The 115,343-nt window shown below is 55.3% G+C and carries 105 protein-coding genes and 1 other RNA gene (1 of these 106 running past the window's edge); 59 read left to right on the top strand and 47 right to left on the bottom strand.

Annotation, left to right across the window (positions count from 1 at the left end):
* From pilW to RAC60_RS10085, 8 genes are all read left to right on the top strand, one after another.
* A protein-coding gene (gene pilW / locus RAC60_RS10120) for a type IV pilus biogenesis/stability protein PilW (protein WP_033740890.1) crosses the window boundary here: on the top strand, window positions 1–441 show its 3' portion. The gene continues 291 nt to the left of window position 1, outside the view; only the last 441 of its 732 coding nucleotides appear in the window; its start codon lies beyond the left edge, outside the window; it ends in the stop codon at window positions 439–441.
* Window positions 431–1,447 (top strand): cytoskeleton protein RodZ, encoded by a 1,017-nt coding sequence (gene rodZ / locus RAC60_RS10115; protein WP_039339986.1) that lies wholly within the window; start codon window positions 431–433, stop codon window positions 1,445–1,447. The genes pilW and rodZ overlap by 11 nt, the downstream gene beginning before the upstream one ends.
* 39 nt (window positions 1,448–1,486) lie before the next feature.
* The gene (gene ispG, locus RAC60_RS10110) at window positions 1,487–2,608 is read left to right on the top strand and encodes a flavodoxin-dependent (E)-4-hydroxy-3-methylbut-2-enyl-diphosphate synthase (protein ID WP_033740886.1); all 1,122 of its coding nucleotides are present in this window, start codon (window positions 1,487–1,489) and stop codon (window positions 2,606–2,608) included.
* A 105-nt stretch (window positions 2,609–2,713) separates the two neighbouring features.
* Entirely contained in the window at window positions 2,714–3,988 is a 1,275-nt protein-coding gene (gene hisS, locus RAC60_RS10105; protein ID WP_006120624.1) for a histidine--tRNA ligase, read from the top strand.
* A gap of 38 nt (window positions 3,989–4,026) precedes the next feature.
* Window positions 4,027–4,644, top strand: coding sequence for a YfgM family protein (locus RAC60_RS10100; RefSeq protein WP_006120623.1), 618 nt, complete (start codon window positions 4,027–4,029; stop codon window positions 4,642–4,644).
* Window positions 4,645–4,663: 19 nt separating this feature from the next.
* On the top strand, window positions 4,664–5,845 hold the full coding sequence (gene bamB / locus RAC60_RS10095) for an outer membrane protein assembly factor BamB (RefSeq protein ID WP_375093531.1): 1,182 nt from the start codon (window positions 4,664–4,666) through the stop codon (window positions 5,843–5,845).
* A gap of 174 nt (window positions 5,846–6,019) precedes the next feature.
* Window positions 6,020–7,504, top strand: coding sequence for a ribosome biogenesis GTPase Der (gene der / locus RAC60_RS10090; RefSeq protein ID WP_006120621.1), 1,485 nt, complete (start codon window positions 6,020–6,022; stop codon window positions 7,502–7,504).
* Window positions 7,505–8,110: 606 nt separating this feature from the next.
* Window positions 8,111–10,552 carry a glucose/quinate/shikimate family membrane-bound PQQ-dependent dehydrogenase gene (locus tag RAC60_RS10085; RefSeq protein ID WP_172912857.1) on the top strand — a complete coding sequence of 814 codons (2,442 nt, stop codon included), beginning with the start codon at window positions 8,111–8,113 and terminating at the stop codon, window positions 10,550–10,552.
* 138 nt (window positions 10,553–10,690) lie between these two features.
* Here RAC60_RS10085 and RAC60_RS10080 read toward each other — a convergent pair whose 3' ends face one another.
* The 3 genes from RAC60_RS10080 to xseA are packed head-to-tail and all read right to left on the bottom strand — an operon-like array spanning window position 10,691 to window position 13,447.
* Complete coding sequence (locus RAC60_RS10080) at window positions 10,691–11,023, bottom strand: protealysin inhibitor emfourin (protein WP_033740881.1); 333 nt, start codon at window positions 11,021–11,023, stop codon at window positions 10,691–10,693.
* Window positions 11,020–12,033 carry a M4 family metallopeptidase gene (locus tag RAC60_RS10075; RefSeq protein ID WP_375093528.1) on the bottom strand — a complete coding sequence of 338 codons (1,014 nt, stop codon included), beginning with the start codon at window positions 12,031–12,033 and terminating at the stop codon, window positions 11,020–11,022. The genes RAC60_RS10080 and RAC60_RS10075 overlap by 4 nt, the downstream gene beginning before the upstream one ends.
* Before the next feature lie 40 nt (window positions 12,034–12,073).
* The gene (gene xseA, locus RAC60_RS10070; protein ID WP_375093526.1) at window positions 12,074–13,447 is read right to left on the bottom strand and encodes an exodeoxyribonuclease VII large subunit; all 1,374 of its coding nucleotides are present in this window, start codon (window positions 13,445–13,447) and stop codon (window positions 12,074–12,076) included.
* Between the two features lie 168 nt (window positions 13,448–13,615).
* Here xseA and guaB point away from each other — a divergent pair, with 168 nt between their 5' ends.
* Both guaB and guaA read left to right on the top strand, forming a co-directional pair.
* On the top strand, window positions 13,616–15,082 hold the full coding sequence (gene guaB / locus RAC60_RS10065; RefSeq protein ID WP_033740877.1) for an IMP dehydrogenase: 1,467 nt from the start codon (window positions 13,616–13,618) through the stop codon (window positions 15,080–15,082).
* A 72-nt stretch (window positions 15,083–15,154) separates the two neighbouring features.
* A complete protein-coding gene (gene guaA / locus RAC60_RS10060) occupies window positions 15,155–16,735 on the top strand; it encodes a glutamine-hydrolyzing GMP synthase (RefSeq protein WP_006120616.1) in 1,581 nt (526 codons plus the stop codon).
* Window positions 16,736–16,999: 264 nt separating this feature from the next.
* Here the strand turns inward: guaA and RAC60_RS10055 are convergent, their stop codons facing one another.
* Window positions 17,000–18,019 (bottom strand): alpha/beta hydrolase, encoded by a 1,020-nt coding sequence (locus tag RAC60_RS10055; protein WP_033740876.1) that lies wholly within the window; start codon window positions 18,017–18,019, stop codon window positions 17,000–17,002.
* Between the two features lie 279 nt (window positions 18,020–18,298).
* Between RAC60_RS10055 and RAC60_RS10050 the strand changes: the two genes are divergently transcribed.
* From RAC60_RS10050 to RAC60_RS10040, 3 genes are all read left to right on the top strand, one after another.
* Window positions 18,299–18,490: a hypothetical protein gene (locus tag RAC60_RS10050; protein WP_375093524.1), complete on the top strand. Its 192-nt coding sequence runs from the start codon at window positions 18,299–18,301 to the stop codon at window positions 18,488–18,490.
* Between the two features lie 29 nt (window positions 18,491–18,519).
* The gene (locus tag RAC60_RS10045) at window positions 18,520–18,834 is read left to right on the top strand and encodes a hypothetical protein (protein ID WP_146212559.1); all 315 of its coding nucleotides are present in this window, start codon (window positions 18,520–18,522) and stop codon (window positions 18,832–18,834) included.
* Between the two features lie 86 nt (window positions 18,835–18,920).
* A complete protein-coding gene (locus RAC60_RS10040; protein WP_054633337.1) occupies window positions 18,921–19,694 on the top strand; it encodes a DUF3750 domain-containing protein in 774 nt (257 codons plus the stop codon).
* Window positions 19,695–19,787: 93 nt separating this feature from the next.
* Here the strand turns inward: RAC60_RS10040 and RAC60_RS10035 are convergent, their stop codons facing one another.
* Entirely contained in the window at window positions 19,788–19,967 is a 180-nt protein-coding gene (locus RAC60_RS10035; protein WP_033740871.1) for a hypothetical protein, read from the bottom strand.
* A gap of 187 nt (window positions 19,968–20,154) precedes the next feature.
* Between RAC60_RS10035 and RAC60_RS10030 the strand changes: the two genes are divergently transcribed.
* Together RAC60_RS10030 and RAC60_RS10025 are read left to right on the top strand one after the other, a co-directional pair.
* Entirely contained in the window at window positions 20,155–20,418 is a 264-nt protein-coding gene (locus RAC60_RS10030) for a hypothetical protein (protein ID WP_133745432.1), read from the top strand.
* Window position 20,419: 1 nt separating this feature from the next.
* Window positions 20,420–20,929, top strand: a complete 510-nt coding sequence (locus RAC60_RS10025) for an AlpA family transcriptional regulator (protein ID WP_185199107.1) — start codon at window positions 20,420–20,422, stop codon at window positions 20,927–20,929.
* Here RAC60_RS10025 and mgtE read toward each other — a convergent pair.
* From mgtE to ppk1, 5 genes are all read right to left on the bottom strand, one after another.
* A complete protein-coding gene (gene mgtE / locus RAC60_RS10020) occupies window positions 20,926–22,359 on the bottom strand; it encodes a magnesium transporter (RefSeq protein ID WP_033740865.1) in 1,434 nt (477 codons plus the stop codon). The two genes, RAC60_RS10025 and mgtE, sit on opposite strands and share 4 nt — an antisense overlap.
* Window positions 22,360–22,483: 124 nt before the next feature.
* Window positions 22,484–22,669: a YfgG family protein gene (locus tag RAC60_RS10015; RefSeq protein ID WP_006120471.1), complete on the bottom strand. Its 186-nt coding sequence runs from the start codon at window positions 22,667–22,669 to the stop codon at window positions 22,484–22,486.
* 97 nt (window positions 22,670–22,766) lie between these two features.
* Window positions 22,767–23,405, bottom strand: a complete 639-nt coding sequence (gene tehB, locus RAC60_RS10010) for a tellurite resistance methyltransferase TehB (protein WP_071988775.1) — start codon at window positions 23,403–23,405, stop codon at window positions 22,767–22,769.
* A gap of 2 nt (window positions 23,406–23,407) precedes the next feature.
* On the bottom strand, window positions 23,408–24,931 hold the full coding sequence (ppx, locus tag RAC60_RS10005) for an exopolyphosphatase (RefSeq protein ID WP_033740864.1): 1,524 nt from the start codon (window positions 24,929–24,931) through the stop codon (window positions 23,408–23,410).
* 5 nt (window positions 24,932–24,936) lie between these two features.
* Window positions 24,937–26,997 (bottom strand): polyphosphate kinase 1, encoded by a 2,061-nt coding sequence (ppk1, locus tag RAC60_RS10000; RefSeq protein WP_006120467.1) that lies wholly within the window; start codon window positions 26,995–26,997, stop codon window positions 24,937–24,939.
* 154 nt (window positions 26,998–27,151) lie between these two features.
* Between ppk1 and RAC60_RS09995 the strand changes: the two genes are divergently transcribed.
* The 3 genes from RAC60_RS09995 to pstB are packed head-to-tail and all read left to right on the top strand — an operon-like array spanning window position 27,152 to window position 31,659.
* The gene (locus RAC60_RS09995) at window positions 27,152–29,248 is read left to right on the top strand and encodes an ABC transporter permease subunit (protein ID WP_324030180.1); all 2,097 of its coding nucleotides are present in this window, start codon (window positions 27,152–27,154) and stop codon (window positions 29,246–29,248) included.
* The gene (gene pstA, locus RAC60_RS09990) at window positions 29,245–30,879 is read left to right on the top strand and encodes a phosphate ABC transporter permease PstA (RefSeq protein ID WP_324030182.1); all 1,635 of its coding nucleotides are present in this window, start codon (window positions 29,245–29,247) and stop codon (window positions 30,877–30,879) included. The genes RAC60_RS09995 and pstA overlap by 4 nt, the downstream gene beginning before the upstream one ends.
* A gap of 12 nt (window positions 30,880–30,891) precedes the next feature.
* Window positions 30,892–31,659: a phosphate ABC transporter ATP-binding protein PstB gene (pstB, locus tag RAC60_RS09985; protein WP_039339941.1), complete on the top strand. Its 768-nt coding sequence runs from the start codon at window positions 30,892–30,894 to the stop codon at window positions 31,657–31,659.
* 28 nt (window positions 31,660–31,687) lie between these two features.
* On the opposite strand, the gene purN is transcribed toward pstB, so the two are convergent.
* Entirely contained in the window at window positions 31,688–32,326 is a 639-nt protein-coding gene (purN, locus tag RAC60_RS09980; protein WP_006120462.1) for a phosphoribosylglycinamide formyltransferase, read from the bottom strand.
* Window positions 32,323–33,363 (bottom strand): phosphoribosylformylglycinamidine cyclo-ligase, encoded by a 1,041-nt coding sequence (gene purM / locus RAC60_RS09975; protein ID WP_033740857.1) that lies wholly within the window; start codon window positions 33,361–33,363, stop codon window positions 32,323–32,325. Before purM ends, purN begins: the two co-directional genes overlap by 4 nt.
* 219 nt (window positions 33,364–33,582) lie before the next feature.
* Here purM and upp point away from each other — a divergent pair, with 219 nt between their 5' ends.
* The 3 genes from upp (at window position 33,583) to hda (ending at window position 36,457) form a co-directional block, all read left to right on the top strand.
* Window positions 33,583–34,209 carry a uracil phosphoribosyltransferase gene (gene upp / locus RAC60_RS09970; RefSeq protein ID WP_013026702.1) on the top strand — a complete coding sequence of 209 codons (627 nt, stop codon included), beginning with the start codon at window positions 33,583–33,585 and terminating at the stop codon, window positions 34,207–34,209.
* Between the two features lie 156 nt (window positions 34,210–34,365).
* Window positions 34,366–35,655 carry a uracil permease gene (uraA, locus tag RAC60_RS09965; protein ID WP_375093521.1) on the top strand — a complete coding sequence of 430 codons (1,290 nt, stop codon included), beginning with the start codon at window positions 34,366–34,368 and terminating at the stop codon, window positions 35,653–35,655.
* A 94-nt stretch (window positions 35,656–35,749) separates the two neighbouring features.
* Complete coding sequence (hda, locus tag RAC60_RS09960; RefSeq protein ID WP_033740991.1) at window positions 35,750–36,457, top strand: DnaA inactivator Hda; 708 nt, start codon at window positions 35,750–35,752, stop codon at window positions 36,455–36,457.
* Here the strand turns inward: hda and arsC are convergent.
* Together arsC and RAC60_RS09950 are read right to left on the bottom strand one after the other, a co-directional pair.
* Window positions 36,454–36,801, bottom strand: coding sequence for an arsenate reductase (glutaredoxin) (gene arsC / locus RAC60_RS09955; RefSeq protein ID WP_006120455.1), 348 nt, complete (start codon window positions 36,799–36,801; stop codon window positions 36,454–36,456). The two genes, hda and arsC, sit on opposite strands and share 4 nt — an antisense overlap.
* Before the next feature lie 5 nt (window positions 36,802–36,806).
* Window positions 36,807–38,270, bottom strand: a complete 1,464-nt coding sequence (locus RAC60_RS09950; RefSeq protein WP_033740854.1) for a M48 family metallopeptidase — start codon at window positions 38,268–38,270, stop codon at window positions 36,807–36,809.
* 745 nt (window positions 38,271–39,015) lie between these two features.
* Here RAC60_RS09950 and RAC60_RS09945 point away from each other — a divergent pair.
* The 8 genes from RAC60_RS09945 to RAC60_RS09910 all read left to right on the top strand — a co-directional run bounded on the left by RAC60_RS09945 (window position 39,016) and on the right by RAC60_RS09910 (window position 47,015).
* Window positions 39,016–39,621: a DsrE family protein gene (locus RAC60_RS09945; RefSeq protein ID WP_324030600.1), complete on the top strand. Its 606-nt coding sequence runs from the start codon at window positions 39,016–39,018 to the stop codon at window positions 39,619–39,621.
* A 124-nt stretch (window positions 39,622–39,745) separates the two neighbouring features.
* Window positions 39,746–40,771: a substrate-binding domain-containing protein gene (locus RAC60_RS09940; protein ID WP_110268128.1), complete on the top strand. Its 1,026-nt coding sequence runs from the start codon at window positions 39,746–39,748 to the stop codon at window positions 40,769–40,771.
* A complete protein-coding gene (locus RAC60_RS09935; RefSeq protein WP_039339928.1) occupies window positions 40,755–41,777 on the top strand; it encodes an ABC transporter substrate-binding protein in 1,023 nt (340 codons plus the stop codon). The genes RAC60_RS09940 and RAC60_RS09935 overlap by 17 nt, the downstream gene beginning before the upstream one ends.
* Entirely contained in the window at window positions 41,777–42,658 is an 882-nt protein-coding gene (locus RAC60_RS09930) for an ABC transporter permease (RefSeq protein WP_039339926.1), read from the top strand. The genes RAC60_RS09935 and RAC60_RS09930 overlap by 1 nt, the downstream gene beginning before the upstream one ends.
* A complete protein-coding gene (locus RAC60_RS09925) occupies window positions 42,655–43,470 on the top strand; it encodes an ABC transporter permease (protein ID WP_054633348.1) in 816 nt (271 codons plus the stop codon). Before RAC60_RS09930 ends, RAC60_RS09925 begins: the two co-directional genes overlap by 4 nt.
* On the top strand, window positions 43,467–44,453 hold the full coding sequence (locus RAC60_RS09920) for an ABC transporter ATP-binding protein (RefSeq protein WP_375093518.1): 987 nt from the start codon (window positions 43,467–43,469) through the stop codon (window positions 44,451–44,453). Before RAC60_RS09925 ends, RAC60_RS09920 begins: the two co-directional genes overlap by 4 nt.
* Window positions 44,454–44,464: 11 nt before the next feature.
* Complete coding sequence (locus RAC60_RS09915) at window positions 44,465–45,295, top strand: phosphodiesterase (RefSeq protein WP_039339921.1); 831 nt, start codon at window positions 44,465–44,467, stop codon at window positions 45,293–45,295.
* A gap of 154 nt (window positions 45,296–45,449) precedes the next feature.
* Complete coding sequence (locus tag RAC60_RS09910) at window positions 45,450–47,015, top strand: sensor domain-containing diguanylate cyclase (protein WP_033740847.1); 1,566 nt, start codon at window positions 45,450–45,452, stop codon at window positions 47,013–47,015.
* 67 nt (window positions 47,016–47,082) lie between these two features.
* Here the strand turns inward: RAC60_RS09910 and RAC60_RS09905 are convergent, their stop codons facing one another.
* Entirely contained in the window at window positions 47,083–47,904 is an 822-nt protein-coding gene (locus RAC60_RS09905; RefSeq protein WP_039339919.1) for an AraC family transcriptional regulator, read from the bottom strand.
* Window positions 47,905–48,152: 248 nt separating this feature from the next.
* Between RAC60_RS09905 and RAC60_RS09900 the strand changes: the two genes are divergently transcribed.
* From RAC60_RS09900 to RAC60_RS09890, 3 genes are all read left to right on the top strand, one after another.
* Window positions 48,153–49,553 (top strand): MFS transporter, encoded by a 1,401-nt coding sequence (locus RAC60_RS09900; protein WP_367143782.1) that lies wholly within the window; start codon window positions 48,153–48,155, stop codon window positions 49,551–49,553.
* 10 nt (window positions 49,554–49,563) lie between these two features.
* Window positions 49,564–51,519, top strand: coding sequence for a glycoside hydrolase family 127 protein (locus RAC60_RS09895; RefSeq protein ID WP_375093652.1), 1,956 nt, complete (start codon window positions 49,564–49,566; stop codon window positions 51,517–51,519).
* 197 nt (window positions 51,520–51,716) lie between these two features.
* On the top strand, window positions 51,717–52,787 hold the full coding sequence (locus RAC60_RS09890; protein ID WP_006120437.1) for an AI-2E family transporter: 1,071 nt from the start codon (window positions 51,717–51,719) through the stop codon (window positions 52,785–52,787).
* A 37-nt stretch (window positions 52,788–52,824) separates the two neighbouring features.
* Here the strand turns inward: RAC60_RS09890 and bcp are convergent, their stop codons facing one another.
* Together bcp and RAC60_RS09880 are read right to left on the bottom strand one after the other, a co-directional pair.
* The gene (gene bcp, locus RAC60_RS09885; RefSeq protein ID WP_006120436.1) at window positions 52,825–53,292 is read right to left on the bottom strand and encodes a thioredoxin-dependent thiol peroxidase; all 468 of its coding nucleotides are present in this window, start codon (window positions 53,290–53,292) and stop codon (window positions 52,825–52,827) included.
* 144 nt (window positions 53,293–53,436) lie between these two features.
* Complete coding sequence (locus RAC60_RS09880; RefSeq protein WP_375093515.1) at window positions 53,437–54,051, bottom strand: glycine cleavage system transcriptional repressor; 615 nt, start codon at window positions 54,049–54,051, stop codon at window positions 53,437–53,439.
* 110 nt (window positions 54,052–54,161) lie between these two features.
* On the opposite strand from RAC60_RS09880, the gene dapA reads away from it, so the two are divergent.
* The 6 genes from dapA (at window position 54,162) to ypfH (ending at window position 60,660) form a co-directional block, all read left to right on the top strand.
* On the top strand, window positions 54,162–55,040 hold the full coding sequence (dapA, locus tag RAC60_RS09875) for a 4-hydroxy-tetrahydrodipicolinate synthase (protein WP_033740842.1): 879 nt from the start codon (window positions 54,162–54,164) through the stop codon (window positions 55,038–55,040).
* Between the two features lie 14 nt (window positions 55,041–55,054).
* Complete coding sequence (gene bamC / locus RAC60_RS09870; RefSeq protein ID WP_033740841.1) at window positions 55,055–56,086, top strand: outer membrane protein assembly factor BamC; 1,032 nt, start codon at window positions 55,055–55,057, stop codon at window positions 56,084–56,086.
* Between the two features lie 143 nt (window positions 56,087–56,229).
* Window positions 56,230–56,943 (top strand): phosphoribosylaminoimidazolesuccinocarboxamide synthase, encoded by a 714-nt coding sequence (gene purC, locus RAC60_RS09865; protein WP_033740988.1) that lies wholly within the window; start codon window positions 56,230–56,232, stop codon window positions 56,941–56,943.
* Window positions 56,944–57,072: 129 nt separating this feature from the next.
* Window positions 57,073–57,942 (top strand): neutral zinc metallopeptidase, encoded by an 870-nt coding sequence (locus RAC60_RS09860; RefSeq protein WP_039339910.1) that lies wholly within the window; start codon window positions 57,073–57,075, stop codon window positions 57,940–57,942.
* Complete coding sequence (locus RAC60_RS09855) at window positions 57,939–59,906, top strand: tRNA(Met) cytidine acetyltransferase TmcA (RefSeq protein ID WP_375093513.1); 1,968 nt, start codon at window positions 57,939–57,941, stop codon at window positions 59,904–59,906. The genes RAC60_RS09860 and RAC60_RS09855 overlap by 4 nt, the downstream gene beginning before the upstream one ends.
* Window positions 59,907–59,979: 73 nt before the next feature.
* Window positions 59,980–60,660, top strand: a complete 681-nt coding sequence (gene ypfH / locus RAC60_RS09850; RefSeq protein WP_375093511.1) for an esterase — start codon at window positions 59,980–59,982, stop codon at window positions 60,658–60,660.
* 37 nt (window positions 60,661–60,697) lie between these two features.
* Here ypfH and RAC60_RS09845 read toward each other — a convergent pair whose 3' ends face one another.
* From RAC60_RS09845 to RAC60_RS09835, 3 genes are read right to left on the bottom strand one after another with little or no spacing between them, the layout of a single operon-like run.
* Entirely contained in the window at window positions 60,698–60,886 is a 189-nt protein-coding gene (locus RAC60_RS09845; protein WP_375093509.1) for a YpfN family protein, read from the bottom strand.
* A gap of 22 nt (window positions 60,887–60,908) precedes the next feature.
* Window positions 60,909–62,036 (bottom strand): succinyl-diaminopimelate desuccinylase, encoded by a 1,128-nt coding sequence (gene dapE, locus RAC60_RS09840; protein ID WP_006120418.1) that lies wholly within the window; start codon window positions 62,034–62,036, stop codon window positions 60,909–60,911.
* Between the two features lies 1 nt (window position 62,037).
* On the bottom strand, window positions 62,038–62,406 hold the full coding sequence (locus RAC60_RS09835) for an ArsC family reductase (protein WP_375093507.1): 369 nt from the start codon (window positions 62,404–62,406) through the stop codon (window positions 62,038–62,040).
* A 386-nt stretch (window positions 62,407–62,792) separates the two neighbouring features.
* On the opposite strand from RAC60_RS09835, the gene ypfM reads away from it, so the two are divergent.
* Window positions 62,793–62,855, top strand: coding sequence for a protein YpfM (ypfM, locus tag RAC60_RS09830; RefSeq protein WP_139015967.1), 63 nt, complete (start codon window positions 62,793–62,795; stop codon window positions 62,853–62,855).
* Window positions 62,856–62,981: 126 nt separating this feature from the next.
* Here ypfM and acrD read toward each other — a convergent pair whose 3' ends face one another.
* The 3 genes from acrD to narQ form a co-directional block, all read right to left on the bottom strand.
* A complete protein-coding gene (gene acrD, locus RAC60_RS09825; protein WP_172912867.1) occupies window positions 62,982–66,098 on the bottom strand; it encodes a multidrug efflux RND transporter permease AcrD in 3,117 nt (1,038 codons plus the stop codon).
* A 165-nt stretch (window positions 66,099–66,263) separates the two neighbouring features.
* Window positions 66,264–66,896, bottom strand: a complete 633-nt coding sequence (locus RAC60_RS09820; RefSeq protein ID WP_058701227.1) for a response regulator — start codon at window positions 66,894–66,896, stop codon at window positions 66,264–66,266.
* A 180-nt stretch (window positions 66,897–67,076) separates the two neighbouring features.
* Window positions 67,077–68,765 carry a nitrate/nitrite two-component system sensor histidine kinase NarQ gene (narQ, locus tag RAC60_RS09815; RefSeq protein WP_375093505.1) on the bottom strand — a complete coding sequence of 563 codons (1,689 nt, stop codon included), beginning with the start codon at window positions 68,763–68,765 and terminating at the stop codon, window positions 67,077–67,079.
* Between the two features lie 250 nt (window positions 68,766–69,015).
* Between narQ and RAC60_RS09810 the strand changes: the two genes are divergently transcribed.
* From RAC60_RS09810 to nudK, 3 genes are all read left to right on the top strand, one after another.
* Window positions 69,016–69,288 (top strand): DUF1471 domain-containing protein, encoded by a 273-nt coding sequence (locus RAC60_RS09810; protein ID WP_006118378.1) that lies wholly within the window; start codon window positions 69,016–69,018, stop codon window positions 69,286–69,288.
* Window positions 69,289–69,560: 272 nt separating this feature from the next.
* Window positions 69,561–71,033, top strand: coding sequence for an L-asparagine permease (gene ansP / locus RAC60_RS09805; RefSeq protein WP_033740834.1), 1,473 nt, complete (start codon window positions 69,561–69,563; stop codon window positions 71,031–71,033).
* Between the two features lie 163 nt (window positions 71,034–71,196).
* Window positions 71,197–71,775, top strand: coding sequence for a GDP-mannose pyrophosphatase NudK (gene nudK / locus RAC60_RS09800; protein WP_033740833.1), 579 nt, complete (start codon window positions 71,197–71,199; stop codon window positions 71,773–71,775).
* Between the two features lie 46 nt (window positions 71,776–71,821).
* On the opposite strand, the gene RAC60_RS09795 is transcribed toward nudK, so the two are convergent.
* Genes RAC60_RS09795 through RAC60_RS09760 form a run of 8 tightly spaced genes read right to left on the bottom strand, consistent with a single transcriptional unit; the run spans window position 71,822 to window position 79,742 of the window.
* Complete coding sequence (locus RAC60_RS09795) at window positions 71,822–72,781, bottom strand: ribokinase (protein ID WP_375093502.1); 960 nt, start codon at window positions 72,779–72,781, stop codon at window positions 71,822–71,824.
* Complete coding sequence (alsK, locus tag RAC60_RS09790; RefSeq protein WP_054633362.1) at window positions 72,778–73,674, bottom strand: allose kinase; 897 nt, start codon at window positions 73,672–73,674, stop codon at window positions 72,778–72,780. Before alsK ends, RAC60_RS09795 begins: the two co-directional genes overlap by 4 nt.
* Window positions 73,671–74,363 (bottom strand): D-allulose 6-phosphate 3-epimerase, encoded by a 693-nt coding sequence (gene alsE / locus RAC60_RS09785; protein ID WP_006118382.1) that lies wholly within the window; start codon window positions 74,361–74,363, stop codon window positions 73,671–73,673. Before alsE ends, alsK begins: the two co-directional genes overlap by 4 nt.
* A complete protein-coding gene (locus RAC60_RS09780; protein WP_325990449.1) occupies window positions 74,363–75,415 on the bottom strand; it encodes an ABC transporter permease in 1,053 nt (350 codons plus the stop codon). Before RAC60_RS09780 ends, alsE begins: the two co-directional genes overlap by 1 nt.
* Before the next feature lie 14 nt (window positions 75,416–75,429).
* Window positions 75,430–76,419, bottom strand: a complete 990-nt coding sequence (locus RAC60_RS09775; protein WP_375093499.1) for an ABC transporter permease — start codon at window positions 76,417–76,419, stop codon at window positions 75,430–75,432.
* Entirely contained in the window at window positions 76,412–77,917 is a 1,506-nt protein-coding gene (locus tag RAC60_RS09770) for a sugar ABC transporter ATP-binding protein (protein ID WP_375093649.1), read from the bottom strand. The genes RAC60_RS09775 and RAC60_RS09770 overlap by 8 nt, the downstream gene beginning before the upstream one ends.
* A 2-nt stretch (window positions 77,918–77,919) precedes the next feature.
* Window positions 77,920–78,900: a substrate-binding domain-containing protein gene (locus tag RAC60_RS09765; RefSeq protein WP_375093497.1), complete on the bottom strand. Its 981-nt coding sequence runs from the start codon at window positions 78,898–78,900 to the stop codon at window positions 77,920–77,922.
* Between the two features lie 11 nt (window positions 78,901–78,911).
* Entirely contained in the window at window positions 78,912–79,742 is an 831-nt protein-coding gene (locus RAC60_RS09760) for a DeoR/GlpR family DNA-binding transcription regulator (RefSeq protein ID WP_006118387.1), read from the bottom strand.
* Between the two features lie 488 nt (window positions 79,743–80,230).
* Here RAC60_RS09760 and RAC60_RS09755 point away from each other — a divergent pair, with 488 nt between their 5' ends.
* Window positions 80,231–81,298 carry a DUF1176 domain-containing protein gene (locus RAC60_RS09755; protein ID WP_375093496.1) on the top strand — a complete coding sequence of 356 codons (1,068 nt, stop codon included), beginning with the start codon at window positions 80,231–80,233 and terminating at the stop codon, window positions 81,296–81,298.
* Here the strand turns inward: RAC60_RS09755 and ampH are convergent.
* The 3 genes from ampH to RAC60_RS09740 all read right to left on the bottom strand — a co-directional run bounded on the left by ampH (window position 81,295) and on the right by RAC60_RS09740 (window position 84,983).
* The gene (gene ampH, locus RAC60_RS09750) at window positions 81,295–82,458 is read right to left on the bottom strand and encodes a D-alanyl-D-alanine-carboxypeptidase/endopeptidase AmpH (RefSeq protein WP_375093647.1); all 1,164 of its coding nucleotides are present in this window, start codon (window positions 82,456–82,458) and stop codon (window positions 81,295–81,297) included. The two genes, RAC60_RS09755 and ampH, sit on opposite strands and share 4 nt — an antisense overlap.
* 211 nt (window positions 82,459–82,669) lie before the next feature.
* Complete coding sequence (locus RAC60_RS09745; RefSeq protein ID WP_375093494.1) at window positions 82,670–83,356, bottom strand: response regulator; 687 nt, start codon at window positions 83,354–83,356, stop codon at window positions 82,670–82,672.
* Window positions 83,346–84,983 (bottom strand): ATP-binding protein, encoded by a 1,638-nt coding sequence (locus tag RAC60_RS09740; protein WP_375093492.1) that lies wholly within the window; start codon window positions 84,981–84,983, stop codon window positions 83,346–83,348. The genes RAC60_RS09745 and RAC60_RS09740 overlap by 11 nt, the downstream gene beginning before the upstream one ends.
* Window positions 84,984–85,288: 305 nt before the next feature.
* Here RAC60_RS09740 and RAC60_RS09735 point away from each other — a divergent pair, with 305 nt between their 5' ends.
* A complete protein-coding gene (locus RAC60_RS09735; protein WP_375093490.1) occupies window positions 85,289–86,650 on the top strand; it encodes a 2-hydroxycarboxylate transporter family protein in 1,362 nt (453 codons plus the stop codon).
* Between the two features lie 159 nt (window positions 86,651–86,809).
* On the opposite strand, the gene RAC60_RS09730 is transcribed toward RAC60_RS09735, so the two are convergent.
* The 3 genes from RAC60_RS09730 to tal all read right to left on the bottom strand — a co-directional run bounded on the left by RAC60_RS09730 (window position 86,810) and on the right by tal (window position 90,495).
* Entirely contained in the window at window positions 86,810–87,205 is a 396-nt protein-coding gene (locus RAC60_RS09730; RefSeq protein ID WP_039339885.1) for a VOC family protein, read from the bottom strand.
* Between the two features lie 275 nt (window positions 87,206–87,480).
* Window positions 87,481–89,481 (bottom strand): transketolase, encoded by a 2,001-nt coding sequence (gene tkt / locus RAC60_RS09725; protein ID WP_375093488.1) that lies wholly within the window; start codon window positions 89,479–89,481, stop codon window positions 87,481–87,483.
* Window positions 89,482–89,544: 63 nt separating this feature from the next.
* Window positions 89,545–90,495: a transaldolase gene (gene tal / locus RAC60_RS09720; RefSeq protein ID WP_033740815.1), complete on the bottom strand. Its 951-nt coding sequence runs from the start codon at window positions 90,493–90,495 to the stop codon at window positions 89,545–89,547.
* A gap of 360 nt (window positions 90,496–90,855) precedes the next feature.
* Between tal and maeB the strand changes: the two genes are divergently transcribed.
* Window positions 90,856–93,135, top strand: a complete 2,280-nt coding sequence (gene maeB / locus RAC60_RS09715) for an NADP-dependent oxaloacetate-decarboxylating malate dehydrogenase (protein ID WP_033740813.1) — start codon at window positions 90,856–90,858, stop codon at window positions 93,133–93,135.
* A 59-nt stretch (window positions 93,136–93,194) separates the two neighbouring features.
* Here maeB and hemF read toward each other — a convergent pair whose 3' ends face one another.
* Together hemF and amiA are read right to left on the bottom strand one after the other, a co-directional pair.
* Window positions 93,195–94,109, bottom strand: a complete 915-nt coding sequence (hemF, locus tag RAC60_RS09710) for an oxygen-dependent coproporphyrinogen oxidase (protein ID WP_033740812.1) — start codon at window positions 94,107–94,109, stop codon at window positions 93,195–93,197.
* Window positions 94,110–94,157: 48 nt separating this feature from the next.
* Window positions 94,158–95,003, bottom strand: a complete 846-nt coding sequence (gene amiA, locus RAC60_RS09705; RefSeq protein WP_033740810.1) for an N-acetylmuramoyl-L-alanine amidase AmiA — start codon at window positions 95,001–95,003, stop codon at window positions 94,158–94,160.
* Window positions 95,004–95,212: 209 nt separating this feature from the next.
* On the opposite strand from amiA, the gene RAC60_RS09700 reads away from it, so the two are divergent.
* From RAC60_RS09700 to RAC60_RS09655, 10 genes are all read left to right on the top strand, one after another.
* Window positions 95,213–95,638 carry a GNAT family acetyltransferase gene (locus RAC60_RS09700; RefSeq protein WP_006117810.1) on the top strand — a complete coding sequence of 142 codons (426 nt, stop codon included), beginning with the start codon at window positions 95,213–95,215 and terminating at the stop codon, window positions 95,636–95,638.
* Complete coding sequence (locus tag RAC60_RS09695; protein WP_282498057.1) at window positions 95,628–96,089, top strand: DUF2919 domain-containing protein; 462 nt, start codon at window positions 95,628–95,630, stop codon at window positions 96,087–96,089. Before RAC60_RS09700 ends, RAC60_RS09695 begins: the two co-directional genes overlap by 11 nt.
* A 63-nt stretch (window positions 96,090–96,152) precedes the next feature.
* The gene (locus RAC60_RS09690; RefSeq protein WP_033740806.1) at window positions 96,153–96,773 is read left to right on the top strand and encodes an RpoE-regulated lipoprotein; all 621 of its coding nucleotides are present in this window, start codon (window positions 96,153–96,155) and stop codon (window positions 96,771–96,773) included.
* A gap of 207 nt (window positions 96,774–96,980) precedes the next feature.
* Entirely contained in the window at window positions 96,981–97,997 is a 1,017-nt protein-coding gene (locus RAC60_RS09685) for a sulfate ABC transporter substrate-binding protein (protein WP_282498056.1), read from the top strand.
* Window positions 97,997–98,830, top strand: coding sequence for a sulfate/thiosulfate ABC transporter permease CysT (gene cysT / locus RAC60_RS09680; RefSeq protein ID WP_006117806.1), 834 nt, complete (start codon window positions 97,997–97,999; stop codon window positions 98,828–98,830). The genes RAC60_RS09685 and cysT overlap by 1 nt, the downstream gene beginning before the upstream one ends.
* Window positions 98,830–99,705, top strand: a complete 876-nt coding sequence (gene cysW / locus RAC60_RS09675) for a sulfate/thiosulfate ABC transporter permease CysW (RefSeq protein WP_006117805.1) — start codon at window positions 98,830–98,832, stop codon at window positions 99,703–99,705. The genes cysT and cysW overlap by 1 nt, the downstream gene beginning before the upstream one ends.
* Entirely contained in the window at window positions 99,695–100,783 is a 1,089-nt protein-coding gene (cysA, locus tag RAC60_RS09670; protein WP_375093483.1) for a sulfate/thiosulfate ABC transporter ATP-binding protein CysA, read from the top strand. The genes cysW and cysA overlap by 11 nt, the downstream gene beginning before the upstream one ends.
* A 115-nt stretch (window positions 100,784–100,898) precedes the next feature.
* Window positions 100,899–101,780: a cysteine synthase CysM gene (gene cysM / locus RAC60_RS09665; protein WP_375093481.1), complete on the top strand. Its 882-nt coding sequence runs from the start codon at window positions 100,899–100,901 to the stop codon at window positions 101,778–101,780.
* 165 nt (window positions 101,781–101,945) lie between these two features.
* Window positions 101,946–102,626, top strand: a complete 681-nt coding sequence (locus RAC60_RS09660) for a response regulator transcription factor (protein WP_006117802.1) — start codon at window positions 101,946–101,948, stop codon at window positions 102,624–102,626.
* Complete coding sequence (locus RAC60_RS09655; protein ID WP_162286356.1) at window positions 102,623–103,972, top strand: ATP-binding protein; 1,350 nt, start codon at window positions 102,623–102,625, stop codon at window positions 103,970–103,972. The genes RAC60_RS09660 and RAC60_RS09655 overlap by 4 nt, the downstream gene beginning before the upstream one ends.
* A 58-nt stretch (window positions 103,973–104,030) precedes the next feature.
* Here RAC60_RS09655 and crr read toward each other — a convergent pair whose 3' ends face one another.
* The 5 genes from crr to cysZ all read right to left on the bottom strand — a co-directional run bounded on the left by crr (window position 104,031) and on the right by cysZ (window position 108,986).
* Window positions 104,031–104,531, bottom strand: coding sequence for a PTS glucose transporter subunit IIA (crr, locus tag RAC60_RS09650; RefSeq protein ID WP_006117800.1), 501 nt, complete (start codon window positions 104,529–104,531; stop codon window positions 104,031–104,033).
* A 42-nt stretch (window positions 104,532–104,573) separates the two neighbouring features.
* Window positions 104,574–106,301 carry a phosphoenolpyruvate-protein phosphotransferase PtsI gene (gene ptsI, locus RAC60_RS09645; RefSeq protein ID WP_006117799.1) on the bottom strand — a complete coding sequence of 576 codons (1,728 nt, stop codon included), beginning with the start codon at window positions 106,299–106,301 and terminating at the stop codon, window positions 104,574–104,576.
* Between the two features lie 159 nt (window positions 106,302–106,460).
* Complete coding sequence (ptsH, locus tag RAC60_RS09640) at window positions 106,461–106,718, bottom strand: phosphocarrier protein Hpr (RefSeq protein ID WP_003848868.1); 258 nt, start codon at window positions 106,716–106,718, stop codon at window positions 106,461–106,463.
* Between the two features lie 390 nt (window positions 106,719–107,108).
* The gene (gene cysK, locus RAC60_RS09635) at window positions 107,109–108,077 is read right to left on the bottom strand and encodes a cysteine synthase A (protein ID WP_033740801.1); all 969 of its coding nucleotides are present in this window, start codon (window positions 108,075–108,077) and stop codon (window positions 107,109–107,111) included.
* Between the two features lie 141 nt (window positions 108,078–108,218).
* On the bottom strand, window positions 108,219–108,986 hold the full coding sequence (gene cysZ, locus RAC60_RS09630; protein ID WP_375093477.1) for a sulfate transporter CysZ: 768 nt from the start codon (window positions 108,984–108,986) through the stop codon (window positions 108,219–108,221).
* A 218-nt stretch (window positions 108,987–109,204) separates the two neighbouring features.
* Between cysZ and zipA the strand changes: the two genes are divergently transcribed.
* From zipA to RAC60_RS09615, 3 genes are all read left to right on the top strand, one after another.
* Window positions 109,205–110,203, top strand: coding sequence for a cell division protein ZipA (zipA, locus tag RAC60_RS09625; protein WP_375093475.1), 999 nt, complete (start codon window positions 109,205–109,207; stop codon window positions 110,201–110,203).
* A gap of 67 nt (window positions 110,204–110,270) precedes the next feature.
* On the top strand, window positions 110,271–112,289 hold the full coding sequence (gene ligA / locus RAC60_RS09620; protein ID WP_375093473.1) for an NAD-dependent DNA ligase LigA: 2,019 nt from the start codon (window positions 110,271–110,273) through the stop codon (window positions 112,287–112,289).
* A 1-nt stretch (window position 112,290) separates the two neighbouring features.
* Window positions 112,291–112,509 (top strand): DUF3820 family protein, encoded by a 219-nt coding sequence (locus RAC60_RS09615; RefSeq protein ID WP_039339860.1) that lies wholly within the window; start codon window positions 112,291–112,293, stop codon window positions 112,507–112,509.
* A 43-nt stretch (window positions 112,510–112,552) separates the two neighbouring features.
* Here RAC60_RS09615 and RAC60_RS09610 read toward each other — a convergent pair whose 3' ends face one another.
* Entirely contained in the window at window positions 112,553–113,560 is a 1,008-nt protein-coding gene (locus RAC60_RS09610) for a bile acid:sodium symporter family protein (RefSeq protein ID WP_375093472.1), read from the bottom strand.
* Window positions 113,561–113,655: 95 nt separating this feature from the next.
* On the opposite strand from RAC60_RS09610, the gene RAC60_RS09605 reads away from it, so the two are divergent.
* Entirely contained in the window at window positions 113,656–114,576 is a 921-nt protein-coding gene (locus RAC60_RS09605) for a LysR family transcriptional regulator (protein ID WP_033740794.1), read from the top strand.
* On the opposite strand, the gene RAC60_RS09600 is transcribed toward RAC60_RS09605, so the two are convergent.
* Together RAC60_RS09600 and RAC60_RS09595 are read right to left on the bottom strand one after the other, a co-directional pair.
* The gene (locus RAC60_RS09600) at window positions 114,573–114,926 is read right to left on the bottom strand and encodes a FlxA-like family protein (RefSeq protein WP_006117791.1); all 354 of its coding nucleotides are present in this window, start codon (window positions 114,924–114,926) and stop codon (window positions 114,573–114,575) included. The genes RAC60_RS09605 and RAC60_RS09600 overlap by 4 nt on opposite strands.
* A gap of 285 nt (window positions 114,927–115,211) precedes the next feature.
* Window positions 115,212–115,333, bottom strand: a non-coding RNA gene (locus RAC60_RS09595) — RtT sRNA.
* Window positions 115,334–115,343: the final 10 nt, after the last annotated feature.

Raw genomic sequence — 115,343 nt, 5'->3', positions numbered from 1 at the left:
ATCGCTAACAATTACGGTGCGTTTCTTTGCACTTTAGGGCAGTATGATGAAGCGCATCAACAGTTTATCCGGGCAAAAGATGCGCAGGAAGGAGACGCCCGCATCGATGCGTACGAACTGTCGGGATATTGTTATCTGCGGGCAGGGGACAGACAGTCAGCGCGAGCAGCATTGTCTTATGCGCGTGATGCGGACAGAAGTAAGGGAGAATCGCTGCTGGCTGAAGCTGAAAGAGCGGTCGAACATGACCAATGGGCTAACCTGGCGCTATTGTTAGAGCTTTACCAGCCGCTGCCGGAGACGGCACGCAGCCTGGCGTTACACATACGTTTCGCCGCGCAACAGGGAAATCACGCAGACGTTTCACGTTATGGCGACCAGTTAGCGCGACGTTTTCCGCAATCGATACAGTACCAGCGTTATTTAGCTAATGAATACTGAAGCCACTCAAGAAAATTCTGCAGTTCATTCCACAGGTGCCCGCCTGCGTATCGCCCGTGAGCAAATGGGACTTACGCAGCAAAATGTCGCTGAACGCCTGTGCCTTAAACTTTCTACCGTGCGTGATATTGAAGAAGACAAGTCACCTGCGGATTTAGCCTCTACCTTCCTGCGCGGTTATATTCGTTCCTATGCGCGTCTGGTGCATATTCCTGAAGAGGAACTGCTGCCGATGATGGCAAAACAGACGCCAGTGCGGGCAGCCAAAATCGAACCGATGCAAAGCTTCTCATTGGGTAAACGCCGCAAGAAGCGGGACGGCTGGTTAATGATCTTCACCTGGCTGGTGGTCTTTGTTGTCGTTGGTCTGACGGGGGCCTGGTGGTGGCAAAACCATAAAGCCTCTCAGGATGAACTGGTGTCGATGGCCGACCAAAACGGCAGCAGCGGTGACAACAGCCAGTCGATTCCCTTAGGGCAAAACAGTGGTTCGTCCTCCGCGCCAGCGGATAACAGTACCAGCGTGCCGTTAACCAGTGGAAACAGCGCGGCGAACCCTGCTCCTGCTAACAGCGGCACAGCGGCCAGCACGCCCGCTGAAAACGACAACGCAAATGCAGCCACCTCCTCTTCGGCAGAGAACAATGCCGTGGTTTCACCCAGTCAGGCACCCGTAGAGAACACTACCGCACCGACGTCGTCGAACGCTACGCAGCCCATGCCTGTGGGCGCAGCGGCCGTCAGCGAACCTGCCGCCGATCCGAATGCGGTGGTGATGACTTTCACGGCTGATTGCTGGCTGGAAGTCAGCGATGCGACGGGCAAAAAACTGTTTAGCGGTATTCAGCGCAGTGGCGGTAAACTGAGCCTGTCAGGAACGGCCCCGTATCGTCTGAAAATTGGTGCGCCGGCAGCTGTTCATGTCGAATATCAGAATAAACCCGTTGATTTAAGTCGCTTTATCCGTAATAACCAGGTTGCTCGCCTGACGTTGGGTGCGCAATAACAGCGTAACGCGTGTTCCGGGCAATTGTGGAGAAGAAATATGCATAACCAAGCACCCATTATCCGCCGTAAGTCCAAACGTATTTACGTCGGCCAGGTGCCGATTGGCGATGGTGCGCCCATCGCCGTTCAGTCAATGACGAACACCCGCACCACCGATGTGGCCGCGACGGTCAGTCAGATCAAAGCCCTTGAGCGCGTGGGGGTGGATATCGTTCGCGTGTCGGTGCCCACGATGGATGCCGCCGAAGCGTTTAAACTGATTAAGCAGCAGGTCAATGTCCCGCTGGTCGCCGATATCCATTTTGACTACCGTATCGCGCTGAAAGTGGCGGAGTACGGTGTGGATTGCCTGCGCATCAACCCCGGCAACATTGGTAACAACGAGCGTATCCGCTCTGTTGTCGACTGTGCCCGCGATAAAAATATTCCCATCCGCATCGGGGTTAACGCCGGATCGCTGGAAAAAGATCTGCAGGAAAAATACGGCGAACCTACGCCGCAGGCTCTGCTGGAATCGGCCATGCGTCACGTCGATCATCTGGATCGCCTCAACTTCGATCAGTTTAAAGTCAGCGTAAAAGCCTCGGATGTGTTCCTGGCCGTTGAGTCCTATCGTCTGCTGGCCAAACAAATTGAGCAGCCGCTGCACTTGGGGATCACCGAAGCGGGCGGCGCACGCGCAGGGGCAGTAAAATCCGCTATTGGTCTGGGATTACTGCTTTCAGAAGGCATCGGCGACACACTGCGTATCTCGCTGGCCGCTGACCCGGTGGAAGAAGTCAAAGTGGGCTTTGATATCCTGAAGTCGCTGCGTATCCGTTCACGCGGCATTAACTTCATTGCCTGCCCGACCTGTTCTCGTCAGGAGTTTGACGTGATTGGCACGGTAAACGCGCTGGAGCAGCGACTGGAAGACATTATCACGCCGATGGATGTCTCTATCATTGGCTGTGTGGTGAATGGCCCGGGCGAAGCGACAGTGTCCACGCTGGGCGTGACCGGCAGCAACAAGAAAAGCGGTTTCTACGAAGACGGTGTCCGTCAGCGCGATCGTCTCGACAATGACAATATGATCGATCAACTGGAAGCACGCATTCGCGCCAAAGCGGCGATGCTGGATGAAACGCGTCGTATCGACGTACAGCAACTGGAAAAATAATCCTTTGCGCGTACGGCATGCACGACTTTTTTAGCTGAGCCTGTGCGGTTTCATCCTCATGAGGTATGATGCCGGACAGGTTTTTTTGCATTAAGAGATTTTAACGTGGCGAAGAATATTCAAGCGATTCGCGGGATGAACGATTTTCTGCCTGCGGATACGGCCATCTGGCAACGAGTTGAAGATGTCCTGAAGTCCGTGCTGGCGAGTTATGGTTACAGCGAAATTCGCTTACCTATTGTAGAGCAAACTCCCCTGTTCAAACGTGCAATCGGTGAAGTCACCGATGTGGTTGAAAAAGAGATGTACACCTTTGACGATCGTAATGGCGAAAGCCTGACGCTTCGTCCGGAAGGGACGGCAGGCTGCGTGCGTGCCGGTATCGAACACGGCTTGCTTTACAATCAGGAACAGCGCCTGTGGTACATGGGCCCTATGTTTCGCTACGAGCGTCCGCAAAAAGGGCGCTATCGCCAGTTCCACCAGATTGGTGTGGAAGTCTTTGGCCTGCAGGGGCCGGATATTGATGCCGAGCTGATTATGCTGAACGCCCGCTGGTGGAAAGCGTTAGGTATCGCCGACCATGTGCGCCTTGAACTGAACTCTATCGGTTCACTTGACGCGCGCGCCAGTTACCGCGAGGCGCTGGTTGCCTTTCTGGAACAGCATAAAGAGGCGCTGGACGAGGACTGCAAACGCCGCATGTACAGCAACCCAATGCGCGTGCTTGACAGTAAAAACCCGGATATTCAGACGCTGCTGAACGATGCGCCTCAGCTTGGTGACTTCCTCGATGAAGAATCACGTGCCCACTTCGATGGCCTGCGTGCGTTGTTAGATGATGCCGGTATCGCTTACACGGTGAATCAGCGCCTGGTACGTGGGCTCGATTACTACAACCGCACGGTGATTGAATGGGTCACCGACAGCCTCGGCTCGCAGGGCACCGTATGCGGCGGCGGACGTTACGATGGCCTGGTCGAACAACTGGGTGGACGTGCGACGCCAGGTGTCGGTTTTGCCATGGGCATGGAGCGTCTGGTGTTGTTAGTGCAGGCGGTGAACCCAGAATTTGAACCCGCGCGTAATGTCGATGTCTATGTTATCGCCTCAGGTCAGGGCGTTCAGTCAGCGGCAATGCAGCTGGCCGAAAAATTGCGTGATCAGCTGCCCGACATGAAGCTGATGACTAACTTCGGCGGCGGGAACTTCAAGAAGCAATTTGCACGCGCAGATAAGTGGGGCGCTCGCGTGGCGCTGGTGCTGGGTGAAGATGAACAGAAAGCCGGCCAGGTCGTGATTAAAGATCTGCGCAATGGCGAACAGCAAACGCTGGCGCAGGCGGATGCTGCGGCTGCACTGCGCACGCTGTTACAGTAAGCGCGTTATGGCACAACCATTGAAAGGAGAGGGATTGCGTGGAAGTGTATAGCAATGAGAACGAACAGGTTGATGCGCTGCGTCGCTTTTTCGCCAACAACGGTAAAGCATTAGCCATTGGTGTGGTTATCGGTATTGCTGCATTAGGTGGCTGGCGTTACTGGTCGAGCCATGAGCAGGACTCTGCTAAAACCGTGTCGGCTGAGTACCAGAAACTCACCAGCGCCATGCAGGTCAGCAAGCCTGAAACGCTGGAAGCCGTTAACACGTTTGCCCGCGAAAACAGCAATACCTATGGTGCCCTGGCGGCGCTGGATCTGGCGAAGCAGTATGTCGACAGCAATCAGCTGGACAAGGCCGAGAGCCTGCTGCAAAACGGATTAAAAGACACCAAAGATGCCAATCTGCAGGCGGTAATTAACCTGCGCCTGGCACGCATTCAACTGCAACAGAATCAGGCTGATGCGGCACTTAAAACCCTTGACGGTGTGAAGGGTGATGGCTGGACAGCCATTGTGGCTGACATCCGCGGCGAAGCGCTGCTGAGCAAAGGCGATAAGCAGGGCGCGCGCGATGCATGGAGCAAAGGCGTCGAATCTGACGCGTCTCCGGCGCTGAAGCAAATGATGCAGATGAAGATGAATAACTTAAGCTAAGCCAGTCAAGAGAGAGCGCATGGAATTACGTAAATACCTGCTGCCGGGGCTGATTTCAGTCACCCTGCTCAGCGGTTGCTCGCTGTTCAGCGGCGAAGAAGATGTAGTGAAAATGGCCCCATTGCCGAAAGTGGAAAACCAGTTCACGCCGAAGACAGTATGGAGTACAGGCGTGGGCGACGGGATTGGCGATTTCTATTCCAACCTGCATCCGACCTGGCAAGACGGCACCGTTTATGCGGCTGACCGCTTTGGTATCGTAAAAGCGCTCGATGCAGCGGATGGCAAAGAAAAATGGAAAGTCGACCTCTCTGAGAAAACCGGCTTCTTCTCTAAAAACCTGTCTGCCATGCTGTCCGGTGGTATTACCGTCAGCGGCGATCGCCTGTATATCGGCAGTGAGCGCGGTCAGGTTTATGCCCTGAACACCAGTGATGGTTCGATTGTATGGCAAGCCAAAGCGGCTGGCGAAGCGCTGTCGCGTCCTGTGGTCAGCGATGGCCTGGTGCTGATTCATACCAGTAACGGTATGTTGCAGGGTCTGGATCAGGCGACCGGGGCGGTGAAGTGGACCGTGAACCTGGACATGCCTACGCTGTCGCTGCGCGGTGAATCAGCCCCGTCAGTTGCCTTTGGTGGCGCGATTGTGGGTGGCGACAACGGACGCGTCAGCGCCGTGATCATGAATCAGGGCCAGTTGATTTGGCAGCAGCGTATTTCACAGCCGAGCGGGGCGACGGAAATCGACCGCCTGAGCGACGTGGATACCACGCCGATCATCGTAAATGGTGTGGTTTACGCGCTGGCGTACAATGGCAACCTTTCCGCACTGGATCTGCGTTCAGGGCAGATTTTATGGAAACGTGAAATTGGCGGCGTGAAAGATCTGATTGTCGATGCCGGGCGTATCTACCTGGTGGATCAGGACGATCGTGTGATTGCCCTGAATGCGGATGGCGGTGTCGCTATCTGGCGTCAAAGCGAGCTGCTGCATCGTAATCTGACCTCACCGGTGCTGTATAATGGCTACATCGTCGTCGGTGACGGCGAAGGCTACCTGCACTGGCTGAACACCACGGATGGCCGCTTTGTTGCCCAGCAAAAACTGGACAGCTCGGGCTTCCAGACTGAGCCTGTTGTCGCCAGCGACAAGCTGCTGATTCAGTCGAAAGATGGTGAAGTTTATGCCATTACCCGCTAACGGGTAAGTTGTCAGGCAGGGTTATCCTTCCGGCACAGCGGCTCCTGATTTCATCAGGGGCCGTTTCGTTTTTAGTCAGGCATGGTATCCTTTGCGCCGTAAGCCTGAACTGAACGGCTAAAGCCGTTATAATCACGCCATTCGGGCGAATTAATACATTATTGAGGCATTGTTATGGTACCTGTGGTCGCGCTGGTTGGGCGTCCCAATGTGGGAAAATCTACGCTGTTTAACCGTTTAACTCGCACACGAGATGCGCTGGTAGCGGATTTTCCTGGACTGACTCGCGATCGCAAATATGGTCGCGCCGAAGTGGAAGGGCGCGAATTCATTGTTATCGATACCGGCGGTATTGATGGCACCGAAGACGGTGTTGAAACGCGTATGGCGGAACAGTCGCTGCTGGCGATTGAAGAAGCCGACGTGGTGCTGTTTATGGTGGATGCCCGTGCAGGCATGATGCCCGCCGATCAGCAAATTGCAAAACATCTGCGCGCACGTCAAAAAGCGACATTCCTGGTCGCGAATAAAACGGACGGGCTCGATCCGGATCAGGCGATTGTGGATTTCTATTCACTGGGTCTGGGGGAGATTTACGCTATCGCCGCGTCCCACGGCCGTGGTGTGACCAGCCTGCTGGAGACGGCGCTGCTGCCGTGGATGGAAAAGGTTGATCCCGTAGAAGTCACCGAAGAAGATGAAAACGAAGCCTACTGGGCCGCGTTAGCCGCAGAAGAGAACGGTGAGGAAGAGGAAGAAGAGGACGATTTCGACCCGACCACACTGCCGATCAAGCTGGCGATTGTCGGACGTCCAAACGTCGGTAAGTCTACGCTGACTAACCGCATTCTGGGTGAAGATCGCGTGGTCGTTTATGACATGCCAGGCACCACGCGCGACAGTATCTACATCCCGATGGAACGTGACGATCGTGAATATGTGCTGATCGATACCGCCGGGGTGCGTAAGCGCGGCAAAATCACCGATACGGTGGAGAAATTCTCGGTCATCAAAACCCTGCAGGCGATTGAAGACGCTAACGTGGTAATGCTGGTGATCGATGCGCGCGCCGGCATTTCCGATCAGGATTTGTCACTGCTCGGCTTTATCCTGAACAGCGGCCGCTCACTGGTGATCGTGGTGAACAAGTGGGATGGTCTGTCGCAGGAAGTGCGTGATGAAGTCAAAGAGACGCTGGACTTCCGTCTGGGCTTCATCGACTTTGCGCGCGTGCACTTTATTTCTGCGCTGCATGGCAGCGGTGTAGGCAACCTGTTTGAATCGGTAACCGAAGCGTACGACTGCTCAACGAAGCGTGTAAACACCTCGCTGCTGACGCGCATCATGAACATGGCGGCAGAAGACCATCAGCCACCGCTGGTGCGTGGTCGCCGCGTTAAGCTGAAGTACGCCCACGCGGGTGGCTATAACCCACCGATTGTGGTGATTCACGGCAACCAGGTGAAAGATTTACCGGACTCCTACAAGCGTTACCTGATGAACTATTTCCGTCGTTCTCTGAACGTAATGGGCACGCCAATCCGCATTCAGTTTAAAGAGGGTGAAAACCCGTATGAAGGCAAGCGTAACCTGTTAACGCCAACGCAACAGCGTAAGCGTAAGCGTCTGATGGCGCACATGAAGAAAAATAAGCGTTAACTAATCGAGGGCCAGATGGCCCTCTTTTTTTGCCCTGGCATTGTGCTTATTTACACAATGGTGAAAAACGCTGCGCCAGAACTGTGGGCATTTCGTACCCGACAGCGGCAAGGTCCACTGCACAGGATGGGATATCCGCTGTCACAGGGCGCCTGTCTGTCCCGATTGTCATCAATCCTTACGTGACTGAGGCGAGGTGACTGATGACGTCTTCCAGCATGCGGGTTTACTTTCCCGATACCGACTGACGTACATCCTTGTCCCCTTAAAAGCTCAAAACATCACTTTAGTTGTCCGCTGGGCTACTCTCTGGATCGGCGTGGCCTTATCCAGCGTAAAAATTTGTAGCGAAAATGCTATTGCTTAGTAACAAACAGGTTTAAAACTTCACTGCATAACGTACCAGGTGGTACAATTTCGCCGCGTCATGACGGAGTATCGCCTGCTCTGGCTTCCTCCGGAAACATATCATTCATTTCATGGACGCAGGTCTGATTTAATTGGAATTAAAACAACGCTGTCTCATTAACCTGCAACGTTAACCGCGATACGCGCGAAAAGCGGCGGGCGAAAGAGCGGACTTTGTTTATCAGGAGAGTAAGTGTTATGGCTGAAACATCCTCTCGATCCGGTAAAGGATTGAGAATATGGTCTGTGCTGCTCGGGCTGGTGCTACTGGCAACCGGCCTGTTCTTTGCTGTTGGCGGGGGACAACTCGCAACGCTTGGCGGCAGTTGGTATTTCCTGGTTGCGGGCATCGTTATCGTGCTGTCAGCCATTCAGTTTTTCCGGGCAAAATCCTCAGCGGTTGTGCTTTTCCTGCTGGTATTTTTAGGGACTCTGGTCTGGGCGGTGGTGGACGCTGGCCTGGTCTTCTGGCCACTGGTTTCTCGCCTGATGGTGCCCGCCGGTTTAATGATTCTGGCCTTCCTTACCTGGCCCGCCTTACGCAAGCGCGAGAATAAACCTTCGCTGGCAAAACTCTCTTATGCGCTGTCTGCCGTCATCGCCGTGGGTATGGTGGCTACATTAGTCCAGATGTTCCAGCCGCATCCAACCGTGGCGGCAACGGGTCCTGAACTGCCGCTGATTCCGGTAGAGAAATCGAAGCAACAGCAAAACTGGGATAACTACGGTAATACCGCTGGCGGCAGCCGTTTTGTCGCGCTCGATCAGATTACCCGTGACAACGTGAAGGATCTGCAGGTTGCCTGGACTTACCGTACGGGCGACATTCCCGAAAGCCCAACCGGTAACGGTGCGGAAGATCAGGAAACGCCGTTGCAGGTCGGTAATACACTTTACCTGTGCACGCCGCACAATAATGTCATCGCCGTCGAAGCTGACAGTGGAAAGCAGATCTGGAAGCGTGAAATCAACGCACAGGCTGAAGTCTGGCCGCGCTGCCGTGGTCTGGCCTATTTCGACGCGACGAAACCGCTGAACCAGCCAACGCAGCCCGGCTCAACGCCAGTACCGGCCGTAACGCTGGCGGCAGAAGACAGCTGTCAGCGCCGTATTCTGATGAATACTATCGATGCGCGCCTGATTGCGATCAACGCCGACAACGGTGAATTCTGTGAAGACTTCGGTAACCATGGCATCGTCGATCTGAAAGCGGGCTTAGGTGATGCGCCGGATCCGCTTTATCAGCTGACTTCAGCCCCAACGCTTGCCGGAACCACGGTGGTCGTGGGCGGCCGCGTGGCGGATAACGTGAAAACCGACATGCCTGGCGGCGTGTTGCGTGGTTTTGATGTGATCACCGGTAAAATGCGCTGGGCGTTTGACCCGGGCAATGTCGATCCTAATGCCATCCTGATGCCTGGCAAGGACTATACGCGCAGTACGCCGAACTCCTGGGCGCCGATGTCGTACGATGCGGCCATGAACACCGTGTTCATTCCTATGGGCAGCTCCTCCGTTGACCTGTGGGGAGCCAATCGTACCGCGCTGGACCATAAATATGGAGCCTCGGTACTCGCGCTGGACGCGACAACCGGTAAAGAGAAGTGGGTTTATCAGACCGTTCATAACGATCTGTGGGACTTTGACCTGCCGATGCAGCCCAGCCTGATCGACTTCCCGATGAAGGATGGCAGCACCAAACCTGCGGTCGTCATCGGCGGTAAAACCGGCATGATTTTTGTGCTGGATCGTCTGACCGGTAAGCCGCTCACCAAGGTTGAAGAGCTGCCGATGCCGCAGGGTGACATCCCGAACGAGCAATATACAAAAACCCAGCCGCATTCGACCGGTATGCCGATGATTGGTAATCAGACGCTGAAAGAGTCGGATATGTGGGGCGCAACCCCGTTCGATCAGCTGGCCTGCCGTATCGCGTTTAAGTCAATGCGCTACAACGGCCTGTTTACCGTACCTGGCACTGATAAGTCGCTGAGTTTCCCGGGTTCACTGGGCGGGATGAACTGGGGCAGTATGTCCACCGATCCGAATAACAACCTGTTGTTTGTTAACGACATGCGTTTAGGATTGTGGGTACAGATGATCCCGGTTGATACCAGCAAAATTTCACGCGGCAGCAACGGGGGGGAAGCCATCAATACCGGTATGGGCGCGGTTCCGTTGAAAGGCACGCCTTATGCCGTGAACAAAAACCGCTTTATGTCACCGTTGGGTATTCCTTGTCAGGCGCCACCGTTTGGTACCCTGTCTGCGATTGACATGAAAACCCAGAAAATCGTCTGGCAGGTGCCGGTAGGTACGGTAGAAGATACCGGTCCGTTCGGCATCAAAATGCGCGCGAAAATGCCTATTGGCATGCCGACGCTGGGCGGTACGCTGGCGACGCAGGGTGGACTGGTGTTTATTGCCGGTACTCAGGACTACTACCTGCGCGCGTTCGATAGCGCCACCGGTAAAGAAGTCTGGAAAGCCCGTTTACCTGTCGGCAGTCAGGGTGGACCGATGAGTTATGTCTCACCGAAAACCGGTAAACAGTACATCGTGATTTCCGCCGGCGGCGCACGCCAGTCGCCGGATCGTGGTGACTATGTGATTGCTTATGCGCTGCCAGACAGCAAATAAGCGACGATAAAACAAAAGGGCCATCGTGGCCCTTTTTTTTGCGTAACGGAAAACCCGTTTTCCCGACAGGATAAGCTGCGGGTTCATAAGACGTGCCGCAGGGCAAACCCGAAGCCGCCTTCTGAGAAGGCGGCTTTGTTACTTACCGTCGCGCAACAGCGACTTGAGTTCTGGCGGCGCCTGTTGCTCGGGAACCAGTATGACGACCGTGCCGGACTGCTGGCGCGTGGCATATTGAATCTGGATGCGGAAGTAACGTTGATCCCCGCGTCCCACCTCTGCTGCTTTTTCCTCGGGTTCGCCCAAAGGCATCGCCCGTTCCAGTACCTGACAGACGTGCGCTTTTTCGGGAGGCGGAAGTTCGCCCAACGGAAATCGACGCTCATTCCGTAAGCCAGGAATAAAAGCAAAGCCGCCTTCTTGCGTTACCACAATCGTTGCGTCATCGGTGAGCTCGGGGAGTTGACTCATAACACGCCTACCTCTTTCCACGCTTGTTCAATTGCGCTCGCCACCGTGGTGTCGAAGCGCTTTTTACCATGCTGCACGGTGAGCTGTGCAAAGGCTTTGAAGTCCGCATCCTGATGTAAATCTTTATCGCACAGCGTGTCGTACCACGCCTGACCCGCTCGCTCCCAGGCATATCCGCCCAGGGCTTTTGCGGCCAGATAAAAGGCACGATTAGGGATCCCGGAGTTCAGGTGCACACCGCCGTTATCCTCACGTGTTTTAATATAGTCCTTCATGTGGCCTGGCTGAGGATCTTTCCCCAGCATCGGGTCATCGTAAGCGGTGCCGGGATGTGACATTGACCGCAGACCTTTACCATTGATGCCTTTTGCCAGCAGCCCTTCACCGATGATCCAGTCGGCCTTATCGGCTGTCTGTTTCAGACTAAACTGTTTCACCAGCGAACCAAACACATCAGACATGGACTCGTTCAACGCACCGGCCTGTTCAAAATAGATCAAACCGGCTTCGGTTTCTGTGACGCCGTGCGACAACTCATGCGCCACCACATCAATCGCAATCGTGAAGCGGTTAAAGATTTCGCCATCACCGTCGCCAAACACCATTTGCTGACCGTTCCAGAACGCGTTTTGGTACTTCTCACCGTAGTGAACCGTCCCAGCTAGTTTCAGACCGTGATTATCCAGAGAATTTCGTTTATAGATTTGCCAGAAAAAGTCGTGTGTGACACCAAGATAGTTCCAGGCTTCGTCGGCAGCAACGTCACCATTTGAAGACTGGCCTTCTTTACGCACCAGCGAGCCAGGTAATGTTTCCTGGTTTTTGGCATCATAGATTTCACGCTCAATCTTCCCGGCCTGCGTGGTTTTTGGCGCTGCCGTCTTTTTCCAGTGTTCAGCCATCAGGTGCTGAACATGGGTCAGTGTACGACGTGCCTGCTCCTGCTGGTGGCCGGTGCCGTGATCGATAATCTTGCGAAGAATATAGGGAGGAATAACGCTGAAGGCCATTTGAGACTCCTTGGCATGAGGGATGTACCAGGAAGTATAGTTAAGAAATGCTTTTCTTTCGTCTCGGTTTTTCAGGAATAAGTTGCGTGACCTGGCTTTCAACCCAGCCATCATCAAGGCGGGTGCGTAACCGATCGCCCTTATTCAACTGACCAGTTTTTTTCACGACCTGTCCATGGGTATCCGTCGTAACGCTGAAACCCCGCGCCAGCGTGGCGAGCGGGCTGACGCCTTCCAGTTGCGCGGCAAGCTGACCAAAACGTTGTTTATCGCGGTTAAGCATTTTTTCCATGGCCTGCTGCAGACGATAGTGCCAGTTCTGCAGACTTTTTTGTGCCTGATACAGGCGTTCTTGTGGCTGCTGTTGGGCCAGCCGCTGTGCCAGGCGATCCTGCTGACGGCTGGCGTGGCGAAGCCGTGTTTCCATCGCATCGCCCAGGCGCTGTTGTAGCCGGAACAGCAGGGTCTGCTGGCGCGCGAGGCGCAACTGCGGATGTTGCTGCTGCAGGCGATGGTCTAAACGGCTGAACAGACGCTGCTGACGCGCCAGATAGTAATCCATTGCCATTTCCAGCCGCTGCTGTTGTGACTGAAGTTGACGCAACAGCTCAAGCTGATTACGGCTGACAATTTCGGCCGCAGCCGATGGCGTTGGGGCGCGCAGGTCAGCGACAAAATCAGCAATCGTGACGTCAGTTTCATGCCCGACAGCACTGACCACGGGAATGTGGCTGGCAAAGATAGCGCGCGCCACGCGCTCGTCATTAAAGCTCCACAGATCTTCCAGCGAACCGCCGCCGCGTCCCACGATTAACACGTCGCACTCTGCCCGCAGGTTAGCGATTTCAATCGCACGTATGATCGCGGCAGGCGCATCTACGCCCTGTACGGCGGTGGGATAAATCACGACCGGTAGTGAGGGATCGCGACGGTGAAGCACACGCAGTACATCGTGCAGCGCCGCGCCGGTAGCAGACGTTATGACGCCGACCTGCTTTGCCGGTTGCGGCAAGGGCTTCTTATGTTCTGGTGCGAACAGGCCTTCCTGCGCCAGCTTTGCTTTCAACTGTTCGAACTGCTGCTGGAGCAGGCCTTCACCGGCGGGATGCATGCTTTCAATAATCAGCTGATAATCGCCGCGCGGTTCATACAGCGTAATATTGGCGCGTACTAAAATCTGCTGACCATGCTGCGGGCGAAAGGTCACACGACGGTTGCTGTTACGAAACATCGCGCAGCGCACCTGTGCACCATCATCTTTCAGCGTGAAGTACCAGTGGCCAGAAGCCGGCTGGGTAAAATTAGAGATTTCGGCACTCAGCCACACCAGGCCCATCTCATTTTCCAGCAGCTGGCGCACTGTGGTATTGAGACGACTTACGGTAAAAATATTGGCGTTCGGTGGCAGCGACATGTGACGAAGATCAAATTCCAAATCAGTAGGTTAATTAGTCGATACTACAGGCCCTGTTGCGCGGATCAAGACTTTTTCTAAAAAACTAGTGGAGGCAATCGATTACGCCCTGTATAATGCCGCGGCAATATTTTATCTATTCTCACGCACCCGAGGTGGAGTATTGCCATGTTAAGAATCGCTAAAGAAGCACTCACTTTCGACGACGTCCTGCTCGTTCCTGCTCACTCCACCGTCCTGCCTAATACGGCCGACCTCAGCACGCAACTGACCAAAAATATTCGCCTGAACATTCCCATGCTTTCTGCTGCGATGGATACCGTGACCGAAGCGGGCCTGGCGATTGCGCTGGCACAGGAAGGCGGTCTGGGCTTCATTCATAAAAACATGTCAATTGAACGCCAGGCAGACGAAGTCCGTAAAGTCAAAAAACATGAAAGCGGCGTGGTTACCGAACCACAGACCGTACTGCCCACCACCACACTGGCCGAAGTTAAAGCGCTGACCGAGCGCAACGGTTTTGCTGGTTACCCTGTGGTGAACGCGAAAAACGAACTGGTGGGCATCATCACCGGTCGCGATGTGCGCTTTGTGACCGATCTGAACCAGCCTGTCACTGCCGTGATGACGCCGAAAGAGCGTCTGGTGACGGTGAAAGAAGGCGAAGCCCGCGACGTTGTTCTGCAAAGAATGCACGAAAAACGCGTCGAGAAAGCCCTGGTCGTGGACGACAGCTTCCATTTGCTGGGCATGATCACCGTAAAAGATTTCCAGAAAGCCGAACGTAAGCCTAATGCCTGTAAAGATGCGCAGGGCCGTCTGCGTGTGGGTGCTGCTGTCGGTGCCGGTGCGGGCAACGAAGAGCGCGTGGATGCACTGGTGGCTGCCGGTGTTGACGTCTTACTGATCGACTCTTCTCATGGCCACTCTGAAGGTGTACTGCAGCGCATCCGGGAAACCCGCGCGAAATACCCTGATCTCGAAATCGTCGGCGGCAACGTGGCGACTGGCGCGGGTGCGCTGGCGCTGGTTGAAGCGGGCGTAAGCGCCGTTAAAGTGGGCATCGGTCCGGGATCCATCTGTACGACCCGTATCGTTACCGGTGTCGGTGTTCCGCAGATCACCGCCGTTTCTGACGCTGTTGCGGCGCTGGAAGGCACGGGCATCCCTGTTATCGCTGACGGCGGTATCCGTTTCTCAGGTGATATCGCCAAAGCCATCGCGGCAGGTGCTTCCTGTGTCATGGTAGGTTCTATGCTGGCAGGTACAGAAGAATCGCCGGGTGAAATCGAACTTTACCAGGGCCGTGCCTTTAAATCTTATCGTGGGATGGGGTCACTGGGTGCGATGTCTAAAGGTTCATCAGACCGTTATTTCCAGACCGACAACGCCGCTGACAAGCTGGTGCCGGAAGGCATCGAAGGCCGTGTAGCCTATAAAGGCCGCCTGAAAGAGATCGTGCATCAGCAAATGGGCGGTCTGCGTTCATGTATGGGTCTGACCGGTTGCCCGACCATTGACGATCTGCGCACTAAAGCAGAATTCGTCCGTATCAGCGGTGCGGGCATCAATGAGAGCCACGTGCACGATGTGACCATCACCAAAGAGTCGCCGAACTACCGCATGGGTTCATAACCCCGCAAGATTTCCCGCCCGGCGACAGCCGGGCGCTTTACTTTATCAAGTCACCGTTTTGGAAAACCCTCAATGACGACGGAAAATATCCATAAGCACCGCATTCTGATTCTCGATTTTGGTTCTCAATACACGCAACTGGTGGCGCGTCGCGTCCGTGAGCTTGGCGTGTACTGTGAACTCTGGGCCTGGGACGTTACCGAAGCGCAGATTCGCGAGTTCAATCCCAGCGGTATCATCCTGTCGGGTGGCCCGGAAAGCACCACCGAACACGACAGTCCGCGCGCACCTGACTACGTTTTCACGGCTGGCGTGCCCGTGCTGGGCGTCTGTTATGGCATGCAAACCATGGCTATGCAGCTGGGTGGTAAGGTCGAAGGCTCTAACGAGCGTGAATTTGGCTATGCGCAGGTAGAGGTGAACACCGCCAGCGCACTGATTCGCGATATCGAGGATGCTATCAGCGCATCAGGCAAACCGTTGCTGGATGTCTGGATGAGTCACGGTGACAAGGTGACCGCGATTCCGGCTGACTTCGTCACCGTTGCCAGCACGGAAACCTGTCCGTTTGCGATTATGGCGAACGAAGAGAAGCGCTTCTATGGCGTGCAGTTCCACCCGGAAGTCACCCATACGCGCCAGGGCCTGCGCATGCTGGAGCGTTTCGTTATCGATATCTGCCAGTGTGAAGCGCTCTGGACACCGGCCAAAATCATTGAGGATGCCGTTGAGCGCCTGCGTGCACAGGTGGGCGACGACAAAGTCATTCTGGGCTTGTCCGGTGGTGTCGATTCCTCTGTGACCGCGATGCTGCTGCACCGTGCGATTGGTAAAAATCTGACCTGCGTTTTCGTGGATAACGGTCTGTTGCGTCTGAACGAAGCGCAGCAGGTGCTGGATATGTTTGGCGATCACTTTGGTCTGAACATTGTTCACGTCGATGGTGAAGCGCGCTTCCTGGATGCGCTGGCCGGAGAAAGTGACCCTGAAGCGAAGCGTAAAATCATTGGCCGCGTTTTCGTCGAAGTCTTTGACGAGCAGGCGCTGCGCCTGGAAGACGTGAAGTGGCTGGCACAGGGCACCATCTATCCGGATGTGATTGAATCCGCTGCCTCTGCCACCGGTAAAGCCCACGTCATCAAATCGCACCACAACGTCGGCGGCCTGCCAAAAGAGATGAAGATGGGCCTGGTCGAGCCATTACGTGAGCTGTTTAAAGACGAAGTGCGTAAGATCGGTCTGGAACTGGGCCTGCCGTACGATATGCTCTATCGCCATCCGTTCCCGGGCCCGGGTCTGGGCGTACGCGTACTGGGTGAGGTGAAGAAAGAGTACTGTGACCTGCTGCGCCGTGCGGATGCCATCTTTATTGAAGAGCTGCATAAAGCCGATCTCTACAATAAAGTCAGCCAGGCCTTTACGGTGTTCCTGCCCGTCCGTTCCGTGGGCGTAATGGGCGATGGCCGTAAATACGACTGGGTCGTTTCACTGCGTGCGGTCGAAACCATCGACTTCATGACTGCCCACTGGGCGCACCTGCCGTATGATTTCCTGGGCCGCGTGTCCAATCGTATCATTAACGAAGTGAACGGCATTTCCCGCGTGGTCTATGACATTTCCGGTAAGCCACCGGCGACGATTGAGTGGGAATGATCCCGCTTTCGGCATAGCCCGACAGTCGGTTATATCAAGCACGAAGCCCGCATGATTGCGGGCTTTTTTATTCTCCGTCCTTCGGCTGTCTTGCGAGACCCTGTCGAAACCTATAAGGCACAGCCTCTGCTGATGCGGAAAAGGGTAACGCGGCACGCCAGGTCGACATATAAGGCAAAAAAATCAGCCGGCATTATCCGGCTGATTTTATTAACAGTATTTCTGCCGGAGAGAAGGAGACGCACCTCCCCGGTCGGGCAATGCTTACTTAAGATGTTCCTTCAGCTCCACGGATGCCTGGCTTATCGCTGTGCGTACCGTTGGCTCTTTACTCAGGGCATTCAGCAAACCAAAGTCGTGGATCATGCCGTTGTAGCGGGTAACGGTTACCGGCACGCCGGCCGCGTCCAGTTTACGGCCAAACGCTTCCCCTTCGTCGCGCAGGACATCCAGTTCGGCGGTCTGAATCAGCGTCGGTGGTAAACCCGCCAGCTCTTCTTTGGTTGCGCGCAGCGGCGAGGCCAGAATGCTGTTCCGATCTTTTTCTGAGGTGGTGTAGTTGTCCCAGAACCACTTCATCATGTTACGGGTCAGGAAGTAGCCATTGGCAAACTGCTTATAAGAAGCATCGTCAAAGTTTGCATCGGTGACAGGCCACAGCATTACATCGTAGCGAATAGCCGGGGTTTTATTCTGCTTAGCCTGCAGCGCAACGGCGGCAACCATATTTCCGCCTACGCTGTTCCCCACCAGAGCCAGGCGCTTACCGTCCACCCCAATTTCAGCGCCGTGTTCGGCTACCCATTTTGTTGCCTCGTAAGCCTGGGTAATGGCGACCGGATAGTGCGCTTCCGGCGAAGGCGTGTAGTTTACAAACACGGCCGCAGCACCGGATTCATTCACGAGATCGCGTACCAGACGTTCATGTGTCGGAAAATCACCCAGCACCCAGCCACCGCCGTGGAAAAACATAAACACAGGCAGTACGCCAGCGGCATGGGCTGGTTTGACTATTGTCAGCGTCAGCGGTTTACCCAGTGCCGTAATGGTCTTTTCAGAAATCTGTGCAGGCGGCAGCGTGGCACCTTTCTGCGCCCCTGTAAGTACCGCACGGGCTTCTTTAGGGGATAAGGTTTCAATCGGTTTTCCGCCGCTACTGTTAAGCGCGTGAAGAAATGCCGCCACGCCAACGGTGGGCTCCGGTGCGTTTTCGACCGGACTGGCCCATGCTGATGTCATCTGGCTGGCTAACAGTAAAGCACCTGCGGTGAGTTTCACTTTCATTGGGGTTTCCTTGTGTTTGCTATTAAGTAGTGTGCTATTTAGTTTGGCTACAATGCCAGTGAATTATCATCTTGTAAACAACTAAATAGTGAGCGATCTAAATTTTTACTGTCTCACGGTGGGATGAACGCGCCAAAACAGCGCCAAATAGCGGGGGCGGAATAAAAAATAACTCTGTTTATTAGTGGCTTAAAACGGTGGGTGATAATTTAACACCTGCTTTTTTTGCGCGCTACACTCATGTTGAAGCCGCTACGTTCGCGAACAGGCTATCCATTATTGGTACGTCTTGATCGAGCCGAGTTAAATCAGAGCAGTGCAACAGCCGCGCTTGCGCTGCTGATATGGAAAATGTTCGGTGTCGAGGGGGAGGCTGACGCGCTCGGTAAACTGCTTTTGCCAGAAGCACAACCGCGCTACCGGGACTGGTTGCAGCGCATTGCGGATCAGGCCAGCGGTCAGTCCCCTTAGCGCACTGGCGTAACCGGGGGAGGAAAACCGTGCAAAAACCTTTGCGTCACCTTGCCATGCGTTTCAGCGCAGAAATGCTGATTTATGCGTTAATGGGATGCTCGCCGCTGATCATCGCGCTTACGGCAGGGCAGGTTGCCAGTGTGGCCGGTTGTCCGCTGAATGAGAGCCGCGCGTATCCCTGCTTTATTCTGGGATACGATACCGGCCAGCTCCTTTACAGGATGGGCGTTTCAGGCTGGTTCAGTCTGTATAGCCTGCCGCTGGGGGCGATGCTCATGATGCTACGCACCGCAGCCTTCTTTGGGCAACTGTATTCACATGACCGTGCCAGGGGCAGCTAACGTGTCATGCCGCCGCAGGCGAAGTGAAGTCAAAGCCGGTGCTTTATTGCACTATAACAGCCTGTCTCTGATCCCCGGGAACCCTCATGCTGACCCTGAAAATTTTTTGTCTCTGCTTTCTTACCGTCATTGTGCTGTCGCTCGCGGCCAGTCTGGCGCAGGCGACGCGCGGCGCTGATGCCCTGAATCAGGGCGGCTGGGCGACTGCCCGGCGGGATTCGGCAGGGCTCGCTCCCGATCCGCATGTTAACGCCAGTCAGGCCATCATTCAGGTTTATGCCGCACCGACCTATGGCTGGAAGGGTGCCGTTGCGGTGCATCCGTGGATTATTTTTAAACGCGCAGGTGAAACCCGCTATACGCGTTATGAAGTCATCAGTTGGGGCAGTGGCGATAAGGTAAGGCGCAATGCCTCTTTGCCTGATGGTTACTGGTACGGTGCAAAACCGCGTTTGCTGGTGGAGCACCGTGGCCCTGAAGCGCAGAACCTGATTCCGCAGATTGAAGCCGCCATCAAAACCTATCCCTGGCCCACGACCTATCATGCCTGGCCCGGACCGAACAGTAATACTTTTATGGCGCACATTGGGCGCAACGTGCCCGCGCTGAAACTGAATCTGCCTGCTAACGCTCTGGGGAAAGACTATCGGCCATTATGGCGTCCGGTTGGCTTACCGCCTTCAGGGCGCGGGGTTCAACTGTCCCTGCTTGGCGTGGCGGGCGTAACGATCGGCGTGCAAGAGGGCGTGGAGTTTAATCTGTTAGGGCTGAGTGCTGGCGTCGGATTTGCGCCGTTTCAGCTGCGCCTGCCTTTTATCGGCGGTGTAGGGCATAACAACCTGCAACATGATCATCCCTGATTGCCGGCCAGGGTGAGGTGTCGGGCGCATTGACGTCCTGCCCTTGTCTGCCCTGACGCGCTAACGGCCCACAGGTTAGCGCGTCCCGGCCGGTCAGCAGACGCCGAAATCGCCATCTTCGTGATAAAGATTCACGCTGTCTGCTTTAATTTCAATTTCCTTTTTGCTGGCATCATCTACGCGCGCGCACCAAAGCGTGTCGCCTTCTGCACGCAGCACGACCATTTTAGGACCGCCCGTTTTCGACTGAACCAGGTCATCAGGGTTAAACATATTTCCTCCGTTGTTTTCTGATGGTTATGTCTGGCATCGCAGCCTCGCATTTTTTGCGCGGCCTTTTCCATTTTAGACACAACCCGTTTTACCTGCCGTCCGACTGCTCGCATCCTGTCCGCACATCACAAAAATACCGCAAGGTTGTCAGTTGACAACCGTGAAAATATAAGGAATGCTACGCGCCATGGTGGACAGAAAGCGGCACCCGAATAAAGAGATTGAGGCAGCATTACGTTACGCAGAATCTTACGGATGGCGGGTTATTGCCTCCGGTCATCATGCATGGGGAAAGCTGTATTGCCCCTCAAATCTTGAGACATGCCGGTGTGGGGAATTTTGTCTGACCTGTATCTGGCACACACCAAAAAGCGCGACGAACCATGCAAAAGCATTGCGGCGCGTCGTAGATAACTGTAGTGAGATAAAAAAACGCAAGCGAGGGCATTAACATGACGGAATACTGTTTCACCTTGCGGTTTGAACTGCCTGAAACGCCAGCATCCATTGATACACTACTGGAAAAACTGGCCGAGGCAGGATGCGATGATGCGCTGGTGGGCGCGGGAACCGCTGGCAAGCTGGCGCTGGAGTTTACCCGCCAGGCGATGTCGGCCAGCGATGCGATCGACAGTGCGATCCGGGATGTTCAGGTTGCCATTCCTGGCGCGGTCATGATCGAAGCGGCACCGGACTTTGTCGGCTTAACCGATGTGGCTGACCTTATTGGCGTGTCGCGTCAAAATATGCGCAAACTGATGCTGACGCACAGCAAACAGTTTCCACTGCCGGTGCATGATGGCAAAACTGCTATCTGGCATTTAGCCGACGTGCTGGAGTGGCTGGGGCAGCGCAATCACTACCAGCTACCCGCGGTCACCTGCGAACTGGCGCAGGTAACCCGTCGGCTTAACGTGTTGGGTTCCGTGCAGCGCTACGGTTACCAAAAAACTAAGCCCTAGTGCGGCAACAGGAAAAGCGTCGCCAGGCCCAGGAAAATAAAAAAGCCACCGGTATCGGTAATGGCCGTAATCAGAACGCTGGAGCCCACGGCGGGATCGCGTTTCATTTTGGTCATTACCAGCGGCACCATCACGCCCATGATGGCCGCCAGCAAAAGATTCAGCACCATCGCCAGCATCATCACGCCGCCCAGTGCCATATTGCTGTACATGAGCCAGGTGATGGCACCCATAATCCCGCCCCAGAACAGGCCGTTAATCAGGGCGACGCCAATTTCTCGCTTAAACAGAAACGAGAAGTTGCCCGGTTCAACCTGATGCAGCGCCAGGGCGCGGACAATCATGGTAATGGTCTGGTTACCGGTATTGCCGCCGATGCCGGCGATAATCGGCATTAAAGTCGCAAGCGCGACAATCTGTGAGATAGTGCCCTCAAACAGCCCAATCACGCGGGAAGCGATAAAGGCTGTGCAGAGGTTGATGGCCAGCCAGGCCCAGCGATTTCGCACCGACTTACGGACCGGAGCAAAGACATCCTCTTCCTGGCTGATCCCGCCCATTTTGCGGATGTTGCTTTCATTTTCTTTGTTTACCAGGTCGACCACATCTTCAATCGTGATACGGCCAATGAGCTTGCCCTGGGCGTCCGTCACCGCTGCGGAAATCAGGTTATAGCGTTCAAAGGCACTGGCGGCGTCTTCGGCTTTATCGTCCAGCTGAAAGGTGGTGGGATGGGGATTCATCACCTCGCTCACGAGGGTTTTGGGTTTATTCAGCAGGATATCCGTCAACAGCAGTTCGCCGAGCAGCTGATTCTGTTCATTGGTAATGAAGATTTTGTCCGTGCCGTCGGGCATGCTTTTGCCTTTGCGCAAAAACCGTTGCACGGTCGCCAGCGTGACGTCCTCGCGTACAGTGAGGATATTGAAGTCCATCACCCGACCCACGCGATCGCGGTCAAACTTCATCACGCTCAGAATACGCGCCCGTAGTTTGGGCTCCAGGGAGGTCAGTAAGCGCCCGGTGAGGCCGCGCGGCAGATAGCGCACCAGCCAGGCCTGGTCGTCAATATCCAGCGGCGCGATAGCCTGGAGAATATCGCGGTCGCTCATCTCGTCGGTCAGGCTGTCCCAGACGGTTTCTGACGCTTCAACCAGCACATGGCCGCGTTTTTCCGGCGGCACCAGGCTCCAGAGCGCCAGGCGGGCTTCTTCAGGCAACGCTTCAAGGATGTCGGCCAGGTCAGCCGCATGGAGCTGGTCGATGTCTTGTTGCAGAATTTCCCGATGTATCACATTTTCACGTTGCTGCTCAGGCGAGAGATGACCGGCTTTATTCCGTAGTGTCTCGCTGAGACCCTGCTCATTGAGCAGCAGCGTCAGAATACGATGACGAATTTCATTTAAACGTTGAGTGTGTGAGGCAGACACATTGCATCCCTTTAGTCTGAAAGCACCTGCACGAAGTGTAGCGTTTTGACTGAAAAAGGGAGGCAAAAAATCGTCCCGCAGGCGGGAATGCGCGCGGATGTGTCAGCGAAAAGCCTGTAAGGGATTAACGACTGCTGGAAAGCGTCGGGATAGCAGGCGCGGATTCAGTTTGCTTTTGCTGATGATGCTCGAAGGCCGCAGGCAGGATAAAAACGAGACGGCTAAACAGAATGATAAAACTGATGAGTAAAACAACCCGCGTCATACTGACGCTTTTTTTACGTCTTCGGGGAGAAAGGGCGCTGTTCACGCAAAGAAATTCCTGTAATAACCCGGACCGGGCGACAGCAATATTTAGTCACAGTCGCCCGGGTAAATCAACCGCTGTTTAAAAAAAATACAACGGATCAATAGCTGGCTTTCTGGGCCAGCAGGGTCGCAAAACGGCAGTTAATCCGGTTGCCGTTTTCATCTTTGCGATGAAGCTGTCCCCAGTTTTCGTTGTATTTCACAATGTGCCAGTTGCGGTAGTAATGGCTTAACTCACCGGACTTAAACGCGAAAGGGAAGTCAGACGGACAGGGCGCATCCTCGGTATTCATCGCGGCCACAATCAGGTTAAAGCCATTTTTCACGGTACAGGCTTGCATATCCGCGATGAGCTGGGGAATGGTGGCCGGTTGCAAAAACATCATGACCACCGTCGAGATGACCACCTGCCAGGCCCCGTTAAAACGCACCTGATTTAAATCCTGCAGCGCCGTATGAATGCCGGTCAGCCCTTCAGCGGCGATGATCTGATTGAGCCGTTCCAGACTGGCGGGATTGTGATCCCAGGCCGTCACGTCAAAACCATGTTGGTTAAGGAACAGCGTATTACGTCCGCTTCCGCACCCCAGATCAAGCGCTTTTCCTGGTGTCAGTTTAGGCAGCGCCTCGGCCACCTCCGAGTGCACAGGGGTTAAGCCATAGGTTTCTGAAAAATAGTTATCGGTTCGCAATGTCATGATTATCCGTTCGGTAATGCGGGCAGCAAGTGCCCGCACAATCAGGCTTCTGCCAGAATCAGCTTCCAGCCGGTGACCTCATTCCAGTAGTTTTGCTCACGCTCCAGATCGAGCTGGACCAGGTTATTTTGACTGAAATAGCCCGCCGGGAAGGTAAGCGTCCAGTGGCCCTCATCACAGGTCAGCGTTAACGCGTCAGGACGTGTAGTCGCCTGGCGCTGGTTGTTCAGTAAGGTGCCAAGGCGCAGCAGGAATATCAGCGGCAGAAACTGTTTTTTCTTAAACAGCGTGACGCGAGGCAGTTCATCCACTTTGACGGCTTTACGGTGGAATCTGACCAGTGCTGCCAGCAGCATCTGCTGATCCTGGTTGAACCCCGGCAGGTTGGTGTTCTGCAAAATATAGGCTGAGTGGCGTTGCATGCCGCTGTGGTTGATCGTCAAGCCGACTTCGTGCAGCATCGCCGCCCATTTCAATAGCGCCGCCAGCTGAGGATTCGCGAGTTTGGGATTCTGGTCGCGCCATTGCAGATAGAGCTGCTCGGTGGTTTCCAGCACTCGACGCGCCTGGTCGCTGTCGATGGCATAGTGATTCGCCAGGCTCTGAGCGGTGCGGCTGCGAATATCCCGATGGCGGAAACGGCCTTCCATCTCATAAAGTACGCCTTCACGCAGCGCGCCATCGCTCAGGGTCAGTTCACGAATCGCCAGCGCATCAAACACGCCGCAAAGAATCGCCAGCCCCGGAACAAATACGCTTTTGCGCTCTTCAGACAGGCCTGGCAGACTCAGCGCAGCGAACGATTTATGCTTGATCACTTCATCATAAAGCTTTGTCAGTCGCTCTGGCGTAATCAGCTTCTCTTTCTCGCCCATCGCCAGCAGCACTTCGCAGGCCGCTTTGATGGTGCCGGAAGCACCAAGGGCATATTGCCAGCCGTGCAGACGATATTGCCACGCCAGGGTTTCCAGCTTCTGCGTGGCGGCCAGCCGGGCGCGACGGAAGTTTTCAACGCTGATTTCGCCGCCAGGGAAGTAAAGCTGGGCAAAGCTGACGCAGCCCATGCGGCGGCTTTCGACCAACTGAGGCTCAAAATCTTCACCGATGACGAGCTCTGTCGAGCCGCCACCGATATCAATCACCAGCTTGCGTCCTTTTTCCGGTTGCGTATGTTCGACGCCCATAAAGATCAGGCGCGCTTCTTCGTGACCGGAAATCACCTCTATTGGATAAGGAATGACCTCTGCCGCGCGCTGTAAAAACGTCTCAGCGTTAACCGCCTGACGCAGCGTATGTGTGCCGACAATCGTCACGTTGCTGGCATTAAAGCCCTGCAGGCGTTCGGCAAACAGTGCCAGGCAGTTCAGACCGCGCTCCATGGCGTCTTCGCTCAGGTAATTTTTGGCATCCAGGCCATCAGCAAGATGCACGCGCTGCTTCAGTCGCCCCAATACCTGCAAAGCCCCATCCACCACACGGGCAATGACCATGTGGAAACTGTTTGAACCGAGATCGATGGCCGCAAACTCTTGAGGTTTCGGCGTACTTTTTTGGGATATTGGCATAGGCGTTATTCAGGTTGTTCCAGCTTCTTAATGTATTCGTAAATCGCCATTTGCGACCGCACCTTACGACGATTGCCGCGCTGAACGTATTGGTTACTCAGCTCTTTATCCACGACGCGCGCTTTAACCGTGTCGCTGAGCTGAATGGCAATGATGTCCAGAATGCGCTGCTTTATTTGTGGATCCAGGATAGCCACGGCCACTTCGATACGGTAATCAATGTTACGCGTCATCCAGTCAGCCGAGGAGAGAAACACTTTCTTGTCTCCACCGTTTTCAAAGATATAAACGCGGTCATGTTCCAGGAAGCGATCAACGATACTGATCACACGAATATTTTCACTGATCCCAGGCAAGTCCGGAATCAATGAGCACATCCCACGAACCAGTAAATTAACATTTACGCCAACGCTGGAGGCCGTATAAAGCCTGTCTACCAGCCCTTTGTCCACCAGGTTGTTAATTTTAAGAGTTATGCCACTGGGGCGCTTTTGTTGGGCATTCGCAATCTCGTTATCGATCAAATCATACAGCATCCGACGTGAGTTTTGCGGAGAAACCATCAGGTGATCAAACGTCACCGGGCGGTACGGGTTTTCGATAAAGTTAAAGACCCGGCGCACTTCATTGGTGATCCGCGCATCGGCGGTCAGCAGCGAGTAGTCCGTGTACAGACGCGCGGTTTTCTCATTAAAGTTACCGGTGCCGATGTGGGCATAGCGCACGATTTCTTCGCCTTCACGACGGGAAATCAGGAACAGTTTGGCGTGAATTTTCAGGCCAGGCGCCGAGAAAATAACGTGAACACCGGCTTCTGTCAGGCGCTTAGCCCAGTAAATGTTGGCTTCTTCATCGAAACGCGCCTGAAGTTCGACGACCACCGTCACTTTCTTACCGTTATAGGCGGCGTGAATCATCGCATCCATGATGCGGGAATGCTTGGCGACGCGGTAAATATTAATTTTAATCGCCAGCACGCTGGGGTCGAATGATGCCTGGCGTAGCAGTTCCAGCACATGCTCGAACGTGTGATACGGATAATAAAGCAGGACGTCGCGATTACGAATGGCGTCAAAACCGTTGCGGAAGCCGTCAAAACCAATGTGGCGAATCTGCGGCATCGGACGGTTAATCAGGTTGTTTTTTCCGACGTTAGGAAACCCGATAAAGTCTTTGAAGTTGTGATAGCGTCCGCCTGCCAGCACGGAGTCGTAGTTGGAAATCGACAGCTTGTCGCACAGCAGCGCCACCATAGAATCCGGCATATCGCGCTGATAGACAAAACGCACAGGTTCTGCCGTCAGACGCTGTTTCAGGCTGGAGGACATCAGTTCCAGCAGGCTGGACTCCATTTCGGTGACCAGATCGTACTCCGCATCGCGCGTCATTTTCATTGAATAGGCGTTCAGCGTGTCGTAATCGTAGAAACCTTTGAAAATATCATCCAGGCAGTAGCGCAGGATATTATCTAACAGGATCATAGGCTTGCGGCGGCGCGGCGGCTCCGCGGGCAGGTTAATAAAACGCGGGACCTTGTCTGACGGGATTTCCAGCAACGCGTACTGAATATCGCTGCCGCGAATGATCTCGACCGCCAGATAGGTGTAATCGTCTTTCAGAAACTCCGTCAGGTCGGTTTCATGGGTAATCAGGATCGGCGTGATGTGCTGACGCAGTTCATGCTTAAAGTAGTGACGCAGCCAGCTTTGCTGATTAGGTGAAAGCTGACGTTCGTTAATCAGAAAGATTTGATTGCGCGCCATTTCCAGCAACAGGTCGTTGTAGAGCGCATCAAATTCCTGATCCGATTTCAGGACGCGCTGCTGAATCTTCTTCAACAGGTGGCGCGGTGTGCTGGCGGAGCCTTGCTCTTCGCCAATCAGGATGCGTCGTTTCAGGTCGGCAAACCGGACCTTGTAAAATTCGTCGAGGTTATTTGAGTAAATACCTAAGAAACGCATACGTTCAATCAGCGGATTACTTTTGTCTGCCGCTTCCTGCAAAACACGTTCGTTAAAGCACAACCAGCTCATTTCTTTTTCAATATAAAGCTTTACCTGACCCATTCTCACTCCGTATGACGGTTGCAGGACTGACGACGCTACAGTATCCATCAGCATTATGGCGAGAGTATGGCAGGCTTGTCCAACAGCAAAAGTTGTCTTATCAAGCCGCTACGGGCAACATAGCGACTCATTTTCGCCGCATAATCAGGGCCGCATGAGCGTAAACCATATTCCCGTCCAGTTTAGCGATCGCCGACGTCGTGCTATTGACCGTTATACGCGGCGCCTCGTCACGTGCTGCGGGGTCGCTATTCTGTTACTGATGATGCTGCTGTTCTTTTGGTTGCTCTGGGTGGTCCTGCCGTTGTTTAGCGCACCGGGTGTGCACAGTCTCAGTCATCAGCGGCTCTGGGATGCATCGCCCGCACTGGCCATTGGTAATAAAGGCAGCGTTGGCTGGCGTATCAGTCGTGATGGCAAGGCACGATTTATACCGCTGAATGGCCAACCGCCTGAGCCCGCGCTGATGCTGACGCCCGCGCCGCAACAGGTGGTAACGAGCGCCGATGGCAATATGGTGCTGCTCAACGCACAGGGCAGTTTAACCCTGTTGCAGCCGGTGATAAGCAAAGGCGAAGGCGAGTGGCATTTTCCGTTGGGCGATAGCGGCTTTCGTCTGCCCCAGGGCGACGTAAAAGAAATGGCTGTCGCCACACTTCGTCCCGATCAATGGCGGATTGCAGCGCTCACTGACGCGGGCGTCAGTCTGTTAACGCTGGAAACTAACCGCCAGGCTGCGCTCATCCAACTGCCGGGTCTGCAGCCTGCGCATCTGGTGCTTTCGCCTAAAGGCGACCTGCTGTACACCACCGAAGGCCGCCTGCTACGGGTCTGGCAAATCGATGACGGGCGGGCCTGGCTGCGGGAAACGCAGATGCTGCCGGAAGCGCCCCAACATATGCAGTTACTGGCCGGAGGCCAAACGCTGCTAATTCAGGACAGTCACGGTATTACGCAATGGTTTTCCATTGCTGGCGATAACGGCCTGCGCCTGCACGCCATCCGCACGTTCGCACACAGCGCCGGACAGGGTCTGATCGTCAGTGAGGCGCAGCGCCGGGTTTTCGCTACCTTTGATCAAACCGGCCTGCTTAAGGTCTTTGCCAGCAAACAGGATGGGCCCATTCTGCAACACCAGTTAGCACCCGGCATCCTGCAGGCGCAGTTTTCGCCGCAGGGTGACAGCCTGTTGCTGGAGCGATCGTCAGGTTGGGAAACCCTTAAACTGACCAATCCCTGGCCGGATGTGACCTGGCGTAACTTCTGGCAAAAAATCTGGTATGAAAACTATCCCAAAGCCGACTGGGTCTGGCAGTCCACCAATGCCGGAGACAGCTATCAGGCGAAGTTCAGTTTAATTCCGATGGTGGTGGGCACGCTGAAAGCGGCCAGTATGGCGCTGCTTTTTGCCACGCCGCTTGCCCTGGCTGCTGCGATGTACACCGCCTGGTTTATGGCACCGGGTTTACGTCGTTGGGTGAAGCCTGCGATAGAGATGATGGGGGCGCTGCCCAGTGTGGTGATTGGGCTGATTGCCGGATTATGGTTAGCGCCCCATGTCGGTCAGGCATTAACAGGAATTCTGTTGCTGCCGGTCACGCTGGCGGGCAGTCTGCTTGGCTGCGGTATTCTGGCCCGCCGCTTACCGGCCCGCTGGCGGCAGCCGGGCCATGAGGTTATCCTGCTGCTGCCCGTGCTGCTTATTGTCGCGGCGTTAACGCTCTGGCTACCCACGCTTATCGTGCCGGATGCCGGTGACTGGCTGCCGCATTACGCGCAGCGTAATCTGCTGATAGCGGCGCTGGCGATGGGGTTTGCGCTGGTGCCGATGATTTTTACGCTGGCGGAAGATGCGCTGTTCAGCGTTCCGGCGTCGCTGGGGCAGGGCTCACTGGCGCTGGGCGCCACGCCGTGGCAAACGCTGACGCGGGTCGTGCTGCCGGGAGCGTCGGCCGGCATTTTTGCCGCGCTGATGATTGGTTTCGGACGGGCCGTAGGCGAAACCATGATTCTCTTAATGGCCACCGGGAACACGCCGCAAACTGAAGGCGGCCTGTTCAGTGGCCTGCGCACGCTGTCAGCCAATATCGCGATTGAAATGCCTGAGGCGGCCGTTGGCAGCGCACATTACCGGATTCTGTTTTTAAGTGCGCTGGTGCTGCTGGTCTTCACGTTGATGATCAATACGGTTGCCGAGCTTATCCGCCAGCGTCTGCGCCTGCGTTTTAGCCAGTATAAGGAGCAGGCATGAAGTCGATACGACAAAACGATCGCTGGCGTTGGCTTACGGCGGGTGCCGTGACGGTCTGTTTACTGGCCTTTACCCTGTTGATCGCGCTGCTGGGATGGCAGGGGCTGCGCGCGTTCTGGCCCCATCGCGTCGATCTCTATCAGTTCACACTGCCTGATGGCAGCAAAACCCGTGTACTGGGCGAAACGCTTGAGCGGCAATCGCATTATCCGGCGCCTGCCGCCGCGTCAGACGGCAAACCGGGCGACGTACATCGCTATCTGATTAAGACAGGCAACCGGGACTGGGCCGCTCCTGACTTTCGGGCGGTGCTGAGTCAGCAGGCACCGATTGTCAGCCAGCCGGACGACGTGATGGTGCTGCAGCGCCGCAGTCAGGGGAATGCCTATGGCTGGTTTGTCGGCCTGCGGGAAGAGAATGATGTTCTTACGGCAAAAGACATTATGGCGCTTCTGCAACAGCGCCTTGAACAGGTAAAGCTTATCGAGCAGCAGGCCAGCGAGATGCGTCGGGTCGATATTGCCCGGTTGAATGAACAACTGGACCAGTTGGACGATCAGGCTGAGCATCAGCGCGCGGCAAAGCAGTTCGATTTGCAGGCGCAGTCAGAATATGAGGCCAACCAGGCGGCGCTGCAACGCCGCCTTCTTCAGCTCAATGACAGGCTGAACAGTCTGCAAGCGGAAAGCCAGCGTGATGCGCTGATTCTGCGCGATGTGAACGGCACTGATCACCGCATTCCTCTGTCGCAGATTGTGGAAGCCTGGCAACCTAACGCGATGAGCCTGATGCAAAAAATGGGGCATTTCTGCCAGCAGGTGTGGCGCTTTATTAGCGATTCGCCTGCCGAAGGGGAAAGCGAGTTTGGCGTGTTTCCGGCGATATTTGGCACGGTGCTCATGGTGCTGCTGATGTCTGTGGTTGTGATGCCGCTGGGCGTTATCGCGGCGCTGTGGCTACATGAATATGCGGAACGCAACGCGTTGACCCGTCTGGTACGCATCGCCGTGGTCAACCTGGCGGGCGTGCCCTCGATTGTTTATGGCGTATTTGGGCTGGGCTTTTTTGTCTGGCTGGTGGGCGGCACGGTGGACCAACTGTTTTACAGCAGCACCTTGCCCGCCCCGACATTTGGTACGCCCGGTTTGCTGTGGGCGTCGCTGACACTGGCCCTGCTGACCTTGCCGGTGGTGATTGTCGCGACGGAAGAAGGGCTTTCCCGCATTCCCGACAGTCTTCGGCAGGGCTCGCTGGCGCTGGGGGCGACCCAGGCCGAAACGCTCTGGAACGTGGTATTGCCTATGGCCGTTCCGGCCATGTTAACCGGACTGATTCTGGCCGTGGCACGTGCCGCAGGCGAGACCGCGCCTCTGATGCTGGTGGGCGTGGTTAAAATGGTGCCGGAACTGCCGATAGATGCGGTGTTTCCCTACCTGCACCTCGACAGAAAATTTATGCATCTGGGCTTTCAGATCTATGATCTCGCCTTTCAGAGCCCTAATACCGAAGCCGACCGGCCGCTGGTTTTCGCCACGGCGCTGCTTCTGGTGCTCATTATTCTGTTGCTGAACCTGTTAGCTATGGGCCTGCGTCACCGCCTGCGTGAACGCTATCGCCTGATGACTCAATAACTGACGATGACTATGATGCCCGAAACTGATATTGCGCTAACCGTTGATCATCTGTCGCTCTGGTACGGTGAGCGCCAGGTGCTTCAGGATATCTCGCTGCAACTGCCCAAAAATCGCATCACCGCATTGATTGGCCCGTCCGGCTGTGGCAAATCAACGCTGCTACGCTGCTTTAATCGTATGAACGACGTGATTGATCGCTGCCGCATCGAAGGGGACATTCTGCTGGATCAGCAGTCGATTATGCGACCTGCTCAGGATGTCTCTGCGCTGCGTCGCCGAGTCGGGATGGTGTTTCAGCGGCCCAATCCGTTTCCCAAATCGGTTTACGAAAATGTGGTGTACGGACTGCGGCTGCAAGGGGTGCGCGATAAGCGCGTACTGAATGAAGCCTGTGAACGGGCACTCCGGGCGGCGGCGCTGTGGGGCGAGGTGAAAGATCAGCTGGCACAGAATGCGCTGACGCTTTCCACGGGGCAACAACAAAGGCTGGTTATCGCCCGCGCTATTGCGATTGAGCCGGACGTCCTGTTACTTGATGAGCCAACATCCGCGCTGGACCCGATTTCTACCCTGGTGATCGAAGAACTGATGAGTACGCTCAGGCAGCATTTCACGCTGGTGCTGGTCACCCACAACATGCAGCAGGCTTCACGCGTGTCGGATTACACAGCCTTTATGCATCAGGGATCGCTGGTGGAGTTTGACACCACAGACAGGATTTTCACCACACCACAGGTGCGCCGGACAGAAGATTACATCACCGGGCGTTACGGTTGAAAGGGCAGGGAGCCTGGCTCCCTGAGCATTAATCGTGGGCGTAGCCCTGAGCGGGTAAGGGATGACCATCCAGCCAGGCTTTTCCCTCACGCATGGTCAGTCGGCCTTCGGTAAACCAGTTAATTACCAGTGGGTAGATGGCATGTTCCTGATGCTGAACGCGTTCGGTAATCTCGGCCTCGCTGTCTTCAGCAAACACCGGCACCCTGGCCTGCAAAATGACCGGGCCACCATCCAGTTCATCGGTCACGAAGTGCACGGATGTACCGTGCTCCTTATCGCCGTTTTCCAGCGCCTGGCGGTGCGTATGCAGACCGGGATATTTCGGCAGCAGCGACGGGTGAATGTTCAGCAGACGGTCAGAGTAATGCGCCACGAAGCCCGGACTCAGAATGCGCATATAACCCGCCAGCACCACCAGATCCGGTGCATACGCATCGATCTCACGCATCAGCTGCCGATCAAAACTGTCGCGATCGTTAAAGTCACGTGCATCCAGCGCTTTTGCCGGGATCCCGGCCTCCTGCGCGCGAACTAAACCATAGGCGGAGGCTTTGTTACTGAACACGGCAGCGACGCTGCCGTGAATACGCCCGTTTGCACAGGCGTCGAGGATGGACTGAAGGTTACTTCCGTTACCCGAAATCAGTACAACCAGCTTTTTCATGAATGAATAACCACACGCTCTTCCGAGTCTGAGGCGTTAATCACACCAATTTTCCAGGCGTTTTCACCGGCAGCACGCATCAGGTCAACGGCCTTATCCGCGTCAGCCGGGCTCAGCGCGATGATCATGCCCACGCCGCAGTTGAAGGTGCGATACATCTCATGACGGCTGACATTGCCCGCCTGCTGCATCCAGCCGAACACGGCAGGCCACTGCCAGCTTTTCTCGTCAATCACCGCCTGAGTATTGTCGGGCAGGACACGCGGAATGTTTTCCCAGAAACCGCCACCGGTGAGGTGAGCAATCGCGTGCACATCCACCTGCTCAATCAGGCTGAGGATGTTTTTGACGTAAATGCGCGTCGGCGCCAGTAAGTGATCGGCCAGCGGTTTGCCTTCCAGTTGCTCAACCAACGGATCGGTGCCGCTGACTTCCAGAATCTTACGCACCAGGGAATAGCCATTTGAGTGCGGGCCGCTTGAGCCCAGGGCGATCAGCACATCACCGTCCTGAACCTTGCTACCGTCAATGATTTCTGACTTTTCAACCACACCGACGCAAAAGCCCGCGACATCGTAATCTTCGCCATGATACATGCCCGGCATTTCAGCGGTTTCGCCGCCCACCAGCGCACAGCCTGACTGCAGACAACCTTCGGCGATACCGGTGATGACCGCCGATGCGGTGTCCACATCCAGCTTACCGGTCGCGTAGTAATCCAGGAAGAAGAGAGGCTCCGCGCCCTGTACCACCAGGTCGTTAACACACATAGCAACCAGATCGATACCAATGGCATCGTGACGTTTGAGATCCATCGCCAGACGCAGCTTGGTGCCCACGCCATCGGTGCCGGAGACCAGCACAGGCTCACGGTATTTTTGCGGCAGCGCACAAAGCGCACCGAAGCCGCCTAGTCCACCCATGACTTCCGGGCGACGCGTCTTTTTCACTACGCCTTTAATACGGTCAACCAGAGCGTTACCAGCATCAATATCAACACCGGCGTCTTTGTAGCTGAGAGAGGTCTTATCGGTCACTGCGAGGTCCCCACGCGAGTTGCGGTTGGTGGTTTAATATAAAGCGCGGCAATTCTATCAGCGCAGGCAAACGTTTGCGAGTCTCAGATTGCGTCCCCGACAATTTTCATCAATCCTTATTTTATGCGGTGGATTGCGCAAGCACATGTGGCGCGATGTTAAAAAGGCGGTATAATCCCGCGATTTTTTTTTAGCTCAACTCACTCCGGGAGAACAACAATGAAGATCGTGGAAGTTAAACACCCGCTGGTCAAACATAAACTGGGACTGATGCGTGAGCATGATATCAGTACGAAGCGTTTCCGTGAGCTGGCCTCTGAAGTGGGCAGTCTGCTGACCTATGAAGCCACGGCCGATCTGGAAACCGAAAAGGTCACCATTGAGGGCTGGAATGGCCCGGTTCAGGTTGATCAAATTAAAGGCAAAAAAATCACCGTTGTGCCCATCCTGCGTGCCGGCCTGGGCATGATGGAAGGCGTACTGGAGCACGTGCCCAGCGCGCGCATCAGCGTGGTAGGCGTGTACCGTGACGAAGAAACGCTGGAGCCTGTACCTTATTTCCAGAAGCTGGTGTCCAACATTGAAGAGCGCCTGGCGCTGGTGGTCGATCCGATGCTGGCGACGGGCGGCTCCATGATCGCCACTATCGATCTCCTGAAAAAAGCCGGCTGCAGCAGCATTAAAGTGCTGGTGCTGGTCGCTGCGCCAGAAGGCATTGCCGCACTGGAGAAAGCGCACCCGGACGTGGAGCTGTACACCGCCTCCGTGGACCAGGGCCTGAACGACAAGGGTTACATCATTCCGGGCCTGGGTGACGCGGGCGATAAGATTTTCGGCACCAAATAGTGACCTGTTCAGGCGGCTTCATGCAGCACCTTGCTGTCAGCCTGCAGGCGCAGGCCGAGCCGCTTTTTTTCGCAACAGCCAATAACCTTCATCAGCCGACCAGAGAGTCGGCTTTTTTTTGACCAAAAACAGACTATCAACTCAAGGGGACTTTTAATGACTCGTCGCGCTATCGGCGTTAGCGAACGGCCGCCATTACTGCAAACGATTCCGCTCAGCCTGCAACATCTGTTCGCCATGTTCGGCGCAACGGTGCTGGTACCCATCCTCTTTCATATCAACCCGGCTACGGTACTGCTGTTTAACGGTGTCGGGACGCTGCTGTATCTGTTTATCTGTAAAGGCAAGATCCCCGCTTATCTGGGATCCAGTTTTGCCTTTATTTCACCTGTTTTACTCCTGCTGCCGCTGGGTTACGAAGTGGCGCTGGGGGGATTTATTCTCTGCGGCGTGCTGTTCTGTCTGGTCGCGTTGATCGTCAAAAAAGCCGGTACCGGCTGGCTGGATGTGATGTTTCCGCCTGCTGCAATGGGCGCTATCGTGGCGGTCATTGGTCTGGAACTGGCGGGCGTCGCAGCAAACATGGCGGGCCTGCTCCCTGCTGAAGGTCATGCGCCTGACGGGACAACCGTGCTGATTTCGCTGGTCACCCTGGCCGTCACCGTTTTTGGCTCGGTGTTATTTCGTGGCTTTATGGCCATTATCCCGATTTTGATCGGCGTGCTGGTGGGCTACGCGCTTTCCGCTTTTATGGGCATTGTGGACTGGCGCGGCGTGGAAAGTGCGCCGTGGTTTGCATTACCGACGTTTTATACGCCGCGTTTTGAATGGGTGGCGATGTTAACGATCCTGCCCGCCGCGCTGGTGGTGATCGCCGAACATGTGGGCCACCTTGTGGTCACGGCCAATATTGTTAAGCGTGATCTGGTCCGTGATCCCGGCCTGCATCGTTCCATGTTCGCCAACGGTTTATCGACCATCATTTCGGGTTTCTTTGGATCCACGCCAAACACCACCTATGGTGAAAACATCGGCGTAATGGCCATTACCCGCGTGTACAGCACCTGGGTGATTGGCGGCGCGGCCATTTTCGCGATTTTGCTCTCCTGCGTGGGTAAACTGGCAGCGGCTATACAGGCGATCCCGGTGCCGGTCATGGGCGGCGTCTCCTTGCTGCTGTACGGCGTCATCGGTGCCTCCGGTATTCGTGTCCTGATCGAATCTAAAGTGGACTACAACAAAGCGCAAAACCTGATTCTGACCTCCGTGATCCTGATCATTGGCGTCAGCGGCGCGAAAGTGCACATCGGTGCCGCCGAGCTGAAAGGGATGGCGCTGGCGACGCTGGTTGGCGTTGCGCTGGCGTTGATTTTCCGCGTCATTTCCCTGCTGCGCCCGGAAGAAGTGGTGCTTGATGCAGAAGAGACACGCGACACATCGTCATGATGAAGCCCTGAAGACGCGGGCAGGGACGCCCGATTCATCTCTTCGCAAAAACTATGATAGACTGCCCCCGATTTTTGCCTGTTCGCTTGCTGAGGTGCTTCTGAACACGCCGGCACAATTGTCATTGCCACTCTATCTACCTGACAACGAAACCTTTGCCAGCTTCTGGCCGGGGGAAAACCCCTCGCTGATCGCTGCGATCAAGGGGGCGCTAAGCCAACAACATGGCAGCTATCTCTACTTCTGGTCGCGCGAAGGAGGAGGGCGCAGCCATCTGCTGCACGCTGCCTGCGCTGAAATGTCCGCGCGTGGTGAAGCCGTGGGCTATGTACCGCTGGATAAGCGCACCTGGTTTGTTCCAGAGGTGTTGGACGGCATGGAACAACTGCCGCTGGTTTGCATCGACAATATCGAATGCATCGCGGGAGAAGAAGCCTGGGAAATGGCGATTTTTAATCTCTATAACCGCATCCTGGAAACCGGTAATACCCGGCTCTTTATTACCGGCGATCGTCCCCCGCGTCAGCTGAACCTGCATTTACCCGATCTGGCATCACGGCTCGACTGGGGGCAAATCTACCGTCTGCAGCCGCTCTCCGATGAAGATAAGTTACAGGCTTTACAGCTTCGCGCCGGACTGCGTGGGTTCGAACTGCCTGAAGACGTCGGCCGGTTTTTACTGAAGCGGCTGGATCGGGAGATGCGCACGCTGTTTGATACGCTGGATCGTCTGGACAGCGCCTCTATCAGTGCGCAACGCAAACTCACGATCCCGTTTGTTAAAGAAACGCTTGGACTTTAAAGAATCGCCAGTACCGCCTCGGGCGGACGGCCTAAGCGGGCCCGATCGCCATTGATCACAATGGGCCGCTCAATCAGAATGGGATTTTCCACCATCGCGTCCAGCAAAGCGCTTTCGCTTAACGCTGCCTGATCCAGCGCCAGGGCGGTATAGGTCGGTTCGTTGCGGCGCATCAACTGACGCGCGCTCTCCATGCCCAGTTTCTGCAGCAGAATCTGCAACGTCGCTTTGTCGGGCGGCGTCTCCAGATAGCGCACAATCACCGGCTGGATGCCACGCTGCTCCAGCAGTGCCAGAGTTTCCCGACTCTTACTGCAACGGGGATTATGATAAAGCGTCACCATACTGCTTATCCTTTCTGATATTGCTTAAAGCGTTGCTGCAACTGGCGCAACTGATCGATGCGCGCATCATAACGCGCCTGTTTCAGGCTCCCCAGCGGCACCTGGGCACTGGCCTGGCTCAGGGCACTGATGGCCTGAGCGATCTGACCATTTAAGGCCAGACTTTCGGCACGGGCAAACAGCTCTTCGTCGGTATGGCCCTGCTGTGCTGAAGCCTGAGCCAGCAAATCCCATCCGTTGGTGTCATCTTTGTGTGTCCATGTATAGCGATTCAGAATGCGGCTGGCATTGGCGGGTTGCTTCGCTTCAACATAAGCGTTCGCCAGGTTGAGCTGAACGACCGGGCTGGTTTTAGCCGCCTGCGTCGCGGTCAACAGTGCAATGGCCTGCTGTGGCTGATTCAGGCCGATATCAATATCCGTCATCAGGTCAAGCAGCCAGACGTTTTCAGGCTGCTTAGCCAAAAGTGGCGTCACAATCCTTTTGGCTTCGCCATAGTTTTTGGCCTGCAAAAACTGCACCGCCTTGCCGTACCGGGAAGCCAACTGCTCGCGTGCATTACCGTTGGCATACTGGTTCAGTAACTCATCGGTCAGTTGATTACGGCCGGTCGGATACATGCCCAACGTGCGCACCTTTGCCAGATAAAAGTCCTGAGAAGACTGGACTACCACCGCGCGCATCTGGTTTGCCCGGTTGCGCGCATCGGCGAGACGGCTGTCTGGTAAGGGGTGAGTCAGCAGGATTTCAGGCGGTTTGGAAGAAAACCGGCTCTGATCGGCCAGTTTTTGCAGAAAGTCCGGCATGGCCTGCGGGTTAAAGCCCGCGCGCTGCAAAACCTGAATACCAATGCGGTCGGCTTCCTGTTCGTTATTCTGCGTAAAACTGATGATGCCCTGCTGGGTACCCGCCAGTGTACCGGTTAAGGCGGCCATGCCCGCCTGTGGGCTGGCCATCGCCAGCAGGATCGATCCCAAAGCCCCTACCCAGGTCAGCGGGGCATTGCGCTTTTGATCTTCCATCGCCCGCGCCAGGTGGCGCTGCGTCACGTGGGAGATCTCGTGCGCCATCACCGAGGCCAGCTGGCTTTCAGTATCGGTGAAGCGGAATAGCGCGGCGTGCAACACCACATTGCCACCAAAAAACGCAAAGGCGTTAAGTTCATCATTTTGAATCAGGAAAAAGTGGAAAGGCGTTTTAACCGCGTCCGCGTGAGAAACCAGCCGTTGACCGAGCTGATTGATGTACTGATTTAGCAGGGGATCGTTAATCAGCGGGGCGCTGGCACGTAGTTGCCGCACATAGAAATCCCCCATCTGCAACTCCTGATTAATCGACAGCGTAGAGCCTGCGGTCGTGCCCATATCCGGCAGGGAGTCGCTGATATCCGCCTGCGAGGTCAGCGGACAGGATAACGTGAGTGCAGGGAGTAGCGCAGCAATCAGCGTTTTTTTTAACCGGTTCAACATGCCTGAATCCTGTAATGAATCCCTGAATGGGACAGGTAAGCCGCTAATATGTTCTGTTTTACCCACGAATAGCGAGGCGTTCTGCGTATCTTAACCACAGGGCATGAAGAATGAAATGACGTTATCGCGCCCACCGCGCGGCAGGATTGTGATAATGCTTCAAACCTGACGAAAAAATTTGACGGTACAATGATCTGCAAAGCGCCTGAATAACAGCCTGTCCGGATGAAAATGGCCGACAACGTTGGCATAAACGCAAGGGCCGCATACAAAGATACACGCGGACTGACATGCGGGCCGGGTAGCCACACGGCGGACGCGCTGAAAAGCAACAAAAAAACTGAACATACTGGCCATTTTCCCAGGTATTCTCTGAAAAAAAGGCCCTGTACCGTAACGATTATCAGAAAGGTAAATTAAAAATATTGATGGTGAAAATGCCTTTATTGCCGACAGGCTATTTATGGCTGGCAAGGAAGCGCCAGGAAATCGCGTTATCCAATCACGAACCGTGACACGCTTTATGAACCATCTTAAATAAGAAAGAAAAAACACGGTCGATAAAAAATACTTTTTATCACGCTCCGTTTTTATTTTATGTCCGTCCCGACAAAATGCTATTAAGAATTTCAGCTGCTCTCCGCGCTGTACCACTGTGATATAGATAAGCCGCCGTCATCTTCAGGAGCCGCCGACGTTGCGGTAGCACGGTATACATCAGATTTAAACAGCAGGAGAGTGAGTGATGCGACCAGCAGCCTTTATTGTGGTAGCGGCGGTAGCGGGATTTATTGGCGGGAATGTTATGCAGTTGCCAGTATTAGTCGACAAGGTCAGCGGTAAAGTTGCCAGTAAAACAGAACCCAGTGATTACTGGAGCACTCCGGCCATTCAGGGCTATGGAAAAATACATTATGTGGATACACCCGCGTATAAACCCGGCACGGTAGCGGATCTCAGTAATAAAATTGTTTTTCAAATTAATCGCAGTGAAGGCGATATTCGTCGGCCTAATCTGGGGCTGGAGCGCGTGGCACGCGTCACGAATCTCTATTACGCCGCAGGTGTACCGTTAAATAAACTGAATTTCGTCGTGTCAATTAACAGTGATGCCGTTCCCGCCGCACTGAATAATGAACAGTTTCATAAAGCGTACGGGGTGGATAATCCTAACCTTCAGTTAATTAGCGCACTGGAAAAGGCGGGCGTGAAAGTGTCCATTTGCGATCAGTCAGTGGCGTTTCACCATTTCGAGCGTGACTGGATTGATACGCGCGTCACCCACACGATCTCCAGCGGCACCACCGTTGCCACGCTGCAAAACCAGGGTTATGCCTTTTTGATGCTGTAAGTCTCGCGATGGCGGTGCGCGCCGCTGTCACCTTAACGTCATCTTTCCGCGATGTGCATGTCATAAAACGCCTTTAGTGTAAGCGCCAATGAGATCGATCTCATTGGCGACTGACGAGGGTGAAATGAGTGACTTAATTCGTGTGGCAGAACGGGCTGGGGTTTCGCGCGCCACCGCCGCACGTGCCTTTTCCGATCCCCATCTGCTTAAACCTGGCACGCTGAAAAAGGTGCTGGATGCCTCGGAAGCACTGGGTTTTCGCCCCAACCATATTGCGCGCCAGCTCCGTACGCAGAGTTCGACCACTCTGGGCGTACTGCTGCCATCACTCAGTAACCCGGTGTTTGCGTTACAGCTTCAGGCAATGGAGCACCAGGCCCGGCTGGCGGGTTATGGCCTGCTGGTCGCGACAACGGATTATCAGCCAGAACGTGAGGCGTCGATCGTTGAACACATGCTGCGTCAGCGCGTAGCAGGGATGGTCCTGACCGTGTCAGATGCTGACAGCAGCGCCGTATTACCCACCCTGGCTGAAGCCCGCATGCCTTTCGTTCTGGCGCATAACATGCCGCAGAACACCGCCTGGCGCAGCGTCTGTGTGGATAACCGCCGGGCAATGGCAGAAGCCACTGCGCACCTGATCGCGCTGGGCCATCGGCATATTGTCATGGCGGCAGGGCCGATGTTGCAGTCTGACCGTGCACGTCAGCGCTACCTCGGCTATTGCGATGCGATGCAGCAGGCAGGCTTTACGCCCAGCGCGCTGGTTGATATGCCCAGCCACATTCACGCCCTGTTCGATCCCTTTTTACCGTTGATGACGGGCAGCGATCCGCTGACCGCCGTAATTTGCAGTAACGACCTCCTGGCCATCAGCCTGATGGGGGCGGCCGCGCGTGCAGGCATTAACGTACCGCAACAGCTGTCTGTTATGGGCTTCGATGGTATTGCCATCGGTGAACAGCTTTCGCCTTCACTGGCCAGCGTGGTGCAGCCCAGCGAGCGGTTGGGTGCCTGTGCCATCGATATGCTTCTCGATTCGTCTGCTGAGGCTTCGCGCTTACTGGACCACCACCTGCGTTCAGGCGAGAGCATCGCAGCAATTTTTCATTCTTCAACATCAGGAAAACATCATGTCTACACACAATAAAATTGCGCTGTTTGCCAGCGCGGCGTTGCTTACCGCCTGTGCATTATCCAGCCCGCTGGCGCAGGCCGAGGAGAATGCGATTTGCTACAACTGCCCACCGGAATGGGCGGACTGGGCGACACAGCTCCAGGCGATCAAAAAAGACACCGGTATTGTCGTGCCGCAGGATAATAAAAACTCCGGCCAGGCTCTGGCGCAGCTCGTCGCCGAAAAAAATAACCCCGTCGCCGATGTGGTGTATTACGGTGTCAGTTTTGGGATTCAGGCGGCACAGGCGGGCGTGGTGACCGACTACAAACCCGCCAACTGGGATCAGGTTCCGGCAGGGATGAAAGACCCACAGGGTAAGTGGGTCGCGCTGCACTCTGGCACCATGGGGTTTATGGTTAACGTCGATGCCCTGGGCGGCGCGCCGGTGCCGACGTCCTGGGACGACCTGCTGAAGCCAGAATACAAAGGCATGGTGGGTTATCTGGATCCCGCCAGTGCGTTTGTCGGTTATGTCGCTGCCGTGGCGGTGAACCAGGCGAAAGGGGGCACGATGCAGGATTTTACCCCCGCGCTGACGTGGTTCAAAAAGCTGCAGGCCAACAAGCCGATTGTGCCTAAACAAACCGCCTATGCCCGCCTTATCTCTGGCGAAATCCCGATTTTGCTGGATTACGACTTCAATGCCTATCGCGCGAAGTATAAAGATCATGCCAACGTCGTCTTTGTCATTCCTCAGGAAGGCACGGTGACGGTGCCTTACGTCATCAGTCTGGTAAAAAACGCCCCGCATGCTGCCAATGGCAAGAAAGTGATGGACTACGTGCTGTCGGATAAAGGGCAGGCGATTTGGGCTAACGCCTATCTGCGCCCGGTGCGGCCTTCTGCGATGTCCGCAGAGGCTAAAAAGCGCTTCCTGCCCGACAGCGATTACGCGCGCGCCCATACTGTTGACTACCAGCAGATGGCTGATGCACAGAAAGCCTTCTCTGCCCGTTATTTGAGTGAGATTCGGTAATGGCCTTGTCGAATGCCCGCAGCGGTTTACCGGTGGCCTCGCGCCACCGGTCTCGCCGACGTGAGCAGGGGGCCAACTGGCCATGGATGCTGCTGCCGGCCTTACTGTTTTTTGCCGCCTTCTGGCTGTTGCCTTTTGCCCGTTTATTACAGATGGGCATGACGCCGGATCGCAGCACCCGGCACAGTGGTTACTGGACAGTGATTACCCAGCCCCAGTATCTGCAAAGCCTTTTTAACACCGTCCTGTTGTCGCTGGCGGTCACACTGGTCACGCTCGCGATTGCCAGCGTGGTGGGCTGTTTTCTGGCTCGCCAGCGCTTCGCCGGGCGCGGCACCTTACTGGCGTTGCTCACGTTCCCCCTTGCGTTCCCGGGTGTGGTGGTCGGGTTTTTAGTGGTGATGCTGGCGGGACGGCAGGGCGTGCTGGCGCAGATCAGTATGCAACTGGTTCATGAACGCTGGACGCTGGCCTACTCGCTTACTGGGCTGTTTGTTGGCTATCTCTACTTTTCACTGCCCCGTGCCATTGTCACGCTGGTCGCCGCCAGTGAAAAACTGGATCGTTCGCTGGAGGAGGCCGCTCGCTCATTGGGCGCCAGCCAGTGGCGCATTATTTGTGACGTGATTGTGCCGGGTCTGAAACCGGCACTGCTCTCCAGCGGTGCACTGTGTTTTGCCACCAGTATGGGCGCATTCGGCACCGCCTTTACGCTAGGCACCGACCTGAGCGTACTGCCACTCACGATTTACGGCGAGTTTACTAACTATGCCAACTTCGCCACGGCGGCGGCGCTGTCGGTGGTCATGGGCGCGGTGGCCTGGCTGGGATTGATGCTGGCACGTGTACTGACCCAATCCCGGGAGGAGAAGACCTCATGAAACGGCGTGGACTGTTCTGGCTGCAAATCGCGATCACGACGCTGACCGCCCTGTTCATGATTGTGCCGGTGGTGTTATCCATGCTGGCGGGCGTCACGCAAAACTATTTTGTCGGCCTGCGTAGCGGGCTGACGTTGAAGTGGGTTGAACAGGTGTGGGACATGTACAGCGACACGTTTTGGCTGTCGCTGATGATCGCGGTGAGCTGTTTGCTTGTCACGATGGTTGTCGGCGTGCCCGCCGCCTGGGGATTACTCAAGTCGCCGTCGCGCTGGTCGTCACGTATTGAAGAGTGCCTGATGCTGCCCGTGGCGCTACCGGGCCTGGCGACGGCGCTGGGGATTATCCTGCTGTACGGCCAGTTTTCCGGCCTGCGCGACAGTTGGGTTTTTATCCTGATTGGCCATGTGCTGTTTACGCTGCCGTTTATGATCCGCCCGGTTCTGGCCGTGATGCAGGCTATCCAGTTGCCCCGACTGGAAGAGGCAGCCGCCAGCCTAGGGGCAGGCTTCTGGCAGCGTTTTTTCACCGTGGTGGTTCCCAACTGCCGTAACGGCATTCTTGCCGGGGCTTTTATGGTGACGACGCTGTCGGTCGGCGAATTCAATATTACCTGGATGTTACATACACCGCTGACCAAAACGCTGCCTGTGGGCCTGGCCGACAGCTATGCCTCCATGCGGCTGGAAGTCGGCTCGGCGTACACCTTGATCTTCATTTTAATGATTTTACCCCTGCTGCTGATGCTTAACGCCTGTAATCACTGGCTTGAACGTCAGTCACGTCAGCCACTCAGCGAGGAAAAGGCATGAATAACGATGCTGTTAACGTTACGTTGCGCGGCTGCGCGCGCCGTTTTGCGCATCACCAGGCGCTGCATCCTCTGGATCTCAGCGTGCACGCTGGCGAAACCCTGGTGCTGCTGGGGCCATCGGGCTGTGGCAAAACCACGACGTTGCGCATTATCAGTGGCCTGGAGCGTACCGATGCGCCGGGTGAAGTCTGGTTTGACGATCGCAACGTGACCGATTTGCCGATTGAAAAACGTAACGTCGGGATGGTGTTCCAAAACTATGCGCTGTTTCCCAATCTCAACGTGGCGCAAAACGTGGCCTACGGCCTGAAAGTGCAGTGCATCCCGCGTGCCGAACGCGAGGCACGAGTCCAGGAGATGCTGGAACTGGTCGATCTGACTGCACTGGCCCAGCGCCATATCGATAAACTCTCTGGTGGTCAGAAGCAGCGCGTTGCGCTGGCAAGAGCCCTGGCGGCCCGGCCTAAAGTGTTGCTCTTTGATGAGCCGCTGGCGGCGCTGGACGCCAAACTGCGCGAACGCCTGCGCGCAGACATCGGCGATCTGCTGAAAAAGCTGGCGATTACCGCCGTCTATGTGACGCACGATCAGCAGGAAGCCATGGCACTGGGCGACCGTATTGCGGTCATGGAGCAGGGCCGCCTGGTCCAGATTGCGACGCCGCAGGCCATTTATCAGCGTCCGGCTTCGCGCTTTGTGGCGGACTTCGTGGGCGCGATTAACTGCATTGAAACCGATGAGCAGGGGCAGCCGGTGAGATTCTGTCGTCCAGAGGATGTCCTGCTGGCAGAAGCGGGGCGCTATGCCCGACACGGCTGTATCGTCGCCAGCACCTTTCTCGGTGCCTCTCAACGCCTGCAGATCGATATTGGCCTGGATAAGCCCATCCAGGTCGAGCGTCACGCGCGCGAAAACTGGCATGCCGGGCAGCGTATCAGCTGGTCACTGGCCGGGCAGGCCGCGCTGGAATTTACCGCTTAAGGAGTGAAAGAGTGTCCGCTAATCCTACGCTGATCGCACAGATCAGTGACTTACATATTAAAGCGCAGGGGCGTTTGTCTTATAAGAAAGTCGATACGCACACGGCGTTACTGCGGGCCATCGCCACGCTGAATGCACTGCAACCGCGTCCTGACGTGGTCGTGATTACCGGTGACCTGGTGGATTTCGGCACCGCCGCAGAGTACCAGACGCTGCGCCAGGCGCTGGAGAGGCTGGAACGGCCCTTTTACCTGATGGCAGGTAATCATGACGACCGCCAGGCCCTGCGGGCCGCGTTTCCCGATCACACTTATCTGCAACAGGGCCCGACGCTCAACTGGCGGCTTATCGTCAGGGACGTCCAGCTACTGGCGCTGGATTCCAGCGTGCCGCACCAGCCATGGGGTGAACTTGATGATCGGCAGCTTCGCTGGCTGGATGACGCACTCACTGCGTCACCAGACATGCCCACATTGGTGATGCTGCACCATCCGCCGTTTGTCTGCGGTATTGATCACATGGACCGTCAGCGATTACGTCAGCCCGAAGCACTGGCGGCGATTATTGCCCGCCATCCCCAGGTTGAACGGGTGCTGTGTGGGCATGTACATCGGGCTGTTCAGACGCGGTTTGCCGGCACGCTGGCCTGTATTGCGCCCGGCGTTTCTCACCAGGTTGCGCTGGATCTGCAACCGGATGGCCCGGCCAATTTTGTGCTGGAACCGGCGGGGTTTTTGCTGCATCGCTGGCAGCGGGAGCAGGGCATGACCACCCACCAGTGCGCAATCGGCGACTACGACGGCCCCTGGCCCTTCTATGACGAAAACGGTTTAATCGATTAAATGCGCGTCAGGGCGATTTTTTGAACTGTACTGTGCTTAAGCCTGCTCAAAATGTCCTACAGCGTGTAGACTTACAGGCTGTAGAACCGCGATATGATAAAAACAACAGAGCCAGGCACAGCACAATGAATTTTCGCACTGTGGCGTCAACGCCATGTTAATGAATTTCCGTCCAAGAGCTGACTTACGCACGCTTATTGCGCTGCTGGTCATCATCAGCATCGTTATCACCCTGGCCAATAATTTATATGCCACATGGCGCGTGCAGCGCATGGTGCTGATCGACAGTACGCTGGAAGCCAACCGCGCCTACGCGGCTAAGCTGGCCTCGACCAGTGAGGTTTTTTTTCGTCTGGCGCAGTCACAGTTGCACTTTAGTGCCAATGTACTGGGAAAGGATTTCGATAACGAAGAACTGTTAAAAACGGAAGTGAATCGCCTGCGCGAGCAGACGGACAGTTTTAACTCGGTGGCCGTCGTGGATGAAAACGGTACGGTGCGGGCCATCTCGCCGGAGTCGCTGACCCTGACCGGCATGCATCTGACCAGTGATGCGTCACGTGAAGCGCTGCAAACCCGGCAGCCCATGATCAGCAAGCCCACGGTTTCCGCCGCCAATAACCTGCTTATCTTTGTCTCATGGCCCATCTGGAACAGTCAGGGACACTATCTCGGTTATGTCGGCGGCACCATTTACCTGAAAAAGAAAAGCATTCTGAATGCCCTGCTGGGTGAACAGTTTTACCGGGACGGCACCAGCGTCTTTGTGCTCGACAGCAATAATCAGGTGCTCTATCACCAGAACCGGCAACTGGTTGGCAAAACCATACCGCCGCTGTTGAGCGACCGTGAACGGCAGGAAAAAGATAACGGTTCACTGGTGTTAACAGAAACCGACAAACCCACCCGGCTGGCGGGCTATGCCATCGTTCCGACCACGGGCTGGATGGTCGTGGCGCTAAAACCGGTAGACGCGACGCTGCAACCGCTGTCGGGTCTGATACTTAAAGTCCTTAAACACTCGGTTCCCTTCGCGCTTCTGACCTTGCTGGTGGCGGTGATTCTGGCCCGGATGATCGCTATGCCGCTCTGGCAACTGGCCCGCAAAGCCAGCAAGATTGATGGTCAGAGCGCCACCAACGATATCGGCGGCATTCATGCCTGGTATTTTGAGGCGGCGCAGGTGAAACGTGCCCTGCTGACCGGTATCGGGCTGGTGCAGGATAAGATTGGCCGTCTGAGTTCTGAGGCACAAACCGATCCGCTGACTCAGCTCCTCAACCGACGTGGCCTGAATGCCGTGCTCGATTATTTCCAGACGCTGCAACAGCCTTTTGCCGTGCTGGCACTGGATATCGATCATTTCAAAAACGTTAACGATAACTGGGGCCATGACGTCGGCGACCGGGTGATCCAGCAGGTGGCCAGAACGCTCCAGCAAAGCGCCAGAAAGCAGGATATTGTCAGCCGTAACGGCGGGGAAGAGTTCCTGATGCTGTTACCGGATACCAGTCTGGCCGACGCCGAGGCCATCGCTGAGCGCATACGTCTGAGCATCGCAGGCGAGGCGGTGGAAAATGTCGGCAATATCACGCTCTCAATTGGCGTGGCCGAATGGAGTGCACGCCGCGTGCCGCTGGAAACCAGTCTGAAGCGTGCCGACGATGCGCTCTATCAGGCCAAAAACGCAGGACGTAACTGCACTGTCGTCGCGAAATAGCGCGAAAGCGGCGCACCCTTTTCATCGTCTGAAGGCAGAAACGATGCCCGATGCAGCAGGGCTGCGCTCAGGAATTGATATGTTCCCGGCAGTAGCGTCGCTTCCAGCTGGCGGGCGTTAAGCCCGTTAGCTTGCGAAAAATCTGGCGAAAGTATCCGACATCATTAAAGCCACACTGACGCGCCACATCGGTTAACGAGAGGGAATCCCCGGTCAGCAATTTTTCTGCCATGACGATACGCTGGCGGTGAATGGCTTCCGTCAGCGTTAAGCGGAAAACGCGCCGGTAAACCCGCCCAAGGTAATCTGCATTACAGTGCAGCGTTTTCGCCAGACCCGAGGTGGACAGGGGCAAATGATACTGCGTGCGAATCAGCTGATTCGCCTTCCAGGCCAGATCGGCACCGGGGCTGTCAACGGTGTTTTCTTGCATGGCCGGGACGGTAAGCTGCTGCAGGATAAGCAGTAAAATACACTCCAGCGCCACGCTACGGTGAATATTCTGCTGTTCACTGAGAAACTGCCGGAACAGGGCAATGACATAAGCCGGATCGCCTACGCGCGTATGTTGAGGAAGGTGCAGCAGGCTCTGGTGTAACGTTGTCTGCGGTACAGGATGTTTCAACCAGTCGAAATGCAGCCAGTAAAATTTCAGATCAGGCGGAAATACGCCTTCTCCCACATGCCAGTGCCCGGGCCTGAGCAGTAAACTTTCTCCCGCCGTCACGCGAAACAGCACGTCGTCCTCACGGATAGTGAGTTGCCCACGCTCAACGAAAATAATTTCCCAGGAGGTCAGTCTGCGCGCCGGATGTGACCCTGTCCCGCGCGAAATAAACAGACCGCCGTTTTGCACCCGAACCGGAAACGCGATGGATAAGTCGAACATCATGATGCCTTTTCCCGCTGCTGATAGCGTTTTTTAGACTCTTCTCCCTGATTATTAACTAAAAATAGCCGCCGTGTCTGATCAAGCTCACAGTTTAACGCTCAGGTCGGAATCCTCCCTTTTTTATACTTTTTCGTTCTCTTGTGGGTTAGCCGATTCCTGACAGAATACATCGGGTAAGGCGCCAAAACACCGATAAGCCCGTTATAAAGCGGGCAACCCTCTCTGTCCTGCATGAGGAAGACTTTATGACGTCTACGACACTTGAACAGAACACACTGGCGCAGTCGAACACACAGCAGATACTGTCCCTGCGTGAAAAAATCGGCTACGGACTGGGTGACGCTGGTGGCACCGTCATTACCTGCCTGATAACGAATTTTCTAACCTTTTTCTATACCGATGTGTTTGGCTTAACGCCAGCGCTGGTCGGTACGCTGTTTATGGTGCTGCGCATTTTTGATGCGATATCAGATCCGGTGATGGGCGTGATAGCGGACCGCACGCACAGCCGATGGGGCCGCTTTCGTCCCTGGCAACTGTGGATAGCCCTGCCTGTCGGAATTATTGGCACGCTGACTTTCACCGCGCCCGCGCTTAGCATGGACATGAAAATGGTCTGGGCCTTTGCGACCTATCTGCTGCTCTCACTCAGCTATACCGCCATCAATGTGCCCTATTGCGCGCTGATTAACACCATGACGACGCGCCACTCGGAAGTGTTGTCCTGTCAGTCCTGGCGCTTTGTATTGTGTGGTGTGGCTGGCTTTCTGGTCTCAGTAGGGCTGCCGTGGCTGGTCGCTGAACTGGGAAAAGGAAACGCGGTGCTCGGCTATCGCGCAGGGGTCGGGATCCTGTGCGGACTGGCGGTGGTGATGTTTCTGTGCTGTTTCTTTTGGGTGCGTGAGCGCGTACCGCTGGATACGTTAGGCAAGTTCACCCTGCGGGAACATCTGGCCGGGTTACGCAAAAACGATCAGTTGTTACTGATGCTGCTGATGTCTTTTTTGCTGATTAACGTCTTCAACATCCGCGGCGGCGGCTACATGTACTTCATTACCTATGTCCTTCAGGGAAGCACGGCCTATACCTCCCTGTTTTTTACCATGGTGACCTTAGCCTCCATTTTGGGCTCGTTCATCGTGAATCCGCTTTCCAGACGCATTGATACCGTCCGGCTTTACTTCTGGACCAATATCGTGCTGGCGGCGGTGGCGCTGTGCATGTGGTTTCTGCCGGTTGGGCCGGCGTGGCAGAGTCTCTGGCTGGTGGTCATTCTGAGTAATGGTGTCATTCTTGGGTTTACCCTGCCGCTGCACTTCGCCCTGATGGCCTTTGCCGATGACTATGGCGAGTGGAAAAACGGCGTCCGGTCATCGGGCATGAATTTCGCCTTTAACCTGTTCTTTATCAAGCTGGCATGGGCATCCAGTGCCGTCATCATCAGCCTGCTGTTTATTGCGGTGGCCTATAAACCGGGCACAGGCAATCAAACCCCGGCTTCGCTGCATGCGATTACCGCCATGGAAACGCTGTTACCGGCCCTCTTTCACCTGCTGCTGGCCTTTGCCGTCCGTGCCTGCAAGCTGACTAACCCGATGATGACGCAGATTTCGCATGACCTGCGTATTCGCCATGTCCAGTCTTAAGGAGAGCATGATGTCTGTAAATGAAGTCGATCTGCATAAGCTCCAGATTCACGATCCGTTTCTTGGTCAGTATCAGCATCTGGTGCGGGACGTGGTGATCCCTTATCAATGGGCCGCGCTTAACGATCGTGTTGACGACGCCGAACCGAGCCATGCCATAGCCAATTTCCGCATTGCGGCGCGCCAGCAGACGGGCGAATTCTATGGGATGGTGTTCCAGGACAGCGACGTGGCAAAGTGGCTGGAAGCCGTGGCCTGGTCACTGTGCCAGAAGCCGGATGCTGAGCTGGAGAAGACCGCCGATGAGGTCATAGAGCTGGTCGCGGCGGCGCAATGTGAGGATGGCTATCTCAACACCTACTTTACGGTAAAAGCCCCGCAGGATCGCTGGACAAATCTGGCCGAGTGTCATGAGCTCTACTGCGCCGGACATATGATTGAGGCGGGCGTAGCGTTTTTTCAGGCCACCGGCAAACGACGACTGCTGGCGGTGGTGTGCAAACTCGCCGATCACATCGACAGCGTGTTTGGCCCCGGCGAGCAGCAGCTGCACGGTTATCCTGGTCACCCGGAGATCGAACTGGCGCTGATGCGGCTGTATGACGTGACCCAGGAGCCGCGCTACATGGCGCTGGCCGACTATTTTATCACGCAGCGGGGAACGCAGCCGCACTTCTATGATGATGAGTACCAGAAGCGTGGTCAGACGTCGTACTGGCACACCTATGGGCCCGCGTGGATGATCAAGGACAAGGCTTACAGCCAGGCGCACCAACCTCTTGCGGAACAGCAGCAGGCGGTGGGGCACGCCGTGCGCTTTGTCTATCTGATGACCGGTATCGCGCACCTCGCACGGCTGAGCCAGGATGAATCGAAACGACAGGACTGTCTGCGTCTGTGGCACAACATGGCGCAGCGACAGCTCTATATTACCGGTGGCATCGGTTCGCAGAGCAGCGGTGAAGCGTTCAGTAGCGATTACGACTTACCGAACGATACGGTTTATGCCGAAAGCTGTGCCTCGATTGGGCTGATGATGTTTGCCCGTCGCATGCTGGAAATGGAGGCGGACAGCCAGTACGCCGATGTCATGGAGCGCGCCCTGTATAACACAGTGCTGGGTGGTATGGCGCTGGACGGAAAACATTTCTTTTACGTCAATCCGCTGGAAGTTCATCCGAAAAGCCTGCCTTTTAATCATATTTACGATCATGTGAAACCGGTTCGTCAGCGCTGGTTCGGCTGCGCCTGCTGCCCACCCAATATCGCCCGTTTGCTGACCTCTCTCGGCCATTATATTTATACGCCGCGCGAGGATGCGCTGTTTATCAATCTCTATATTGGTAACTGGGTCGAGATCCCGGTTGGCAATCAAACGTTGGGCCTGCGGATCAGCGGTAATCTTCCCTGGCAAGAAACCGTCACGATCACCATCGATTCCACCCAGCCTGTGAACCATACGCTGGCCTTGCGCCTGCCCGACTGGTGTGCGTCGCCGCAGATAACCTGTAACGGGACGGAAGTGAACGAGGCGGCGCGCAAAGGTTACCTGTATCTGACCCGTCACTGGCAGGAAGGCGATACGGTAACGTTAACCCTGCCCATGCCGGTGCGCCGGGTTTACGGCAATCCGCTGGTGCGCCATGTGGCGGGCAAGGTGGCCGTTCAGCGCGGGCCCTTGATCTATTGCCTGGAACAGGCGGATAACGGCGAGCAGTTACATAATCTGTGGCTGCCTGCGTCGGCGACATTCCGTACCTTTGCAGGGAAGGGGGTCTTTGCGCACAAGGTGCTGATTCAGGCGGAAGGGATCAGAAAAGCGGTGCGTGAACCTGAGCAACAGCTGCTGTGGCATTACGATCAGGCACCTGCGCTGGCGCAACCCCAGACCTTAACCTTTATTCCCTGGTTCTGTTGGGCCAATCGCGGAGAAGGGGAGATGCGTATCTGGGTGAATGAGGCCTAACGGCGTCATCTCTGCCAGCAGCCGGGCCCGGTGCCCGGTCTGAATTGCCGCAGGCGCGATCTGATTCGTAGCGTCTGCGGTGTTCAACGGTCTGCCGCCAGCGGCGAGGATTTTTCGTCAGCGCGGTTTTCGCGCCTTTTCAGCCCCCAAATATCCGGTACAATCGTGGCCCCTTATGACGTCATGGACCCAACGGCATGCTGGCTTTATTGATTCAATGGTACAAACGCCGTTTTAGCGACCCACAGGCGATTGGCCTGCTGGTGATTCTGCTGGCGGGATTTTGCATTCTGTTCTTCCTGAGTGGCCTGCTGGCACCGTTGCTGGTGGCCGTGGTTCTTGCTTATCTGCTTGAGTGGCCAACCGTGCGCCTGCAACGTATTGGCTGCACGCGCAGCTGGGCCACCAGCATTGTGTTGGTGCTGTTTGCCGGCATCCTGCTGGTGTTAGTGCTGATCGTCGCGCCTGTGGCGTGGCAGCAGGGCATTAACCTGACGCGGGATCTGCCTAACATGCTCAACAAGCTCTATCTCTACGCGGCCGGTTTGCCCCGACGTTTCCCGGCGCTGGTCGATGCCGGCATTATTGATGTGATTGTCGAAAACCTGCGTGGTCGTCTGAGCGGCGTGGGCGACTCACTGGTGAAGTACTCACTGGCCTCGCTGGTCGGGTTGATGACGCTGATGATTTATCTGGTGCTGGTGCCCCTGATGGTGTTCTTTCTGCTGAAAGACAAAGACCAGATGCTGAACGCCGTACGACGTGTTCTGCCGCGAAACCGTGGTCTGGCCGCCGAGGTGTGGCAGGAAATGAATCAGCAAATCACCAACTATATTCGTGGCAAGGTGCTGGAGATGATCGTCGTCGGCATCGCCAGCTGGCTGGCGTTTCTGTATCTCGGTCTCAACTATTCTCTTTTGCTGGCGGTGCTGGTGGGCATATCGGTCCTGATTCCCTATATTGGCGCCATGCTGGTAACGATACCGGTCATTGGCGTCGCCCTGTTTCAGTGGGGGCTGGGCACCGAATTCTGGACATTGCTGACCGTCTACCTGGTCATCCAGGCGCTGGACGGCAATGTGTTAGTTCCGGTGTTGTTCTCCGAAGCGGTTAATTTGCATCCGCTGGTGATTATATTATCCGTAGTGATCTTTGGTGGGTTATGGGGCTTCTGGGGCGTATTTTTTGCGATTCCGCTCGCCACGCTGGTGAAGGCGGTGGTGCACGCCTGGCCGGATGCCACGCTTGACGAAACGCTGAGTCGGTAAACAATCAGGGCGCGGTTTTCACCGCGCCCTGAGAGGCTCATGCAGACTTAAGATAGTCCATCACGATGTCGTGGTGATTGGACGTTTTGAAATCGTCGAACACTTTTTCAATCTTGCCGTTGGCATCGACCAGGAAACTGATGCGGTGGATGCCGTCGTAGGTTTTACCCATAAAGGTTTTTTCACCCCAGACGCCAAACTGCTGGCATACCTGGTGATCTTCGTCCGACAGCAGCGTGAAGTTAAGCAGCTCTTTTTCTGCAAAACGTGACAGCTTTTCCGGTTTATCCGTACTGATTCCCAGGACTTCAACGCCCGCCTTTTTTAGCTCATCCATGTTGTCACGCAGACCACATGCCTGAACAGTACAGCCTGGCGTCATGGCTTTAGGGTAAAAGTAGACCAGAACGCGCTGACCCTGGAAGTCGGCTAAATTCACTTGTTCGCCATCCTGATCGGGCAAGCTAAATTTCGGTGCGGTATCACCGGCTTTCAGTGGATTCATCACATCTCTCCATTTTTTCGGTTCATGCTGTGGTTAATACACCATGAGGCGAGAAACAGCCAAATGGAAAATTATCAATTTCAGACGGTTTCCTCACCTGACCGTACTTTTAACGTAGCAGAACAGTCTGCGAGGCGCTCGTCTTTACCTGCCGGGTACAACCAGTTCGTGGGTGTCCGCATCGCTCAGACTGTAAAGCCGTAACGAACCCTCTGCATTCAGTTCCTGACATAACGCATTAAACGCCAGTTCAAATGCCGGGCCGTCGCTGCGCGTCGGGCTGTGTGCCGTCATCTGAATATAGAGTGTGGCGGGTTTGCCGTGTTGAGCAGGCTGAATACGTGAAACCAGTTCCGCAATGTTCATCTGGTGCTTATCGGTGAGATCCGTAAAGCGCTCAATGATATGCGGTGAGTCAGCTACCTCGACCTGGATAAAGGCCGTGTCGGGCATCGGTGGGCGTGCGGTAGCGTGCGTACGCTTCATCACGATCAGCAGTTCCAGCTCTGCGCCTTTGAGCGGGAGCGTGGACTCAATCAGCGTGATCGCGTTCCAGCTGCCGGACAGCAGCATAATGAATGTGAATTCATCCCCAAGCATGGCAAGGCGACTGTCTTCGATGTTGCAACCGCAACTGCTGACGTGGCGAGTAATCGTATTAACGATACCCGGACGGTCAACACCCAGAGCGGTGATCACCAAGTGATGGGGTTGAGATTGCGACAAAATAGGATTCCCTGTGCATTTGCTAATAACCATAAGGTAAACATAAAAAAAACTGCTGACAAGCGCGGGAATAGCGGAGCTTGCTTGCTTTTCCCTAAGTGTAAACCGTACCATGAAGCACTTGTTTGTCGAGGGGATCGCCAATGTTTACGGGAAGTATTGTTGCACTCGTTACGCCGATGGATGACAAAGGTAATGTCTGCCGTGCGAGTTTGAAAAAACTGATTGATTACCATGTCGCCAGCGGTACTGCGGCGATCGTTTCCGTCGGCACCACCGGCGAATCAGCCACCCTGAGCCATGAAGAACATGGTGATGTGGTGCTGCAAACCCTGGATTTGGCGGATGGGCGTATTCCCGTGATTGCCGGCACCGGCGCCAATGCGACAGCGGAAGGCATCTCGCTGACCAAACGATTTGAAAATTCAGGCGTTGTTGGCTGCCTGACGGTCACACCTTACTATAATCGCCCTACCCAGGAAGGCTTATACCAGCACTTTAAAGCGATTGCCGAGAGCACCAGCCTGCCGCAGATGCTGTATAACGTCCCTTCCCGTACCGGTTGTGATATGTTGCCGGAAACCGTTGCCCGCCTCGCTGAAATCAAAAATATTATCGGAATCAAAGAGGCAACCGGGAACTTATCGCGTGTCAGCCAGATCCAAGAGCTGGTTGATGATGCGTTCATCCTGGTGAGTGGCGACGACGCCAGCGCACTGGACTTTATGCAACTGGGCGGTAACGGCGTCATTTCGGTGACGGCAAACGTAGCAGCACGCGAAATGGCCGAACTGTGCAAACTGGCACAGCAGGGCAATTTCGTTGAAGCTCGCCGTCTGAATCAGCGTCTGATGCACCTGCATCAGACGCTTTTCTGTGAACCTAATCCAATCCCGGTTAAATGGGCGGCAAAACAGCTAGGATTAATCGCTAATGACACGCTGCGTCTGCCAATGACGCCACTGACGGCGGTTGCACAGCCAAAAGTGGAGCAGGCGCTGGTGAAAGCGGGTTTGCGATAATTTAGGGAGTGTGAATGAATTACTCAGTAAAGCGGTCAACGATTGCAACGGTGGTGGGGCTTTCCACCCTGATGCTGTTGTCGGCCTGTTCGAACGATCAGCGTTATAAGCGCCAGGTCAGCGGTGATGAATCTTACCTGCAGGCCAGCGGGCTGCGTGAGTTAAAAGCGCCGCCGGGCATGATTCTGCCTGTTCAGAACGGCGAATACGATATCCCACCGTCAACCAGTCAGGCACCGGTTGGCAAGCAGCTGGATATCCGTCCACCGGCACAGCCGCTGGCCTTGATGAACGGCTCACGCGCGCAGTTCAGCAATAACACCGGCGCACTGATTTTCGACAACAACCGTGGATCAATTTGGTCGCAGGTTGTGGGCGTTGTGCAGGCGAAAAACTTCCCGATTGCGTCGCGCAATGACGCCGGACAGCAGCTGACCACCGACTGGGTGCAGTGGAACCGCGCAGATGAAGACAAGCAATATCGCGGGCGTTACCAGATCAGTGTGAAATCACAGAGCTATCAGCAGGTGCTGACCGTGCGTCTGCTGGAACTGCAGCAGGAAGGCACTAACATCACCTCGCCAGAGCAGATCCAACGCTATACCGCGCAGATGCTGAATGAGATTGCGGCGGGCATGGACAAGGTTGCCACGGCGAATGAAAACGCCGCAGCGGGCCGCGTGAACGGTGCGATTGATGTGCAGAGTGCAGCGGATGATACCGGCCTGCCTATGCTGGTATTACGTACGCCGTTCAACGTCGCCTGGCAGCGCCTGCCTGCGGCAATGAAACGCGTCGGAATGGACGTCACGGACACGACCCGTTCAACCGGCAGCATGAAGGTGACCTACAAAGCGCCGGGCAGCAGCACCTGGGACAGCCTTGGCGCCAAAGATCCTGAACTGCCAAACGGCGATTACAAGGTTCAGGTTGGCGATCTCGATAACCGAACCAGTCTGCAATTCATTGATCCTAAAGGCCATGTGCTGACGCAGGCGCAAAATGATGCGCTGGTGTCGGTGTTCCAGGCCGCAATGAACAAATAAAATTACCCCAGGCCGGAGATTCTCCGGCCTTTTTATTTTGTTTTTTGGCATAATAGCGCACGTCGAGGTAATCGATTGCGTCACGGCAATCGACCTGAATATGTTGCCTCAGAACCGGATCTTTCATGTTTGGAGTTAATAAGATGCAAAAGCGAGCTGAGTTGTATCGCGGTAAAGCGAAAACCGTATACAGCACCGATAACCCGGATCTGCTGATACTTGAGTTCCGCAACGATACATCAGCAGGCGATGGTGCCCGCATCGAGCAGTTTGATCGCAAAGGCATGGTCAACAATAAGTTCAACCATTTCATCATGACGAAGCTGCAGGAAGCGGGCATTCCGACGCAGATGGAAGCCCTGCTGTCGGATAACGAAGCGCTGGTGAAAAAGCTTGAGATGGTACCGGTAGAATGCGTCGTTCGTAACCGCGCAGCGGGTTCGCTGGTTAAGCGCCTGGGAGTTGAAGAGGGCATGGTCCTGAATCCCCCGCTGTTCGACCTGTTCCTGAAGGATGACGAGAAGCATGACCCGATGGTCAACGAATCCTACTGCGAAACCTTTGGCTGGGTCAGTAAAGAAAACCTGGCGCGGATGCGAGAGCTGACGTACAAGGCGAACGACGTACTGAGCAAACTGTTTGATGATGCCGGGCTGATCCTGGTGGACTTCAAGCTGGAGTTTGGCCTGTTTAAAGGCGAGGTCGTGCTGGGTGATGAATTCTCCCCGGACGGTGCGCGCCTGTGGGACAAAGAAACGCTGGATAAAATGGACAAAGACCGCTTCCGTCAGAGCCTGGGTGGCCTGATTGAAGCTTACGAAGCGGTGGCCCGTCGCCTGGGCGTGAAGCTGGACTGAGTCTGCCCTTCGTCTGTCGACAAAAGGAGAGCGCGGGCTCTCCTTTTTCATTTTGGTGGAAAGCTGGTGATTGCGGCCTCACACAACTAAAATCATGCCATCTGCATAACAGGCCACAGGGAGCAAAACATGCGCTGGCAAGGACGTCGCGAAAGCGACAATGTTGAAGACCGCCGTAATCAGTCATCGGGCATGGGAGGAGGACGCATTCCTCTGCCACGCGGTAAAGCGGGCATTATCATGCTGATTCTGGTCGCCGTCGCGGGGTATTACGGTTATGACCTGACGCCTTTGCTGACGGGCGGCGAGGCGACGCCGGGCAACCAACAGCAGCAGCAACAGCGCAGCGCCGATCCCCATCAGGATGAAGCGGCCAAATTTACCTCGGTCATTCTGGCGACGACCGAAGATACCTGGGACAAGCTGTTCAGACAAATGCATAAGCAGTACACGCCACCCAAACTGGTAATGTATCGCGGTGCCACGCGCACCGGCTGCGGGACCGGGCAGTCGGTTATGGGACCGTTTTATTGCCCGGCAGACCAGACCGTCTACATCGATCTTTCGTTCTATGACGAAATGAAACACAAACTGGGCGCAGGCGGTGATTTTGCGCAGGGTTATGTAATTGCACACGAAGTCGGCCACCATGTGCAGAAGCTGCTGGGCATTGAGCCCCGTGTACGCCAGATGCAGCAGGGCGCCAGTCAAAGCCAGATCAATCAGCTGTCCGTTAAAATGGAACTTCAGGCCGACTGCTTTGCCGGCGTCTGGGGCCACTATATGGAACAGGAGAAGATCCTTGAGGTGGGCGATTTGCAGGAAGCCCTGAATGCCGCCGAAGCTATTGGCGACGATCGCCTGCAGCAGAAAAGTCAGGGGCGCGTGGTGCCCGACAGCTTTACCCATGGTACATCGCAACAGCGCTATACCTGGTTTAAGCGTGGCTTTGACACCGGCAATCCTGGCCAGTGCGATACCTTCGCCGGTAAAGGATGACGCTGGCGGCCGCCAGCCGCGCGATGGCGTCGGCGGGCATACGGCGCGTAGCCGTTATCAGTGGTGATGCTGACTACAGCCTGACGATGGCTGCGCGCTGGTTCGACGCACTGGCGGGCGACTGGCTGTGTCTGAGTGACGTCCCTCTCGGCCCCGGCCCGCATTGTGTGCCAGCGGCGTTCCGTACCTTACTGGGGCGTGAGTTTCATCATGCCGTTTTCGATGCCCGATCGGGCTTTCATGCCGAGGCATTCGCCGCGCTGGCGGGCACGCTGACGGCTGGCAGCTGGCTGCTGCTGTTAGTGCCGCCGTGGCGACAGTGGCCACAGCAACCCGACGCGGACAGCCTGCGTTGGGCCGACGTCAGCGAACCCATTGCCACACCTCACTTTATCCGCCATCTGCAACGCCTGATCGAACAGGATGCGCAGGGACTCTTACTGCGGCAGCCGTCGCCACTTAACGTGCCCGACTGGCCAGCCTTACCGGAATGGCACAGCCAGGCAACCGTCCAGCAGCAGACAATCTTATGTCAGCTGAACGGCCTTTCTGCAGGCGTGGCGGTCCTGACCGCTGCACGCGGCAGAGGGAAATCGGCTCTGGCCGGGATGCTCGCCCGCCAGAACACACGTTGCCTTATTACCGCCCCGGCAAAAGTGGCTACGGGCGTCCTGTCTGCCTTCGCGGGTGAGCACTACCGCTTTATGGCGCCCGATGCCATTCTGGCTCTGGAAACCGTGCCAGACGTTGACTGGCTTATTGTCGATGAGGCGGCGGCGATTCCCGCACCGCTGCTGCATGCGCTGGTAGCGCGTTTTCGTCGCGTGTTGCTGGTAACGACCATTCAGGGTTATGAAGGCAGCGGACGTGGCTTTATGCTGAAGTTTTGTGCGGCGCTGGAGCAGGTGCGCCATTTTACGCTGGATGAACCGCTGCGCTGGGCGCGCAACGATCCGCTGGAAAACTGGCTGAATCAGGCGCTACTGTTTGAAGAAACGCCCGATATGCCCCCTGCGAAAGTGGGCGGTCCGCGTCGGGCGGAACGCACGGATATGCCCGCCTTTCGGGCGGCTTATCAGCTGCTTACCAGCGCTCATTATCGCACCTCGCCGCTGGATTTACGCCGCCTGCTGGATGCGCCAGGTATGCACCTGTGGCTGGCGGGCACTGTCCCGGCATTGCAGGGCGCGCTCTGGCTGGTGGAAGAGGGCGGACTGAGCGAGGCGTTAGCTCAGGCAGTATGGGCGGGCCACAGACGGCCGCGCGGCAATCTGGTGGCGCAGTCACTGGCGGCCCATGCCGGTTTCACCGACGCCGCCACGCTGCGGGCTTTACGTATCAGCCGGATTGCCGTGGCACCCCGCGGACGCCGTCAGGGAACCGGCAGGCAACTGGTCACGGCGGCCTGCGCGGCGGCGACCGGATACGACTATATCTCGGTGAGTTTCGGCTACACTGAAGCGTTGTGGGCGTTTTGGCGCGCCTGTGGCTTTACGTTAGCGCGCATTGGCAGCCAGCGCGAAGCCAGCAGTGGTTGCTATGCCGCGATGGCGCTGCTGGGACTGACGTCGTCCGGCAGGCAGTTGCAGCAGAAAGCGGCGCAGCAACTGGCGCGGGACTGGTCATTTCTCAGCGCACATATACCACTGGCATTGCCCCTGTCCGCAGCCGATGACTGCGCGTTTACCCCGTTTGATGCCCGGCTCGCAGCCGGGTTCGCCTGGGCACAACGCCCGTTTGAAGCAAGTCTGGCGGTGCTCCAGCGTCTGGTCATTGTCAGCCCGGCTCCGTTACGCCTTCTCAGGCAGGCCGTCAGGGCCGACACCAATCTGTCCCGGCTGGCGCAGACCGCGCAGCTAAACGGACGCAAGGCGTTAATCACCGCACTGCGCGCGGAAGCCGCAGAAGCACTTCTGGCGTTGCAAAGCATTGATGGCGAAGGGTTTCGTCAGCAATTGCAATAAATCCACCAACTCGTTCAAATATTCCCAATATGATCCTGCGCCAGGGCGCGTAGAGTAGTAGCAGGAGGTCGATATGACACTGAGATATGTAATTGTTCAGCAACCCCCAAAAGTTGCCCAGCTGTTTTTGCTTTACCATGCCGTGGGTGATAACCCTGACGCCATGGGGGAAATTGGCAGCTGGTTTGCGAAAACCTTCCCTGCGGCGCTGGTCGTGTCGGTGGGATCGCCAGGGCCTGGCGGTCAATGGTTTAGTGAGGCCGGACTTCATGATAAAAGCGAGCAGCAGTGCGTTAACGCCAGTATGCCGCAGTTTGTTGAGTCCGTTCGTCACTGGCAGCAGCAGAGCGGCATAAGGCCGGAAGCCACGGCGCTGGTCGGGTTTTCACAGGGCGGAAGCATGGTGCTGGAGGGCATCAAAGCGCACAACGATCTGGCGGGACGCGCAGTGGTGTTCAGCGGACGTTTTATTACCCTGCCGGAGAGCGCCAGCACCCGCACGACGGTGCATCTGATTCATGGCGATTATGATGACCGCGTGCCACTGGCACATGCTCATCAGGCCGAACAGCGTTTAACCGCACTTGGCGGTGACGTCACGCTGAATGTTGTGGACGATCTGGCCCACGCCATCGACCACCGCAGCATGAATTTTGCCCTGCATCATCTGCAGTACACGGTGCCGAAACGCTACTTTGACGAGGCGTTGGGCGGGGCTAAACCCGGCGATGATGATGTGATTATGACAATGTAACCGGGCACGCCCTCGCGACCGCGAGGGCGCAAACGCGTTATTTCTTCTTCGGCCAGTCTTCGTCGTCATCCCATTTGTCGTTGAAATCACGATGAGGCGGGAGATCGGACTTGTTATCCATAAACTTTTTGTGATCGATGCGTTTCAAATCCTTATACACATTCATCAGCACACCGACCATCAGCAGGACCACCAGGATCCACCAGTAATCTTTAATAAACTCCACAGGCCTGCTCCCTTCCTCGCTGTCAGGCGATCAATTGTTCCATGATGCGTTGATACATCCGGCTCAGCATCTGCAAATCCGATGCTTTCACGCACTCGTTGATTTTGTGAATCGTGGCATTCACAGGCCCCAGTTCGACCACCTGCGACCCCATGCGGGCAATAAAACGCCCATCAGAGGTGCCACCAGACGTCTGCAACTGCGGCTTAATTTCATTATAGTGCGTAACGGCGTTGACTACGGCATCCACCAGTTTACCGCGTGACGTCAGGAAGGGCTGACCGGAGAGCTTCCATTCAATGGTGTAGCGCAACTGATGGCGATCCAGCAGTTCTGCCACACGTTGCTGGATCAGGCTGTCGGTGAGTTCGGTACTGAAGCGGAAATTGAACTGCACGAACAGTTCACCGGGGATCACGTTATTGCTGCCGGTGCCTGCCTGGATATTGGCGATCTGCATACTGGTGGCCGGAAAGAACGCGTTGCCCTGATCCCATTCGGTTGCCACCAGTTCATTCAGCGCGGGCATCGCGCGGTGTACCGGATTATCGGCAAGCTGTGGGTAGGCCACATGGCCCTGTACCCCATGTACCGTCAGGTTAGCCGTAATCGAGCCACGGCGGCCGTTTTTCACGACGTCGCCCACGATTTCGCTGCTGGAGGGTTCGCCGACCAGGCAATAATCCAGACGTTCGTTACGCGCCATCAGCCGCTCGACCACTTTGACCGTGCCGTTGGTGCCGCTGGCTTCTTCGTCAGAGGTAATCAGAAACGCCAGTCGCCCTTTATGGTGAGGATTGACTGCGACAAAACGTTCTGCGGCAACCACCATGGCGGCCAGCGAGCCTTTCATGTCGGCAGCACCACGACCAAACAACATGCCGTCGCGAATGGTCGGCTCAAATGGCGGATTGATCCAGCGGCTGGCGTCACCCGGTGGCACCACATCGGTATGACCAGCAAAGGCCAGGGTTTCCCCTTCACCGCGCGTAGCCCAGAAGTTCAGCGTGTCGTCGATGTTCATGGTTTCGATGTGGAAGCCGATTGCCTGCAGGCGGGCAATCAGCAGCGCCTGGCATCCGGCGTCATCGGGGCTGAGAGAGGGACGACGAATAAGCTGCTGCGTCAGCTCAATGACCGGACAAAACATATTATGACTTCTCCTGAAGAAGATTCTGGTAAAGGGTTTCACTGAAACCCAGCAGCAAGGTGCCATCGGCGGTGCACAGCACAGGGCGCTTAATGATTGCGGGCTGCGCCAGCATCAACGCTTTGGCGCTGGCGGCATCCGTAATGCTGTCACGCTCGGATTCGGGCAGCTTGCGCCAGGTGGTACCGCGCGTATTCAGCAGGTCCTGATAACCGAGGGCATCGATAAACTGCTGGAGCTGTTCGTCGGTCAGGCCGTCAGCCCGGTAATCATGAAAGCGATAATCCACGCCGGCCGACTCTAAAAAACGCCGTGCTTTTTTGATTGTGTCGCAATTTTTAATGCCAAACATGACCCATTGCCCGCTCATCGCCTACTCCTGTCCCGTAAAAATGCGCTGAGCAGTTTACCATAGTGTGATCTTATGCAGCATCCGCCAGCGGCGCTCCGCATCGAATAAAATACGTAAACAGACAGCCCTGAGGTGTACGTAAACGGTTTCAGTTTGAGCGCTAATGATTTCCTGGTTTATCACTTCTCCTTTAAGAATTTCCTTAAATGCCATTTTTAGGCTACGTCCTGGTTAAGCACCCCGCGAAACCTGTCAGGCTAAGGCTTTGCTGAAATGTGCGTCAGCCAGCAAATCAGAAAAGACTCAGCTTTTTTGCGTCTTTGCCGATAGTACTAACAGGTGTAAACGTATTCACCAGGCGAAAAAAAAGGCGTAATATTGCCACTACAATAAGAGAGGGTTCTATGATTGACACCGAAATGGGGAACTGGAAAGAATTTATCGAAGCGATGTTACGTAACAAGTAACACGTGACGAGAAAAGCAGGGCACTTTCCCCTCTGCTGTAGTTCTTACCACACACAGAAATAAAACGGCCGCTGTTTCCAGAGGCCGTTTTTTTTGCCTGTCTGGTTCGCCAGACAGGCGGGCAGGTTAGTCGGGATGTTTCTCTTTCAGCGGGAAACGACGACGCACCAGCACAAAGAACAGCGGTACAAACAGGATGGCTAACAGCGTGGCGGAAATCATTCCCCCCATCACACCGGTGCCCACAGAGTGCTGACTGCCTGATCCTGCGCCGCTACTGATCGCCATTGGCAGGACGCCGAAGATAAAGGCCAGTGAAGTCATCAGGATCGGGCGCAGACGCTGGCGTGAAGCCGCAAGCGTGGATTCAATCAGCTCGCCGCCCTTGCTGTTAAGCTCGTTGGCGAACTCGACAATCAGGATGGCGTTCTTCGCCGAAAGCCCGACAACGGTCAGCAGGCCGACCTGGAAATAGACGTCGTTTTCCAGCCCGCGCGTCCAGGTGGCGATCAGGGCGCCGACCACACCGAGCGGCACAACCAGCATCACAGAGAATGGAATCGACCAGCTCTCATACAGGGCCGCCAGACAGAGGAACACGACCAGCAGCGAAACGGCGTACAGCGCCGGAGCCTGAGAGCCGGACAACCGCTCCTGATACGACGCACCCGTCCACTGGAAGCCCACACCGAGCGGCAGGGATTCAACCAGCTTCTCCATTTCGTTCATCGCGGTACCGCTACTCACGCCCTCTGCGGCTTCTCCCACGATCTCCAGTGAGGCGTAACCGTTATAGCGTTCCAGACGCGGCGAGCCCGTTTCCCAGCGGCTGGTGGCAAAGGCGGAGAAGGGCACCATGGTGCCACTGCTGTTACGCACGTACCATTTGTCGATATCATCGGGCAGCATGCGATAGGGCGCATCAGCCTGCACATACACTTTTTTTACCCGCCCCCGATCCAGAAAGTCGTTCACGTAGCTTGAGCCCCAGGCGGTGGCGAGCGTGTCGTTAATGGTATCCAGCGACACGCCCAGCGCCTGCGCTTTACGCTCATCAATATCAATTTGCAACTGTGGGCTGTCATCAAGGCCGTTATGACGGACACGGGACAGAAGCGTATCTTTGCTGGCTTTGTCCAGTAGCATGTCGCGCATGGCCATGAGCTTGTCATGCCCGATGCCGCCATGATCCTGTATCTCCAGGTCGAAGCCCGATGAGCTACCCAACCCGGTAATGGCCGGCGGGCTGCTCGCAATGACCATGGCCTCATTGATGTGTTTAAAGGCTTTACCCGCGCGCTTAATGATGGCGAACGAGGTACGATCGGCACCTGGTCTGTCACCCCAGTCTTTCAAACGGATAAACAGACGCGCGACGTTTTGTCCATTCCCGCCGGGACCTGAACCGATCGTTGAGAAGACCGACAGCACGTTATCTTTCTCTTTCGTCAGGTAGTATTTTTCCACTTTGGCCACCACCGCCGAGGTCTGATCCATGCTGGAACCGGCGGGCAACTGGACCTGCGTCAAAATCATGCCGCGATCTTCCTGTGGCAAAAACGACGAAGGCAGGTGAAGAAACAGAAACGCCATGACGCCAATTATCCCCACATAAAGCAGCAGCCAGCGGCCGCCTGTGTGCAGGATGCGGGCAACGCCACGCTCATAGCGATCGGCATTGCGGTTGAAATGATAGTTAAACCAGCGGAAGAAGCCGCGCTCGCCGTGGTGTTCACCTTTGGCGATGGGTTTGAGCAGCGTGGCACACAGGGCTGGCGTCAGGATCATTGCGACCAGCACGGACAGGATCATGGCGGAGACAATCGTCACCGAAAACTGGCGGTAGATGGCGCCGACGGTGCCGCCAAAAAAGGCCATGGGAATAAAGACGGCGGACAGCACCAGCGCAATCCCCACCAGCGCGCCCTGAATTTGCCCCATTGATTTTCGGGTGGCTGCGCGCGGCGAGATCCCTTCCTCGCTCATGATACGTTCGACGTTTTCGACGACCACAATGGCATCGTCCACCAGCAGGCCTATCGCCAGCACCATGGCGAACATGGTCAGGGTGTTGATGCTGTAGCCGAAGGCAAAGATCACACAGAAAGTGCCAAGCAGCACCACCGGCACGGCGATGGTAGGGATTAACGTGGCCCGGAAGTTCTGCATAAACAGATACATCACGCCAAATACCAGCAGAATGGCTTCCAGCAGGGTTTTGACCACATCGGTGATTGAGGCTTTGACAAAAGGCGTGGTTTCATAAGCGATCTTCGCTTCCAGCCCATGCGGAAAATAGTGTGATAACTCATCCAGACGTGCCCGCACCAGCTTATCCGTGTTCATCTCGTTGGCACCGGAGGCCAGTTTGATACCCAGTCCGGAGGCGGCCTGGCCATTGTAGCGGCTGAGGGAATCGTATTTTTCAGCGCCGAGTGCCACCGTTGCGACATCGCCCAGCGTGACCACGGAGCCATCGGGATTATTCTTCAGGGTAATCGCTTTAAACTGGTCGGGCGTTTGCAGCATCGACTGCGCGTTCACCGTGGCGTTCAGCGCCTGATTATTGACTGCCGGCAAACCGCCCACCTGGCCGACGGCCACCTGAGTGTTCTGGGATTTGATGGCATTCACCACATCATCGGTGGTCAGGGCATAGGCGGTCAGCTTGTAGGGATCGAGCCAGATGCGCATGGCATATTGGGTGCCGTAGGCATCCACTTCACCGACACCATCAATTCGGCTTATGGGATCCTGAATATTACTGGCGACATAATCAGCAATATCTTGTTTGTTCATGCTGCCGTCAGTGGAGACAAATGCCACCATCAAAATATTGCTGTCACCGGTTTTATTGACGGTCACACCTTGTGACTGCACCGGTTGAGGTAACTGGCGCAGGGCTGCCTGTAACTGATTCTGGACCTGCTGACGGGCTTCGTCGGGATTGGTGCCGGCAGTAAAGGTGAGGGTGATTTGCGCCTGGCCGGTATTGCTGCTGTTCGAGGACATATACATCAGATTATCGATACCGGTCATATTCTGTTCGATAACCTGGGTAACGGTATTTTCCAGCGTTTGCGCCGAGGCACCTGGATAGGTCGCGGTTATACGCACGTTGGGCGGCGCTAAGTCGGGATATTGCTCAACGGGAAGCGAAATAATGGCGAGCGTGCCGCAAAGACACAATAAAATTGCCAAAACCCAGGCAAAAATAGGGCGGTCGATAAAGAAATTCGACATGGAATCGGCACTCCTCACTGCTTTTATTATTAATATGACCGATGCAGCGCGTAACGTACGAAAGTATTCCATGACATCACGCACGACCAGGCGACTACTTTACGTGCGGGCAGGGTTTGAAAAGTGGAGAAATTATAAAGAATGTGTAAATTGGCGCGCTTTTTCTCAACGATGTCGACGTTCAAGCCACAGGATGGTCGCCGCAACGCGTGAGCGAACCTCAAGTTTGCGCAGAATATTACGAAGATGTACCTTCACCGTCTCTTCTGAAATCTGCAAGGTATCAGCAACGGCTTTGTTGGACAGGCCTCGCGCCACTTCCTGAAGCACGTCGCGTTCGCGTTCGGTCAGCAAACGGAACGGATCGTCGCTGTTGTGACGCGTCGCGAGCGAATGCCGGACCGCCTCGCTAAAGACATTTTCGCCCTGTGTGGCCTGTACGATCTGGTTTAGCAGGATTTCCGGTTCACTGTCTTTCAGCAAATACCCATCGGCTCCCGCATCCACCATGGCGAAGATATCACTGCGCGCATCCGACACCGTCAGCACCAGTATCCGCGAGTGGATGCCTTCATGACGAAGCGCTTTCAGCGTGTCCAGGCCCGACATCCCTTTCATATTCAGGTCGAGCAGGATGACGTCCGGTGTCAGGCGACGGGCCTCAGCCAGTGCTTCGGTGCCGTTGCTGGCTTCCGCGACGACCTGAAGCGTCGGGTCGAGCGCCAGTAACTGCCGAATACCGCGACGCATAAGCGGATGGTCGTCCACAATCATGATTGTTAAAGTCGGTTGTTTCATGTTTTCTCCCTGTCACCTGACGCTGCAGGTTGTCGCATGGGCAATGCGGTTCGTCAAGCGGCGGCTGCAGCGACCCTCTGTGGTGCTGTCATTGTAAAGATTAACCCGATGGCCTGCCGTTGATCTGCCACATGCCCTGTGATGCGAGATGCAATAAAAGTAAAGCCGTGTTACGTGCGGCTAGTCAATCTCTGATGCCGGACGCGGTGGAAAGCGCAACACAATCTGTGTTCCACACGGCTGCGAACGAATGTCTAACTGGCCAGACAAGCATGCTGCGCGCTCGGTCATGGTGATGAAACCATAATGCCCCGGAGGTTCTTCTGTGCTGATCATGCCCGTGCCGTCATCAGTGATTGTCAGTGAATGCTCACCTGTATCCGTGATCTGGTAGTCGACGGTAATCAAACGGGCATTCGCATGGCGAATGGCATTCAGGACGGCTTCCCGGGCAATTTGCAGGACGTGGACCTGTTGCCGGGCATCCAGTTGCTGCAGGCCTGGCTGGCAGGTCAACCGGATATCAGCGACAGTCTGAGACTGAAGCGGCGCAATCATCACGTGCAGAGCAGCCTCCAGATCGGCCTTTTCGATCGTCAGACGAAAGGTCGCCAGCAGTTCGCGTAGCTGGCGGTAAGCCTCTGCCAGTTCGCGATCAAAATCTGCAATGATCGCCTGTGCCGACTGATCGGAGGCGGACAGGCTGCGCCGAAGCTGCATCAGCTGTATCCGTAGGTAAGTCAGTGACTGCGCCAGCGAGTCGTGCAGTTCACGTGCAATCGTGGCGCGCTCCTCAATCAGCAGCATTTGCTGGTACTGCTTCTGGGTTTGCCAGATCCAGATCGACCGTCCCAGCATCGCGGCCAGGCTGCCCATTAACGCGGCGGAAGGGGCCATGCCGCCGGTTTGCCAGCGCAGCGTGCCAACACGTTGATCGTCCTGTTTCAGCGGTAAATGCTGCCAGGCCAGCGCGGGATCGTGCTGGCCCGCCTCACAGGTAAACTGCTCGCCCTGAAGCTGAATGAAGGCAATATTCTCTTTGCCGACGATGCGGTTCAGCACATCATCGAAAAGCGCCGGTTGCAGCGAACGGCTGGTCAGGATTTGTGAGCTTTCATAGAGTAAGGAGAGCGTATGATTCGCCTGGGTTAAGTCCCGGGTTTTGTCGCGGACCCGTTGTTCCAGTTGCTGATAATGGCACTGTAATTGTGCAGCCATGCTGCTGAAAGTCTGTGACAGGACTTTCAGCTCGTTCTGCTGCTGCACATGCAGGGGCGGAAAGGCAAAATTGCCGCTTTCCACATAGCGGCTGGCTCTGACCAGTGCATTGAGGGGTTTAACGACCTGCTGGCGGGTAAAGCGGATCGTCATCAGAGCGAGCGCAACAATGGCGATCACGCCCGTCAGGCTGCTGATGGCCACGACGCGCATTTTCAGTTCGGCGTAGCGCTGTAGCGCCAGTACGAAGCGGTTAATTTCGTCAACGTAGTTGGGCATTTGTTGCCGCCAGGCATCTGACGCGTTCGCCTGCAGATGCTGTGCCAGACCGGGCCAGCCTTCGCGTAAACGCTGATAGTGATTAATAACCTTGCGCGGCACCCAGGGGCGATCGAGTTCCTGTAACACGGCGGCATCAAGCGTTTGTTGATATTGCGCCAGGTGCGCCGTCAGCAGATGCGGATCTGCTCTGGCATCCCAGGCCAGGCGGTAACTTTGCATTCGCAGCGATCCGGCCAGATTAATGGCTTCCGCATCGCGCAGGCTACTGGAAAGCGTCAGCAGCGCCAGGCCGGTCGTCAGTAACGCCAGCAAGACAATCCACGTTAACGACAGCGCGATACTTCTGGTAACAGAGCGTTTAACAATCACGACAATAACACCTTTACTGACAGGGAATCATAAGAGCGGTGCCAGAGACACCCGACGACTTATTACAAAATGCCCGAAAACAGCGGCGCTGTGTACGCAAACTCACCCCCGTTGACGTTTCCCAGGAATGTCCACTTACGAATGAACATTACTGCCATAGCTTTACACCTTGCCCATGTTGGCTTTCATTGCCTCGCTAATACTCAACACCATGTTTTACTCAGTGACCCACGCAAGTTCAGGAGGAAGTATGAAACGATTACCTGTGTACCTTAGCGCTGCTCTGTTGGCCACTGCTTCATTTTCTACTCTTGCTGCCACGGCAGTGGACCGGCAGGAAGCCCAGGGGCTGCAACGTATCGGCAGCGTCTCGGTGACAAATGTGAACGGCTCTCTGGATGATGTCACCCGCCAGCTTTCGCAGGAGGCCAAATCAGAAGGTGCCCGCCATTTCCGTGTCATCGGGGTTGATAACCCCGGCGACTCCAGCCTGTGGACCGGCACTGCCGAAATTTACCGCTAAACCCCTCTGTTACCTTCCCTGTAGCCCTTACCGGTCGCCTGTCGGCCGGTTTTTTTGTGATCTCAGAAAAGTTTTTTACAAATCGTCCGGCTTATCTCCTCGGTATATTTTGCTTCGATGTTGCATAACGGTTAGGATTCATCGCCGTAAATTCCCGCGCTGCTTTTCGTTAACTCACAGGCAAACGCACAGAGGAAGAAAACCCATTTCGCACTGCTAAACGCAATCGTTTGGATGCGCGATGACTTATGGTCAGGACAAACAGGAAGGCTATGAAATCTACGAAGAAAACCGCAGCAGACATGCGCGCTGCGAAACGACGCTGGCTCAATTCCCACGACTCCGGCTATAAGAAAGCCATGGGTAATCGTCACGTACAGATGATCGCTATCGGTGGCGCAATTGGTACAGGTCTGTTCCTGGGCGCAGGTGCCCGCTTACAGGCTGCGGGTCCCGCTCTGGCGGTAATCTATCTGGTCTGTGGCATTTTCTCCTTCTTCATTCTGCGCGCGCTGGGCGAACTGGTTTTACACCGTCCCAGCAGTGGAAGCTTTGTTTCCTATGCACGCGAGTTTATGGGTGAAAAAGCCTCCTATGTGGCAGGCTGGATGTATTTTGTTAACTGGGCCATGACCGGGATTGTCGATATCACCGCCGTGGCACTGTATATGCACTACTGGGGCGCGTTTGGCGATGTCCCACAATGGGTGTTTGCCCTGGGCGCGCTGGCGATTGTCGGTACCATGAACATGATCGGCGTAAAGTGGTTTGCCGAAATGGAGTTCTGGTTCGCGTTAGTCAAGGTGCTGGCGATAGTGATATTTCTGGTGGTCGGCGTGGTGTTCCTGGGCAGCGGTAAACCGCTGGACGGCAATGCAACAGGTTTCCACCTGGTCACGGATAACGGCGGCCTGTTCCCGCACGGCCTGTTACCGGCGCTGGTGCTGGTGCAGGGGGTGGTCTTTGCCTTCGCTTCGATCGAACTGGTGGGTACGGCCGCAGGTGAGTGTAAAGATCCGGAAACCATGCTGCCGAAAGCGATCAACAGCGTAATCTGGCGTATCGGTTTGTTCTATGTCGGTTCCGTGGTGCTGCTGGTGCTGTTACTGCCGTGGAATGCCTATCAGGCCGGGCAAAGTCCGTTTGTGACCTTCTTCTCTAAACTGGGCGTGCCGTATATCGGCAGCATCATGAATATCGTGGTCCTCAGCGCCGCGCTGTCCAGTCTGAACTCCGGTCTGTACTCGACAGGCCGTATTCTGCGCTCCATGTCGATGGGCGGCTCAGCACCGAAATTCATGTCAAAAATGAGCAGCCAGCAGGTGCCTTATGCCGGGATTCTGGTTACCGTTTGCGTCTATGTTGTCGGCGTAATACTCAACTACTATGTGCCGTCACAGGTATTCGAGATTGTCCTGAACGTCGCGTCACTGGGGATCATTTCGTCCTGGGGCTTTATCGTGCTGTGCCAGCTGCGTCTGCGCAAAGCTATTAAAGAAGGCAAGGCCGACGACGTCAGCTTTAAGCTGCCGGGCGCACCTTTCACTTCCTGGCTGACGCTGCTGTTCCTGTTCAGTGTGCTGGTCTTAATGGCGTTTGACTATCCAAACGGCACGTACACTATTGCCTCTATTCCGCTGATTGCGGTGATTCTGGTTCTGGGCTGGTTTGGTGTGCGTAAGCGCGTTAACGAAATTGCCGCCACGGAGCACGAGCATCACGAGCACGATGGCAAATCATCCTGACGGTGATCTTGCCTGAGATATCAATGCCAGCCTGCGTGCTGGCATTTTTTTTTCGGTGTTTCGGGCGGTCTTGATAATTGCGTGCGCAGACACGTAATTCAGATAGTTTTCTTGCATCCCACGACCTATCATCATTGGCTCCCTTCTCACTTGCGGAGCGCCTATGTCGTCCAGAATCACTATCATCAAAGATAAGCTGCTGTCTGAGAACTGGTTTGTGTTGCGTAACATCACCTATGAGCTAACCGACAGCCATGGCGACGTCGTGCGTCACAAACGCGAGGTGTACGATCGCGGCAACGGTGCGACAATACTGCTCTATAACCGTGAAAAAAACAGTGTGGTGCTGACGCGCCAGTTTCGCGTGGCGACCTACGTGAACGGTAATGAAGACGGAATGTTAATTGAGGCCTGCGCGGGCTTACTGGATGACGACTCGCCAGAGGATTGCATCCGTAAAGAGGCCATTGAAGAGACCGGCTATGCGGTAGGCGAGGTCGAAAAACTGTATTCGGTCTATATGTCACCGGGCGGCGTCACTGAACTGATTCACTTCTTTGCGGCGGAATATCATGAATCACTGCGCGAGAACGCTGGTGGCGGTGTTGAAGATGAGGCCATTGATGTGCTGGAAATGCCTTTTCCTCAGGCCATGGCGTGGGTGAAAGACGGACGCATTCGTGATGGTAAAACCATCATGTTATTGCAGCACGCCCTGATCGCAGGCTGGCTAACGCTGTAATCCTGCACGAAGCCGATGCGCAAACCATCTGCATCGGCTTTCCGCTTTATACGCACGTCATCACGCTGTCGGCGACGCACTCCGGGTGCGCCTGCAGACGCGTTAGTGCCTCGGCATACGAAGGCATCGAATGGGCCGCACCCGGTCGCTCCACACATAATGAGGCAAACGCGGCCGCATACAGCGCCGCCTGATCCAGCGCAACGCCCGCCGCGAGCCTGGCCGCCAGCGCGCCGTTAAACGCATCGCCCGCGCCGGTCGTATCCAGCGGGGTGGCAGGAAACACGGGAATATGCCGTTGCTGCTGGCCGTCAGACAGTAACGCACCCGCCGTCCCCAGTGTAATAATGATCTGGCGCGCCCCTTTGCGATGCAGAATTTCTGCCGCCTGCCGGGCACTGCGGATATCGTTGACGTTGATGCCGGTCAGCAGCCTCGCTTCCGTACTGTTCGGGGTCAGCAGATCGACTTTTGCCAGCAACGTATCGCTGATTTTTTGAAACGGCGCGGGATTAAGAATCACAAAGGTATTGGCGGCCCGCGCATTATCAATCATGCGCTGTATCGCGCTCAGGTTGTTCTCGAGCTGGACCAGCAGAATGTCCGCCGCCGCGACGGTGGGTTTGCAGCGCGTGACTTCCGCCGCCGTCACGGTAAGGTTGGCGCCTGGATAGACGGAAATCATGTTTTCGGCGTCGTTTCCGGCAACGTAGATCAACGCATTGCCGGTGGGTTTCTCCTTACAGGTGAACAGTGTAATCGCATCAAACCCGGTTTTTTCCAGATGGCGGCGGGCAAACACACCAAAGTCGTCCTTGCCCACTTTGCCAATATAGTGCACCCGGGCACCCGCGCGCAGTGCGGCGGTGGCCTGATTCGCACCTTTACCGCCCGGACCCATCATGCTGTGCTGAGCAATCAGCGATTCGCCCGGCAGGGGAAAGCGGCGCATACCGGCGACAATATCCAGATTGAATGAACCAAACACACAGACTTTGCCTTTCATTTTCGCTCCCCAAAGTGGCGTTCGGCAGCCAGGCAGGCACCACGGCAGCCCGTGTAATCGGTGGCATGACTGAACACGATACGTAAACCGTGGCGCGTGACGGGCGGCCGCAAACTGCGCTGAATGTGGTGTTGTAACTGCGCCAGCGGAAAACCGGCCATCGCCAGCACGCCACCGCCCAGAATCAGGTATTCCGGATCGAGGATGTTCATTTCACTGGCAATCAGGTGCGCCAGCCGCTGGACGAAGGCCTGCAGATCGGGATGATCCCCGTGTCGCGTAAACAGTTGTGACAGGGCGGTGTCCGGCTGATGCGTCGCCGCCCACTGGCTCAGCCAGTGACCGGAGATCAGCGTTTCCGCACAGCCGCGATTGCCGCACGGGCAGGGCAGGTCATTGCCAGGCAGGGGAATATGCCCCAGTTCACCCGCGCCGCCATGATGACCATGATAAAAGCGGCCTTCCAGCCACAGGCTGTTGCCTAAACCGGTGCCGGGATACAATCCCACCGCGTTGTCGGGCAGGGCATCAAGCTGTAGCAGGTCCCATAACATCAGGTGGTTGACGTCTTTATCCATGGCGACCGGCACGCCCAGTCGCTTGCTCAACTGGGCTGCCACAGGTTGCCCATCCAGCGCCTGAATAAAGGGTAACGAGATAACCTGCTGACGATCGCGGCTGAGTATACCGGGGAGCCCGAGCATTACGCCGCTAATCGCTTGTGACGCCAGCGTGTCAATGATCACATCGCCCAGGGCGTGAAGCGCATCCGTTTGCTGTGCCCAACTGGCGGTCGCTATTTTACGGAATCCGCACCAGTGCTGGCCGTCTTCCATCAGTTGCAGTCGGGTGCTGGTGCCACCGATATCCATTCCAAGCCAGCGTTGTTTCATGCAGACTCCTGTGCCAGTCCCTGTGCGGCATCAATGCTGCTGCGCATCATGTCCCAGGCGGTGCTGAGATCGTCATGCACGTTGAACAGGCCTGAGGTGCCGACAATCAGCACGTCTGCGCCGGCCTCCAGTAGCGTGCGGTAGGTTCGTTGATTACAGGAGCCGTCAATTTCGATCAGGAAGTCATAGCCCTGTGCTTGTTTCAGGGCCTTAAGCTGCTGGATCTTCTGCACCATCTCGGGAATAAATGGCTGCCCGGCATAACCCGGATCGACCGTCATTACGGTGATCTTCTCCAGCAGATGAATATAGTGATGAATAAACGACACGGGCGTAGCGGGATTTAAAACCACGCCCGGCTTTTTCCCCAGACTGCGGATCAGGTTGATCACCCGGAAGGCATCGCGGTTGATGGTCTCCGCATGCGGACAGATATAGTCTGCTCCCGCTTTCGCGACGGCCTCGATAAAATCGGTCGGCTGTTCCACCATCAGGTGAACGTCTATCGCTACGGGCGTATGCGGACGAATTTGCTCAATAAAGAACGGCGACAGCGTGATGTTTTTGACGTAATGCCCGTCCATGATATCAACGTGCAGGAAATCAGCGCGGGTGTTCAGGACCGCCAGCTGCTGTTTAATCTCCATCAGATTCATGCACATTAATGACGGCGAGATTTGAATACGCATCATACTTCCTTTTTCTCAGTCAAGGGATTCAGGGCCGCGCTTAAACGTTTGCTGCGCGTTACGGCCCGGCTTTCATTCAGTCGGGCTTTGCCCTGTTTAATGGCCAGCACCACAATCAATACCGCGCCCCACATTGCCAGGCTGACGTGCGGACTGATGTTCATCAGACTGAACCCGGTGGAAAGAATTTGTAGCGCGATCAGCGCCAGCACGACGCCGGTAACCCGGCCAAAGCCGCCATTGGGATCGGTGCCGCCAAGGATGATGGCCAGCACGGTGAGTAAGAGATAGGCATCGCCATAACCCATGCGGGCGGAGTTAAAGCGCGCCATCATCACCAGCCCCGCCAGTACGCACAACAGGCTGGAAAGGATATATACCAGCATCACCATGCGGTGCGTGTTGATGCCGCTAAACCAGGTCGCGTTGATGTTGCTGCCGCCCATATAGATGCACTTACCGGCGCGGGTTTTGCCCAGAAACAGGGCCAGCAGGGCGGCCGCCAGCAGAAAGAGCCACAGCGGCAACGGCACGCCCAGTAAGGTATCGGCACCCAGAGCCCTTACAACGGGAGGCATACCGCTTACCGCCGCGCCTTTGGTCAGCCAGATACCGATGCCGTTAATCGTGATCATGGTTGCCAGCGTCACCAGGATGGGATGTGCGCCAATGCGCGTTACCATGACGCCGGTAATCAGGCCAATGAGTGCAGCAATCAGCATCGCACCCAGTACTGCCAGCAGTAACCACACGAGTTGCTGAGCGGTTCCGGCCCCGTCCGGCACCCTGTTTAGTAAGACCCAGGCGATAAACAGGCTGGTCAGATTGGCTGTGGTGATAATCGCCAGATTGAGTCCGCCACTCAGGATGGCAATAAACATTGCCAGGGTGAGTAAGCCCAGTTCCGGCAGTTGGAACGCCATGCTGAGGAAAGTGGCGTCGGTAAAAAAGCGGCCGGGTAACAGAATGCCGAACAGCGCCAGCGAGAAGGCAATCAGAAGCAGCAGGCCAACATTGGTGCCATCCGGTTTTAACGCAGCGAATCTTTTCATATCTGTTTCTCTCCTCAGACAAAGCTGACGTCAGTTTCTTTGCGCTTCTTAAAGTGGGTGACAGCAATGGCGGCCATGATGACGGTACCGACCACGATGTTCATGAAGTAGTTGGATACGCCGATCAGGTTGAGTCCGTTCTTCAGAACCGCGATCAGGAAAACCCCCATCAAGGTGCCACTGACGGTGCCCTTGCCGCCCATCAGACTGGCTCCGCCCAGTACGGCTGCCGCCAGCACATCCAGCTCACCGCCCACCAGGGCGTTGGGGACGACTTCACCCATGCGGTAGACCTGAACCAGTCCGCCAATCGCGGCCATGGCCCCCAGCCAGCCATAGGCAAAGAGGGAGATCAGGCCAACGCGAATCCCGATACGCCGTGCGGATTCCGCATCGCCGCCCACGGCATAGAGTTGACGACCTAAATGTGTTTTGTTGAGGAGCACCGCTGTCAGCGCCGCAATGAGCAACAGGATGAGCAGCGGCAGGCCGAGCTGAAAGACTTGTCCCTGCCATTCGAACGGCAGCACGTTACGCAGCGTGATCCACCAGTCCGGAAGCTGATACAGGCTGCGTCCACCGGTCACCCACATCAGCAGGCCAAACAGCAGCGACTGCATACTAATGGTGATGATGATGGAGACGACCCGGAGCCAGGTGATCAGCCAGGCGTTAATGACACCAAACAGCGTGCCGCAGGCTATCGCCAGTGCAATACTCAGCGGCGCGTTAGCAAACTGGTAATGTACAAACAGCGAGGCGATCAGGTACTGCACCACAGAGGCGACGGCCGCAAAGGAAATATCAATGCCGCCGGTCACCAGCACGACAAACAGTCCGAGGGCGAAAATGCCGGTAACTGCGTAACTCTCGGCCAGATCCAGCAGGTTTTGCACGGTCAGAAACTGGTCGCTGGCGAAGGAGAAAATCACAATGAACAGCAACAATACCCACGTCAGCCAGACCTGACTGGAATGAGGACGTAAACGGGAAAAATCAGGCATTGATCACCTCCGCCAGTTGCTGTTGCGCTATGCGGCCTGGTTGATATTCGGCCTGGATGGTGCCCTCGCGGAAATGCAAAATGCGGTCGCAGTTGTACCAGACCTCGGTGACTTCATCGGAAATCAAAATGATCGACAGGCCTTCGCGTGCCAGTTCGTGAATAAGTTGATAAATACTCGCTTTTGCCCCCACATCCACGCCGACGGTGGGCGAATCGAGGATAAGCAGGCGCGGCTGCGTCAGGACCCATTTCGCCAGCACAATCTTTTGCTGATTGCCGCCGGACAGCGTTGAGATGGCTAGCTGTGGATCGGCAACGCGCACGCCCAGTTGCTGAATCCACTGAAGAATCAGCTTGTTCTTGCGGTATTCATCAATCAGGTGGAAGCGGTTTTGCAGCTGGTTAAGAATGGGCAGCACCATATTGTCGGCCACCGATTGTTGCTGAATCAGCCCCAGCGTCAGGCGATCCTCAGATACATAGCCAATCCCGGCTTTGATGGCATCTTCATGACTGCGAAAGCGCACGGGTTTACTGTCCAGCCAGATCCTGCCGCGGTCTGGCCGGGTCATGCCGAACAGGGAAAGAGCCAGCTCAGTACGTCCCGATCCCAGCAGACCACACAGCCCCAGCACCTCACCTTCATACAGCCGAAAATTAACATCGTGGTACTGACCTGCACGGTGCAGGTTTTCCACTTCCAGAATGACCCGATCACCGTTGCGCGTAGGGGTTTTTAACTGATAATCAAGTTTTTGCCCGGTCATCAGCTCGGTGAGATGGTGCGGCGTCATAGCCTGCGCCGGCCAGCAGCCAACCTTGCGGCCGTCGCGAATGACGGTTACGCGATCTGATATTTCCAGCACCTCGTCCAGGCGATGGCTGACAAAGACCACACAAATCTTTTTCTGTTTGAGATAGCGTACCGTGCGCAGCAGTTGATTGACTTCGGTACGGGTGAGGGAAGCGGTGGGCTCATCCATGATCACCAGCCGCGCATCCGCCACCAGCGCGCGGCAAATGGCGACCTGCTGTCGCTGAGCGATGGAAAGGTGCGCGACACTCTCGTCAAGATTGAGGTCAAACTGCAGTTCCTCAACAATACGCCGGGCACTGTCAACCAGGGTTTTGCGCTGATGCCAGCCAAATAACCCGCGCAGATTGTGTTCAAATGCGATGTTTTCGGCCACGCTCAGGTTCGGGAACAGGGACAGATCCTGATAGATGACCTGAATACCAAAGTCTCTGGCCTGCTGAGTCGAAAGACGGGGCAAGCGGTCTCCGTCACCTAAACGAATTTCGCTGCCACGATCCGGCGCATGTACGCCGGATATCACTTTAATGAGCGTACTTTTGCCACAACCATTGGTACCGGCAAGGCAGTGCACTTCGCCCGCCAGCAAGGTCAGCGAGATATCGCTCAGAGCACGATTCCCCCCAAAGGTTTTCGACAGTTTTTCCAGGGTGATAAGCCTTTGCGGCGCGACCGATTGCATCATTACAGCCCCAGCTTGATCAGGTTAGGCAGGTTAGCTTTATCCAGACTTTCCGTGTTGTTGCCCAGAATGGTGTGCGTTGTCTGATCCACTTTCACCTTGCCCAGGCCTTCAATCGTCATACCGTCCGTAATCGGTTCGTTCTTCTCCACCTTCTCGGCAATACGGATAAACACTTCACCGGCGGTATGTGGATTCCAGATATAGCCGCCCTTGATCGCCCCGCGGTTAACCAGTTGCGCGCCCTGACCCGGACTGAACGCCCCAATGACACAGACCTGATTGGTTTTATTGCGGTTCATAACGGCGCGACCGGCACCAATAGGGCCCTGCGAACCGAAGGCTAAAATGCCTTTCAGATCGGGATACTTAGACATCAGTTCATTGGTGGTACGGATGGACTCGTCCAGGGATTCGCCTACGCCAAATTTGTCCGTAACCAACTGCATGTTGGGATAGTGCTGCTTTTGATAATCCAGCGCGGCATCGGTCCACTGCTGATGAAGCGGCACCGTCAGGCTCCCCACGTATATGGCGTATTTCCCTTCGTCATGCATACATTGCGCCAGCGCTTTCATATGATTGATGCCGTGCGTTGCGGCATCCACTAATTCAAAGTCCCAGTTTGCAAACTTCTGGCCTGGCGATTCGTGGGTAATGACTTTGATGCCGGCTTCACGGGCGCGCTGCAAGACGGGCTCAAGCACTTTGGGATCGTTGGGGACGACGCCGATAATGTCCACTTTCTGGGCAATCAAATCTTCAATGGCACGCACCTGCAGGGCAGGATCGGCTGCGGTCGGCCCCACCATCCAGGCGTCAATGCCGCGTTTGGCCGCTTCGCTTTTAATTCCGGCTTCCATAGCGTTGAACCACGGAATACCACCGATTTTCACCACGATGCCCATGCGTATTTTGTCCGCCGCATGGGACTGAAAAGCCAGTAATGCGAACAACGAACAGGCGATAAGCTGTTTTTTCATAAAGGCTCCATTTAATTATTTATAAGCTGCACAGACTGGGGGCGCTGCGAGCAGTCAATAATATTGACGCCGTTCCAGGCCAGTTCCTGTTCCAGCTCTTTATCTTTCAACTGGTCAGTAATGAGAAAATCCACATCACGGTAATGGCAAATACGCGCGAATGAGGGCCGAAGAAACTTAGAGCTATCCAGTAATAAATGTTTTCGTTCTGCTGCCAGAATCAGCTGTTGTTTTAAATGTGCATGACGTTCATTTCCTTCGCGTAAATAACCGTCATTGCCCAGACTGCTGCATGAAAAAAAGATCTTATTTATTTGAAACTCTTTTAACGGCTGCTCGGTAACAATGCCGTGAAAATCTTCATAACGATCTGAATATTCTCCGCCCAGACAAATGGTGCGAATACTGCCGCGCGCTGCCAGCGTCTGGACAATGCGTAACGAATTGGTTAATACCGTTAATTCAATATCCGGTAATTGCCGTGCCAGATAAAAACACGTGGTACTACTGTCGAGTAATAAGCAGTCGCCCACACTAATAAAATCCAGCGCGCGTTTCGCGATTGCCATTTTGGCGTCAACATGTTCGTTTACGCGTTGACGAAAAGACGATTCAGATTCATTAATCTCGCGATTATTAACCTGTAGCGTTGCACTGTGTCGTTTAGCCGGAACCGCACCACCATGGCTTCGCTGTAAAATACCTTTCTTTTCCAGTTGTGCTAAATCGCGGCGAATCGTTTCCTGAGAAACCCGACATAACGCGGTGAGTTCAGCGACAATAACCCGTCCGTTACACATTAATTCATCGATAATTCTCTGCTGGCGTTCAATCGGCAACATAATGGCCTCCGATGGCTATAAAGTACTGGAAGGCACGCGGCAAAAATGTGGCCTGAGCGTGGGTACGCAGGACCTGTTTTTACAACGCGCATAAAGAGATCTGTGCTGAGTTTTAATGAAACGAAATGAAAGAAATAATATTGTTTAGTGATTTGTCTCACTAAATAAGGGTTATTTAGCGGTCTCAGGATCCGCTGTGAACATTTTATCCTGCATTCTGCAGCGACTCTATCATGCCCGCTTTTGCCCGTTTATGTGTATTTGACCGCTTTGCCTGTCCGGATAGTCCGACGAATCCGATTGAGAGAACGCTGACGAATACGCATGATGACCGCATTGCGCACGACAGGGCGCTACGGCTGTTGCAAAATGGATGTTTTTTAGGCAGTTAGCTGCGCTTGCTGGGCACTTCACAGAATGCGAACGTCGTGACGTGCGCGATTGCGCTATCATCTTCCACTCAGAGAAGTTGGGGCTCGATTTTCTTAATGTGGTACAGGATGAAATCGCTGTTTGCGTTGCCTTTATTCATGGTCGCCGCCGTCCAGGCTGAACCGGTGCAGAAACTGTTTTCTGACTGGCAGTTAACCTGCAATAACGCGGCCTTTTGCGTTGCGCGCAGCACGCAGGGTGACCGTGGTTTGGTGATGACCCTGTCGCGACATGCCGGGGCGGATGACCAGCCCCTGTTACGTATTGATTACGGCAGTGCCTATAGTGGTGCGCTGCCGGGGCCGGCGCTCAAAGATAATCTGCTGGTGGATCAGCGTCGTCTTCGTCCTGATTTCAAGCACTGGGACGTAGAGCCGCATCATCTTGCGACCCGCAACCCGATTGCCATTAACGAATTTCTTGAACTCACCATGGATGCAAAAAATCTGCAGCTGACGTTCAGCGCCAGCCCACAGGTTTCATTGCGTGGCATGAAAGCGGCCCTGTTGTATATGGACGACGTGCAGGGGCGGGTGAATAGCATGAGCGCCTGGGTTCGACGGGGCGAACGCAACGGCGTGCCTGCTGCTCCGGCGATTCCGCAACTGCCACCTCCCATGGCCGCGCCTGTACCGCTGACGCGGGAAGAAACCAGTGGCCTGATCGATTATGGCACCTGGCGGGTTAATTCAGACACCTGTTCGCTCGATCCACTGCGACGCGAAGTCAGCGTCTCGCCGCTGACGGACAAAAAAGCCTTGCTGCTGGTGAGCTGTGAGATGGGGGCGTATAACGTGATTGATCGGGCGTTTGAAGTGACGCGCGCGCCGCCCTATGTGGCACGCGGTGTCAGCCTGACTTTACCCTTTACGCCGCCCGAGGGAGGAGAGCGCCAGCTGGAGCTGATTAATGCGGATTACGATGCGGCAACCGGCCAGCTTTACACCTTTGGTAAAGGGCGGGGACTGGGCGACTGCGGTACAGCGTCCCGCTGGCAGTTTAACGGTGAGCACTTTGTGTTAGCGGAATATGCCGAAGAATCAACCTGCGATGCCTGGCACAGCAGCGATGACTGGCCCACGCTCTGGGTAAGCCAGTCAGCCTCTGCGAATGGCAGCCGTTAAGGAATCGCCTGCACCATCATGGGGGAACCGGTCTGATTGCCCACCAACTCCGCCAGCAGGTTATTTACACCGTCACTCATTGGCGTGAAGCGGGTCAGGGGAGATCGGGTCACCACCACAAAAACGCCCACATTATTCTGCGGCACCATCGCTATATAGGTGATGAAACCCCCGCCACCGCCGGTTTTCTGAATGATGCCCGGACGCCCCTTTGACGGTCCCATATAAACCCAACCCATGCCGAGAGCGTCGGCTTTACCTGGCACGTCCATTCCATCCACCTTGTGAAGCTGATCGCGACGGTAGATTAATGTCTGCAGGCGATCGATCTGTGGCGTGCGGCGATTCACGGAGGAGTTCAGAAACTGCTGCATCCAGCGTCCCATATCATCCGGCGTTGAATAGACGCCACCGCTGCCGATAGCCGCCAGCGTGTTATTACACGGACTGGCTCCTTTTTCCGCCACCATTAAACGGGCGCACTGTTCGGGTGACGGGGTAAACGTGGTGTCCTTCATGCCCAGCGGGCGGGTGATCAGCTGCTGAAACAGGGCCGGATAGGGTTTACCCGCCGCACGTGACAGCGCATCACCCAACAGATCGTAACCCAGGTTGGAATAGGCCGCATTGGTGCCGGGTGCCGCTTTCAGGCTGGCGGTGTTCAGCCAGTTCCAGCGCTCACTTTGCGTAGGCCAGACAAAAACCGGACGATGCGGTTTACCGCCGGGCTGTTCGCGCGGCAGGCCACTGGTGTGAGTGGCGAGGTTAATCAACCGAATCGGTTGACCGTCGAAACCAGGGACCCGTTTTCCCGGAGGCGCATACTTACTCAGCGGATCGTCCAGACGAATCTCGCCGCGCTCGGCCATTTTTACCATCACCTCACTGGTCATTAATTTACTGAGCGAGGCAATACGAATTAACGAATCCTTTTGCGGACGAATATTGTTGCCGGGCCGGGTATCACCAAAGCTGGTAAAGACGCGCTGATTACCGTCTATTGCCACCAGGGCCATGCCGGTGGCACCACTGGCATAAAAGATATGCTCTGCATAGCGATCGACAATCTGGGAGGCCAGTAAGGGATCGGGCGCAACCTGCGCCGTGCTTTTAGGGGGAAGCAAAGAAACCAGTAAAGCCAGTAAATAAGGAGTGCGCATTTTCAACGGAGAGGGCTTCGCTATAGGAGTCGGGTGAAAACCTATAGTAATCAGTTTAAGGATGACGGGAAGAGCAAAGCACAGTTTTTTTTATTTCAGATTACAGTCAGCTGGCGATGGCGGCCATGGACATCAGCGGTCGGGGGATATGTTTTGCCCCGCAGAGGCCGCCGGACCGAGCCGCTGCACTGGCGGCGTGGCGCGCCGCAGTTCATGGCCGTTTGTACATGCGCCTGGGATGGCCCACTTTGCCATACAGCATTTCTACCATCAGAAAGCCGGTTTCCACGCTGTGCTCCAGATAGCGACGGGCGGTTGTTTTACTGAGCCCGGTTTCGATCATCACCTCATCAACCGAAAAAAGCCGCGTGGTGGCTGGCGTAAAAAGTGTCTGGACCCGCGCGAGAGTCGTTTCCTCAATACCTTTGCTGCCGTTATCGTGCGGGTAGTTCTTCGCCTGTAGCTGATAAAGGACATCGACATTTTTCTGATCGACAATCTTCCATGTGCGCTGCTGGTCTGCGAAAGCGATAAAGTTGGCAAGCGAGCGGTTAAGCCGTTTCCAGGACACAGGTTTAAGGACGTAATCGAAGGCACCGTTGCGGATGGCCTGGCTACAGGTATCCATATCACTGGCCGCCGTAATAAAAATAATGGAACAGTTTGCATGGGCCAGCAACGGATCGCCAATCAGGGTGATGCCTTTGCCATCGGGCAGATAATTATCCAGCAATAGCAGCTGTGGCGCACTGATGGCAAGCTGCTGTCTGGCTTCTGCCAGTGACCCGGCGATACCGATCAGCCTGAGTTCAGGGTGTTTACCAATCAGTTCGGCATGAAGCTGAGCCAGTTCAGGCTCATCTTCCACAATCAGGACAGTCACAGGCTCATGTTGCATCGCGGACCTTCTCCGTTTCCGTTACGGGACAGCGGTGGGTTTGCGCGCAGGGGATAAACAGCGAGAAAATGGCGCCACGTGGCACATTGTCGCTGACCTCAATGGTTCCCCCTGTGCGGGTAATATAGCTTTCTGTTAAATACAGCCCGATGCCGTGATCGCCCCGGGGTTTCGTGGTGACGCCACGTTCAAACATGTGTTCGCGGATGGCAGGTGCAATGCCCACGCCGTGATCCGCCACTTCGATGATCAGTTCACGGGCGCTGAGTTTAATCAGCACTTCAACAGGTTCATGAGGCATCGGGGCGCGTTGCGTGGCTTCAATCGCGTTGTCCAGCAAATTGCCAATGACCGAGATCAGTTCAGCCTCTGACAGTGGGGGAAAGGGCTTGTCCATCAGACATGCGGGATCAAAGTGGAGGATAACGCCTTTTTCTCTGGCGCGTGCCGCTTTGCCCAGTAACAAGCCGCACAGCAGTGGCGAGCTGAAGCGTGCGGAGACAAAGTCCAGCCACTCCTGCTCGTGTTCTGACTGCGCCTCAATGTAGTCAATCGCGTCTTCAAAACGCCCCATGTGCAACAGCCCGGAAAGCGTGTTCATTCGGTTAAGCTGCTCATGCCGCATAATGCGCAGATTATCGACATAACGTTTCACCTGGCTGAGCTGGGCGCTAAGGGAGTCGATGTCGTTAAAATCGCGGAAGGAGATTACCCAGCCCATCAGCGCGTCCTCCAGCATGATACGTACCCGGCTGGCGATGACGGTGAGCGCGTTAAACTGGCTAATCTCATCGTGGGTATCTTTCTCCAGCATCACGGGCTGCGATAAAAAGGGGACGGGCGAAATGATCTGGCTGACAGACTGCCCTCGCAGCGCCTCGGCGGACTGTGAAAGGCCTAACAGCGTTCGGGCGGCCTGGTTGATCACTTCGATCTGCAGGTGTTCATTGATGACAATCACGCCTTCATAGATCGATTCCATCATGGCGTTTTGCTGACGGACCATCAGGCCGATCTCGCGCGGTTCCAGCGAGAAAATCTGTTTTTTAATATTGCAGGTGAAAAACCAGGAGAAAATAAACAGGGCGATAAGCACCAGGGCCGCCACGATCAGCAGGTTGATCATGTTGCTGAACGTGATGGCATCCAGATAGCGGGCGAGATAACCAACGGACACGATACCGACCACCTGCCCGCGATCGTTCAGGATGGGCGCTTTGCTGCGCAGGGAGATTCCCAGTCCGCCTGTCCGGATGGTGGTGATACTTTTCCCTGCCAGCACTGCCGCGTTGTCTCCGCCGACCAGGGGTTTGCCAACCCGGTCCGCCGTCACCGAGTGAAAAAGGTGCAGGCCACGGTTATCGCCAATCACCATAAAACTGGCATCGCTTTTCCGGGCAATAGCCCTCATCAGCATATTAATGACCGGGATATCCCGATCCGCCACCGCTTTTCTCAGTTCCGGAATCAGCGCGATTTCGTCTGCCTGCACCTTCGCGCGCATGCTCATCGCCTGATAAAGCTGCCGGGTGATGCTGACGTAGTAATAGCTTCCCAGTAACACGAACAGGACAGACGAAAAAACAACGAGCGAAAGAAACAGCTTCGTTTGAAATGACAATTTCATGACTGTCACGCGCATTTTGGAATAATAACTTCAATGTACCATCTTTTTAACAACAGACACTACATGCGTTTATCTGTTTGATATTAATGGGATTAAATCGTTTTCAGAGGGCAGGGAAGCGTCAGCAAAGGACAAACAACGGCTGCGGGGAATAAAAACCATAAACACCACGACGATTACCAGGATGCGGATCACGCTCTGGAAATAACACCATTAAAACTTTATGCCAGATACCTTCTCCTTCACGTAATTCCGCTTTTTTTCACGGCATTCTGAAAAAAAACGATGATGCAAAGAGGTTAATAATGCGCTCACCTGATAATTCTTTTCTGTCTGATACGCTGCCCCGTTCACCGCGCAGGAAAACCCTGAAGGAGCAGTGGTGGCATATTATGGATAACTGGAAAGTCGGAATTATCCCTCTTCCTCTGTTTGTGCTGGCCGGTGTGCTCATTGCACTGGACTGCCTGAGCGGGAAACTGGCCAGCGATATCGTCGTCATGGTCGCCACGCTGGCCTTTTTTGGTTTTGCCTGCGGTGAATTTGGTAAACGTCTGCCGGTGGTGGGCCGTCTGGGCGCCGCAGCTATCTGCGCAACCTTTATTCCCTCTGCGCTGGTCTATTACGGGTTACTTCCCGATATCGTGGTGACCTCAACAACGCAGTTCTATAAATCGACCAATATTCTCTATCTCTATATTTGCTGCATCATCGTCGGCAGCATCATGAGCATGAACCGTACGGTGCTGATTCAGGGCTTTCTGCGCATCTTTTTTCCCATGCTGTGCGGTGAAATCGTGGGCATGATTGTCGGCATGGGCGTCGGATTAGCGTTGGGGCTGGAGCCGTTCCAGATTTTCTTTTTTATCATTCTGCCCATTATGGCGGGTGGCGTCGGCGAAGGGGCCATTCCGCTCTCCATCGGCTATGCGGCGTTGCTCCATATGGATCAGGGCGTAGCGCTGGGCCGTATCCTGCCGATGGTGATGCTGGGTGGCGTGACCGCCATTATTATTTCCGGCTGCCTGAACCAACTGGGTAAACGTTATCCGCACCTCACCGGGGAAGGCCAGCTGATGCCGAATGTCACGAACGTTGAGCCCGAGCCGCTGCAGTCCGTTTTTTCCGGTAAAGTTGACGTAACGGCCATTGCCTCCGGGGCGCTGCTTGCGGTGCTGCTCTATATGGTGGGGATGCTGGGGCAGAAGCTGACAGGGTTGCCTGCGCCGGTAGGGATGTTGTTCCTGGCCGTGCTGGTGAAACTGGTCAATGGCGTTTCGCCCCGTATTCTGGCCGGTTCTCAGGTGGTCTATCGCTTTTTCCGCACCGCAGTGACCTATCCCGTCCTGTTCGCTGTCGGTGTGGCCATTACGCCTTGGCATGTGCTGGTCACCGCGTTTACGCTCACCAATCTTCTGGTCATTATCAGCACGGTCAGTGCGCTGGTCGCAACGGGCTTCTTTGTCGGGAAAAAGATTGGCATGCATCCCATTGATGTCGCCATTGTTTCCTGCTGCCAGAGTGGGCAGGGCGGGACGGGCGATGTAGCCATTCTCACCGCCGGTAACCGCATGGGCCTGATGCCGTTTGCTCAGATCGCGACGCGTATCGGCGGAGCCATCAACGTTTCGCTCTCTTTGCTGCTGCTGAGCCACTTTTTAAAGTAACGGTTGTTAAGGTCAGCAAGGCGACCTGTAAGGTGCCTTGCTGACGCGTTTCGTCTGCTTCAACCGTATGTTACCAGGGCGCGAGCACTTCACTTCATATGTTTAATGACGAGAGGGCTTTGCACTTTTAAGGGTCTTTAGCGTCAGTTGAATCCCGTCTCAGGCATTCTGATAAAGATCCCAGCGGTTGCCATAGATGTCTTCAAACACTACCACCGTGCCGTAGGCTTCCTGTCTGGGTTCCTCACAAAAGTGCACCCCTTTTGCCTTCATAGCGTGATAATCCCGCCAAAAATCATCCGTCTGAAGAAACAAAAAGACACGGCCACCGCACTGGTCTCCGATAAAACCGGCCTGACGTTCGTTTGATGCGCGCGCCAGCAGAAGATGGCAGTCGCTGTCGGGGTTCGGTGAGACGACAACCCAGCGCTTGCCCGGTTGGGGCGTGTCTTCAATTAGGGTGAAACCCAGTTGATCCCGGTAGTACTCAATGGCGCGGTCGTAATCATCAACCACCACGGCAATATAGCCCATGCATCGCTTTTGCGTTCTCATCCTTTACCTCGTCAGCGGATCACCAGAAAAACTGAGTTCACCTCACTGTCGCTGAAACGGAACGGGCGATGCAACATTAATCACACTTATTGTTTCTGTGCTGCCAGCCATGGAGCGTCCGGGCGAGGAAAAGGATTTGATTGCAACGGACACGGCGAAAAACGTGGTTACCGAAGAAGGTGGGTTTTCAGAAAGCAGCACGCCAGCGTCAGGCTGGCGTGCTGAGAGCAAAACCGCGGTCCGGCTGAGGAAGCCGGATCGCGTGAGTGCGAGGATTATGCCGGTTTCAGCAGGGCTTCGGCATGGCTGACGATGTTTTCTATCGTGAAGCCAAACTCCGCGAACAGCTTTTCTGCTGGCGCAGATTCACCGAACGTAGTCATCCCGACAATGGCACCGTCCAGCCCGACATACTTATACCAGTAATCTGCAATGCCTGCTTCCACGGCCACGCGTGCTTTCACAGCGGAAGGCAGCACAGATTCGCGATAAGCCGCATCCTGCGCGTCGAACAGATCCGTTGAAGGCAGTGAAACGACCCGCACCTTATGGCCGCCGGTCGTCAGCTTCGTTGCTGCACCCAGCGTGATCTCCACTTCAGAGCCGGTGGCAATCAGAATGACGTCTGGCGTGCCCTCACAGTCTTTCAGGACGTAACCGCCACGTTTGATATTCGCCACCTGTTCCGCCGTACGCTCCGGCTGTGCCAGATTCTGACGCGACAGGATCAGGGCGGTAGGCCCATGATGGCGCTCAATCGCAGCCTGCCAGGCCACAGCGGTTTCCACCTGGTCGCACGGACGCCAGACGCTCATATTCGGCGTAACGCGCAGGCTGGCAATCTGCTCTACCGGCTGGTGGGTTGGACCATCTTCACCCAGACCGATTGAGTCATGGGTATAAACCAGAATCTGGCGGGCCTTCATCAGGGCCGCCATGCGCGCGGCATTACGGGCGTACTCGACGAACATCAGGAAGGTCGCGGTATAGGGCACAAAACCACCGTGGTGGGCAATACCGTTACCAATGGCTGTCATACCAAATTCACGCACACCGTAGTGGATGTAGTTCCCGGCCGGATCCTCTTTGATGGATTTCGAACCTGACCAGATGGTGAGGTTACTGGGGGCGAGGTCGGCAGAGCCGCCCAGGAATTCAGGCAGCATTTTGCCGTAGGCTTCCAGTGAATTTTGCGAGGCCTTGCGGCTGGCGATTTTTTGCGGATTCGCCTGCAGATCGGCAATGAATCGGGCAGTTTCCGCTTCCCAGTTTGTGGGCATTTCGCCGTTCATACGCCGCGTATATTCTGCGGCCAGTTCAGGATAAGCCTGCTGATACGCGGCAAACTTATCGTTCCAGGCTTTTTCGCGCGCCGCGCCAGCTTCTTTGGCATCCCACTGTTGGTAAATCTCTTGCGGGATCTCAAACGCCGGATAATTCCAGCCCAGTTGCTTGCGCGTCAGGGCGACTTCTTCTTCACCCAGCGCGGCCCCGTGTGCCTCTTCTTTACCGGCTTTATTCGGTGAACCAAAGCCAATAACCGTGCGGCAGATAATCAGTGACGGCTTATCGGTGACGCTTTGCGCTTCTTTAATTGCAGCTTTAACGGCCTCGGCATCGTGACCATCAATTTCACCGACCACGTGCCAGTTATAGGCTTCGAAACGTTTGTGCGTGTCATCCGTAAACCAGCCTTCGGTCTCTCCGTCGATGGAAATGCCGTTGTGGTCATAGAAGCCGATCAGTTTGCCCAGACCAAGCGTTCCGGCCAGTGAGCAGACTTCGTGGGAAATCCCCTCCATCAGACAGCCGTCGCCCATAAACACATAGGTGAAGTGGTCAACGATATCGTGTTGTGGACGGTTAAACTGTGCAGCCAGCGTCCGTTCCGCAATGGCCAGACCCACGGCGTTTGCCAGACCCTGACCCAGCGGACCGGTCGTGGTTTCCACGCCCGGCGTATAGCCAATTTCCGGGTGGCCTGGTGTTTTGGAGTGCAGCTGGCGGAAGTTTTTCAGCTCTTCAATCGGTAAATCGTACCCGGTCAGGTGCAGCAAACTGTAAAGCAGCATTGAGCCGTGACCGTTAGACAGGATAAAGCGGTCGCGATCCAGCCAGGCGGGGTTGGTCGGATTATGCTTGAGGAAATCGCGCCACAGCACTTCGGCGATATCTGCCATGCCCATTGGCGCACCAGGATGACCGGATTTTGCTTTTTGTACCGCATCCATACTTAATGCGCGAATCGCATTCGCCAACTCTCTGCGTGAGGACATAAAGGGTCTCCCTTGTTAAGCATCAGGGCGGGAGTGAGCCCGCCCGGTAAAAGAGGGGAAAAACTACAGGCGCGCCGCCAGCACATCTTCCAGTTTTTGCTGGTCAACGGCGAACTGGCGAATACCGTCTGCCAGTTTTTCGACCGCCATAGGGTCCTGATTATGTTCCCAGCGGAATTCCGCTTCGGACAGCGGCGACGGCTGATGGAAACATTCAGTGGAAGGCTCAAGCTTACGCTCTACGGGCGCCTCGCTGTTCTGTAACTCTTCCAGCAGGTTAGGTGACAGCGTCAGCCGATCACACCCGGCCAGCGCCAGTACCTGTTCGACCTTACGGAAGCTGGCACCCATGATGATGGTGTCATAGCGATGCTTCTTATAATAATCGTAAATACGGCGCACCGATTTCACGCCCGGATCTTCGTCGACGTTATACGGGTCCATGGGCTTGCGGCTGTTGTACCAGTCATAGATACGGCCGACAAACGGCGAAATCAGATAAACCCCGGCTTCGGCGCAGGCGCGCGCCTGGGCAAAGGAGAACAGCAGCGTCAGGTTGCACTGGATACCATTCTTTTCCAGCTCTTCTGCGGCTTTAATGCCTTCCCATGTGGAGGCCAGTTTGATCAGGATGCGAGAGCGATCAATGCCGTGCTCTTCATACATGCGGACCAGCTTTTCTGCTTTCGTGACGCACATGCCACGATCGAAGGAGAGGCGCGCATCCACTTCGGTCGAAACACGGCCTGGTATGCTTTTCAGAATTTCCATACCGAGGTTAATGGCCACTTTATCGCTGGCGTTAATAATCTGCGTTTCTTTGCTGCCACCCTGTTTTTTCGCGTAGTCGATGGCGTCATCAATCAGATGTTTGTAAGGCTGGAGAGCAGATGCTTTCAGAATAAGCGAAGGGTTAGTCGTCGCATCTTGTGGGTGATAATTACGGATGGACTCAATATCGCCACTGTCAGCCACCACGGTCGTGAACTGTTTAAGGGCTTCAAGCTGGTTCATTTCTACACTCCTTGAAAAATACGTTGTAACAAAAGGGAACACCTCTGGCCTCGTGCCCTAATCAGTGCAGACATTACCCGTCGTAGTAACGCCGACTCACCACATTGCAACAGACCAGGTGCAGTGAAAATGCGTTTTCTCTGAATGTTGTGCGATGAGGGTTGCGCGCAACCACCCGAGATGACATTTCTGCGGATAACGACTGTCCAGCCATTAAGGATAGCAGCCATGAAAAATGACGCAGGGTAGACTGTGGCAATCTGTGCGTTAAGAAAGAAGGTTCTTTGAACCGCCTCACCGCTTTGTGATGGTGTGCTTTCTATACTGAACATCCACTTACCTGGCGAAGAAGGATGTCTAATGGATGACCAACTGAAGCAAAGTGCGCTTGATTTTCATCAGTATCCCACTCCCGGAAAAATTCAGGTTTCCCCCACCAAACCTCTTGCCACCCAGCGGGATTTGGCGCTGGCCTATTCTCCTGGCGTGGCGGCGCCCTGTTTAGAAATCGCCGCCGATCCGCTGGCGGCGCACAAGTACACCGCGCGCGGCAATCTGGTGGCGGTGATTTCAAACGGTACGGCGGTACTGGGGCTGGGGAACATCGGCGCACTGGCCGGGAAACCGGTGATGGAAGGCAAGGGCGTTCTGTTTAAGAAATTTGCGGGCATTGACGTTTTTGATATTGAGGTCGACGAACAGGATCCCGATAAGCTGATCGAGGTGATTGCCGCGCTGGAACCCACGTTTGGCGGAATCAATCTTGAAGATATTAAAGCGCCCGAGTGTTTTTATATCGAACAGCAACTGCGGCAGCGCATGAAAATTCCGGTGTTTCATGATGACCAGCATGGCACGGCCATCATCTGTACGGCGGCGGTGCTGAACGGACTACGCATCGTCAACAAGGCTATCGCTGATGTACGGCTGGTGGTGTCAGGCGCGGGCGCATCGGCCATTGCCTGTATGAACCTGCTGGTCGCGCTGGGCTTGCAGAAAGACCATATTCAGGTGTGCGATTCGAAAGGGCTGATTTACCGTGACCGCGAACCCAATATGGCGGCCACCAAAGCCGATTATGCCGTGGAGGATCACGGCAAGCGCACGCTGGCCGACGTGATCGAGGGCGCAGATATTTTCCTGGGCTGTTCCGGACCGGATGTCCTGACGCAGGATATGGTGAAAAGCATGGCGAAAGATCCGCTGATTCTGGCGCTGGCAAATCCCCATCCCGAAATTCTGCCGCCGTTGGCGAAAGCCGTACGGCCGGATGCGATTATCTGCACCGGACGTTCTGATTTTCCTAATCAGGTGAACAACGTGCTCTGCTTCCCGTTTATCTTTCGTGGCGCGCTGGATGTGGGGGCCACCGCCATCAATGAAGAGATGAAGCTGGCGGCCGTACACGCCATTGCCGAACTGGCACAGGCGGAACAAAGCGACGTAGTGGCTTCGGCCTATAGCGATCAGGACCTGCGCTTCGGACCGGACTATCTGATTCCCAAACCCTTTGATCCACGTTTAATCGTGCAGATAGCCCCTGCCGTGGCGAAAGCGGCGATGGCGTCCGGCGTGGCAACCCGGCCTGTGGCTGACTTTGATGCCTACCGGGAGCAACTTACGGAGTTTGTGTATAAGACCAACCTGTTTATGAAGCCGATCTTTTCCCAGGCGCGTAAAGCCCCGAAACGGGTGGTGATGGCGGAGGGCGAAGAGGTGCGGGTGCTGCATGCTACGCAGGAGCTGGTCTCGCTGGGGCTGGCGAAACCCATCCTGATAGGTCGCCCCAACGTGATCGCCATGCGGTTAGAAAAACAGGGGCTCAAAATTGAGGCCGGAAAGGATTTTGAAATCGTGAATAACGAATCCGATCCCCGCTTTAAAGCGTACTGGAATGAGTATTACCAGATGATGAAGCGGCGCGGTGTCACCCCCGAGCAGGCGCAGCGCGCCGTTATTGGCAATCCGACCCTCATCGGTGCCATCATGGTCTACCGTGGTGAGGCCGATGCGCTGATCTGCGGCACCATCGGCGATTATAACGAGCACTACGAAATTGTGGAGCGCGTGCTGGGCCTGCGGAGTGATGTGAAGGTGGCCGGTGCCATGAATGCGCTGTTACTGCCGAATGGCAACACGTTTATTGCGGATACTTACGTCAACGCCGATCCTACACCGGAACAGCTGGCGGATATTACGTTGATGGCGGCGGAAACCGTCCGTCGCTTTGGGATTGAGCCGCGCGTGGCGTTGCTGTCGCACTCCAGCTTTGGCACCTCCAGTGCGCCTGGTGCGCAGAAAATGCGCGATGTGCTGGCGCTGGTGCAACAGCGCGCGCCTGAGCTGGAAATCGACGGGGAGATGCACGGCGATGCGGCGCTGGTGGAAAGCATCCGGCGGGAAATCATGCCCGACAGCCCGCTGAAAGGCAGCGCAAACCTGCTGATCATGCCCAACGTGGAAGCGGCGCGCATCAGCTACAATCTGCTGCGCGTGTCCTGTTCGGAAGGCGTAACGGTCGGGCCGGTGCTGATGGGCATGACCCGGCCGGTGCACGTGCTGACGCGCATCGCGTCCGTGCGCCGGATCGTCAATATGGTTGCGCTGGCGGTGGTGGAAGCGCAGACGCAGCCGCTGTAATCAACCGGGGCGGCGATCCGGGTTGCCGCCCCGGCACGTTCCTGAGCCGGCAGCGTGGATTACTCAGGCAGGTTGAGCCAGTTTTTCACCGGCAGGAAGTCACGGTAGAGCGCGGCCTCGGGTGAGTCAGGTTCAGGATGATAGTTATATTCCCAGCGCACCATGGGCGGCAGGGACATCAAAATGGATTCCGTTCTGCCTCCGGTTTGCAGGCCAAACAGCGTGCCCCGATCCCACACCAGATTGAACTCTACATAGCGACCCCGGCGGTAAAGCTGGAACTGGCGCTCGCGGTCGCCATAAGGCATGTGCTTGCGGCGCGCCACAATCGGCTGGTAAGCGTCCAGAAAGCCCCGGCCGACGGCCTGAATAAGGGCAAAACTTTGTTCAAAGCCCGGCTCGTGGATATCGTCAAAAAACAGCCCACCAATACCGCGTTGCTCGTCGCGGTGTTTCAGATAGAAATAGTCGTCGCACCACTTTTTAAACCGGGGATAGACATCCTCGCCAAAAGGCTGGCAGATATCGAAGGCGGTCTGATGCCAGTGCAGCGCATCTTCTTCAAACCCGTAAAACGGCGTCATATCAAAGCCGCCGCCAAACCACCAGATCGGCTCGGCACCGGGTTTTTCGGCAATGAAAAAGCGCACATTCGCATGACTGGTCGGTACATACGGGTTGTTAGGATGGATAACCAGCGAAACGCCCATGGCTTCGAAACTGCATCCGGCCAGCTCAGGACGATGTGCCGTCGCGGAGGCGGGCATCTGGTCGCCATGAACGTGGGAGAAATTCACGCCAGCCTGTTCAAACACGGCACCATTACGCAGCACACGGCTTCGTCCACCGCCACCGCCGGGGCGTTCCCAGCGGTCTTCAGTGAACTGCGCGCCACCGTCTTCGGCAGTCAGCTTGCGACAAATCTCATCCTGCAAATCCAGCAGGAACGTTTTTACGCGGGAGATATCAGGCATGGGATAGGCTTCTCTTAGTAAAAATTGGCCGTGATTATAGCTGATCTACTATGACATTCGACGATCATACTCATCAAAGTAGTTAATGATACCTGTGGCGATAGCCGAGGCAATCTTCTGCCGAAAGGCGGTCGTGCCCAGCAACTGCTCTTCGCGCGGATTGGTAATAAAAGACGTTTCCACCAGCACCGAGGGAATGGACGGCGACTTCAGCACGGCAAAGGCGGCCTGTTCGGTATGCTGACTGTGAAGGTGATGCACCGGGCGAATCTGGTCCAGAACGTGTTTGCCCAGGGTCAGGCTGTTTCTGATGGTGTCCGTTTGCACCAGATCGAACAGAATCTGCTGTAAATACTGGTCCTGCTGTTCCACGTTGGCTCCGCCGACCTTGTCCGCGTCATTTTCACGTTTCGACAGGTAACGCGCCATGCTGCTGCTGGCACCCCGATTGGATAACGCGAACACAGAGGCACCGCTGGCATCCGGGCTGGTATAGCCATCCGCATGGATTGACATAAACAGGTTCGCACCGTGCTGATGCGCAATCTCCACCCGCTGGTAGAGCGGAATGAAATGGTCGCTGTCACGCGTCAGGCGGACCTCGATACGCGGATGTGACTGCAGCAGACTGCGCACATTACTGGCGATGTCTAAAACAATGTGTTTTTCTTCGGAACCCTCTTCGCCGACCGCACCCGAATCGATACCGCCGTGGCCCGGATCGAGCATCACGATGCGCTTGCCGTTGTTAACCCGCGGCCTGGGCGACGAGGGTCGGGTAGAGAGCGAAGCCTGCTGTTCCTTCGCCTGCACCGCGCGCGGGGACAATATGGCGAGCGCCAGCCCGGACAGCAGCAGCTGGCGACGATGAATTAAACGTTTGAGTAAGTGCATGTGCATGTCCCTGAGGAGTCATAATGCACCGTGTTATAGCGTAACATTATGCCCGGTGCGATCTTTCAACCATTTCAGGTTATTACTTTGTTTTTCAGCCTGGTAACAGGCAATTTCTTTTTTTTTAACGTTGCCGTCAGCAGCCAGGGTTGCACCCGCCGAAGAAAGCGTGATAATCAGCAAATTGAGGTGAACTGCAGGTACAGAAGATGGAAATCCGCACCTTCCGCCAGGAAGATTTTGAAGAAGTGATCACGCTCTGGGAACGCTGCGATTTGTTACGGCCATGGAACGATCCGGAGCTGGACATCGAACGCAAAATGCATCATGACGCCGACCTGTTTCTGGTGGCGGAAGTCGGGGGCGAAGTCGTCGGTACCGTAATGGGCGGTTACGATGGTCACCGTGGCGCGGCTTACTATCTGGCGGTGCATCCGGATTATCAGGGCCGCGGCTTTGCCAATGCCCTGATGAATCGCCTGGAGAAAAAACTCATTGCGCGCGGTTGCCCTAAAATTCACCTGATGGTGCGGGAAGAGAACGACCAGGTCGTTGCCTTCTATGAAAAGCTGGATTATGAAACGGTCGATGTGGTGTTGCTGGGCAAACGTTTAATCGAAGATCGTGAATATTAATTCGGTCTGGCCGCCTGAGGAGTACGACGACAAAGGGCAACTGCGCCTGCCGTTTCTTTTCTGGCTGATTCTGCTATTGCAGTCGCGCACCTGGTGGCTCCTGGTGATGGCCGGCGCGTCACGCCAGCAGGGAAACGATCTTCTGGCCCTTTTCTATCCGGATCGCCAGGCGTTCTGGTCAGGACTGGTGTTGGGTCTGCCAGCGCTGTCGGGGCTGTTGCTCACGGGCTACCGGTCGCGTTTACCCCGAGTGTGGCGCAGCTGGCGCCTGGTGCTGGTGGTATCTTTAGGGGCGAATTTGCTCTGGCAGAGCGTACAACTCGTCCAGACCGATCTGCTCAGCTCACCGTTGCCGCTGCTGTTTACGCTGTTTGATTTGCTGGCACTGCTGTGGTTACTGATCAGTGTCCGGCTTCGCGCCTGCTTTTTGCCGCCACACGAGCCCGAATAAACTTTTTGCCGCTTTGCGACTCCAATCCGTTTTGCCCAGGTCTATTTATTAACAGGAGTTTTCATGAAAGCTGTTCGTTACACGATACTGACGGTGGCCATGCTGGTCAGTGGGTGTGCCAGTTCCTCCGGCCCTGACGCCAACAGCAGCCAGCAGGTACGCTGGTGGAATCCATTGAGTTACCACTGGTCTTCTGCGCTGCCATGGAACTGGTTTGGTCCTTCACTGACGATCAGCGATCAGGGCGTTGGTGGGATCAACAGTGCCACGGCGATGAACGAATCGGCCATCAAAGACGGGCTTAAGGGCAACTACGATCTGCGTCAGGGCATGCGTGGCCAGAACGGTCAGGTGGTGTCCTTCTGGCAGGCGATGAAGGACGGTCAGGTTAAGCTGGTCATTTATGGTCAGTCACAGGTTGACCGCATTGAGGTGACGGACAACGACATTGCCAGTGCCGACGGCAGCAAAATTGGCGATGCGTTTAGCGCCAGATATGACAAAGCCTTTAATAACTGCATTGTGGCTGCCGGGTTAGACAATCATGACGTCGAATGCCGTGTGCCTGGCAGCCCGCATCTGCGCTACGTTTACAGCGGGACCTGGCACGGTCCGGAAGGATTACTGCCCGCCGATGACACGCTGAAAAGCTGGAAACTCAGCAAGTTCGTCTGGCAGCGTTAAGCCCCGTAATTTTTGCCTCCCGCAGGGCGTTCAGTGCGCCCTGCCAACCCAATTCTGTTTTTGCGCATTCTTTTCCCGCCGCCTTATGCCTTTTTCGACTTTGAAATCAACAAACGATATATAAAACCGTTACGGGTTTACGCTGAGTTATAAATAAACTGCTGTATCTGCGGATGAGATCTGCATCAAATTTCTTCAGGGTGAACCATGACCTTCAAAGCGATGAAAAAAATCGTGAGCGGAATCGCGCTGTCGCTGGGCCTTGCTGGCGCCGCGCACGCCACAGAGCTGTTAAACAGCTCTTATGACGTTTCACGTGAACTGTTCGTCGCCCTGAACGCGCCTTTTGTCAGCCAGTGGGATGCGCGACATCCGGACGATAAACTCACCATCAAAATGTCGCATGCGGGTTCTTCTAAACAGGCGCTGGCCATCCTGCAAGGGCTGCGTGCCGATGTGGTGACCTATAATCAGGTGACGGATGTACAGGTGCTGCATGACAAAGGCAAACTGATCCCGGCCGACTGGCAAACGCGCCTGCCGAATCACAGTTCACCGTTTTATTCCACCATGGCGTTTCTGGTTCGCAAGGGTAACCCTAAGCAGATTCATGACTGGTCCGATTTAACCCGTAACGATGTGAAGCTGATTTTCCCGAATCCGAAGACCTCGGGTAACGGGCGTTATACCTATCTTGCCGCCTGGGGTGCCGCAGAGAAAGCGGACGGCGGCGACCAGGCAAAAACGCGCGCCTGGATGACACAGTTTCTGAAAAACGTCGAGGTTTTCGACACAGGCGGACGCGGCGCCACCACCACCTTTGCTGAACGCGGTTTAGGGGATGTGCTGATCAGCTTCGAATCGGAGGTCAACACCATTCGTAATCAGTACGGTAAAGAGGATTACGAAGTCGTGGTGCCAAAAACCGATATCCTGGCGGAGTTCCCCGTCGCCTGGGTCGATAAAAACGTTGAACACAATAAAACAGCCGACGCGGCGAAGGCTTATCTGACCTGGCTGTATTCGCCCGAGGCACAGAAAATCATTACGGACTTTTATTATCGCGTGAACAATCCGCAGCTGATGGAGCAGCAAAAAGATCGCTTTCCAGCCACACAGCTGTTTCGGGTTGAAGACGTATTTGGTAGCTGGAATAACGTTATGAAAACCCATTTCGAAAGTGGCGGTGAACTGGATCAACTGTTAGCGGCGGGGCGTGGATAATGTTTGCAGCCAGCCAAAAACGTGTTTTGCCCGGTTTCGGCCTGAGCCTGGGCACCAGTCTGCTGTTTACCTGCCTGATTCTGCTGCTGCCCATCAGTGCCCTTATCATGCAGTTGTCGCAGATGACATTGCAGCAATACTGGGACGTGGTGACCAATCCCCAACTGATTGCAGCCTATAAAGTGACGCTGCTGTCGGCCGGCGTTGCCTCATTGTTCAATGCCCTGTTTGGCATGCTGATGGCCTGGGTTTTAACGCGTTATCGCTTCCCGGGTCGCACGCTGCTGGATGGTTTAATGGATTTGCCCTTTGCATTGCCAACTGCCGTCGCAGGGTTAACCCTGGCCGGTCTGTTTTCGGTAAACGGCTGGTACGGTCAATGGTTTGCTCATTTCGACATTAAGATTTCCTACACCTGGATTGGTATCGCGCTGGCGATGGCCTTCACCAGTATCCCGTTTGTTGTCCGGACGGTGCAGCCGGTGCTGGAAGAGTTAGGTCCGGAATACGAAGAGGCGGCGCAGACTCTGGGCGCAACGCCCTGGCAAAGTTTCCGTCGCGTTGTGCTGCCGGAAGTGGCTCCGGCGTTGCTGGCGGGCACTGCGCTGTCGTTTACCCGCAGCCTGGGCGAGTTTGGCGCGGTGATCTTTATCGCGGGCAATATTGCCTGGAAAACAGAAGTGACCTCACTGATGATTTTCGTCCGTCTGCAGGAGTTTGATTATCCGGCCGCCAGCGCCATCGCGTCGGTCATTCTGGCGGCGTCGTTGCTGCTGCTGTTTGCCATTAATACCTTACAGAGCCGCTTTGGCCGTCGTCTGGGAGGTCACTGATGGCTGATATTTCGCAACTCAATCATGCCGATCGCCAGCCCGTAAACTGGGGTAAATGGCTGCTTATCGGCACGGGTGTGCTGATCTCGGTGCTGCTGCTGGTGGTGCCGATGGTCTCCATCTTCTGGGAAGCGCTGCACAGCGGGCTTGGCCTGACTCTGCGTAACCTGACCGACAGCGATATGCTGCACGCGATTTGGCTGACCGTACTGGTGGCGCTGATTACCGTGCCGGTTAATCTGGTCTTCGGCACCTTGCTGGCCTGGCTGGTCACCCGCTTTACGTTTCCTGGTCGCCAGCTGTTGTTAACCCTGTTTGATATTCCGTTCGCGGTCTCGCCGGTTGTGGCTGGCCTGATGTACCTGCTGTTCTGGGGCATTAACGGTCCGGCAGGCGGCTGGCTGGATGCCCACAATATTCAGGTGATGTTCACCTGGCCGGGTATGGTGCTGGTCACCGTCTTCGTGACCTGTCCGTTCGTGGTTCGCGAACTGGTGCCGGTCATGCTGAGCCAGGGCAGTCATGAAGATGAGGCTGCGGTGCTGTTGGGCGCGTCGGGCTGGCAGATGTTTCGCCGTGTGACGTTACCGAATATTCGCTGGGCAATGCTGTACGGCGTGGTGCTGACCAATGCCCGCGCCATTGGCGAGTTCGGTGCGGTATCTGTGGTATCCGGCTCCATTCGCGGCGAAACCTACACTTTGCCGCTTCAGGTCGAATTACTGCATCAGGATTACAACACGGTGGGTGCCTTCACTGCCGCCGCGTTGCTGACCGTCATGGCCATCCTGACCCTGTTTTTGAAAAGCATTGTGCAGTGGCGCTTAGAGCAGCAGCACAAACGCCTGCAACTGGAGGAAAATCATGAGCATTGAGATTAAACAAATCAACAAATCCTTTGGTCGCACAGCGGTGCTGAACGATATTTCACTGGATATCCCGTCGGGCCAGATGGTGGCGTTGCTGGGGCCGTCCGGTTCCGGTAAAACGACCCTGCTGCGAATTATCGCCGGGCTGGAGCATCAGAACAGCGGCCAGATTCGTTTTCATGAGCATGACGTCAGTCGCCTGCATGCCCGCGATCGTAAAGTCGGGTTTGTTTTTCAACACTATGCGCTGTTCCGCCATATGACCGTGTTTGACAACATTGCCTTTGGCCTGACCGTGCTGCCGCGTCGTGAGCGGCCATCCAGTGCCGAAATCAAAAATCGTGTAACACGTCTGCTGGAGATGGTGCAGCTGTCGCATCTGGCAAACCGCTTTCCGGCTCAGCTCTCGGGTGGTCAGAAGCAGCGCGTGGCGCTGGCAAGAGCACTGGCCGTCGAGCCGCAAATTCTGCTGCTGGATGAGCCTTTCGGTGCGCTGGATGCCCAGGTGCGTAAAGAGCTGCGCCGCTGGTTACGCCAGCTTCATGAAGAATTAAAATTCACCAGCGTGTTTGTCACGCACGATCAGGAAGAGGCAATGGAAGTTGCCGACCGCGTCGTGGTGATGAGTCAGGGCAGCATCGAGCAGGTGGGCACGCCGGATGAGGTCTGGCGCGATCCGGCGACGCGCTTCGTGCTGGAATTCCTGGGCGAAGTTAACCGCTTTGAAGGTGAGGTTCATGGTTCCCAGTTCCATGTCGGGGCGCATCACTGGCCGTTAGGCTATACCTCCGCCCATCAGGGCGCGGTTGATCTGTTCCTGCGTCCTTGGGAAATTGATGTTTCGCGTAAAAGCAGCCTGGAAACCCCTTTACCGGTACAGGTCCTTGAGGTGAGTCCGCGTGGCCATTTCTGGCAGTTGGTCGTTCAGCCTGCGGGCTGGCAGAGCGAACCTTTCTCGCTGGTGTTCGACGGTGACCAGACCGCGCCACTGCGCGGCGAGCGCCTGTTTGTCGGGCTGCAACAGGCCCGGCTCTATCAGGGCGCCACGCCATTGCGGGCAGTTGCCTTTGCGCACAGCGCCTGATATTTTCTTTTTCACGCAGGGCGGGACAATGTCCCGCCCTTTTTTAATGTTTATACCGCCATACCTCAGGCTCTGGCCTGATTCGTAACGGTATCGTTTCGCCAGGATATGCACCGTGACCACTCTGGAACACACAATCGGTAATACACCGCTTATCAGGTTACAGCGCCTGACGCCTGACAATGGCAGTGAGATCTGGCTGAAACTGGAGGGCAACAACCCCGCCGGTTCCGTCAAAGATCGCGCAGCCTGGTCGATGATTCATCAGGCGGAACGGCGAGGCGAGATAACACCGGGCGATCAGCTGATTGAGTCCACCAGTGGCAACACCGGTATCGCGCTGGCGATGATCGCGGCGATGAAAGGCTACCGGTTGCGCTTACTGATGCCGGATAATATGAGCCAGGAGCGGCAGGATGCGATGCGTGCCTATGGGGCCGAGTTAGTCCTGATCGGTCGGGAGCAGGGCATGGAGGGCGCGCGTGATTTAGCCCAGGCGATGGCGGCGCGCGGTGAGGGAAGGGTGCTGGACCAGTTTAATAACCCAGACAATCCACTGGGCCACTACCAGACCACGGGACCGGAGCTGTGGGCCCAGTCGAATCAGCGCATGACGCATTTTGTCTCCAGTATGGGCACCACCGGCACGATTACCGGCGTAGGGCGGTTTTTAAAAGAACATAAGACGGGCGTGAAAGTGATTGGCCTGCAGCCTAAAGAAGGCAGTAGCATTCCTGGGATTCGCCGCTGGCCCCAGGCGTATTTGCCCGGCATTTACCGGCCCGAGTTGGTGGATGAGGTAATTGATATGGGGCAGCAGGAAGCCGAAGAGACCATGCGGGCGCTGGCCCGGCGTGAAGGTATTTTCTGCGGCGTCAGCTCAGGCGGATCGGTCGCGGGCGCACTGCGTATTGCCAGCGCCCATCCTGGAAGCGTCGTGGTGGCGATTGTTTGTGACCGTGGCGATCGCTATCTCTCTACCGGCGTTTATCAGTAACGTCACGCAGCCATTACGCCCTCTGAAGGCTTATGCTGCGCCGTCGGCTGCCTGAGTCTTGTTTATTTGGCTAAGCTTACTGGCATCTGTAAGGATCGCGTAAAACTGGCTGCGCGTTTCGCTGGCCCGGTTCAAAATAGCGCCAGTGACGTAAGAGAGATAACAATGAAAATCCTGCTGGTAGATGACGACGTAGAATTAGGCACGATGCTGAGCCAGTATCTGATCACGGAAGGCTTTGATACGCAACTGGTGTTAACCGGCACTGCCGGTGTGCAGGGGGCGCTGTCCGGTGAGTACAGCGCCATGATTCTGGATATTATGCTGCCGGATATGAGCGGCACCGATGTCCTGCGCCAGGTGCGCCAGCAAAGCCGTCTGCCGGTGATTATGCTGACGGCCAAGGGCGACAATATTGATCGGGTTATCGGCCTGGAAATGGGGGCCGATGACTATATGCCCAAGCCGTGTTATCCCCGTGAGTTGGTGGCGCGCTTGCGTGCCGTACTGCGTCGGATTGAGGAGCATGCGCCTCTGCAGGATAAAAAAGAGACGCTGCAATGGGGAGAGTTAACACTCAATGCGGCCAACCGCGTGACGGAATGGCAGGGGAAAGCCTTTGATCTGACCGCCTCTGAATTTAATCTGCTTGATTTGCTGCTGCGTTCACCGGACCGGGTGGTGACGAAAGACGAGCTGTCTGAGAAAGGCCTGGGACGACCGCGTGAAGCGTACGATCGCAGCGTGGATGTGCATATCAGTAATATCCGTCAGAAGCTCAGCGCGCTCACCGCCGACAGCATCACCATCGAAACCGTTCGCAGCATTGGTTATCGCATTCGATGAATCAAACTTACCGTGGGCACATGTTCTGGAAGATCCTGCTGGGGTTCTGGCTGGTTTTCCTGATTATCAGTCAGCTGATCTGGCTGGGTTTCTCACTTTCCGGTACGCGGCATCATCCCCCTGAATATTTGGTCACCCAGCGGCTGGCTGACGCGCTGATGGCGTCAGCCGTGTCGGTGCTGGAGCGGGGCGGCCCGTCAGCGCTGGATGCGATGATGGCGGAGTGGGCCCCGGAAGATCGGGCGTTTTTGCATGTACGCGCACTGGATAATCTCCGCAACGCAGAGGCACCGCCGCTTGCGCCCGAAACGCCCGAAAAATCCTTTTTTCCCGACCATCTTGTGCGCCAGGCACAGAGCCCGGACGGCAAGAGCTATGAGCTGCTGTACGATCTGAAAGGCATACGCACAATGAGCCGGGAGGGGCGGCCACATAATTTCCTGAATATTCCGGAGCCCATGTTCATTTTCGCCGGGTCTGTGGGGTTGCTGTTTAGCCTGCTGCTGGCATGGAACCTGACGCGCCCTATGCGACAACTGCGTGAAGGTTTTTCGCGGGTAGCCAATGGCGACTTAAGCATCAGGCTCTATCCTGCGCTGCGTAAGCGTCATGACGAGCTCTCCAGCGTGGCGCAGGCGTTCGATGCCATGGTTGAACGCCTGGACACGTTGGTGCGTGCCCGTGAAGCCCTGCTTCATGACATCTCTCATGAACTGCGCTCGCCGCTTGCCCGTCTGCAGCTGGCAACGGGCCTGGCGCGACAGCGGCCAGAAAACGTGAATGACTCGCTGGATCGCATCGATGAAGAGGCACAGCGGCTGGATAAGATGATTGGTGAACTGTTAACCCTGGCGCGTGCCGAGCATGAAAGTGTGCCGGGCGAACACTATTTTGATTTGGCCGGCTTATTAGAGGCGGTGGTTACCGATCTCCGTTATGAAGCGCAGATCCCCGGCGTCGAGGTCGTGTTTAACGTTGATGAGCAGGCCGATCATACCGTACGCGGGAATGCTGAGTTATGCCGGCGAGGCATTGAGAACGTGCTGCGTAATGCTTTACGCTTTTCGCTGCCGGGTCAGCGCATTGAGGTCAGCCTGCAGGTTGAGCAACAGTGGCTGGCGATTCAGGTGCGGGATCAGGGGCCAGGCGTCGATGAGAATAAGCTGTCCAGCATCTTTGATCCCTTTGTCCGGGTCAATTCGCCGTTATTGGGTAAAGGCTACGGGCTGGGGCTGGCAATTGTGCGCAAAGTGGTACTGGCGCATCATGGCGAGGTCAGGGCGGTTAACCGGCCTGAAGGCGGACTGGAGCTGACACTGCGTTTGCCCCGCTGGCAGCCGCATTAAGCAGAGACGTGAAGCATAGAAGCATAAGAGAACGGCACCCTGAGGTGCCGTTTGTGTATTACTTTTTGATGCGAATCACCGGGGTTTCACCCACGACGACCTGACCAGACAGTTTTGTCAAATCCTTGATTTCATCCATATTGGAAATGACAACAGGGGTCAGTGTGGATTTTGCTTTCTCTTCCAGCAGCGGCAGATCGAATTCGATCACCACGTCGCCTTTTTTAACCTTCTGACCTTCTTCGGCGATGCGTTTGAAGCCTTCGCCTTTCAGTTCGACGGTATCGATGCCGAAATGCACGAACAGCTCAATGCCATTATCGGATTCGATTGAAAAGGCATGGTTGGTTTCGAAAATCTTGCCGATAGTCCCATCAACCGGCGCAACCATTTTGTTGCCGCTTGGTTTGATCGCAATACCGTCACCCACGATTTTTTCTGCAAACACCACATCTGGTACGTCTTCAATATTCACGATTTCGCCAGACAGAGGCGCTACGATATCAATTGTCCCAGCGCTATCTGTTTTTTCGCCAAAAAGTTTAGAAAACAAACCCATGATCTTCTCCTAAGCAGTAATTTGGGGCCAGCATCTCGCGGATCAGCAGAGCGTTTTTTCTTTAATGAACTTGTTCACCAGGTTCATCAAGTCTTCCGCCGTAGGTTGAGCCAGTGCCTGCTCTGCCAACGCCTTCGCATCTTCGAAATGTGTATTACGAATAATTTTCTTGATGCCAGGGATAGAAATGGCACTCATGCTGAATTCGTCCAGCCCCATTCCCAGTAACAGTAGTGTAGCACGTTCGTCACCTGCCAGCTCACCACACATGCCAGTCCATTTACCTTCAGCATGAGACGCATCAATGACTTGCTTGATGAGGTTCAGTACCGAAGGCGTCATCGGGTTATACAGGTGCGAAATCAAATCATTACCACGATCTACTGCAAGAGTATACTGCGTCAAATCGTTTGTCCCAATGCTAAAGAAGTCGACTTCTTTCGCCAGGTGACGTGCAATCACGGCAGAGGCAGGCGTTTCCACCATAATGCCCACTTCGATTGACTCGTCAAACGCTTTACCTTCTTCGCGTAACTGCGCTTTCAGCAGCTCCAGTTCCGCTTTCAGCGTACGCACTTCTTCAACCGAAATGATCATCGGGAACATGATGCGCAGCTTACCGAAAGAAGAGGCACGTAAGATAGCACGCAGCTGTGCATGCAGAATTTCCTTACGATCCATTGCAATACGGATGGCGCGCCAGCCCAGGAACGGGTTTTCTTCTTTAGGCAGGTTCATGTAAGGCAGGTCTTTATCACCGCCAATATCCATGGTACGGACGATCACGGCCTGCGATCCCATGGCTTCTGCGACCGCTTTATACGCCTGGAACTGCTCTTCTTCGGTCGGCAGTGAGTCGCGATCCATAAACAGGAACTCAGTGCGGTACAGGCCAACACCTTCTGCGCCGTTGCGCTCGGCACCGGCGATATCGCGTACCGTACCGATGTTGGCGCAGACTTCAACCTGATGGCCATCCAGCGTAACAGCCGGCAGATCTTTCAGCTTCGCCAGCTCATGTTTTTCAGACAGATACTGATTCTGAACCGCTTTCAGCTCTTCCTGAACCGCCTCAGACGGATTAACGTGAATCGCATTGTTCACCCCGTCCAGGATGATGAAATCGCCGTTTTTGATGGTGGCGGTCACGTTACCGGTGCCGACAATCGCCGGGATTTCTAACGAGCGTGCCATGATTGAGGTGTGCGAGGTACGGCCACCCAAATCGGTAATAAAGCCCAGCACCTTTTTCAGATTCAGCTGTGCGGTTTCGGATGGCGTTAAATCTTTCGCCACCAGAATAGATTCTTCCTGGATTGCGCTCAGGTCGACAATGTGCAGACCTAAAATGTTTTGCAGCAGACGCTTACCGATGTCACGCACGTCTGCCGCACGCTCTTTCAGGTATTCGTCGTCCAGCTCCTCCAGGGCTTTTGCCTGGGCGTCGATGACGGAGTTCACAGCAGCATCAGCAGTGGCGTGATCTTTTTTGATCAGGTCGATGATTTCCTGCTCCAGCTCTTCGTCTTCCAGCAACATAATGTGGCCTTCGAAGATGGCTGCTTTTTCTTCACCCAGGGATTCGCTGGCTTTGATACGAATAGCTTCAAGTTGCTCAGCCGCTTTGCTACGCCCTTGCAGAAAGCGCTGAACCTCCTGCTCAACCTGGTCATCTGAAATTTTTTTACGGTTGATGACGATCTCGTCTTCTTTCAGCAGCAGAGCTTTGCCGAAAGCGATACCTGGTGATGCTAAAATGCCTGAAATCATAACCCTACCTTTTTATCACGATGGCTGACTGGACTCGTTGCGTTGCCATAGTCGTGTGACACGTACTCTACGAAAGCAATAACGCGGACAGGTTGTCCGCGATCAAGATGTTGCACACAATGGCGCAGAAGAGTCGTTTTAAGCGGAGCAGAAAGGAGATTACTCCAGTTCCGCCATCAGCTTAACCAGATGCTCTACGGCTTTTTGCTCATCTTCACCTTCCGCAGAAAGTGTGACAACGGTGCCCTGAGTCAGACCCAGAGTCTGCAGCTTAAACAGGCTTTTGGCGCTGGCCGATTTGCCGTTGGAGGTCACGGTGATTTCTGACTGGAAGGCTTTAGCTTCTTTGACAAATTGCGCAGCAGGGCGAGTATGCAGTCCGTTTGGTGCGGTAATGGTAACTTCTTGCTGGAACATTCTATTTCCCCAACGTTTTCAGGATGAGTGTTATGGATCTAAAGTCTAGCCTGGAGCCGTAACTTTAGCCTGTGTAGGTGCGCGGGTATACAACTTACAATCGAACAAATGCGCTTGAATGAGTGTTTCATTCCCGCTGCGTGTCAAAACACGAGTTGAGCACGTCACCGGGTAATTATGCCGTGATTCGCCCTTTCACTAAATCTGAAACTTGATTCAGCTTGATCCACTTCAAAGGAGGATTAATTTCAGGCATCGAAATAATTGGCAGTCTAAATACCAGAGCCACACGACTGAAATCAATTGGCTGCATGGTAAAAGTGAGATCTGTGCCACAAAAAAGCACCCGTCAGGGTGCTTTTTAAGCGTTTGTCCAGGGCGAACTTCGGGCTATTGCAGCTCTTTTTCCGTGAAAAGATCGGCAAACAGCGCGGTGCTGAGATAGCGCTCACCGGAAGAAGGAAGAATGACAACGATGTTTTTGTTGGCGTAGGCTTCATCTTCCTGCAACTTCAGCGCGGCGGCAACGGCGGCACCCGAAGAGATACCGGCCAGAATGCCTTCTTCTTCCATCAGGCGACGGGCCGTGGCGATCGCTTCATCATTAGTGATGCCGACAGCTAAATCGATCAGCGCCAAATCCAGGTTACCCGGAATAAAGCCCGCGCCAATCCCCTGAATCTTATGCGGGCCGGGTTTCAGCTCTTCGCCCGCCATCGCCTGCGCAATCACCGGTGAGTCAGTGGGTTCTACGGCCACGGTGATCAAGGATTTCTTACCCTGGGTGTTTTTGATGTAACGGCTCACGCCTGTCAGCGTGCCGCCGGTCCCCACACCGGCAATGAACACATCCACTTCACCATCCGTGTCTTCCCAAATTTCGGGACCGGTGGTTTTCTCGTGAATTTCCGGGTTGGCCGGGTTACTGAACTGCTGCAGCAGCAAATACTTGTCGGGATCGCTGGCCACGATCTCTTCGGCTTTGGCGATCGCGCCTTTCATGCCTTTTGCGCCTTCGGTCAGGACCAGATTTGCGCCCAGGGCTTTAAGCAACTTACGGCGCTCAACAGACATGGTGTCCGGCATGGTCAGCGTCAGTTTGTAACCGCGCGCGGCGGCCACGTAGGCTAATGCAATACCGGTGTTACCGCTGGTCGGTTCAACCAGTTCAATACCTTGCTTAAGAATACCGCGTTTTTCTGCGTCCCAAATCATGTTGGCACCGATACGGCATTTCACACTGAAGCTCGGGTTACGGGACTCAACCTTCGCAAGGATGCGGCCGTTACCGATGCGGTTCAGTCGAACCAGCGGCGTATGACCAATTGTCAAAGAGTTGTCTTCATAGATCTTACTCATAGCCTGTCCTTAACTGTATGAATTATTGGGAACCCTCTGAGCATACCTGTTCTGCCCCGTGGCGGAAGGAAAGAAATCATATATCTATATGTCTCATGGCGATAAGACCTGCTGAAAATTGCATAAGGATAGTTGATATGTTCAGCGCAGGCTTTCACGAGCCAGGTTCGCCCGATAGCGATCAACCCACATCGCGGTGGCCCCGCACACGGCGACCGGCATAATGGCCAGGTTCACCACGGGAATCATTGTAAAGAGGCTCACCAGCGCGCCAAACTGCATATTGGCTGTCTTGTGCTGGCGTAAGGCATGACGCATCTGCTGAAAACTGACTTTATGGTTATCGAAAGGATAGTCGCAATACTGAACAGACAACATCCAGGCGCTGAACATAAACCACAGCACGGGTGCCACCGTCTGCCCAAAACCCGGAACTAAATAAAGTAATAACAGGCCCAGTGCGCGGGGCAGGTAGTAGCCCAGCTTTTGTAATTCGCGTTTCATGATGCGTGGCACGTCTTTAACCATGCCCAGCCAGCCGCTGTCAGGCAGCGGTTTACCCGTCAGCCGCCCCTCAAGTTGTTCCGCCAGCAGGCCGCAAAACGGCGCGGCAATCAGGTTGGCTATCGTTGAAAAGAAATAGCTAAACACCAGCACCACCGAAATCACCGACAGCGGCCACAGCACATAGCTGAGCCATTGCAGCCAGTCCGGCACATGCGACATCAGTTTGGGGATCCACCCGTCAAGACGGAAAAATAACCAGACAAAGGCGCCGCCTAGCAGCAGGATGTTGACCAGCAAGGGAACGATGACGAAGCGCCGTATGCCCGGTAACCTGATTAGCTTCCAGCCCTGGCTAAAATAGTGCACGCCATTAAAAGAGGAAACGGAATTATTCACAGCCATCGAGCCAGTTCTCCTGAAGATGTTAAGGCGCGCCTACTATAACCTGGCTTTTTCTGCTGACCAGGTGCCGTTTGGGTAAAAAAACAACGAAAAAGTGGCGGTAAGCAATCTTATTTGTGAGAAAATACTGCACAGACTTGCACTTATCTGGCAGGGCAAATACAGTTAGAGAATAAAGTTTGCCGCGGTGGCAAGGTATTGGAACAACAGAGAATACAATGATGCAGGATTTGCGTCTGATATTAATCGTTGTTGGCGCGATCGCCATTATAGCGCTTCTTATTCACGGACTGTGGACCAGCCGTAAAGAACGCTCTTCAGTCTTCCGCGATCGCCCGCACAAACGTTTGAAACAACGTGATGAACATGATGATGAGACGCTGACCGACGACGCTGATGACGGCGTCGGTGAAGTGCGTGTGCGTAATACGCGCGGGCACCAGGAGCCTCATTTTGACGACATCCGCGAGCCACAGCCTGAAGTGCGGCGTGAGCCTGTTAAGGAGCGCCCGCGTCAGCCTTCTGCGCCGCAGCCTGAAAGCGATCCTCTTTTTGACCCGGCACCGCAACCGGAACGTGCGCCACAACGGCCCGCACCGACTCGCCAGCCACCAGCCTTTACCGCACCGCCGGTTCAGGCCGATCCGTTGCTGGATAGCGATCCGCTGGACAGCGTTCAGCCCAATCCTGTTTATCAGGCCGAACCTGAGCCTGACTATGAGCCAGAGCCTGAGGTGGTCAGTCCGCCGCCGCAGCCGAAACAACCTGAACCTCGTCCGCAGACCAGCAGTAAGCCCAAAGAAGCGGTGCTTGTGCTGCATGTCGCGGCGCACTCAGGCGGTCAGCTGAATGGTGAAGCCTTGCTACAGGGCATTTTGCAGGCCGGTTTTCAGTTTGGTGAAATGAACATTTTCCATCGTCATCTCAGTCCGGCAGGCAGCGGTCCTGTGCTGTTTAGTCTGGCTAACATGGTGAAACCCGGTTCCTTCAATCCTGACGAAATGACCGACTTCACCACGCCTGGCGTCTCAATTTTCATGATGGTGCCGTCGTATGGCGATGCGAATCAGAACTTTAAGCTGATGCTACAGTCCGCGCAGCGTATCGCGGACGATGTGGGCGGTGTGGTACTGGATGACGAACGCCGGATGATGACGCCGCAAAAGCTGGAAACTTACAAAGCGCGTATCCGCGATGTGGTCGAATCCCGCGAGTAATCCACACTTTTTCAAATTATTATGATGAACCCCCGCCTGTCGGGGGTTTTTTATCTGATGGGGTTATATGAAATCCGTCCAGGAACACATCACTGAACTGCGCACCACGTTGCGCCATCACGAATATCTGTATCACGTTATGGACGCGCCGGAAGTGCCGGATGCGGAATACGATCGCCTCATGCGGGAACTGCGGGATCTGGAAGCACAGCATCCTGATCTGATCACGCCTGATTCTCCCACGCAGCGCGTAGGGGCCGCCCCGTTGATGGTATTTGAGCAGGTACGCCATGAAGTGCCGATGCTGTCACTGGATAACGCGTTCGATGAACCCAGCTTCAGGGCCTTCAATAAGCGCGTCCAGGATCGTCTGAAAAGCACCGATGATCTCACCTATTGCTGTGAACTCAAGCTGGATGGCCTGGCGGTCAGCCTGCTGTATGAAGATGGCTTATTAACGCGCGCGGCGACGCGCGGCGATGGCACAACAGGCGAAAATATCACGACGAATGTGCGGACGATTCGTGCCATTCCGCTGCGCCTCAAAGGGGACAATATTCCCGCCAGAGTAGAAGTGCGGGGAGAAGTGTTTATGACGCAAAGCGGCTTTGAAAAACTCAATGCCGAGGCGCGCCGTACGGAGGGCAAGGTCTTTGCCAATCCACGCAATGCGGCAGCGGGCTCGTTGCGCCAGCTGGATCCCCGTATCACCGCGAAACGACCGCTAACGTTCTTCTGCTATGGACTGGGCCTGCTGGAAGGGGGCGAGATGCCCCGCAGCCACATGGCGCGACTGCAACAGTTCAAAGCCTGGGGCCTGCCGGTCAGTGACCGTATTCGTCTGGTGCAGAACGCCGATGAAGCGCTGGCGTTTTATCACGAGGTTGAATCAGAGCGGGCCACGCTGGGTTTTGATATCGACGGCGTGGTGATTAAAGTCGATTCGCAGGAATTGCAGGAAAAGCTGGGCTTTGTCGCGCGCGCGCCGCGCTGGGCCGTGGCGTTCAAGTTTCCTGCGCAGGAGCAGATGACGATTGTGCGTGACGTCGAGTTCCAGGTGGGGCGGACGGGCGCTATTACACCTGTTGCCCGGCTGGAACCCGTTCAGGTGGCAGGCGTGATGGTCAGCAATGCCACATTGCATAATGCCGATGAAATTGAACGCCTTGGCCTGCGCATTGGCGACAAAGTCGTGATTCGTCGTGCCGGCGATGTGATTCCTCAGGTGGTCAACGTTGTAACCAGCGAACGGCCTGACAATGCCCGTGAGATCGTGTTTCCCTCTCAGTGCCCGGTATGCGGTTCCGATGTTGAACGCGTTGAGGGCGAGGCGGTCACGCGGTGTACCGGTGGCTTAATCTGTGGTGCACAGCGCAAAGAAGCGCTGAAGCATTTTGTGTCGCGGCGCGCCATGGACGTTGACGGCATGGGTGACAAGATTATCGATCAACTGGTCGAGAAAGAGTACGTCAAAACCCCGGCCGATCTGTTCCGGCTCAGCCGTGAAACCCTGACCGGGTTAGATCGTATGGGCGCGAAGTCGGCGCAGAATGTGGTCGACGCGCTGGAAAAAGCCAAATCCACTACGCTGGCGCGTTTCCTCTATGCGCTGGGTATTCGCGAAGTCGGCGAAGCCACGGCGGCAAACCTGGCCAGTCATTTTGGCGATCTGCAAAAGGTCATGGATGCCGATCTGGACGCGCTGATTGCGGTTCAGGATGTGGGCACGGTCGTCGCGAAGCACGTGCGGCACTTCATGGAAGAAGAGAGCAACCGCGAGGTGATCCGGCAACTGGTTGAAGATATTGGCATCCACTGGCCCCAGGTGGTGGCGGTGAACCCCGGCGAGATCGACAGTCCGTTTGCAGGCAAGACCGTAGTGTTAACGGGCTCACTCTCGCAGATGAACCGGGACGATGCCAAAGCGCGACTCATCGAACTCGGTGCCAAAGTCAGCGGCAGCGTATCGAAGAAAACCGATTTGCTGATCGCAGGAGAAGCTGCGGGTTCGAAGCTGGCAAAAGCGCAGGAGCTGGGCATCGAGATCATTGATGAAGCCGAAATGATCCGGCGACTCGGTACCTGAGATGGATAAGCAGGCGCTGATCGAGATTGCGAATACGGCCATGCCGTTTGGCAAATATAAAGGCCGGATGCTGATTGATTTGCCAGAGCCCTATCTGCTGTGGTTCGCCCGTAGCGGCGAGTTTCCGGCTGGTCGTTTGGGGGAGCTGATGCAGCTTACCCTGGCGATAAAAATTGAAGGGCTGGAAGGGTTAGTTAAACCTTTAAAGCGTGGTGACTGAGTTCGCGGCCTCGCATGAGGCCGCGTGTCTGAACGTGTTTCCGTTATTTCTGCGATTCCACGACAGCCGCTTTGCTTTTCTCCGCCTGCAACGCATTGGTTCGCTTGTAACGTCCGGCAATAAACGAGCACACCATCAACTGAACCTGGTGAAAAATCATCAGTGGCAAGACGATGATACCCACCGCGCTGGCGGGGAACAGGATATTGGCCATCGGCACGCCGTTCGCCAGGCTCTTTTTCGAGCCACAGAACAACACCACGATTTCATCGGGACAACTGAAGCCAAACAGGCGCGCAGCTAGATAGTTAATAATCAGCACCAGCGTCAGGAGCAGGATGCAGCCCGCCAGAATCCACAGCAGCGTATCAATCCCGACGCGTTTCCAGATGCCGTTCACCACCGCTTCGCTGAACGCGGAATAAACCACCAACAGAATGGACGTCTGATCGGTGATGCCAATCAGGCTACGGTTCCTTTCCACCCAACCGCTAATCCAGCGGCGTGACAGATGACCTAAAACAAACGGCACTAACAGTTGCAGCATGATTTTACCGACCTGCTCAAGGCCATCGCCTGGTCCGTTACTGTTGACGTCCATCACCAGATTAACCAGCAGCGGGGAGACGAAAACACCTAACAGGCTGGATGCCGATGCGCTGCACACAGCCGCAGCCACATTGCCGCCGGCCATTGAGGTGAACGCGATGGCCGACTGGACGGTGGCAGGCAAAATGCAGAGGTAAAGGAAGCCGGTATAAATTTCTGCGCCGACGTTAACCGGATGCCACCAGACAATCAGCAGCCCCAGCGCCGGGAACATAACAAACGTACTGCACATGATCCAAAGGTGAAGCCGCCAGTGGCTGCTGCCTGCGATGATTTTTTCGCGTGACAGTTTGGCACCGTGCATGAAGAACAGCAGGGCGATGGCGGCGGTGGTCAGGTACGTGAAAAAGTCGACGAAGCCGCCTCTCGCCGGAATGAAAGAGGCCAGAAGTACAGTGATGATCAGCTTGATCATCATCGGGTCAATACGGAGAAATCCCATCGTTAAAATCCGGTTAAATTAAGTCTGGAGTGATTGTGCGTGATGAGGGTTTAGAAATAAAATTGATTTATTAAATGAATCTATGCGAGAAATTAATGAATTACTCCCTACGTCAGTTACGCACCTTTGTGGCCGTTGCGCATTATGGTGGCTTTAGCCAGGCAGGGCAGGCGATTGGGCTGAGTCAGTCTGCGGTCAGCCACAGCATTAAAGAGCTGGAAGCGGAAACGGGCGTCCGTTTGCTGGATCGCACGACGCGCGAGGTGGTGCTGACCGAAGCCGGGCAGCAGCTGGCTTCACGTATGGAAAGGTTGCTGGAAGAGATAAACACCACGCTGCTGGATATTCGTAGCTATGGCGAACAACGCAGTGGTACGGTACGCATCGCGGCGAGTCAGACGATCTCAGCCCACCTGATGCCGCAATGCCTTGCCGCCAGCCAGCAAAGCTACCCGGAAATAAAGATCATCCTGCACGATCGGGTGCAGCAGGCCGTGCTTCAGAGCGTACGTCACGCCGAAGTCGATTTTGGCATTGTGATTGGCCCGCTGAATGACAGTGAATTCGACTGTTGCGCCATACTGGATGAACCCTTTTTACTGCTGTGCCGGGAGGATGATCCGCTTGCTGAAGTCGGGCAGGCAAGGTGGCCGATGTTGGAGGGACGTACGATGGTGCTTCAGGATTATGCGTCGGGCAGCCGGATATTAATTGACGCGGCGTTACGTCAGCAGAACATCAGTATCAATGTGGTTCAGGAAATCGGTCATCCGGCCACGCTGTTTCCTATGGTTGATGCAGGTATCGGGATCAGCATTTTACCCGCGCTGGCGTTACCGCTTCCTGCGGGGCGCGCGTTAACGGTAAGACGTCTCTATCCTGAGATCAATCGCAGCCTGACATTAATTAAGCGCAAGAATCGCTCGTTAACGCCTGCGGGCGAGGCCATATGGCAGGAGGTGCGTCAGCAGGGAGCTCTGCTGACGCAACAACGTGCTTCCAGTCCTGCGTTTTAAATATAGACGTCGAGCTGATTATTTTGGGTAGGGCGATTGACGCCGTCGGCTGACACGGTTTTACCTTCTTTTTCCGCCTGTTTCGCTTCGGCTTTTTGTTGCTCTTTGCGTTGCAGCTGCTGGATTTGCGCTTCTAAAACCTGAATCTGCGCTTTGATTGTATCCTGCTGCTTCTTCTTTTCTTCGGTGGTCAGTGTCTTATCATCGCCCAGACTTTTTAACTGGTCGTTCAGGCGCGAAATCTGCTTATTCAGACTGGCAATTTGTGCTGCCGTGTCTGATGAGGCGCTTGTCGTATCTGACGTTGAGCCACTGCCGATGCTCGGTGTGCTGGTTGAAATAGTTGTCATGATGATCTCCTTGCAATTAGACGTTTTAGGTTATCGGATGCGCGCGGCAAAAGCTTAATGCCTCAAAATGTTAAATTTACGAAAAGATTTTTACAGATTAACGTTAGTCCTTACCATTCAGTTGAGTATACGGGTAACGGTGGCGGATACGGCTGTTGGTTTCATTATTTCGGCAGTGGGAAAAAGCAGGGCGGGTAACTGAACCTGCGGCAGAGTCTCATTCCGCACGTCAGGCAGCGGAGCGCAGAAGCGAAAAAAGCGCCTTCAGGCGCTTTTTTCTGAATTTGGTGGGTCGTGCAGGATAGTCTTCAGCCCGGCGGGCCTCGCCCTTCGGGTGACAGCCTGAATCGCTGTGCGATTCAGTCGAACCTGCAGCAGGTTCTCATCCTGCACATCAGACATCGGAGCGCAGAAACG

The sequence above is a fragment of the Pantoea sp. BR_17 genome (genome assembly GCF_041955125.1).
GTDB lineage: Bacteria > Pseudomonadota > Gammaproteobacteria > Enterobacterales > Enterobacteriaceae > Pantoea > Pantoea stewartii.
This window is presented reverse-complemented; position numbering and strand designations above follow the sequence as displayed.

What these genes read in the sequence shown, in the direction of transcription:
- rodZ (WP_039339986.1), top strand. Translation starts at nt 431, where the DNA reads ATGAATACTGAAGCCACTCAAGAAAATTCTGCAGTTCATTCCACAGGT.
- ispG (WP_033740886.1), top strand. Translation starts at nt 1,487, where the DNA reads ATGCATAACCAAGCACCCATTATCCGCCGTAAGTCCAAACGTATTTAC.
- bamB (WP_375093531.1), top strand. Translation starts at nt 4,664, where the DNA reads ATGGAATTACGTAAATACCTGCTGCCGGGGCTGATTTCAGTCACCCTG.
- der (WP_006120621.1), top strand. Translation starts at nt 6,020, where the DNA reads ATGGTACCTGTGGTCGCGCTGGTTGGGCGTCCCAATGTGGGAAAATCT.
- RAC60_RS10085 (WP_172912857.1), top strand. Translation starts at nt 8,111, where the DNA reads ATGGCTGAAACATCCTCTCGATCCGGTAAAGGATTGAGAATATGGTCT.
- RAC60_RS10080 (WP_033740881.1), bottom strand. Translation starts at nt 11,023, where the DNA reads ATGAGTCAACTCCCCGAGCTCACCGATGACGCAACGATTGTGGTAACG.
- RAC60_RS10075 (WP_375093528.1), bottom strand. Translation starts at nt 12,033, where the DNA reads ATGGCCTTCAGCGTTATTCCTCCCTATATTCTTCGCAAGATTATCGAT.
- xseA (WP_375093526.1), bottom strand. Translation starts at nt 13,447, where the DNA reads ATGTCGCTGCCACCGAACGCCAATATTTTTACCGTAAGTCGTCTCAAT.
- guaB (WP_033740877.1), top strand. Translation starts at nt 13,616, where the DNA reads ATGTTAAGAATCGCTAAAGAAGCACTCACTTTCGACGACGTCCTGCTC.
- guaA (WP_006120616.1), top strand. Translation starts at nt 15,155, where the DNA reads ATGACGACGGAAAATATCCATAAGCACCGCATTCTGATTCTCGATTTT.
- RAC60_RS10055 (WP_033740876.1), bottom strand. Translation starts at nt 18,019, where the DNA reads ATGAAAGTGAAACTCACCGCAGGTGCTTTACTGTTAGCCAGCCAGATG.
- RAC60_RS10040 (WP_054633337.1), top strand. Translation starts at nt 18,921, where the DNA reads ATGCTGACCCTGAAAATTTTTTGTCTCTGCTTTCTTACCGTCATTGTG.
- RAC60_RS10035 (WP_033740871.1), bottom strand. Translation starts at nt 19,967, where the DNA reads ATGTTTAACCCTGATGACCTGGTTCAGTCGAAAACGGGCGGTCCTAAA.
- RAC60_RS10030 (WP_133745432.1), top strand. Translation starts at nt 20,155, where the DNA reads ATGGTGGACAGAAAGCGGCACCCGAATAAAGAGATTGAGGCAGCATTA.
- RAC60_RS10025 (WP_185199107.1), top strand. Translation starts at nt 20,420, where the DNA reads ATGACGGAATACTGTTTCACCTTGCGGTTTGAACTGCCTGAAACGCCA.
- ppx (WP_033740864.1), bottom strand. Translation starts at nt 24,931, where the DNA reads ATGCCAATATCCCAAAAAAGTACGCCGAAACCTCAAGAGTTTGCGGCC.
- ppk1 (WP_006120467.1), bottom strand. Translation starts at nt 26,997, where the DNA reads ATGGGTCAGGTAAAGCTTTATATTGAAAAAGAAATGAGCTGGTTGTGC.
- RAC60_RS09995 (WP_324030180.1), top strand. Translation starts at nt 27,152, where the DNA reads ATGAGCGTAAACCATATTCCCGTCCAGTTTAGCGATCGCCGACGTCGT.
- pstA (WP_324030182.1), top strand. Translation starts at nt 29,245, where the DNA reads ATGAAGTCGATACGACAAAACGATCGCTGGCGTTGGCTTACGGCGGGT.
- pstB (WP_039339941.1), top strand. Translation starts at nt 30,892, where the DNA reads ATGATGCCCGAAACTGATATTGCGCTAACCGTTGATCATCTGTCGCTC.
- purN (WP_006120462.1), bottom strand. Translation starts at nt 32,326, where the DNA reads ATGAAAAAGCTGGTTGTACTGATTTCGGGTAACGGAAGTAACCTTCAG.
- upp (WP_013026702.1), top strand. Translation starts at nt 33,583, where the DNA reads ATGAAGATCGTGGAAGTTAAACACCCGCTGGTCAAACATAAACTGGGA.
- uraA (WP_375093521.1), top strand. Translation starts at nt 34,366, where the DNA reads ATGACTCGTCGCGCTATCGGCGTTAGCGAACGGCCGCCATTACTGCAA.
- arsC (WP_006120455.1), bottom strand. Translation starts at nt 36,801, where the DNA reads ATGGTGACGCTTTATCATAATCCCCGTTGCAGTAAGAGTCGGGAAACT.
- RAC60_RS09950 (WP_033740854.1), bottom strand. Translation starts at nt 38,270, where the DNA reads ATGTTGAACCGGTTAAAAAAAACGCTGATTGCTGCGCTACTCCCTGCA.
- RAC60_RS09945 (WP_324030600.1), top strand. Translation starts at nt 39,016, where the DNA reads ATGCGACCAGCAGCCTTTATTGTGGTAGCGGCGGTAGCGGGATTTATT.
- RAC60_RS09940 (WP_110268128.1), top strand. Translation starts at nt 39,746, where the DNA reads ATGAGTGACTTAATTCGTGTGGCAGAACGGGCTGGGGTTTCGCGCGCC.
- RAC60_RS09935 (WP_039339928.1), top strand. Translation starts at nt 40,755, where the DNA reads ATGTCTACACACAATAAAATTGCGCTGTTTGCCAGCGCGGCGTTGCTT.
- RAC60_RS09930 (WP_039339926.1), top strand. Translation starts at nt 41,777, where the DNA reads ATGGCCTTGTCGAATGCCCGCAGCGGTTTACCGGTGGCCTCGCGCCAC.
- RAC60_RS09925 (WP_054633348.1), top strand. Translation starts at nt 42,655, where the DNA reads ATGAAACGGCGTGGACTGTTCTGGCTGCAAATCGCGATCACGACGCTG.
- RAC60_RS09920 (WP_375093518.1), top strand. Translation starts at nt 43,467, where the DNA reads ATGAATAACGATGCTGTTAACGTTACGTTGCGCGGCTGCGCGCGCCGT.
- RAC60_RS09910 (WP_033740847.1), top strand. Translation starts at nt 45,450, where the DNA reads ATGTTAATGAATTTCCGTCCAAGAGCTGACTTACGCACGCTTATTGCG.
- RAC60_RS09905 (WP_039339919.1), bottom strand. Translation starts at nt 47,904, where the DNA reads ATGTTCGACTTATCCATCGCGTTTCCGGTTCGGGTGCAAAACGGCGGT.
- RAC60_RS09900 (WP_367143782.1), top strand. Translation starts at nt 48,153, where the DNA reads ATGACGTCTACGACACTTGAACAGAACACACTGGCGCAGTCGAACACA.
- RAC60_RS09895 (WP_375093652.1), top strand. Translation starts at nt 49,564, where the DNA reads ATGTCTGTAAATGAAGTCGATCTGCATAAGCTCCAGATTCACGATCCG.
- RAC60_RS09890 (WP_006120437.1), top strand. Translation starts at nt 51,717, where the DNA reads ATGCTGGCTTTATTGATTCAATGGTACAAACGCCGTTTTAGCGACCCA.
- bcp (WP_006120436.1), bottom strand. Translation starts at nt 53,292, where the DNA reads ATGAATCCACTGAAAGCCGGTGATACCGCACCGAAATTTAGCTTGCCC.
- RAC60_RS09880 (WP_375093515.1), bottom strand. Translation starts at nt 54,051, where the DNA reads ATGGTTATTAGCAAATGCACAGGGAATCCTATTTTGTCGCAATCTCAA.
- dapA (WP_033740842.1), top strand. Translation starts at nt 54,162, where the DNA reads ATGTTTACGGGAAGTATTGTTGCACTCGTTACGCCGATGGATGACAAA.
- bamC (WP_033740841.1), top strand. Translation starts at nt 55,055, where the DNA reads ATGAATTACTCAGTAAAGCGGTCAACGATTGCAACGGTGGTGGGGCTT.
- purC (WP_033740988.1), top strand. Translation starts at nt 56,230, where the DNA reads ATGCAAAAGCGAGCTGAGTTGTATCGCGGTAAAGCGAAAACCGTATAC.
- RAC60_RS09860 (WP_039339910.1), top strand. Translation starts at nt 57,073, where the DNA reads ATGCGCTGGCAAGGACGTCGCGAAAGCGACAATGTTGAAGACCGCCGT.
- RAC60_RS09855 (WP_375093513.1), top strand. Translation starts at nt 57,939, where the DNA reads ATGACGCTGGCGGCCGCCAGCCGCGCGATGGCGTCGGCGGGCATACGG.
- ypfH (WP_375093511.1), top strand. Translation starts at nt 59,980, where the DNA reads ATGACACTGAGATATGTAATTGTTCAGCAACCCCCAAAAGTTGCCCAG.
- dapE (WP_006120418.1), bottom strand. Translation starts at nt 62,036, where the DNA reads ATGTTTTGTCCGGTCATTGAGCTGACGCAGCAGCTTATTCGTCGTCCC.
- RAC60_RS09835 (WP_375093507.1), bottom strand. Translation starts at nt 62,406, where the DNA reads ATGAGCGGGCAATGGGTCATGTTTGGCATTAAAAATTGCGACACAATC.
- acrD (WP_172912867.1), bottom strand. Translation starts at nt 66,098, where the DNA reads ATGTCGAATTTCTTTATCGACCGCCCTATTTTTGCCTGGGTTTTGGCA.
- RAC60_RS09820 (WP_058701227.1), bottom strand. Translation starts at nt 66,896, where the DNA reads ATGAAACAACCGACTTTAACAATCATGATTGTGGACGACCATCCGCTT.
- RAC60_RS09810 (WP_006118378.1), top strand. Translation starts at nt 69,016, where the DNA reads ATGAAACGATTACCTGTGTACCTTAGCGCTGCTCTGTTGGCCACTGCT.
- ansP (WP_033740834.1), top strand. Translation starts at nt 69,561, where the DNA reads ATGAAATCTACGAAGAAAACCGCAGCAGACATGCGCGCTGCGAAACGA.
- nudK (WP_033740833.1), top strand. Translation starts at nt 71,197, where the DNA reads ATGTCGTCCAGAATCACTATCATCAAAGATAAGCTGCTGTCTGAGAAC.
- RAC60_RS09795 (WP_375093502.1), bottom strand. Translation starts at nt 72,781, where the DNA reads ATGAAAGGCAAAGTCTGTGTGTTTGGTTCATTCAATCTGGATATTGTC.
- alsK (WP_054633362.1), bottom strand. Translation starts at nt 73,674, where the DNA reads ATGAAACAACGCTGGCTTGGAATGGATATCGGTGGCACCAGCACCCGA.
- alsE (WP_006118382.1), bottom strand. Translation starts at nt 74,363, where the DNA reads ATGCGTATTCAAATCTCGCCGTCATTAATGTGCATGAATCTGATGGAG.
- RAC60_RS09780 (WP_325990449.1), bottom strand. Translation starts at nt 75,415, where the DNA reads ATGAAAAGATTCGCTGCGTTAAAACCGGATGGCACCAATGTTGGCCTG.
- RAC60_RS09775 (WP_375093499.1), bottom strand. Translation starts at nt 76,419, where the DNA reads ATGCCTGATTTTTCCCGTTTACGTCCTCATTCCAGTCAGGTCTGGCTG.
- RAC60_RS09770 (WP_375093649.1), bottom strand. Translation starts at nt 77,917, where the DNA reads ATGCAATCGGTCGCGCCGCAAAGGCTTATCACCCTGGAAAAACTGTCG.
- RAC60_RS09765 (WP_375093497.1), bottom strand. Translation starts at nt 78,900, where the DNA reads ATGAAAAAACAGCTTATCGCCTGTTCGTTGTTCGCATTACTGGCTTTT.
- RAC60_RS09760 (WP_006118387.1), bottom strand. Translation starts at nt 79,742, where the DNA reads ATGTTGCCGATTGAACGCCAGCAGAGAATTATCGATGAATTAATGTGT.
- RAC60_RS09755 (WP_375093496.1), top strand. Translation starts at nt 80,231, where the DNA reads ATGTGGTACAGGATGAAATCGCTGTTTGCGTTGCCTTTATTCATGGTC.
- ampH (WP_375093647.1), bottom strand. Translation starts at nt 82,458, where the DNA reads ATGCGCACTCCTTATTTACTGGCTTTACTGGTTTCTTTGCTTCCCCCT.
- RAC60_RS09745 (WP_375093494.1), bottom strand. Translation starts at nt 83,356, where the DNA reads ATGCAACATGAGCCTGTGACTGTCCTGATTGTGGAAGATGAGCCTGAA.
- RAC60_RS09740 (WP_375093492.1), bottom strand. Translation starts at nt 84,983, where the DNA reads ATGAAATTGTCATTTCAAACGAAGCTGTTTCTTTCGCTCGTTGTTTTT.
- RAC60_RS09735 (WP_375093490.1), top strand. Translation starts at nt 85,289, where the DNA reads ATGCGCTCACCTGATAATTCTTTTCTGTCTGATACGCTGCCCCGTTCA.
- RAC60_RS09730 (WP_039339885.1), bottom strand. Translation starts at nt 87,205, where the DNA reads ATGAGAACGCAAAAGCGATGCATGGGCTATATTGCCGTGGTGGTTGAT.
- tkt (WP_375093488.1), bottom strand. Translation starts at nt 89,481, where the DNA reads ATGTCCTCACGCAGAGAGTTGGCGAATGCGATTCGCGCATTAAGTATG.
- tal (WP_033740815.1), bottom strand. Translation starts at nt 90,495, where the DNA reads ATGAACCAGCTTGAAGCCCTTAAACAGTTCACGACCGTGGTGGCTGAC.
- maeB (WP_033740813.1), top strand. Translation starts at nt 90,856, where the DNA reads ATGGATGACCAACTGAAGCAAAGTGCGCTTGATTTTCATCAGTATCCC.
- hemF (WP_033740812.1), bottom strand. Translation starts at nt 94,109, where the DNA reads ATGCCTGATATCTCCCGCGTAAAAACGTTCCTGCTGGATTTGCAGGAT.
- amiA (WP_033740810.1), bottom strand. Translation starts at nt 95,003, where the DNA reads ATGCACTTACTCAAACGTTTAATTCATCGTCGCCAGCTGCTGCTGTCC.
- RAC60_RS09700 (WP_006117810.1), top strand. Translation starts at nt 95,213, where the DNA reads ATGGAAATCCGCACCTTCCGCCAGGAAGATTTTGAAGAAGTGATCACG.
- RAC60_RS09690 (WP_033740806.1), top strand. Translation starts at nt 96,153, where the DNA reads ATGAAAGCTGTTCGTTACACGATACTGACGGTGGCCATGCTGGTCAGT.
- RAC60_RS09685 (WP_282498056.1), top strand. Translation starts at nt 96,981, where the DNA reads ATGACCTTCAAAGCGATGAAAAAAATCGTGAGCGGAATCGCGCTGTCG.
- cysT (WP_006117806.1), top strand. Translation starts at nt 97,997, where the DNA reads ATGTTTGCAGCCAGCCAAAAACGTGTTTTGCCCGGTTTCGGCCTGAGC.
- cysW (WP_006117805.1), top strand. Translation starts at nt 98,830, where the DNA reads ATGGCTGATATTTCGCAACTCAATCATGCCGATCGCCAGCCCGTAAAC.
- cysA (WP_375093483.1), top strand. Translation starts at nt 99,695, where the DNA reads ATGAGCATTGAGATTAAACAAATCAACAAATCCTTTGGTCGCACAGCG.
- RAC60_RS09660 (WP_006117802.1), top strand. Translation starts at nt 101,946, where the DNA reads ATGAAAATCCTGCTGGTAGATGACGACGTAGAATTAGGCACGATGCTG.
- RAC60_RS09655 (WP_162286356.1), top strand. Translation starts at nt 102,623, where the DNA reads ATGAATCAAACTTACCGTGGGCACATGTTCTGGAAGATCCTGCTGGGG.
- crr (WP_006117800.1), bottom strand. Translation starts at nt 104,531, where the DNA reads ATGGGTTTGTTTTCTAAACTTTTTGGCGAAAAAACAGATAGCGCTGGG.
- ptsI (WP_006117799.1), bottom strand. Translation starts at nt 106,301, where the DNA reads ATGATTTCAGGCATTTTAGCATCACCAGGTATCGCTTTCGGCAAAGCT.
- ptsH (WP_003848868.1), bottom strand. Translation starts at nt 106,718, where the DNA reads ATGTTCCAGCAAGAAGTTACCATTACCGCACCAAACGGACTGCATACT.
- cysK (WP_033740801.1), bottom strand. Translation starts at nt 108,077, where the DNA reads ATGAGTAAGATCTATGAAGACAACTCTTTGACAATTGGTCATACGCCG.
- cysZ (WP_375093477.1), bottom strand. Translation starts at nt 108,986, where the DNA reads ATGGCTGTGAATAATTCCGTTTCCTCTTTTAATGGCGTGCACTATTTT.
- zipA (WP_375093475.1), top strand. Translation starts at nt 109,205, where the DNA reads ATGATGCAGGATTTGCGTCTGATATTAATCGTTGTTGGCGCGATCGCC.
- ligA (WP_375093473.1), top strand. Translation starts at nt 110,271, where the DNA reads ATGAAATCCGTCCAGGAACACATCACTGAACTGCGCACCACGTTGCGC.
- RAC60_RS09615 (WP_039339860.1), top strand. Translation starts at nt 112,291, where the DNA reads ATGGATAAGCAGGCGCTGATCGAGATTGCGAATACGGCCATGCCGTTT.
- RAC60_RS09610 (WP_375093472.1), bottom strand. Translation starts at nt 113,560, where the DNA reads ATGGGATTTCTCCGTATTGACCCGATGATGATCAAGCTGATCATCACT.
- RAC60_RS09605 (WP_033740794.1), top strand. Translation starts at nt 113,656, where the DNA reads ATGAATTACTCCCTACGTCAGTTACGCACCTTTGTGGCCGTTGCGCAT.
- RAC60_RS09600 (WP_006117791.1), bottom strand. Translation starts at nt 114,926, where the DNA reads ATGACAACTATTTCAACCAGCACACCGAGCATCGGCAGTGGCTCAACG.